Annotated in this window: 109 protein-coding genes, 1 other RNA gene, 2 pseudogenes and 1 other annotated feature; of the genes and pseudogenes, 62 read left to right on the forward strand and 50 right to left on the reverse strand. The window is 58.8% G+C overall.

Translation table 11 applies throughout. The features are described from left to right. Positions 1–242: 242 nt before the first annotated feature. From clpB to rluD, 3 genes are all read right to left on the reverse strand, one after another. Complete coding sequence (gene clpB, locus AC6CWS_RS10450; protein ID WP_004206837.1) at positions 243–2,816, reverse strand: ATP-dependent chaperone ClpB; 2,574 nt, start codon at positions 2,814–2,816, stop codon at positions 243–245. A gap of 128 nt (positions 2,817–2,944) precedes the next feature. Beyond that, positions 2,945–3,676 carry a purine nucleoside phosphorylase YfiH gene (gene yfiH, locus AC6CWS_RS10455; protein ID WP_080901350.1) on the reverse strand — a complete coding sequence of 244 codons (732 nt, stop codon included), beginning with the start codon at positions 3,674–3,676 and terminating at the stop codon, positions 2,945–2,947. Beyond that, the gene (gene rluD, locus AC6CWS_RS10460; RefSeq protein WP_080901351.1) at positions 3,673–4,653 is read right to left on the reverse strand and encodes a 23S rRNA pseudouridine(1911/1915/1917) synthase RluD; all 981 of its coding nucleotides are present in this window, start codon (positions 4,651–4,653) and stop codon (positions 3,673–3,675) included. Before rluD ends, yfiH begins: the two co-directional genes overlap by 4 nt. A 131-nt stretch (positions 4,654–4,784) precedes the next feature. Between rluD and bamD the strand changes: the two genes are divergently transcribed. The 4 genes from bamD (at position 4,785) to pheA (ending at position 7,544) form a co-directional block, all read left to right on the forward strand. After that, positions 4,785–5,522, forward strand: coding sequence for an outer membrane protein assembly factor BamD (bamD, locus tag AC6CWS_RS10465; RefSeq protein WP_004145664.1), 738 nt, complete (start codon positions 4,785–4,787; stop codon positions 5,520–5,522). Positions 5,523–5,793: 271 nt separating this feature from the next. After that, positions 5,794–6,129: a ribosome-associated translation inhibitor RaiA gene (raiA, locus tag AC6CWS_RS10470; RefSeq protein WP_002914111.1), complete on the forward strand. Its 336-nt coding sequence runs from the start codon at positions 5,794–5,796 to the stop codon at positions 6,127–6,129. Positions 6,130–6,234: 105 nt separating this feature from the next. Beyond that, positions 6,235–6,359, forward strand: a sequence feature (Phe leader region). Beyond that, complete coding sequence (gene pheL, locus AC6CWS_RS10475; RefSeq protein ID WP_100250063.1) at positions 6,236–6,283, forward strand: pheA operon leader peptide PheL; 48 nt, start codon at positions 6,236–6,238, stop codon at positions 6,281–6,283. It overlaps the preceding feature by 48 nt. A 24-nt stretch (positions 6,360–6,383) precedes the next feature. Further along, complete coding sequence (gene pheA, locus AC6CWS_RS10480; RefSeq protein ID WP_023290682.1) at positions 6,384–7,544, forward strand: bifunctional chorismate mutase/prephenate dehydratase; 1,161 nt, start codon at positions 6,384–6,386, stop codon at positions 7,542–7,544. On the opposite strand, the gene AC6CWS_RS10485 is transcribed toward pheA, so the two are convergent. From AC6CWS_RS10485 to aroF, 3 genes are all read right to left on the reverse strand, one after another. Further along, entirely contained in the window at positions 7,541–8,413 is an 873-nt protein-coding gene (locus AC6CWS_RS10485; RefSeq protein WP_023290683.1) for an SMP-30/gluconolactonase/LRE family protein, read from the reverse strand. The genes pheA and AC6CWS_RS10485 overlap by 4 nt on opposite strands. Positions 8,414–8,475: 62 nt before the next feature. Then, entirely contained in the window at positions 8,476–9,597 is a 1,122-nt protein-coding gene (gene tyrA / locus AC6CWS_RS10490) for a bifunctional chorismate mutase/prephenate dehydrogenase (RefSeq protein ID WP_004206843.1), read from the reverse strand. A gap of 9 nt (positions 9,598–9,606) precedes the next feature. After that, positions 9,607–10,677, reverse strand: coding sequence for a 3-deoxy-7-phosphoheptulonate synthase AroF (aroF, locus tag AC6CWS_RS10495; protein WP_023290684.1), 1,071 nt, complete (start codon positions 10,675–10,677; stop codon positions 9,607–9,609). 342 nt (positions 10,678–11,019) lie between these two features. Here aroF and yfiR point away from each other — a divergent pair, with 342 nt between their 5' ends. The 3 genes from yfiR to AC6CWS_RS10510 are packed head-to-tail and all read left to right on the forward strand — an operon-like array spanning position 11,020 to position 13,241. After that, complete coding sequence (gene yfiR / locus AC6CWS_RS10500; protein ID WP_023290685.1) at positions 11,020–11,529, forward strand: regulatory sequestration protein YfiR; 510 nt, start codon at positions 11,020–11,022, stop codon at positions 11,527–11,529. Further along, positions 11,522–12,745, forward strand: a complete 1,224-nt coding sequence (dgcN, locus tag AC6CWS_RS10505; protein ID WP_080901352.1) for a diguanylate cyclase DgcN/YfiN — start codon at positions 11,522–11,524, stop codon at positions 12,743–12,745. Before yfiR ends, dgcN begins: the two co-directional genes overlap by 8 nt. 13 nt (positions 12,746–12,758) lie before the next feature. Then, positions 12,759–13,241, forward strand: a complete 483-nt coding sequence (locus AC6CWS_RS10510; protein WP_023290687.1) for an OmpA family protein — start codon at positions 12,759–12,761, stop codon at positions 13,239–13,241. A gap of 8 nt (positions 13,242–13,249) precedes the next feature. Here AC6CWS_RS10510 and AC6CWS_RS10515 read toward each other — a convergent pair whose 3' ends face one another. The 7 genes from AC6CWS_RS10515 to ffh all read right to left on the reverse strand — a co-directional run bounded on the left by AC6CWS_RS10515 (position 13,250) and on the right by ffh (position 18,858). Further along, positions 13,250–14,608, reverse strand: coding sequence for a PepSY-associated TM helix domain-containing protein (locus AC6CWS_RS10515; RefSeq protein WP_080901353.1), 1,359 nt, complete (start codon positions 14,606–14,608; stop codon positions 13,250–13,252). Between the two features lie 57 nt (positions 14,609–14,665). Then, positions 14,666–15,124, reverse strand: coding sequence for a DUF2946 domain-containing protein (locus AC6CWS_RS10520; RefSeq protein WP_032453748.1), 459 nt, complete (start codon positions 15,122–15,124; stop codon positions 14,666–14,668). 119 nt (positions 15,125–15,243) lie between these two features. Further along, positions 15,244–15,591 carry a 50S ribosomal protein L19 gene (gene rplS, locus AC6CWS_RS10525; protein WP_002914145.1) on the reverse strand — a complete coding sequence of 116 codons (348 nt, stop codon included), beginning with the start codon at positions 15,589–15,591 and terminating at the stop codon, positions 15,244–15,246. Positions 15,592–15,630: 39 nt separating this feature from the next. After that, on the reverse strand, positions 15,631–16,398 hold the full coding sequence (gene trmD / locus AC6CWS_RS10530; protein WP_080901354.1) for a tRNA (guanosine(37)-N1)-methyltransferase TrmD: 768 nt from the start codon (positions 16,396–16,398) through the stop codon (positions 15,631–15,633). Positions 16,399–16,429: 31 nt separating this feature from the next. Beyond that, on the reverse strand, positions 16,430–16,978 hold the full coding sequence (gene rimM / locus AC6CWS_RS10535; protein WP_004150977.1) for a ribosome maturation factor RimM: 549 nt from the start codon (positions 16,976–16,978) through the stop codon (positions 16,430–16,432). 18 nt (positions 16,979–16,996) lie between these two features. Beyond that, positions 16,997–17,245, reverse strand: coding sequence for a 30S ribosomal protein S16 (gene rpsP / locus AC6CWS_RS10540; protein WP_002914149.1), 249 nt, complete (start codon positions 17,243–17,245; stop codon positions 16,997–16,999). Positions 17,246–17,493: 248 nt separating this feature from the next. Beyond that, positions 17,494–18,858, reverse strand: a complete 1,365-nt coding sequence (gene ffh, locus AC6CWS_RS10545; RefSeq protein WP_002914152.1) for a signal recognition particle protein — start codon at positions 18,856–18,858, stop codon at positions 17,494–17,496. Between the two features lie 163 nt (positions 18,859–19,021). Here ffh and AC6CWS_RS10550 point away from each other — a divergent pair, with 163 nt between their 5' ends. Next, entirely contained in the window at positions 19,022–19,813 is a 792-nt protein-coding gene (locus AC6CWS_RS10550; RefSeq protein WP_002914153.1) for a cytochrome C assembly family protein, read from the forward strand. Between the two features lie 19 nt (positions 19,814–19,832). Next, the gene (locus AC6CWS_RS10555; protein WP_023290690.1) at positions 19,833–21,119 is read left to right on the forward strand and encodes an HlyC/CorC family transporter; all 1,287 of its coding nucleotides are present in this window, start codon (positions 19,833–19,835) and stop codon (positions 21,117–21,119) included. Positions 21,120–21,237: 118 nt separating this feature from the next. On the opposite strand, the gene grpE is transcribed toward AC6CWS_RS10555, so the two are convergent. Further along, on the reverse strand, positions 21,238–21,828 hold the full coding sequence (gene grpE, locus AC6CWS_RS10560; RefSeq protein ID WP_004174800.1) for a nucleotide exchange factor GrpE: 591 nt from the start codon (positions 21,826–21,828) through the stop codon (positions 21,238–21,240). Positions 21,829–21,952: 124 nt separating this feature from the next. Between grpE and nadK the strand changes: the two genes are divergently transcribed. From nadK to bamE, 3 genes are all read left to right on the forward strand, one after another. Continuing rightward, positions 21,953–22,831: an NAD(+) kinase gene (gene nadK, locus AC6CWS_RS10565; protein WP_002914158.1), complete on the forward strand. Its 879-nt coding sequence runs from the start codon at positions 21,953–21,955 to the stop codon at positions 22,829–22,831. Between the two features lie 86 nt (positions 22,832–22,917). Continuing rightward, the gene (recN, locus tag AC6CWS_RS10570; protein WP_065883344.1) at positions 22,918–24,579 is read left to right on the forward strand and encodes a DNA repair protein RecN; all 1,662 of its coding nucleotides are present in this window, start codon (positions 22,918–22,920) and stop codon (positions 24,577–24,579) included. Positions 24,580–24,725: 146 nt separating this feature from the next. Beyond that, positions 24,726–25,067 carry an outer membrane protein assembly factor BamE gene (gene bamE / locus AC6CWS_RS10575; protein WP_004206850.1) on the forward strand — a complete coding sequence of 114 codons (342 nt, stop codon included), beginning with the start codon at positions 24,726–24,728 and terminating at the stop codon, positions 25,065–25,067. A gap of 69 nt (positions 25,068–25,136) precedes the next feature. On the opposite strand, the gene AC6CWS_RS10580 is transcribed toward bamE, so the two are convergent. Continuing rightward, a complete protein-coding gene (locus tag AC6CWS_RS10580) occupies positions 25,137–25,427 on the reverse strand; it encodes an RnfH family protein (protein WP_049013859.1) in 291 nt (96 codons plus the stop codon). Then, positions 25,417–25,854 (reverse strand): type II toxin-antitoxin system RatA family toxin, encoded by a 438-nt coding sequence (locus AC6CWS_RS10585; RefSeq protein ID WP_008806099.1) that lies wholly within the window; start codon positions 25,852–25,854, stop codon positions 25,417–25,419. Before AC6CWS_RS10585 ends, AC6CWS_RS10580 begins: the two co-directional genes overlap by 11 nt. A gap of 149 nt (positions 25,855–26,003) precedes the next feature. Between AC6CWS_RS10585 and smpB the strand changes: the two genes are divergently transcribed. The 3 genes and pseudogenes from smpB to AC6CWS_RS10600 form a co-directional block, all read left to right on the forward strand. Next, entirely contained in the window at positions 26,004–26,486 is a 483-nt protein-coding gene (gene smpB / locus AC6CWS_RS10590; RefSeq protein ID WP_002914164.1) for an SsrA-binding protein SmpB, read from the forward strand. A 144-nt stretch (positions 26,487–26,630) separates the two neighbouring features. Continuing rightward, positions 26,631–26,993: a transfer-messenger RNA gene (gene ssrA, locus AC6CWS_RS10595) on the forward strand. A 126-nt stretch (positions 26,994–27,119) separates the two neighbouring features. Beyond that, positions 27,120–27,548 (forward strand): annotated as a pseudogene (locus AC6CWS_RS10600) (integrase core domain-containing protein); the annotation flags it as partial. A 106-nt stretch (positions 27,549–27,654) separates the two neighbouring features. Here AC6CWS_RS10600 and AC6CWS_RS10605 read toward each other — a convergent pair. From AC6CWS_RS10605 to AC6CWS_RS10620, 4 genes are all read right to left on the reverse strand, one after another. Next, entirely contained in the window at positions 27,655–28,374 is a 720-nt protein-coding gene (locus AC6CWS_RS10605) for a FadR/GntR family transcriptional regulator (protein ID WP_049013857.1), read from the reverse strand. Between the two features lie 90 nt (positions 28,375–28,464). Continuing rightward, entirely contained in the window at positions 28,465–29,508 is a 1,044-nt protein-coding gene (gene idnD / locus AC6CWS_RS10610; protein ID WP_064839457.1) for an L-idonate 5-dehydrogenase, read from the reverse strand. 16 nt (positions 29,509–29,524) lie between these two features. Beyond that, the gene (locus AC6CWS_RS10615; RefSeq protein WP_064157700.1) at positions 29,525–30,886 is read right to left on the reverse strand and encodes an MFS transporter; all 1,362 of its coding nucleotides are present in this window, start codon (positions 30,884–30,886) and stop codon (positions 29,525–29,527) included. A gap of 83 nt (positions 30,887–30,969) precedes the next feature. After that, positions 30,970–31,737, reverse strand: a complete 768-nt coding sequence (locus AC6CWS_RS10620) for an SDR family oxidoreductase (RefSeq protein ID WP_049013856.1) — start codon at positions 31,735–31,737, stop codon at positions 30,970–30,972. Positions 31,738–32,074: 337 nt separating this feature from the next. On the opposite strand from AC6CWS_RS10620, the gene AC6CWS_RS10625 reads away from it, so the two are divergent. From AC6CWS_RS10625 to AC6CWS_RS10640, 4 genes are all read left to right on the forward strand, one after another. Further along, positions 32,075–33,328 (forward strand): enolase C-terminal domain-like protein, encoded by a 1,254-nt coding sequence (locus AC6CWS_RS10625; RefSeq protein ID WP_065883347.1) that lies wholly within the window; start codon positions 32,075–32,077, stop codon positions 33,326–33,328. Positions 33,329–33,991: 663 nt separating this feature from the next. Beyond that, positions 33,992–34,732, forward strand: coding sequence for an SDR family oxidoreductase (locus AC6CWS_RS10630; RefSeq protein WP_023290695.1), 741 nt, complete (start codon positions 33,992–33,994; stop codon positions 34,730–34,732). A gap of 401 nt (positions 34,733–35,133) precedes the next feature. Then, positions 35,134–35,700, forward strand: a complete 567-nt coding sequence (locus AC6CWS_RS10635; protein ID WP_065883438.1) for a helix-turn-helix domain-containing protein — start codon at positions 35,134–35,136, stop codon at positions 35,698–35,700. Positions 35,701–36,149: 449 nt separating this feature from the next. Beyond that, a complete protein-coding gene (locus AC6CWS_RS10640; RefSeq protein ID WP_065883349.1) occupies positions 36,150–36,512 on the forward strand; it encodes a cupin domain-containing protein in 363 nt (120 codons plus the stop codon). Positions 36,513–36,652: 140 nt separating this feature from the next. On the opposite strand, the gene AC6CWS_RS10645 is transcribed toward AC6CWS_RS10640, so the two are convergent. After that, positions 36,653–37,453, reverse strand: coding sequence for a hypothetical protein (locus AC6CWS_RS10645; protein WP_065883351.1), 801 nt, complete (start codon positions 37,451–37,453; stop codon positions 36,653–36,655). A gap of 120 nt (positions 37,454–37,573) precedes the next feature. Further along, complete coding sequence (locus AC6CWS_RS10650; protein ID WP_023290699.1) at positions 37,574–38,458, reverse strand: LysR family transcriptional regulator; 885 nt, start codon at positions 38,456–38,458, stop codon at positions 37,574–37,576. 211 nt (positions 38,459–38,669) lie between these two features. On the opposite strand from AC6CWS_RS10650, the gene AC6CWS_RS10655 reads away from it, so the two are divergent. Further along, entirely contained in the window at positions 38,670–39,242 is a 573-nt protein-coding gene (locus tag AC6CWS_RS10655) for a flavin reductase family protein (protein ID WP_044524415.1), read from the forward strand. A 19-nt stretch (positions 39,243–39,261) separates the two neighbouring features. Here AC6CWS_RS10655 and rarA read toward each other — a convergent pair whose 3' ends face one another. Next, on the reverse strand, positions 39,262–39,615 hold the full coding sequence (gene rarA, locus AC6CWS_RS10660; RefSeq protein ID WP_032429203.1) for an efflux pump transcriptional regulator RarA: 354 nt from the start codon (positions 39,613–39,615) through the stop codon (positions 39,262–39,264). 333 nt (positions 39,616–39,948) lie between these two features. Between rarA and oqxA the strand changes: the two genes are divergently transcribed. Continuing rightward, on the forward strand, positions 39,949–41,124 hold the full coding sequence (oqxA, locus tag AC6CWS_RS10665) for a multidrug efflux RND transporter periplasmic adaptor subunit OqxA (RefSeq protein WP_044524416.1): 1,176 nt from the start codon (positions 39,949–39,951) through the stop codon (positions 41,122–41,124). Between the two features lie 23 nt (positions 41,125–41,147). After that, positions 41,148–44,300 carry a multidrug efflux RND transporter permease subunit OqxB gene (gene oqxB / locus AC6CWS_RS10670; RefSeq protein WP_065883354.1) on the forward strand — a complete coding sequence of 1,051 codons (3,153 nt, stop codon included), beginning with the start codon at positions 41,148–41,150 and terminating at the stop codon, positions 44,298–44,300. 64 nt (positions 44,301–44,364) lie between these two features. Here oqxB and oqxR read toward each other — a convergent pair whose 3' ends face one another. From oqxR to AC6CWS_RS10690, 4 genes are all read right to left on the reverse strand, one after another. Then, positions 44,365–44,844 carry an efflux pump transcriptional repressor OqxR gene (gene oqxR / locus AC6CWS_RS10675; protein ID WP_023290703.1) on the reverse strand — a complete coding sequence of 160 codons (480 nt, stop codon included), beginning with the start codon at positions 44,842–44,844 and terminating at the stop codon, positions 44,365–44,367. A gap of 272 nt (positions 44,845–45,116) precedes the next feature. After that, entirely contained in the window at positions 45,117–45,509 is a 393-nt protein-coding gene (locus AC6CWS_RS10680; RefSeq protein WP_023290704.1) for a C-glycoside deglycosidase beta subunit domain-containing protein, read from the reverse strand. An 11-nt stretch (positions 45,510–45,520) separates the two neighbouring features. Further along, positions 45,521–46,534, reverse strand: a complete 1,014-nt coding sequence (locus AC6CWS_RS10685; protein ID WP_065883358.1) for a sugar phosphate isomerase/epimerase family protein — start codon at positions 46,532–46,534, stop codon at positions 45,521–45,523. A gap of 20 nt (positions 46,535–46,554) precedes the next feature. Beyond that, positions 46,555–47,328 (reverse strand): TIM barrel protein, encoded by a 774-nt coding sequence (locus tag AC6CWS_RS10690; RefSeq protein WP_065883361.1) that lies wholly within the window; start codon positions 47,326–47,328, stop codon positions 46,555–46,557. A 220-nt stretch (positions 47,329–47,548) separates the two neighbouring features. Between AC6CWS_RS10690 and AC6CWS_RS10695 the strand changes: the two genes are divergently transcribed. The 3 genes from AC6CWS_RS10695 (at position 47,549) to AC6CWS_RS10705 (ending at position 52,149) form a co-directional block, all read left to right on the forward strand. Continuing rightward, entirely contained in the window at positions 47,549–49,006 is a 1,458-nt protein-coding gene (locus AC6CWS_RS10695) for an MFS transporter (RefSeq protein WP_065883364.1), read from the forward strand. Between the two features lie 127 nt (positions 49,007–49,133). Next, positions 49,134–50,633, forward strand: coding sequence for a GMC oxidoreductase (locus tag AC6CWS_RS10700; RefSeq protein WP_065883365.1), 1,500 nt, complete (start codon positions 49,134–49,136; stop codon positions 50,631–50,633). A gap of 268 nt (positions 50,634–50,901) precedes the next feature. Further along, positions 50,902–52,149, forward strand: coding sequence for an MFS transporter (locus tag AC6CWS_RS10705; RefSeq protein ID WP_065883369.1), 1,248 nt, complete (start codon positions 50,902–50,904; stop codon positions 52,147–52,149). Between the two features lie 11 nt (positions 52,150–52,160). Here AC6CWS_RS10705 and AC6CWS_RS10710 read toward each other — a convergent pair whose 3' ends face one another. Next, a complete protein-coding gene (locus tag AC6CWS_RS10710; RefSeq protein ID WP_012967405.1) occupies positions 52,161–52,805 on the reverse strand; it encodes a TetR/AcrR family transcriptional regulator in 645 nt (214 codons plus the stop codon). A 202-nt stretch (positions 52,806–53,007) separates the two neighbouring features. On the opposite strand from AC6CWS_RS10710, the gene AC6CWS_RS10715 reads away from it, so the two are divergent. The 3 genes from AC6CWS_RS10715 to AC6CWS_RS10725 are packed head-to-tail and all read left to right on the forward strand — an operon-like array spanning position 53,008 to position 57,165. Further along, positions 53,008–54,102 (forward strand): LLM class flavin-dependent oxidoreductase, encoded by a 1,095-nt coding sequence (locus tag AC6CWS_RS10715; RefSeq protein WP_014907086.1) that lies wholly within the window; start codon positions 53,008–53,010, stop codon positions 54,100–54,102. Between the two features lie 20 nt (positions 54,103–54,122). Beyond that, a complete protein-coding gene (locus AC6CWS_RS10720) occupies positions 54,123–54,746 on the forward strand; it encodes an NADPH-dependent FMN reductase (RefSeq protein WP_080901368.1) in 624 nt (207 codons plus the stop codon). Continuing rightward, complete coding sequence (locus tag AC6CWS_RS10725) at positions 54,721–57,165, forward strand: beta-glucosidase family protein (RefSeq protein WP_065883370.1); 2,445 nt, start codon at positions 54,721–54,723, stop codon at positions 57,163–57,165. The genes AC6CWS_RS10720 and AC6CWS_RS10725 overlap by 26 nt, the downstream gene beginning before the upstream one ends. Positions 57,166–57,302: 137 nt before the next feature. On the opposite strand, the gene AC6CWS_RS10730 is transcribed toward AC6CWS_RS10725, so the two are convergent. The 8 genes from AC6CWS_RS10730 to AC6CWS_RS10765 form a co-directional block, all read right to left on the reverse strand. Then, positions 57,303–58,613 (reverse strand): carbohydrate porin, encoded by a 1,311-nt coding sequence (locus AC6CWS_RS10730; RefSeq protein WP_043521376.1) that lies wholly within the window; start codon positions 58,611–58,613, stop codon positions 57,303–57,305. A 197-nt stretch (positions 58,614–58,810) separates the two neighbouring features. Further along, entirely contained in the window at positions 58,811–60,013 is a 1,203-nt protein-coding gene (locus AC6CWS_RS10735; RefSeq protein WP_223822570.1) for an MFS transporter, read from the reverse strand. A 229-nt stretch (positions 60,014–60,242) separates the two neighbouring features. Then, the gene (locus AC6CWS_RS10740) at positions 60,243–61,034 is read right to left on the reverse strand and encodes a cyclase family protein (protein WP_023290715.1); all 792 of its coding nucleotides are present in this window, start codon (positions 61,032–61,034) and stop codon (positions 60,243–60,245) included. Positions 61,035–61,037: 3 nt separating this feature from the next. Continuing rightward, the gene (locus AC6CWS_RS10745; RefSeq protein ID WP_032454935.1) at positions 61,038–62,021 is read right to left on the reverse strand and encodes a fumarylacetoacetate hydrolase family protein; all 984 of its coding nucleotides are present in this window, start codon (positions 62,019–62,021) and stop codon (positions 61,038–61,040) included. After that, positions 61,999–62,358 carry a Rieske (2Fe-2S) protein gene (locus tag AC6CWS_RS10750; RefSeq protein ID WP_065883374.1) on the reverse strand — a complete coding sequence of 120 codons (360 nt, stop codon included), beginning with the start codon at positions 62,356–62,358 and terminating at the stop codon, positions 61,999–62,001. Before AC6CWS_RS10750 ends, AC6CWS_RS10745 begins: the two co-directional genes overlap by 23 nt. Then, positions 62,358–63,278 (reverse strand): VOC family protein, encoded by a 921-nt coding sequence (locus tag AC6CWS_RS10755; RefSeq protein WP_044524437.1) that lies wholly within the window; start codon positions 63,276–63,278, stop codon positions 62,358–62,360. The genes AC6CWS_RS10750 and AC6CWS_RS10755 overlap by 1 nt, the downstream gene beginning before the upstream one ends. Before the next feature lie 22 nt (positions 63,279–63,300). Continuing rightward, a complete protein-coding gene (locus AC6CWS_RS10760) occupies positions 63,301–64,458 on the reverse strand; it encodes an alpha/beta hydrolase family protein (protein ID WP_065883377.1) in 1,158 nt (385 codons plus the stop codon). A gap of 120 nt (positions 64,459–64,578) precedes the next feature. Beyond that, complete coding sequence (locus AC6CWS_RS10765) at positions 64,579–65,478, reverse strand: LysR family transcriptional regulator (RefSeq protein ID WP_023290720.1); 900 nt, start codon at positions 65,476–65,478, stop codon at positions 64,579–64,581. 185 nt (positions 65,479–65,663) lie between these two features. Between AC6CWS_RS10765 and AC6CWS_RS10770 the strand changes: the two genes are divergently transcribed. Both AC6CWS_RS10770 and AC6CWS_RS10775 read left to right on the forward strand, forming a co-directional pair. Beyond that, a complete protein-coding gene (locus tag AC6CWS_RS10770; RefSeq protein ID WP_065883379.1) occupies positions 65,664–66,785 on the forward strand; it encodes an FAD-dependent oxidoreductase in 1,122 nt (373 codons plus the stop codon). 203 nt (positions 66,786–66,988) lie between these two features. Next, a complete protein-coding gene (locus tag AC6CWS_RS10775) occupies positions 66,989–67,612 on the forward strand; it encodes a hypothetical protein (RefSeq protein ID WP_065883381.1) in 624 nt (207 codons plus the stop codon). A gap of 193 nt (positions 67,613–67,805) precedes the next feature. Here AC6CWS_RS10775 and AC6CWS_RS10780 read toward each other — a convergent pair whose 3' ends face one another. Further along, positions 67,806–68,717 carry a LysR family transcriptional regulator gene (locus AC6CWS_RS10780; protein WP_002914199.1) on the reverse strand — a complete coding sequence of 304 codons (912 nt, stop codon included), beginning with the start codon at positions 68,715–68,717 and terminating at the stop codon, positions 67,806–67,808. Between the two features lie 115 nt (positions 68,718–68,832). On the opposite strand from AC6CWS_RS10780, the gene speB reads away from it, so the two are divergent. From speB to AC6CWS_RS10825, 9 genes are all read left to right on the forward strand, one after another. Beyond that, positions 68,833–69,783 (forward strand): agmatinase, encoded by a 951-nt coding sequence (gene speB, locus AC6CWS_RS10785; protein WP_065883384.1) that lies wholly within the window; start codon positions 68,833–68,835, stop codon positions 69,781–69,783. A gap of 10 nt (positions 69,784–69,793) precedes the next feature. Beyond that, positions 69,794–70,657 carry a sugar phosphate isomerase/epimerase family protein gene (locus AC6CWS_RS10790; protein ID WP_023290724.1) on the forward strand — a complete coding sequence of 288 codons (864 nt, stop codon included), beginning with the start codon at positions 69,794–69,796 and terminating at the stop codon, positions 70,655–70,657. Further along, entirely contained in the window at positions 70,654–71,721 is a 1,068-nt protein-coding gene (locus AC6CWS_RS10795) for an isopenicillin N synthase family dioxygenase (protein WP_023290725.1), read from the forward strand. Before AC6CWS_RS10790 ends, AC6CWS_RS10795 begins: the two co-directional genes overlap by 4 nt. Positions 71,722–71,740: 19 nt before the next feature. Then, positions 71,741–72,544 (forward strand): ABC transporter substrate-binding protein, encoded by an 804-nt coding sequence (locus AC6CWS_RS10800; RefSeq protein WP_023290726.1) that lies wholly within the window; start codon positions 71,741–71,743, stop codon positions 72,542–72,544. Between the two features lie 30 nt (positions 72,545–72,574). After that, positions 72,575–74,095 carry an amino acid ABC transporter permease/ATP-binding protein gene (locus tag AC6CWS_RS10805; protein ID WP_080901369.1) on the forward strand — a complete coding sequence of 507 codons (1,521 nt, stop codon included), beginning with the start codon at positions 72,575–72,577 and terminating at the stop codon, positions 74,093–74,095. Then, complete coding sequence (locus tag AC6CWS_RS10810) at positions 74,096–74,824, forward strand: class II aldolase/adducin family protein (RefSeq protein WP_065883388.1); 729 nt, start codon at positions 74,096–74,098, stop codon at positions 74,822–74,824. Between the two features lie 5 nt (positions 74,825–74,829). Continuing rightward, positions 74,830–75,762 (forward strand): 2-hydroxyacid dehydrogenase, encoded by a 933-nt coding sequence (locus AC6CWS_RS10815; RefSeq protein ID WP_044524446.1) that lies wholly within the window; start codon positions 74,830–74,832, stop codon positions 75,760–75,762. A 60-nt stretch (positions 75,763–75,822) separates the two neighbouring features. Continuing rightward, positions 75,823–76,617 carry an SDR family NAD(P)-dependent oxidoreductase gene (locus AC6CWS_RS10820; protein ID WP_048335058.1) on the forward strand — a complete coding sequence of 265 codons (795 nt, stop codon included), beginning with the start codon at positions 75,823–75,825 and terminating at the stop codon, positions 76,615–76,617. Positions 76,618–76,773: 156 nt separating this feature from the next. Continuing rightward, positions 76,774–77,394 (forward strand): hypothetical protein, encoded by a 621-nt coding sequence (locus AC6CWS_RS10825; protein ID WP_023290731.1) that lies wholly within the window; start codon positions 76,774–76,776, stop codon positions 77,392–77,394. 54 nt (positions 77,395–77,448) lie between these two features. Here AC6CWS_RS10825 and AC6CWS_RS10830 read toward each other — a convergent pair whose 3' ends face one another. Further along, positions 77,449–78,273 (reverse strand): transporter substrate-binding domain-containing protein, encoded by an 825-nt coding sequence (locus AC6CWS_RS10830; protein ID WP_369821817.1) that lies wholly within the window; start codon positions 78,271–78,273, stop codon positions 77,449–77,451. 492 nt (positions 78,274–78,765) lie between these two features. Here AC6CWS_RS10830 and AC6CWS_RS10835 point away from each other — a divergent pair, with 492 nt between their 5' ends. Together AC6CWS_RS10835 and AC6CWS_RS10840 are read left to right on the forward strand one after the other, a co-directional pair. After that, on the forward strand, positions 78,766–79,317 hold the full coding sequence (locus AC6CWS_RS10835; protein WP_065883392.1) for a fimbrial protein: 552 nt from the start codon (positions 78,766–78,768) through the stop codon (positions 79,315–79,317). A gap of 36 nt (positions 79,318–79,353) precedes the next feature. Further along, positions 79,354–80,043: a fimbrial biogenesis chaperone gene (locus AC6CWS_RS10840; protein WP_065883394.1), complete on the forward strand. Its 690-nt coding sequence runs from the start codon at positions 79,354–79,356 to the stop codon at positions 80,041–80,043. On the opposite strand, the gene AC6CWS_RS10845 is transcribed toward AC6CWS_RS10840, so the two are convergent. From AC6CWS_RS10845 to exaC, 5 genes are all read right to left on the reverse strand, one after another. Further along, the gene (locus tag AC6CWS_RS10845; protein ID WP_065883397.1) at positions 80,040–81,134 is read right to left on the reverse strand and encodes a fimbrial protein; all 1,095 of its coding nucleotides are present in this window, start codon (positions 81,132–81,134) and stop codon (positions 80,040–80,042) included. The two genes, AC6CWS_RS10840 and AC6CWS_RS10845, sit on opposite strands and share 4 nt — an antisense overlap. A gap of 7 nt (positions 81,135–81,141) precedes the next feature. Further along, complete coding sequence (locus AC6CWS_RS10850) at positions 81,142–83,697, reverse strand: fimbria/pilus outer membrane usher protein (protein ID WP_049013863.1); 2,556 nt, start codon at positions 83,695–83,697, stop codon at positions 81,142–81,144. Positions 83,698–83,733: 36 nt separating this feature from the next. Continuing rightward, positions 83,734–84,396, reverse strand: a complete 663-nt coding sequence (locus AC6CWS_RS10855) for a fimbrial biogenesis chaperone (protein ID WP_023290737.1) — start codon at positions 84,394–84,396, stop codon at positions 83,734–83,736. Positions 84,397–84,590: 194 nt separating this feature from the next. Further along, a complete protein-coding gene (locus AC6CWS_RS10860) occupies positions 84,591–85,172 on the reverse strand; it encodes a fimbrial protein (RefSeq protein WP_065883399.1) in 582 nt (193 codons plus the stop codon). A 699-nt stretch (positions 85,173–85,871) separates the two neighbouring features. Further along, positions 85,872–87,392 (reverse strand): acetaldehyde dehydrogenase ExaC, encoded by a 1,521-nt coding sequence (gene exaC / locus AC6CWS_RS10865; RefSeq protein ID WP_032453792.1) that lies wholly within the window; start codon positions 87,390–87,392, stop codon positions 85,872–85,874. A 263-nt stretch (positions 87,393–87,655) separates the two neighbouring features. On the opposite strand from exaC, the gene AC6CWS_RS10870 reads away from it, so the two are divergent. After that, positions 87,656–89,443 carry a sigma-54-dependent Fis family transcriptional regulator gene (locus AC6CWS_RS10870; protein WP_023290740.1) on the forward strand — a complete coding sequence of 596 codons (1,788 nt, stop codon included), beginning with the start codon at positions 87,656–87,658 and terminating at the stop codon, positions 89,441–89,443. 32 nt (positions 89,444–89,475) lie between these two features. On the opposite strand, the gene AC6CWS_RS10875 is transcribed toward AC6CWS_RS10870, so the two are convergent. Continuing rightward, positions 89,476–90,372, reverse strand: a complete 897-nt coding sequence (locus tag AC6CWS_RS10875) for a LysR family transcriptional regulator (RefSeq protein WP_065883400.1) — start codon at positions 90,370–90,372, stop codon at positions 89,476–89,478. Positions 90,373–90,475: 103 nt separating this feature from the next. On the opposite strand from AC6CWS_RS10875, the gene AC6CWS_RS10880 reads away from it, so the two are divergent. The 3 genes and pseudogenes from AC6CWS_RS10880 to AC6CWS_RS10890 all read left to right on the forward strand — a co-directional run bounded on the left by AC6CWS_RS10880 (position 90,476) and on the right by AC6CWS_RS10890 (position 92,011). After that, a complete protein-coding gene (locus tag AC6CWS_RS10880; RefSeq protein ID WP_065883402.1) occupies positions 90,476–91,081 on the forward strand; it encodes an FMN-dependent NADH-azoreductase in 606 nt (201 codons plus the stop codon). Between the two features lie 76 nt (positions 91,082–91,157). Then, on the forward strand, positions 91,158–91,457 hold the full coding sequence (locus tag AC6CWS_RS10885) for an ArsR/SmtB family transcription factor (RefSeq protein WP_002914277.1): 300 nt from the start codon (positions 91,158–91,160) through the stop codon (positions 91,455–91,457). 7 nt (positions 91,458–91,464) lie between these two features. Next, positions 91,465–92,011, forward strand: a pseudogene (locus tag AC6CWS_RS10890) (rhodanese family protein). Here the strand turns inward: AC6CWS_RS10890 and lpxO are convergent. Continuing rightward, complete coding sequence (lpxO, locus tag AC6CWS_RS10895) at positions 91,992–92,894, reverse strand: lipid A hydroxylase LpxO (RefSeq protein WP_065812313.1); 903 nt, start codon at positions 92,892–92,894, stop codon at positions 91,992–91,994. The pseudogene AC6CWS_RS10890 and the gene lpxO overlap by 20 nt on opposite strands. A gap of 204 nt (positions 92,895–93,098) precedes the next feature. On the opposite strand from lpxO, the gene AC6CWS_RS10900 reads away from it, so the two are divergent. Beyond that, a complete protein-coding gene (locus AC6CWS_RS10900) occupies positions 93,099–93,278 on the forward strand; it encodes a GDFGVC terminal motif YodC-like protein (protein WP_065883406.1) in 180 nt (59 codons plus the stop codon). A 74-nt stretch (positions 93,279–93,352) separates the two neighbouring features. Here the strand turns inward: AC6CWS_RS10900 and stpA are convergent, their stop codons facing one another. Continuing rightward, on the reverse strand, positions 93,353–93,754 hold the full coding sequence (gene stpA / locus AC6CWS_RS10905) for a DNA-binding protein StpA (protein WP_065883441.1): 402 nt from the start codon (positions 93,752–93,754) through the stop codon (positions 93,353–93,355). 728 nt (positions 93,755–94,482) lie between these two features. On the opposite strand from stpA, the gene alaE reads away from it, so the two are divergent. Next, positions 94,483–94,932, forward strand: coding sequence for an L-alanine exporter AlaE (gene alaE / locus AC6CWS_RS10910; protein ID WP_004205719.1), 450 nt, complete (start codon positions 94,483–94,485; stop codon positions 94,930–94,932). Positions 94,933–95,010: 78 nt separating this feature from the next. Here alaE and AC6CWS_RS10915 read toward each other — a convergent pair whose 3' ends face one another. Then, complete coding sequence (locus AC6CWS_RS10915) at positions 95,011–95,373, reverse strand: DUF2002 family protein (protein WP_002914291.1); 363 nt, start codon at positions 95,371–95,373, stop codon at positions 95,011–95,013. A gap of 149 nt (positions 95,374–95,522) precedes the next feature. On the opposite strand from AC6CWS_RS10915, the gene AC6CWS_RS10920 reads away from it, so the two are divergent. Beyond that, positions 95,523–95,870, forward strand: a complete 348-nt coding sequence (locus tag AC6CWS_RS10920; protein ID WP_032432206.1) for a DUF883 family protein — start codon at positions 95,523–95,525, stop codon at positions 95,868–95,870. Positions 95,871–95,989: 119 nt separating this feature from the next. Here the strand turns inward: AC6CWS_RS10920 and pdxR are convergent, their stop codons facing one another. Continuing rightward, a complete protein-coding gene (pdxR, locus tag AC6CWS_RS10925; RefSeq protein ID WP_048335065.1) occupies positions 95,990–97,366 on the reverse strand; it encodes a MocR-like pyridoxine biosynthesis transcription factor PdxR in 1,377 nt (458 codons plus the stop codon). 88 nt (positions 97,367–97,454) lie between these two features. Here pdxR and AC6CWS_RS10930 point away from each other — a divergent pair, with 88 nt between their 5' ends. From AC6CWS_RS10930 to leuA, 14 genes are all read left to right on the forward strand, one after another. Beyond that, the gene (locus AC6CWS_RS10930) at positions 97,455–97,886 is read left to right on the forward strand and encodes a carboxymuconolactone decarboxylase family protein (protein ID WP_023290749.1); all 432 of its coding nucleotides are present in this window, start codon (positions 97,455–97,457) and stop codon (positions 97,884–97,886) included. A 183-nt stretch (positions 97,887–98,069) separates the two neighbouring features. Beyond that, positions 98,070–98,315, forward strand: a complete 246-nt coding sequence (gene nrdH / locus AC6CWS_RS10935; RefSeq protein WP_048298086.1) for a glutaredoxin-like protein NrdH — start codon at positions 98,070–98,072, stop codon at positions 98,313–98,315. Beyond that, positions 98,312–98,722 carry a class Ib ribonucleoside-diphosphate reductase assembly flavoprotein NrdI gene (gene nrdI, locus AC6CWS_RS10940; RefSeq protein ID WP_023290751.1) on the forward strand — a complete coding sequence of 137 codons (411 nt, stop codon included), beginning with the start codon at positions 98,312–98,314 and terminating at the stop codon, positions 98,720–98,722. Before nrdH ends, nrdI begins: the two co-directional genes overlap by 4 nt. Next, positions 98,695–100,836 (forward strand): class 1b ribonucleoside-diphosphate reductase subunit alpha, encoded by a 2,142-nt coding sequence (nrdE, locus tag AC6CWS_RS10945; protein ID WP_065883411.1) that lies wholly within the window; start codon positions 98,695–98,697, stop codon positions 100,834–100,836. Before nrdI ends, nrdE begins: the two co-directional genes overlap by 28 nt. Positions 100,837–100,846: 10 nt before the next feature. Beyond that, on the forward strand, positions 100,847–101,809 hold the full coding sequence (gene nrdF / locus AC6CWS_RS10950) for a class 1b ribonucleoside-diphosphate reductase subunit beta (RefSeq protein WP_065883414.1): 963 nt from the start codon (positions 100,847–100,849) through the stop codon (positions 101,807–101,809). Positions 101,810–102,165: 356 nt separating this feature from the next. Beyond that, the gene (gene proV, locus AC6CWS_RS10955) at positions 102,166–103,368 is read left to right on the forward strand and encodes a glycine betaine/L-proline ABC transporter ATP-binding protein ProV (RefSeq protein ID WP_002914328.1); all 1,203 of its coding nucleotides are present in this window, start codon (positions 102,166–102,168) and stop codon (positions 103,366–103,368) included. Continuing rightward, a complete protein-coding gene (gene proW / locus AC6CWS_RS10960; RefSeq protein WP_065883416.1) occupies positions 103,361–104,428 on the forward strand; it encodes a glycine betaine/L-proline ABC transporter permease ProW in 1,068 nt (355 codons plus the stop codon). The genes proV and proW overlap by 8 nt, the downstream gene beginning before the upstream one ends. A 77-nt stretch (positions 104,429–104,505) precedes the next feature. After that, a complete protein-coding gene (gene proX / locus AC6CWS_RS10965) occupies positions 104,506–105,504 on the forward strand; it encodes a glycine betaine/L-proline ABC transporter substrate-binding protein ProX (RefSeq protein ID WP_023290755.1) in 999 nt (332 codons plus the stop codon). Positions 105,505–105,684: 180 nt separating this feature from the next. Then, positions 105,685–106,431, forward strand: a complete 747-nt coding sequence (locus tag AC6CWS_RS10970) for an AzlC family ABC transporter permease (protein ID WP_065883418.1) — start codon at positions 105,685–105,687, stop codon at positions 106,429–106,431. After that, positions 106,421–106,756, forward strand: a complete 336-nt coding sequence (gene ygaH / locus AC6CWS_RS10975; protein WP_004205699.1) for an L-valine transporter subunit YgaH — start codon at positions 106,421–106,423, stop codon at positions 106,754–106,756. Before AC6CWS_RS10970 ends, ygaH begins: the two co-directional genes overlap by 11 nt. 90 nt (positions 106,757–106,846) lie before the next feature. Beyond that, positions 106,847–107,377, forward strand: a complete 531-nt coding sequence (gene mprA / locus AC6CWS_RS10980; protein ID WP_002914337.1) for a transcriptional repressor MprA — start codon at positions 106,847–106,849, stop codon at positions 107,375–107,377. A gap of 125 nt (positions 107,378–107,502) precedes the next feature. Further along, positions 107,503–108,675, forward strand: a complete 1,173-nt coding sequence (emrA, locus tag AC6CWS_RS10985) for a multidrug efflux MFS transporter periplasmic adaptor subunit EmrA (RefSeq protein WP_004205697.1) — start codon at positions 107,503–107,505, stop codon at positions 108,673–108,675. Between the two features lie 15 nt (positions 108,676–108,690). After that, a complete protein-coding gene (gene emrB, locus AC6CWS_RS10990) occupies positions 108,691–110,229 on the forward strand; it encodes a multidrug efflux MFS transporter permease subunit EmrB (protein WP_065883421.1) in 1,539 nt (512 codons plus the stop codon). Between the two features lie 136 nt (positions 110,230–110,365). Continuing rightward, positions 110,366–112,042, forward strand: a complete 1,677-nt coding sequence (gene leuA / locus AC6CWS_RS10995; RefSeq protein ID WP_065883423.1) for a 2-isopropylmalate synthase — start codon at positions 110,366–110,368, stop codon at positions 112,040–112,042. Here the strand turns inward: leuA and AC6CWS_RS11000 are convergent. Then, positions 112,021–112,788, reverse strand: coding sequence for an AraC family transcriptional regulator (locus tag AC6CWS_RS11000; protein WP_032456498.1), 768 nt, complete (start codon positions 112,786–112,788; stop codon positions 112,021–112,023). The two genes, leuA and AC6CWS_RS11000, sit on opposite strands and share 22 nt — an antisense overlap. Positions 112,789–112,840: 52 nt before the next feature. Next, positions 112,841–113,356 (reverse strand): S-ribosylhomocysteine lyase, encoded by a 516-nt coding sequence (gene luxS / locus AC6CWS_RS11005; protein ID WP_023290759.1) that lies wholly within the window; start codon positions 113,354–113,356, stop codon positions 112,841–112,843. Positions 113,357–113,362: the final 6 nt, after the last annotated feature.

Raw genomic sequence — 113,362 nt, forward strand, 5'->3', positions numbered from 1 at the left:
GCATTTATTTTCGCTTTTCTCTGCGAGGTTCTCACCGGAACCCCGCTGACCCGGCGGCTTGCTTGCCGTTGTTCCGTGTCAGTGGAGGCGCATTATAGGGAGTAATTCTGAAGTGACAAGGATAAATTCAAAAAAAGAATTCAACCGCTCACTTTTCAACCAAATCAGGTGTTGAGCTTTAATTCTTGCCTGGTTTTTAAACAAAAACGAGCCCGCTGGGCCCGTTTTTGTCGTTTTGTGACTTACTGCACTGCCACGATACGGTCGTCTTTCACTACCAGCTCGACGGTTTTACCCGGAATCAGCTCACCAGAAAGGATCTGCTGGGCTAACGGGTTCTCAATCTGCTGCTGAATAGCGCGTTTCAGTGGCCGCGCGCCGTATACCGGATCGTACCCGTTGGCGCTTAGCAGCTTCAGCGCCTCATCGGACATCCGCACTTCATATCCGCGCTCTTCCAGACGTTTATACAGACGCTGCAGCTGGATCTGGGCAATAGAAGCAATGTGTTTCTCACCCAGCGGATGGAAGACCACCACTTCATCGATACGGTTGATGAACTCCGGACGGAAGTTCTGGCTGACCACTCCCAGCACCAGGTCTTTCATATGTCCGTAATCCAGCTCGCCGAACCGTTCCTGAATCAGATCGGAACCGAGGTTCGAGGTCATGATGACCACCGTATTACGGAAGTCGACCGTTCTCCCCTGCCCATCAGTGAGGCGCCCGTCGTCGAGTACCTGCAGCAGAATGTTGAACACATCCGGGTGCGCTTTTTCCACTTCATCCAGCAGGATGACGGAATAAGGACGACGGCGCACCGCCTCGGTCAGGTAACCGCCCTCTTCATAACCGACGTATCCCGGAGGCGCACCGACCAGACGCGAGACGGAGTGTTTCTCCATAAACTCGGACATATCGATACGCACCATCGCGTCGTCGCTGTCGAACATAAAGTTAGCCAGCGTTTTACACAGCTCGGTTTTACCGACCCCGGTCGGACCGAGGAACAGGAATGAACCAATCGGTCGGTTCGGATCGGATAGCCCGGCGCGGCTGCGGCGAATCGCGTTAGATACCGCTTCAACCGCCTCATCCTGGCCAATTACCCGGTGATGCAGTTCCTGCTCCATACGCAGCAGTTTGTCACGCTCGCTTTCCATCATGCGGGAGACAGGGATACCGGTCCAGCGGGCCAGCACTTCGGCGATTTCAGCATCCGTCACTTTATTACGCAGCAGACGCATGGTTTTCCCTTCGGACTGAGTGGCTGCCGCCAGCTGTTTCTCCAGTTCCGGAATTTTGCCGTACTGCAGCTCAGACATCCGCGCCAGGTCACCGACGCGACGCGCCTGTTCGATGGCGATTTTCGCCTGCTCCAGCTCGGCTTTGATGGTCTGAGTGCCGGAGAGGGACGCTTTTTCCGCTTTCCACTCTTCTTCCAGCACCGAGTACTGCCGTTCTTTATCCGCCAGCTCCTCGTTGAGCATATCAAGACGCTTCAGACTCGCCTCATCAGACTCTTTCTTCAGCGCCTGCTGCTCCAGTTTCAACTGGATGATACGGCGATCGAGACGGTCCAGCTCTTCCGGCTTCGAGTCGATCTGCATACGGATGCTGGACGCCGCCTCATCAATAAGGTCGATGGCTTTATCCGGCAGCTGACGGTCGGCAATGTAACGATGCGACAAGGTCGCCGCCGCCACGATTGCCGGGTCAGTGATCTGCACGTGGTGGTGCAGTTCATAACGTTCTTTCAGGCCGCGCAGAATAGCGATGGTATCTTCTACCGATGGCTCGGCGACGAACACTTTCTGGAAGCGGCGCTCCAGCGCAGCGTCTTTTTCAATGTACTGACGGTATTCGTCAAGCGTCGTCGCCCCGACGCAGTGCAGTTCACCACGCGCCAGCGCCGGCTTGAGCATGTTGCCTGCATCCATCGCGCCATCGGCTTTACCGGCGCCAACCATGGTATGCAGTTCATCGATAAACAGAATGACGTTGCCTTCCTGTTTCGACAGGTCGGTCAGCACGCCTTTCAGACGCTCTTCAAACTCACCGCGGTATTTCGCCCCGGCCACCAGCGCGCCCATATCCAGCGCCAGCACCCGGCGGCCTTTCAGCCCTTCCGGCACTTCGCCGTTGACGATACGTTGCGCCAGGCCTTCGACGATAGCGGTTTTCCCCACCCCGGGTTCACCAATCAGCACCGGATTGTTTTTGGTACGGCGCTGCAGTACCTGAATGGTACGGCGGATCTCTTCATCACGGCCGATAACCGGGTCCAGCTTGCCCTGCTCGGCACGCTCGGTGAGATCGACGGTAAATTTCTTCAATGCCTGACGTTGGTCTTCGGCACCCTGATCGTTCACGCTTTCACCTCCGCGCATTTGTTCAATCGCCTGAGTCACGTTGGCGGTTGTTGCTCCGGCGGATTTTAAAAGGTCGGTCAGCGTACCGCGTGATTCAAGCGCCGCCAGAACAAACAGTTCTGACGAAATAAAATTGTCCTTTTTCTTTTGCGCCAGCTTGTCGCAAAGGTTCAGGATCCGCACTAAATCCTGAGAAGGTTGCACATCGCCGCCGGTGCCTTCCACCTGCGGTAAACGGCTCAGAGCCTGTTCGATGTCAGTGCGCAGTTTCCCGGCATTCACGCCCGCCGAGGTTAATAAAGGACGTACCGATCCCCCTTCCTGATTCAGCAAGGCGCTCATTAAATGAAGAGGTTCGATGAATTGGTTGTCGTGCCCGAGTGCGAGCGACTGGGCATCGGCAAGAGCAAGCTGGAATTTATTGGTAAGACGATCCAGACGCATAACTCCTCCCATAACAGGTCAAATTTGCTACTGGAGATTAAATGAGGTCATCCCTCAATTATTCAAGGTTAAAGACCTGAACTATGCGAAAAATAAGTTTGCCTTCTGGATCGTCTTGATTCTCTAGGTTATATCAGCCAAATGAAACTTGCCATACGACCGGTGGTCTTGTCGCGCCGGTAAGAGAAAAAATCATCCTTTTCGCTTACCGTGCAGCGATCGCCGCCGAAAATCTGCTCAACGCCGACGTTTGCCAGACGCTGCCGAGCCAGTTGGTAGATATCAGCAAAATATTTTTCGCCTGCCGGACGAAAAGCACGGTGCGCATTCTCATCCTTCGCCATAAAAGCGTCGCGAACTTCTGGCCCCACCTCAAACGCCTGCGGACCGATGGCGGGCCCCAGCCACGCCATAATGTTTTCGGCTTTATCGGCGAAACGGGCGACCGCCTCTTCCAGAACCCCTTCGCATAAGCCGCGCCATCCCGCATGCGCCGCGGCGACTTCGGTACCGGCGCGGTTACAGAACAGGACCGGCAGGCAGTCAGCGGTCATCACGGCGCAGACAGTCCCTGGCGTACGGCTATAAGAGGCATCCGCGCGTTTCGACGGATAGGGTCCGCCGTCCAGCGTGAGCACATCGGTACCATGAACCTGCTCCAGCCAAACCGGGTAAGACGGCAAGCCGCCGGCGGCAAACATCCGCCGCCGGTTTTCTTCGACATGCTGCAGATTGTCGCCGCAATGGGCGCCCAGATTGAGCGAGTCATAGGGCGGCAGACTCACGCCGCCGATGCGGGTAGAACTACAGGCCGCCACGCTGCCGGGCATTGGCCACTGCGGTACAATCAGTTTAGTCATAACCAGTCAATATCGTCCTTATGGGCTTCAAAATCGGCGCGCATCGCATCGATGAGCTCGACCATATCTTGTGGGATGGGCGCATGCCACTCCATTTCAATACCGGTAATCGGATGGTACAGACGCAGCATGGTGGCGTGCAGCGCCTGGCGGTCGAATTTACGCAGCGCGGTGATGAATTCCTCCGACGCGCCCTTCGGCGGACGCGGGCGGCCGCCATACACCTGGTCGCCTACCAGCGGATGGGTAATATGCGACATATGCACGCGGATCTGATGCGTACGCCCGGTTTCCAGACGCAGGCGCAGACGGGTATGAATGCGGAAATGTTCCATAATGCGGTAGTGGGTCACCGCCGGCTTGCCCATAGGGTGCACCGCCATATGGGTACGCTTGGTCGGGTGACGGCTGATCGGCTCTTCCACCGTACCGCCGGCGGTCATATGACCGATCGCCACCGCTTCGTACTCACGGGTGATCTCGCGCAGCTGCAGCGACTCCACCAGCCGGGTTTGCGCTGGAATGGTTTTCGCCACCACCATCAGACCGGTGGTGTCTTTATCCAGACGGTGGACGATACCCGCACGCGGCACATCGGCAATAGGCGGATAGTAGTGCAGCAGCGCATTCAGCACAGTACCGTCGGGGTTGCCCGCGCCAGGATGTACAACCAGATCGCGCGGTTTGTTGATCACGAGGATGTCGTCATCTTCGTAAACGATATTGAGCGGAATATCCTGCGGCTGGAAGCGCGCCTCTTCTTCGATTTCCACATCGATAGCGATGCGTTCTCCCCCCAGCACTTTTTCTTTCGGTTTATCGCCAATGGCGCCATTGACTAATACGCGTTGGTCGAGGATCCATTCTTTTATCCGCGATCGCGAATAATCAGGGAACAATTCGGCCAAAGCCTGATCTAAGCGTTGACCGAGTTGATTTTCGGTCACCGTTGCGGTGAGTTGTACTCGTTGTGCCATATACAGCTTCTTCGTTTAACGTTGGGTTTTACGGCTTTGCCGTTTAATATAGTGTGCTATTGTAGCTGGTCTTAATCGGGAGCAGGAACAGAGATTCTCCCGCATAAACATTTTGAGGAAGTCAAAACGTCATGACGCGCATGAAATACCTGGTGGCAGCCGCCACACTGAGCCTGGCTTTGGTGGGTTGCTCCGGCTCTAAGGAAGAGGTGCCTGATAATCCGCCGAATGAAATCTACGCGACCGCCCAGCAAAAACTGCAGGACGGTAACTGGAAACAGGCGATAACGCAACTGGAAGCGTTGGATAACCGTTATCCATTCGGCCCTTATTCCCAACAGGTACAGCTGGATCTGATTTATGCGTATTACAAAAACGCCGATCTGCCGCTGGCTCAGGCCGCCATCGATCGCTTCATGCGCTTGAACCCCACCCATCCGAACATCGACTACGTCATCTATATGCGCGGCCTGACCAACATGGCTCTGGATGACAGCGCCCTGCAGGGCTTCTTCGGCGTCGATCGTTCCGACCGCGATCCGCAGCACGCGCGCGATGCCTTCAATGACTTCTCCAAACTGGTACGTGGCTACCCGAACAGCCAGTATGCCACTGACGCCTATAAGCGCATGGTGTTCCTGAAAGATCGCCTGGCGAAGTATGAGCTGTCGGTGGTGGATTACTACACCGACCGCGGCGCATGGGTTGCCGTCGTTAACCGCGTGGAAGGTATGATGCGTAACTATCCGGATACCCAGGCCACCCGCGATGCCCTGCCGAAGATGGAAAACGCCTATCGTCAAATGCAGATGAACGCTCAGGCGGACAAAGTCGCGAAGATTATCGCCGCGAACAGCAAGAACACCTGAGCCTGATTCATAGATCGCAAACGGCAGCCACTGGCTGCCGTTTTTTTATCCATTATCCTGGCTAGCTGAAGCGGTTTAGCGCCGGGTTAACTCATCAAATATGGCCTGCTTTGTCGGGTTCGACAAGTAAAATCTCATCTCTTCCTGCCCTGTCTCACAAAATGAATTCGTTGACAAAAAGTGACAATAAAATGTGATTTAGATCACACATTTTGACATTGGGAAAGGTATGCTGGATTCACCAAGACGGGAAAGACAAGAGGTAAAATTTATGACAATGAACATTACCAGTAAACAAATGGAAATTACTCCGGCAATCCGCCAGCATGTCGCAGACCGTCTCGCCAAACTGGATAAGTGGCAAACTCATTTAATTAACCCGCACATCATTCTGTCTAAGGAGCCGCAGGGTTTTATCGCTGACGCAACCATCAACACGCCAAACGGCCATCTGGTTGCCAGTGCGCGTCATGAAGATATGTACGCCGCCATTAACGAATTGATCAACAAGCTGGAACGGCAGCTCAATAAAGTGCAACACAAAGGGGAAGCCCGCCGCGCCGCGACGTCGGTGAAAGAGGCAGGCTTTGTGGAAGAAGAAGAGTAATCCTTAACTTAAGTTGTGTCATGCCACGCGCCTTCGGGCGCGTTTTTTATTGACAGAGTGAAAACAGTACAGGTACTGTAATCCCCACTACTTAAAGGAATTCATCATGAAACTCGTCCCGTTCTTCTTCGCATTCTTTTTTACCTTCCCCTGACCGGGAGGCAATTCGTCGTATAAGAAAGAATGCGAAGACGAACAATAAGGCCTCCCACCCGGGGGGCCTTTTTTATTTGATAACAACAAAGGCAACATCTATGACCGAGGAAAACCCATTACTGGCGCTGCGCGACAAGATAAGCGCGCTGGATGAGAAACTGCTTGCTCTGCTGGCGGAGCGTCGCGGGCTGGCTGTTGAGGTTGGTAAAGCCAAACTGGCCTCCCATCGTCCGGTGCGTGATATTGACCGCGAACGCGATCTGCTGGAGCGTCTGATGACCCTCGGCAAGCGTCATAATCTGGATGCACACTACATCACCCGCCTGTTCCAGCTGATTATCGAAGACTCTGTTCTGACCCAGCAAACCCTGCTGCAGCAGCATTTGAATAAAATTAACCCGCATTCAGCTCGCGTGGCGTTCCTCGGTCCCAAAGGCTCTTATTCGCATCTGGCGGCGCGTCAGTACGCCGCTCGCCACTTTGAGCAGTTTATTGAAAGCGGCTGCGCGAAGTTCGCCGATATTTTTAATCAGGTGGAGACCGGTCAGGCCGATTACGCCGTAGTGCCGATTGAAAACACCAGCTCCGGCGGGATCAACGACGTCTACGATCTGCTGCAGCACACCAGCCTGTCGATCGTTGGCGAACTGACGATCCCTATCGATCATTGCGTACTGGTCAGCACCTCGACGGATGCCGATAAAATTCAGACCGTCTACAGCCATCCGCAGCCGTTCCAGCAGTGTAGCCAGTATCTGAGTCGCTACCCGCACTGGAAGATTGAATATACCGAGAGCACCTCAGCGGCGATGGAAAAAGTCGCGCAGGCGAACTCCCCGGCCGTCGCGGCACTGGGCAGCGAAGCGGGCGGCGCCCTGTACGGTCTGCAGGTACTGGAGCACTGCCAGGCCAACCAGACGCAGAATATTACGCGCTTCCTCGTTCTGGCGCGCAAAGCGGTGAACGTCTCCGATCAGGTTCCGGCGAAGACCACGCTGTTAATGGCGACCGGTCAGCAGGCGGGCGCCCTGGTGGAGGCCTTACTGGTGCTGCGCAATCACAATCTGATCATGACCAAACTGGAGTCTCGCCCAATCCATGGCAATCCATGGGAAGAGATGTTTTATCTCGATATTCAGGCAAACCTGGACTCGCTGCCCATGCGCAAGGCGCTGAAGGAGCTGGCGGAGATCACCCGCTCCATGAAGGTTCTCGGTTGCTACCCCAGCGAAAACGTCGTGCCGGTGGATCCGGTTTAGCGTTCGCGGAATGGTAATTTCTTCATCCCTGCCACCGCCACCGGCAGGGTGAAGATAGCGCCGGACAGCGGATACTGCGCCAGCTCATCGTCCTCCATGTTTTCCCGGGTGGTGGTGATGTAGAGCGTTTTCATATCCGCCCCGCCAAAGCAGACCATCGTCGGGCAACGTACCGGCATCGGGTAGGACTCCAGCTCCTCACCCTGCGGAGAGAAACGGGCGATCCGCCAGCCGTCAAACATTGCGCTCCAGTAACATCCCTCCACGTCAATCGCCGCCCCGTCCGGGATCCCTTCGCCCGGCAGAAAACGGCGAAAGACTTCGCGCCGGCCAGGCTCACCCTGCTCATCCAGCGGCGTACGGTAAATCACGGCGTTCGGCGTATCGGAGGTATACATCCAGCGCCGGTCGGCGCTAAACGCCAGACCGTTGGCGCCATGGATGTCGCACTGGATCACCGTCGGCTTCAGGTCGTTATCGACCCGCATCAGCAGCGCGCCGTTGTAATCCCCCGGGCCCCAGAAGGTGCCGGCATAAAAGCGCCCGTCGCGATCGGTCCCGCCGTCGTTAAAGCGTGCCAGTTCCGGGTTGCTCGGGTTATCGCAGACTTTCCGCCGCAGCAGACCGTGGGCGTCGGTCAGCCAGATACCGCTGCGCAATGCAACGATAAAACCGCCCTTCTCGCGCAGGGAAAAACAGCCGACCTCCTCCGGAAACTGCAGCACCTGGTGTTCGCCGCTGCGGGTATCGTAGCGGTGAATTTCACATTCCATGATATCGGCCCAGTAGAGGGCCTGCTCTGCCTCACTCCAGGTCGGGCATTCCGGCAGGTATCCGGTGTAGTCAAACAGCGGTTGTGGTTCAGCCATCGTTGTCATCCCTATAAAAAAAGCCAGCGGTCGCTGGCTTTATTGTATACATCTTTTTCGCTTTACTGCCGATTATCGTTCGCCTGACGCAGCAGCGTGCGGCTCTCGCTCTGGAAACGCTGGGCGTAATCGCCAAACCAGTGTTCGACTTTACGGAAGCTATCGATAAACGCCTGCTTATCGCCCTGCTCCAGCAGACCGATCGCCTCGCCAAACCGCTGGTAGTAGCGCTTAATCAGCGCCAGGTTGTTTTCCGAGGACATAATAATGTCGGCGTAGAGCTGCGGATCCTGGGCAAACAGACGGCCCACCATCGCCAGCTCCAGCCGGTAAATGGGTGACGAGAGCGCCAGCAACTGCTCAAGGCGCACATTCTCTTCCGCCAGATGCAGACCATAGGCGAAGGTGGCAAAGTGGCGCAGCGCCTGAATAAAGGCCATGTTCTGATCGTGCTCCACCGCGCTGATGCGATGCAGGCGCGCGCCCCAGACCTGAATTTGCTCGAGGAACCACTGATAGGCCTCCGGCTGGCGGCCATCGCAATAGACCACCACCTGCTTGGCAAGGCTGCCGCTGTCCGGACCGAACATCGGGTGCAGGCCGAGTACCGGGCCCTGATGCGCCGCCAGCATCGCCTGCAGCGGCTCTGCTTTAACCGAGGCAAGGTCGACCAGAATGCAATCCGCCGGCAGCGGCGGCAGCCTGGCGATCGTCTCCACGGTGGTGTGAATCGGCACGCTGACAATGACCATACCGGCATCGGCGACGATATCCGTCGCCCGCGCCCAGTCCTCTTTTTCCAGAATGCGCACCTGGTAGCCGGACAGCGTTAACATCTTCTCAAACAGACGCCCCATCTGCCCGCCGCCGCCGACGATCACCACCGGCCGCAGATTCGGGTAAAGGGTTTTGAAGCCTTTGTCGTTTTCGCTGGAATAGGATTCCCGCATCACGCGACGCAGAACGTCCTCGATCAGATCCGGCGGAACGCCGAGCGCAGCCGCCTCTTCACGCCGGGAGGCGAGCATCGCCGCCTCGCGTTCCGGGACGTAAATCGGCAGGCCATACTGGCTCTTCACCTCGCCGACTTCGGCCACCAGTTCCAGGCGCTTAGCCAGCAGGCTAAGCAACGCTTTATCCACTTCATCAATTTGATCGCGTAACGCGGTCAGTTCAGCAACCATACTTTCCTCTTACACCAAACGGGCCGCCAGGTGGCCGCGGAGATCCTTATCCAGTTCACGCAGCAGCGCATCGGTGGTTTCCCAGCTGATGCAGGCATCCGTTACCGAAACGCCGTATTTCATCGCCTCACGCGGCTGTTCAGAGGACTGATTGCCCTCGTGGATATTACTCTCGATCATCAGGCCGATAATGGAGCGATTGCCATCTTTGATCTGCGCGACAACGGATTCAGCCACGGCCGGCTGGCGGCGGAAATCTTTATTGGAGTTCCCATGACTGCAATCTACCATCAGCGACGGCTTCAGTCCCGCCTGCGCCATCTCTTTTTCACATTTCTCCACATCTTCCGGCCCGTAGTTCGGCGCCTTACCGCCGCGGAGGATCACATGGCCGTTCGGGTTACCCTGCGTTTGCAGCAGGCAGACCTGCCCGGCCTGGTTGATACCGACGAAGCGGTGCGGCATCGCCGCGGCGCGCATGGCGTTGATAGCCGTGGCCAGGCTACCGTCGGTGCCATTTTTAAAGCCTACCGGCATGGAAAGACCAGAGGCCATTTCGCGGTGCGTCTGAGATTCCGTGGTTCGCGCGCCGATGGCGGACCAGCTGAACAGATCCCCAAGGTACTGCGGGCTGTTGGGATCCAGCGCTTCCGTCGCCAGCGGCAGTCCCATATTCACAAGCTCGACCAGCAGACGACGCGCAATCTTCAGGCCGCCTTCAACATCAAACGAACCATCCATATGCGGATCGTTAATCAGCCCCTTCCAGCCGACGGTGGTACGGGGTTTTTCAAAATAGACGCGCATCACCAGGTAGAGGCTATCGCTGACCTCTGCGGCAAGGGCTTTAAACCGACGAGCATATTCGATCGCCGCTTCCGGATCGTGAATGGAGCAAGGACCGCAGACCACCAGCAGGCGCGGATCGCGACCGGCGATGATATTGGAGATGGTTTCACGGGCGTGCGCGATCTGCGCCTCCTGTTCAACGCTCAGGGGGAATTCCGCCTTCAGTTGCTCCGGGGTCATTAATACATGTTCGTCGGTAATATGTACGTTGTTCAGCGCGTCTTTTTGCATGATTGCGATCCTGTGTAGCTCGTTTGCGATAAGGGTTGCCTCAGCGGGCATGACGTAACGATACCATACGAAGTAAAGAATTCAATCCATATTCCGTAAATTTTACTTTACAGCGATAAATTAATTGGCCCTTACCACGGCATTAACCGTACAATAATATTTACAGATAGTGAAATCGCGCCAAAATTGCTCGCCAGCGTCATCGGCATTACGAAAAATCCTGGTGAGATTTGTCCCAAAGCAAAGGGCGCATCTAATGACGGGTTTTGCTATCAGTGGTATTCTTCGCCGGGCATCGGCAGCGGCTCTTCCCGCGCTATGGCGAATTTGACGGAAGCGTTAATGACAGTATTACACCGTCTTTTATTGACTGTATTTTTTCTCATCGCGGTATCTCCTGTTTTTGCTGCCGGACCTTCAGAACATGTTCGCGCTATTGTTTCCGGGATCGTGACCTACACCCGTTGGCCGTCATTAACAGGGGCGCCGAAGCTATGCATTTTTGCCTCATCACGCTTCACCCATAGCCTGGCTCATGAAGCGCCGGATGCATTGCCTTATCAACCGGTGATAGTACGTAATAGTGAAGAAGCGTTAAAAACGACCTGCGATGGTTTTTATTTTGGCAGCGAAACGCCGACCCAACAGTCGGAGTTAACTCGCCGCTATGGCTCGAGGCCGCTGTTACTCATCGCAGAACAAAATACGGATTGCTCAATTGGTAGCGCGTTTTGCCTGATCATCAACGACGACAGGGTCCGCTTCTCCGTTAATCTGGACGTTCTGACGCACAGCGGGGTTCGGGTTAACCCGGACGTCCTGATGCTTGCCCGGAAGAAACCACATGAATAAGGACTTTTCACAGACATCGCGCCCGACGTTTAAACGCGCGCTGCGTCGCATTAGCGTGATAAGCGTGGTGATCTCCATGACGCTGGTCTGGCTGCTGCTGAGCACGGCCTCTATTTTCACGCTCAAGCAGTACGCGCAGAAAAATCTTGAGCTCACTGCCGCGACCATGGGCCGCAGCCTCGAAGCCGCCCTGGTGTTTGGCGACAGCGCGGCAGCAGAGGAGACCCTCGCTTCGCTGGGGAAGCAAGGGCAGATTTCCCAGGCGATCGTGCTCAACGGCCAGAAGCAGCACTTCGCCGCCTGGCGCCACGAACCGCTGGCCAACAAAGAACAAGTGAGCGGCCTTATCAGTAAATGGCTGTTTCCAGAGCCCACGGTGCAGCCCATCTGGCACCAGGGGAAACAAATCGGCGAGCTGCGACTGACCGCGCTTGACGAACTGATTAGCCACTTTCTCGGCATCTCGATTCTGGTACTGACCGGCAGCATTCTGCTCGCCTCGTTCATCGGCCTGCTGCTGACCCACTCCCTGCACCGGGGGATCGTCGCCGCCCTGCAGAGCATCACCGAGGTCGTGCATGATATTCGCGAAAACCGCCACTTCTCGCGGCGGGTGCCGGAGGAGCGTATCGAGGAGTTCCATCTGTTTGCCCAGGACTTTAACAGTCTGCTGGGGGAGATGGAGGACTGGCAGCGCCAGTTGCAGGCCAAAAATGCTCAGCTGTTGCGCAGCTCGTTACACGATCCGTTGACCGGTCTGGCTAACCGCGCCGCCTTTCGCAACGCGCTCGCCGAGCTGATGAAAAATGAAGTGGATCACGAGACCTCAGCGTTACTGTTTCTCGATGGCGATAACTTCAAATTGATCAATGACAACTGGGGACATGCGGCGGGCGATAAAGTGCTGATGGAAGTCGCCAGCCGCCTGATGACTTTCGCCGGTAAACGCCATCTGGCGTGGCGTCTTGGCGGCGACGAGTTTGCCGTTCTGCTGCGCGAGGTGCGCTCGGAAGCAGAAGTCCAGGCCCTGTGCCAGGCGCTGTCAGAACAATTTCTTCCGCCATTCAACCTGCACAATGGCCATAGAGCCACGCTCTCGCTGAGCGTCGGTTATGCCCTGGCGTGGGAACACGCCACGGCGGAATCACTGCAAGAACTTGCCGATCAGAATATGTATCGGATGAAAAACCAACGTATCCAGCAGATGCTGAAATAATAAAGGACGCATTATGATCAGGAAATATTTCGCCCCCGCCCTGATGGCGGCGGCGCTTTTGACAGGTTGCCAGGCTCCTCAGGGAAAATTTACCCCTGAGCAGGTGGCGGCGATGAAATCTTATGGCTTCACTGAAAGCAATGGCGATTGGTCCCTGGGCTTATCCGATAGCATCCTGTTTGACAAGAATGACTACCGACTACGTCCCGACAGCCGCCAGCAGATCACCCAAATGGCCTCGCGGCTGGCGACAACCGGGATTACACATAGCCGCCTTGAAGGCCACACCGATAATTATGGTGAGGATAGTTATAACGAAGCCCTGTCGCTTAAGCGGGCCAACAGCGTAGCCGATGCCTGGGCGGAAGGCGCCCATATCCCGCGCAGTAATTTAGTCACCCGCGGCCTTGGCAAAAAATACCCGATCGCCAGCAACGATACCGCGGCCGGGCGCGCTGAAAACCGCCGGGTCACGGTGGTCATCAGTACGCCGTAGACGTCCGCTTAATCGCTAGACTTCGCTATCCTCATTGCCGTTGCCGCGCGCCAGCGCAGGTAGTCAACGGCAATGAACAGCACCAGGCTGATCCCCATCAACGGCATGGCCAGCCCCAGGGCTAACGCTATCCCCAGCACCAGCCCACGGGCAGGCCAGGCGAGCGACAGCCATGCCTGCAGCAGGGAATGCGCCGGATCCCAGACGGCCTGTGGCGGACGGCGTATCCACCACAGCCGGTACCCCACGCCGATGGTTACGCACAGCGCGCAGCCAAACCCCACCAGCAGCAGCTGATTCGCCAGACCAAAGAGGATCCCCATATGGAAATCGACGCCCCAGCGGGTAAGCTTCGCCATCAGCGGAAAGTCGGCAAAATGGGTGCGATCCACCACCTGCATCGTGGCGCCATCGATCGCCACCGCGTCCACCTGCGTCGGCCAGCGGCGGTCAATCTCATTCACCGTCCAGGCGCGTTCGTCTGACACCGGCGGACGGATCTCCAGCCGGCTGGCGTTCAGCCCCGCCTGACGGGCCACCGCCAGCGCCTGGTCAAACTGCGCTGGCTGATGCTGGGTCATGGCCATCGCCTCCCTATGATGCCCGGCATGGGGATCGTGCGCCATCGGCGCCTCACCGTGCAGCAGGGTATTGACCTGCGGCGTCCACCAGCCGAAAGCCGCCCGCATTTTATCCACGTTGCCGCCGGCCCATTGCGACCAGGTCAGGCCGGTGGCGGAGAAGAGCAGCATGCCCAGCAGTAAGCACCAGCCCAACGTCACGTGCAGCCGACGATGATTCTGCAGGGCGTTATTGAGCCGCCGTTTTGGACGCGTCATCGCCCACAGGGCAATGCCCCCCAGCGCGGCCACCCACATCCATGAGGCAGCCAGTTCGCTGTAGAGCCGCCCGCTGTCGCCCAGCAGCAGCGAACGATGCGCATAGTCAATCCACTGCCGCAGCGGCAGGATGCCGCTGGTGCCGTAGACCGTCATATCGCCCTTCACCCGCAGCGCGATCGGATCGACAAAAATGGCCCGGGATTCCGACTCCCCGAGACTCGGATCGGCAAACATAATGCGGGTGGTCTCGCCCACCGCGGGGGCCGGACGTACCGCCAGCAGCCGCAGATTACCCTGGGTCGCTTCTTCTGCCACCGCAATCTGGGCGCTGAGCGGCTGCGGGGTGCCTTCGGGAAGGCCATACAGCGCATCGTGATAGAGCCAGTTTTCCAGCTGCGGCGTCGCCACGTACAGCGTGCCGGTCAGGGCAGCGACAAAGATAAACGGTCCGATAAACAGCCCGATATAGAAATGGAGGCGACGCAGCAGGTTCAGCCATGCCGCGCGCGAGGTGCAGGTTGTCATACTTTTCCTTTTTCAAAGCAAAAAGAGGTCGTTGCGCAGTGCGCAGATTCATTTTTATTAAAGGGAAAAAGCAGACAGCCGCGGCGGGGCGCGGGTTTCGGGGTAAAGCCAGGGAAAGTAACGCCAGTGTTTTAATACCGGCCGAGAAGCCGGCAGGCGAATGCGCCGCAGGAGCATGGCGACGAACAGCGCCAGCGCGAAAAGCAGACCCGGGACATGGGCTAACAGCACGCAATAGCCACATGCTTCAGCATGATCCAGCGGCAGTTCGTGTCCGGTATGCGTAGCGCCGTCTGCGCTATGCGTCATCGCCATCTCGTGGCCAGGCATCTGCGCCATACTCGCTGGCGAGCTGTCCATCATCATGGCGTGGTGCATGCCGGGCATGGCGCTCATGGGGTCTTTTTGCAGGGAGACGGAGATTAGGGGTGCCACGACGATCAGCAGGATCGCCAACAGCGCCAGCCAGGCGGCTCGCCGTTTAGGTGTCGTTTGCTGAAAACTGTTGCTGACCACCGCCCCTCCGAATAGAGGGCGTATTGTAAATGATTTACATCACGATGGTTACAACAAAGATAAAAAAAGGGCCGGCCCTGAGGCCAGCCCTTTTTGTCAGGATGTCGCGAAAGCGAATCTTAGTTAAGACGCTCTTTGATACGAGCAGACTTACCAGTGCGCTCACGCAGGTAGTACAGTTTAGCTTTACGTACAGCACCACGACGTTTAACAGCAATGCTGTCAACTACCGGAGAGTGAGTCTGGAAGACACGCTCAACGCCTTCGCCGTTGGAAATTTTGCGAACAGTGAATGCAGAGTGCAGACCGCGGTTACGAATAGCGATAACCACGCCCTCGAATGCCTGCAGACGTTTTTTGGAACCTTCAACAACCCATACTTTCACTTCCACGGTATCACCCGGACGGAAGGAAGGTACGTCCTGCTTCATCTGTTCTTGTTCAAGTTGCTTAATAATGTTGCTCATAATTTAATCTCTTATCCTGGGTAAACTGATATTGGGGGCTCACGCCTGCCCATCATGTTTATGCTGCTGTTGCGCGTGTTCAGTTTTGAACTCCGCCAGCAGCTTTGCTTGCTCTTCAGTCAGAGCCAGGTTTTCCAGAAGTTCAGGTCTTCTAAGCCAGGTTCGGCCCAGCGACTGCTTCAGACGCCAGCGACGTATCTCAGCATGGTTTCCCGACAGCAATACTGGCGGTACTTCCATCTCTTCTAACACTTCAGGACGGGTATAGTGGGGACAATCCAGCAACCCATCAGCAAAGGAATCTTCCGTTGCTGATGCTTCATGGCCCAGTACCCCCGGAATGAACCGGGAAACGGAGTCAATCAGCGTCATTGCCGGTAACTCACCACCGCTGAGAACGTAATCGCCGATTGACCATTCTTCGTCAATTTCGGTTTGGATTACGCGCTCGTCTATCCCTTCGTAGCGACCGCACACCAGAATCAGTTTCTGATTCGTTGCCAGTTCGCTGACGCCCGCTTGATCAAGCTTGCGTCCCTGAGGTGACAGATAAATCACCTTCGCGCCTTCACCTGCCGCGGCTTTTGCTGCATGAATGGCATCCCGTAAGGGTTGCACCATCATTAGCATCCCCGGTCCGCCGCCGTAAGGACGATCGTCCACGGTACGGTGCCGGTCATGCGTGAACTCGCGAGGACTCCAGCTTTCGATGCTCAGCAGGCCATTTTTTACTGCCCGGCCAGTTACCCCGTAATCGGTAATTGCGCGGAACATTTCAGGAAACAGGCTAATTATGCCAATCCACATAGCGCCGTCTTTTACCGTTTATCCGGAGAATTTAAAAACCAGGATCCCAATCTACTTCGATAGTACGCGTAGTGAGATCGACTTTCTTGATAACCTGCCCATCGAGGAACGGAACCAACCGCTCCTTGATACCAAATGCATCTTTCAGGTTTGCCTTGATGACGAGCACGTCATTAGACCCGGTTTCCATCATATCGATGACTTTACCGAGGCTATAGCCTTCCGTTGTCACTACCTGGCAGCCCATCAGGTCTTTCCAGTAGTAGTCACCCTCTTCCAGCTCCGGCAACTGCGATGAATCCACGATAATTTCGCAATTAGTCAGTAGATTCGCGGCATCACGATCGTCAACGCCTTTCAGCTTGATGATGATGTCCTGATTGTGGTGGCGCCAGCTTTCCAGCTCAACGACCTGCCACTGACCCGCCTTCTGGATTAACCAGGGCTGATAGTCAAAAATGCTTTCGGCGTCTTCGGTGGAGGAAAACACTCTGAGCCAACCACGGATACCGTAGGAAGAACCCATTTTCCCCAATACGATCGGATCAACAGGTGCTTGTGCGGTGTGTTGCTTGCTCATCATGACCACCGTGACAGATTAAGCTGCTTTGTTAGCGGCTTTGATCAGCGCGGCAACGCGATCGGAAACAGTAGCGCCCTGGCCAACCCAGTGAGCGATACGATCCAGATCCAGGCGAGTCTCTTCTTCCGCACCGTTAGCGATCGGGTTGAAGAAACCAACGCGCTCGATGAAGCGACCGTTGCGTGCATTACGGCTGTCGGTGACAACAACCTGGTAGAACGGACGCTTTTTAGCGCCGTGACGTGCTAAACGAATAGTTACCATAACATCCTCTTGTGTGAATAAAACAACCGGGCCCCATCGAGGAACGGAGCCCGGTGTCATATTAAAAGCCCGAAAATTTTACTGATTTCTGGGGAAAATGCAATCAGCAGTTGATAAGTCTGCTGTAAAAGGCCGTCGGCGGTGCAGTCAGTTCGCTGCCGGCGTGCGCGCAGCCACCGGAACGTACACGTAGTACGTGAGGATGGCGAGCACACCCCGGTGGCGAAATGGCAAACAAGCCAGGCCGATTAGCGGCCCGGGAAGCCTGGAGGCATCATCCCTTTCATCCCGCGCATCATCTTCATCATGCCGCCTTTCGACTTCATCTTCTTCATCATGCGCTGCATGTCGTCAAACTGCTTGAGCAGACGGTTCACATCCTGCACCTGCATCCCGCAGCCGGCGGCGATACGGCGCTTACGTGAACCTTTGATGATTTCCGGCTTAGCGCGCTCTTTCAGGGTCATCGAGTTGATGATCGCCTCCATACGTACCAGCACTTTGTCATCCATCTGCGCTTTCACGTTGTCCGGGATCTGGCCCATACCCGGCAGCTTGCCCATCAGGCTGGCCATGCCGCCCATGTTTTTCATCTGGCGCAGCTGCTCAAGGAAGTCGGTGAGATCGAAACCGTCGCCTTTCTTCAGCTTGGAGGCCAGCTTCTCGGCCTGCGCGCGGTCGACTTTGCTCTCGATATCTTCGATCAGCGACAGCACGTCGCCCATGCCGAGGATGCGGGAGGCGACGCGGTCCGGATGGAACGGCTCCAGCGCTTCGGTTTTCTCGCCGACGCCGAGGAATTTAATCGGCTTGCCGGTAATATGGCGAATCGACAGCGCCGCGCCGCCACGGGCGTCGCCGTCCACTTTGGTCAGCACCACGCCGGTCAGCGGCAGCGCTTCGTTAAAGGCTTTGGCGGTATTCGCCGCATCCTGGCCGGTCATCGCATCGACGACGAACAGGGTTTCAACCGGATTAATGGCGGCGTGGACGTGCTTAATTTCGTCCATCATCGCTTCGTCAACGTGCAGACGACCGGCGGTATCCACCAGCAGCACGTCGTAGAATTTGAGCTTCGCTTCTTTCAGCGCCGCGTTGACGATATCAACCGGCTTCTGCCCGACGTCGGACGGGAAGAAGTCGACGCCGACCTGCTCGGCCAGGGTCTCCAGCTGTTTGATCGCCGCCGGGCGGTAAACGTCCGCGGAGACCACCAGCACTTTCTTCTTGTGCTTCTCGCGCAGGAATTTCCCTAGCTTACCGACGCTGGTGGTTTTACCGGCACCCTGCAGGCCCGCCATCAGCACCACCGCCGGCGGCTGCGCCGCCAGGTCGAGGGTCTGGTTCTCTTCGCCCATCGCCGCCACCAGCTCGTTGCGGACGATTTTGACGAACTCCTGACCCGGGGTCAGGCTTTTATTGACTTCATGGCCGACCGCGCTCTCTTTGACGCGGCTGATGAAATCACGTACCACCGGAAGCGCAACGTCCGCTTCCAGCAGCGCCATGCGCACTTCGCGCAGGGTGTCTTTAATATTGTCTTCTGTAAGGCGTCCGCGGCCGCTAATGTTGCGCAGCGTACGCGACAAACGATCGGTTAAATTATCAAACATTGTCTCTCGCCTGAGGTGGAAACGGTCGGTCGCCGCAGCGACACACAAAACGAATGTGGCGGAGTATAACACGACATCAATCTGAATGTGCTGCAACGGTTGGAGCAGAGGCCTGCTGACGTTATACTGCTTCTCTTTCTTATTTATCCAACAGCCGACACCTATGCCTGTTTTTGCTCTACTCGCCCTTGTCGCCTACTCCGTCAGCCTCGCGCTGATTATCCCCGGCTTGCTGCAAAAAAACAGCAGCTGGCGGCGAATGGCGATTTTATCAGCGACTATCGCGTTGATCTGCCATGCTTTTGCGCTGGAAGCACGGATATTCCCCGGCGGCGAGAGCGGGCAAAACCTCAGCTTACTGAACGTCGGGTCGCTGGTGAGCCTGATGATCTGTACGGTAATGACTATCGTGGCCTCGCGCAATCGCGGCTGGCTGCTGCTGCCTATCGTCTATGCCTTCGCGCTGATCAATCTGGCCTTCGCCACCTTCGTGCCTAACGAATATATCACCCACCTGGAAACCACCCCGGGGATGCTGGTGCATATCGGCCTGTCGCTCTTCTCCTACGCCACGCTGATCATTGCCGCGCTGTATGCGCTACAGCTGGCGTGGATCGACTACCAGTTAAAGAACAAAAAGCTGGCCTTCAGTAGCGAAATGCCGCCGCTGATGAGCATTGAGCGCAAAATGTTCCACATCACCCAGGTCGGCGTGGTGCTGCTGACCCTGACGCTATGTAGCGGTCTGTTCTATATGCACAATCTGTTCAGCAGCGAAAACATTGATAAAGCGGTGCTGTCGATTATTGCGTGGTTCGTCTATATCGTCCTGCTGTGGGGCCACTATCATGAAGGGTGGCGCGGACGTCGTGTGGTCTGGTTCAGCGTCGCTGGCGCCGGTCTGCTGACGCTGGCCTATTTTGGTAGCCGCGTGCTGCAACAGTTCGTGAGCTAAGTCTTTTAAGGAATCCTACGTGGAACATATCTCCACCACCACGCTGATCATAACGCTGATCGTCATGGTGATTATCTCTGCCTATTTCTCCGGCTCCGAAACCGGCATGATGACGCTGAACCGCTACCGGCTGCGTCATATGGCGAAACAAGGCAACCGCCCCGCCAAGCGCGTGGAGAAGCTGCTGCGCAAGCCGGACCGCCTGATTAGCCTTGTGCTCATCGGCAATAACCTCGTCAACATTCTCGCCTCGGCGCTGGGCACCATCGTCGGCATGCGCCTCTACGGCGATGCCGGCGTCGCGATCGCCACCGGGGTGCTCACCTTTGTGGTGCTGGTGTTTGCCGAAGTCCTGCCGAAAACCATCGCCGCCCTCTATCCGGAAAAGGTCGCCTACCCCAGCAGCTTCCTGTTGGCTCCCCTGCAGGTGCTGATGATGCCCCTGGTGTGGCTGCTGAATACCATCACCCGCATGCTGATGCGCATGATGGGCATCCGCACCGATACCGTCATCAGCAGCGCCCTGAGTAAAGATGAACTGCGCACGATTGTGAATGAATCTCGTTCACAAATCTCACGACGCAATCAGGATATGCTGCTGTCGGTGCTGGACCTGGAGAAAGTCAGCGTTAACGACATCATGGTGCCGCGCAATGAGATTGTCGGCATCGACATCAATGACGACTGGAAATCTATCGTCCGCCAGCTGACCCACTCCCCACACGGCCGCATTGTGCTCTACCGCGATTCGCTTGACGATGCCATCAGCATGCTGCGCGTCCGCGAAGCCTACCGCCTGATGACGGAGAAGAAAGAGTTCACAAAAGAGATCATGCTGCGTGCGGCAGATGAGATCTACTTTGTTCCGGAAGGGACGCCGCTCAGCACCCAGTTGGTGAAATTTCAGCGCAATAAAAAGAAAGTCGGCCTGGTGGTTAATGAATACGGCGATATTCAGGGGCTGGTTACCGTAGAAGATATTCTTGAAGAGATTGTCGGCGACTTCACCACCTCCATGTCACCCACCCTGGCGGAGGAAGTGACCCCGCTCAACGACGGTACGGTGATAATCGACGGCAGCGCCAACGTTCGCGAGATCAACAAAGCGTTCAACTGGAACCTGCCGGAAGATGAAGCGCGCACCATCAACGGTATCATCCTTGAAGCGCTGGAAGAGATCCCGGTCCCGGGCACCCGCGTGCGCATTGAGCAGTATGATATTGATATCCTCGACGTGCAGGACAACATGATCAAACAGGTGAAAGTGATGCCGGTGAAATCATTACGCGAGAGCGTCGCGGAGTAGCGCGAGCGAAGGAATTAACATCACGGTGGGCTGCGGCCCGCCGTTTTTTTTCTCGCGCCGGGAGCGATGGCATAAAAAACGGCCGCCCGCGGGCAGCCGTTGAGCAAGGCAGCAAACGTTATTTCGCTTTTGCTACCGTCACCATCGCGGCGCGAATGGTGCGGCCGTTCAGGGTGTAACCTTTCTGCATCACGGCCAGCACGTTGCCCGCCGCCACGTCTTCAGACTCGACCATCGCAATGGCCTGGTGGACGTTCGGATCCAGCGGAACGTTGGTGTCGGCGATCACTTCCACGCCAAACTTACGCACTACGTCCAGCATAGATTTGAGGGTCAGTTCGATCCCTTCCACCATCGGCGCCAGCTCCGGGTTAGCCTTGTCGGCCACTTCCAGCGCGCGGTCCAGGCTGTCGATCACCGGCAGCAGTTCATTGACGAATTTTTCCAGCGCGAATTTGTGCGCTTTCTCGATATCCTGCTCGGTACGACGACGCAGGTTATCTTCGTCGGCTTTGGCACGCAGCATCACTTCACGTTCGCGTTTCTGCGCTTCAGCCAGCTGGGCTTCCAGATTCGCAATTTTTTCATCGCGCGGATCCACCTGCTCAGCCGAAACTTCAGGCTCTACCGCCTCAACGTCGTCGTGCTGCTCCGTGATAATTTCTTCCGGGGCTTGCCCCTCAGGCGTTTTCTGTTCTTTACTACTCATGAATTTCTCCGCGTTTTTTTCGCATTCATCTCGCTAACTTCGCTTATTATGGGGATCAGTTTCCGGGTTTCAAGGGAAGCGGACAGATTGTCACTATTTCATTTAACGCAAGGACATCCAGATCATGAAGAACCATTTCAAGTGTATCGGCATTGTGGGACATCCTCGTCACCCCACCGCCCTGACCACACATGAAATGCTCTGGCGCTGGCTGTGCAGCAAAGGGTATGAAGTGCTGGTTGAACAGCAGATCGCCCATGAACTCCAGCTCAGCAACGTGAAAACCGGCACGCTGGCGGAGATTGGCCAACAGGCCGACCTCGCGGTGGTGGTAGGCGGCGACGGCAATATGCTCGGCGCGGCGCGGACTCTGGCCCGTTATGACATTAACGTCATCGGCATTAACCGCGGCAACCTCGGCTTTCTCACCGACCTGGACCCGGACAACGCCCTGCAGCAGCTCGCCGATGTGCTGGAAGGCCACTACATCGCGGAGAAGCGCTTTCTGCTGGAGGCCCAGGTGTGCCAGCAGGATTGCCAGAAACGCATCAGCACCGCCATCAACGAAGTGGTGCTGCACCCCGGCAAAGTGGCGCATATGATTGAGTTCGAAGTCTATATCGATGAAGTCTTTGCCTTCTCCCAGCGCTCGGACGGCCTGATTATCTCCACTCCGACCGGCTCCACGGCCTATTCGCTGTCGGCCGGCGGCCCGATCCTCACCCCGTCGCTGGACGCCATCACCCTGGTGCCGATGTTCCCGCACACCCTCTCGGCGCGACCGCTGGTGATCAACGGCGACAGCACCATCCGCCTGCGCTTCTCTCACCGCTGCAGCGATCTGGAGATCAGCTGCGACAGCCAGATTGCCCTGCCGATCCAGGATGGCGAAGACGTTCTCATTCGCCGCTGTGATTATCACCTCAATCTGATTCACCCTAAAGATTACAGCTATTTCAATACATTAAGCACCAAGCTCGGCTGGTCGAAAAAATTGTTCTGATTTACATCGCTGCCTCTTTACTGGATAAAAAACCAGTCTATACTGTACGAAAACACAGTATTGGTTTTTCATACAGGAAGGCAGCTATGTTGGCGCAACTCACCATCAGTAATTTTGCTATCGTTCGTGAACTGGAAATTGATTTCCACAGCGGCATGACCGCCATCACCGGGGAAACCGGCGCCGGGAAATCCATTGCCATCGACGCGCTGGGGCTGTGCCTCGGCGGCAGAGCGGAAGCCGACATGGTGCGTCGCGGCGCCACCCGTGCCGACCTGTGCGCGCGCTTCGCGCTGAAAGATACCCCGGCCGCCCAGCGCTGGCTGGAAGAGAACCAGCTGGAGAGCGGGCGTGAGTGTTTACTTCGCCGGGTGATCAGCGCCGACGGCCGCTCGCGCGGCTTCATCAACGGCACCGCCGTCCCGCTCTCGCAGCTGCGCGAGCTGGGCCAGCTGCTGATCCAGATCCACGGCCAGCATGCGCACCAGCTGTTGACCAAACCCGAACACCAGAAAACGCTGCTCGACGGCTATACCGGTGAGTATGCGCTCACTCAGCGCATGGCAGAGCACTATCGCCAGTGGCACCAGAGCTGCCGCGAGCTGGCCCAGCATCAGCAGCAGAGCCAGGAGCGCGCCGCCCGCGCCGATCTGCTGCAGTACCAGCTTAAAGAGCTGAACGAATTTAACCCGCTGGCGGGAGAGTTTGAGCAGATTGACGAAGAGTACAAACGCCTGGCCAACAGCGGTCAGCTGCTCAGTACCTGTCAGCACGCCCTGACGGTACTGGCGGACGGCGAAGAGGCCAACCTGCAGAGCCAGCTTTATACCGCGAAGCAGCTGGTCAGCGAGCTGGTGGGTATGGACAGCAAGCTTTCCGGCGTGCTGGATATGCTGGAAGAGGCGGCCATTCAGCTCAGCGAGGCCAGCGATGAGCTGCGCCACTATCACGACCGTTTGGACCTCGATCCTAATCGTCTGTTCGAACTTGAGCAGCGGATTTCCCGGCAAATCGCGCTGGCGCGTAAACACCAGGTGATGCCGGAAGAGCTGCCGGCGGTTTATCAGGCGATGCTCGAAGAGCAGCGCCTGCTGGACGACAGCGCCGGCTCGCTGGAATCCCTCAGCCAGCAGGTGGTCGAACATCATCAGCTGGCGCTGGAGACCGCGCGCCAGCTGCACGGCCTGCGCCAGGCCAGCGCCGACGAGCTAACCCAGCTTATCACCGAGAGTATGCACTCACTTTCGATGCCGCACGGGGTCTTCGCGATTGAGGTCGCTTTTGATGAACGCCATCTCACCGCCGACGGCGCCGATCATATTGAGTTCCGCGTCACCACTAACCCGGGTCAGCCGCTGCAGCCGATCGCGAAAGTGGCCTCTGGCGGTGAATTGTCTCGTATTGCGCTGGCGATTCAGGTGATCACCGCGCGTAAAATGGAAACCCCGGCGCTGATCTTCGACGAAGTGGACGTCGGCATCAGCGGCCCTACCGCGGCGGTGGTCGGCAAGCTGCTGCGCCAACTGGGCGAGTCCACGCAGGTGATGTGCGTTACCCACCTGCCGCAGGTCGCAGGCTGCGGCCACCATCATTTCTTTGTCTGCAAAGAGACCGATGGCGAGATGACCGAAACCCATATGCAGCCGCTGGATAAGCGTGCTCGTCTGCAGGAGCTGGCTCGCCTGCTGGGCGGCAGCGAGGTCACGCGCAACACCCTGGCGAACGCGAAAGAGTTGCTTGCGGCGTAAACTTTTTGATTTTCACAGGGTCATAGTGAACAGCAAATTGCCTGCTGACCGCAGCCGGAGGTTTCCATCGGCGCGAAGGTCTATTATTATCGGCATATTACAGATGAGCCACGTACTGCTCGGGCCCAAAAAGGAATCAAATCACTATGCGCTGTAAAACGCTGACTGCTGCCGCAGCGGTTCTTCTTATGTTGACCGCAGGCTGTTCCACTCTGGAACGAGTGGTTTACCGTCCTGACATCAACCAGGGTAACTATCTGGCACCTAACGATGTAGCAAAAATTCGTGTCGGTATGACGCAACAGCAGGTTGCTTATGCTCTCGGAACGCCAATGATGTCGGATCCGTTCGGCACCAACACCTGGTTCTATGTATTCCGTCAGGAGCCGGGCCACGAGAAAGTGACTCAGCAGACCCTGACCCTGACCTTCAACAATGGCGGCGTGTTAACCAACATTGATAACAAGCCCGCGCTGACCAGTCAGTAAGGCCCGGAAAAGCAAAAAGCGCTCAATGAGCGCTTTTTTTATGGCCGATAGCAGGTCTGCTGCTGCGGTTTACTTCGCGGCGTTTTTCTCCGCCCGCTGGCGACGCAGCTCTTTCGGATCTGCGATCAGCGGGCGATAGATTTCCACCCGGTCGCCGTCATGGACTTCGTCGTGCAGCTTAACCGGACGACTGTAAATACCCAGCTTGTTTTTCGCCAGATCGATGTCATCACGCAGCGCCAGCAGGCCGCTGGCGACAATCGCCTGCTCGACCGTCGCCCCCTCGTCCAGGGTGACCCGCTGCAGGTACTGCTTTTCAGGCAGCGCGTAAGCGACCTCAACACGAATATTAGCTGGCACTGTAGACCTCTTTGGCGCGCGAGGTGAACGCCTGCACCATGTTGGCGGCCAGTTCCTTAAAGACCCGGCCAAAGGCCATCTCAATCAGCTTATTGGTAAACTCAAAATCGAGATGGAACTCGATTTTGCACGCCTCGGGGCTCAGCGGAATAAACTTCCAGCCGCCAATCAGCTTCTTGAACGGGCCATCCACCAGGCTCATCAAAATGCTCTGGTTGCTGGTCAGTGTATTCCGGGTCGTGAAGGTCTTACTGATGCCGGCTTTGGACACATCAACCGCCGCCGTCATTTGCGTCGGCCCGAATTCCAGCACGCGGCTACCGGTGCAGCCTGGCAGAAAATCAGGATAGGACTTCACATCGTTTACCAGTTGATACATCTGTTCCGCGCTGAAAGGCACCAGCGCAGTACGGCTAATCTGAGGCATAGCAGGTTCCACATTTAAACACAGTGCAAATAATATCATTTATCTGCTGCTAAAAAAAACGCTGTGCCGCAACTCGTGCTAAGATGCGCAGTACACCTCGCAGGATGCGATCGAGGTAACTGTGTATAAGACGATGACTTCAGGACATTATGACTAAGAAAAAAGCCCACAAACCTGGATCAGCCACCATTGCGCTGAATAAACGCGCCCGTCACGAATACTTTATCGAAGATGAATACGAGGCTGGTCTCGCCCTGCAGGGCTGGGAAGTCAAATCCCTGCGTGCAGGCAAAGCCAACATCGGCGATAGCTATGTCATCCTGAAGGATGGCGAAGCCTTCCTGTTCGGCGCCAACTTTACGCCCATGGCCGTGGCTTCCACCCACTATGTCTGCGACCCGACGCGTACCCGTAAGCTGCTGCTCAACCAGCGCGAACTCGACACGCTGTACGGCCGCATTAACCGCGAAGGTTACACCGTTGTCGCCCTGTCGCTGTACTGGAAGAATGCCTGGTGCAAAGTGAAAATCGGCGTCGCCAAAGGTAAGAAACAGCATGACAAGCGTACCGATCTGAAAGATCGTGAATGGGCGCTGGATAAGGCGCGTATTATGAAGCACGCCGGACGCTAACCCCCTCCCCTGAGGGCCAGCTCTCGCTGGCCCTTGCGTTATATCCTTGTTGATGCTGCTTTTTCGTCCACCCCTGCTGAAAGAATCCTGCGTTATGGGGCTGGTAACGACATTCACAAATCTGTTATACTTGACCTACACATTGGGGCTGATTCTGGATTCGACGGGATTTGCGAAACCCAAGGTGCATGCCGAGGGGCGGTTGGCCTCGTAAAAAGCCGCAAAAAATAGTCGCAAACGACGAAAACTACGCTTTAGCAGCTTAATAACCTGCTCTGAGCCCTCTCTCCCTAGCTTCCGCTCTTAAGACGGGGATCAAAGAGAGGTCAAACCCAAAAGAGATCGCGTGGATGCCCTGCCTGGGGTTGAAGCGTTAAATCTAATCAGGCTAGTTTGTTAGTGGCGTGTCTGTCCGCAGCTGGCAAGCGAATGTAAAGACTGACTAAGCATGTAGTGCCGAGGATGTAGGAATTTCGGACGCGGGTTCAACTCCCGCCAGCTCCACCAAAATTCTCCATCGGTGATTACCAGAGTCATCCGATGAAGTCCTAAGAGCCCGCACGGTGCAAGCCCTGCGGGCTTTTTTGTGCCTGTTGTTGTTCGAGAACATCCGGCTAAATCCTGTGATTATTGGTATACGATTTCACAAAGGAGTGTCTGTCGATCACGGCTGCTTTCGGTATTTCAGGTGTTCAGGTCACGCATATTCTGGACAGCATCGCACTATTTCGGGGCTACCCGGCGACAATAAGAACCGATCAGGGCCCGGAATTTACCTGCAGCGAACTGGAACAATGGGACTTTGAACATAGTGTTGAGTTACGCTTAATCCAGCCGGGCAAGCCAACTCAGAACGGATTTATTAAGAGTTTCAACGGTCGCTTTCGGGATGAATACCTGAATGAGAACTGGTTCAGCGAAGTTCTTCATGCCCGGAAAATTATTCATGGCTGGCGGCATGACTATAACGAGTCCAGTCCTCATTCATCGCTGAATTACCAGACGCCAGCTGAATTTGCAGCAGGCTGGCGAAACAGGAAACATGAAGAAAAATCAACCTGAAGGTTATATCTAATACTGGAGGCAGTTCAATAAAACGAAACACCAGCAGGCAGATGATTTCCCAGATAAAAGCAACAGCCATTCAGGTTACAGCCTGGAATTGCGATTATTTATCCCCAGAGATATCTATAGATTTAATTTTTTCAATAGCAACAACATTTCCAGACATCGCTTCATTGAGAACTTGTACAGCAGAACTAGCATCGCGGTTCTTAATGGACATGTAGACCTTAATATGAGCCTCCACGCTCTCAAGAGTAATACCCAGTGCACGGTTGAGCTCTTCAAGATAATAGTAATAGATATCTTTAATTGAACTCATAACATTGTAAAAGACACTATTATGAGAGGCCTTGACAATTGCCAGATGGAACTCGTAATCCGCTTCTGAATACTTTTTATAGTCACCCTTGTTTATCAGCATATTGTTCAATGCTTCTTCGAGCTGACGAATATCGTCTTCGGTAGCGTGCAAGACCGCGAGTTCCACACATTTAAATTCCACGGTTTGGCGGAAAATCATCATATCGTGAAATTCTTCGCGACTCAGGTGCATGATTGGGCGGGGCTCGTTACTCAACATGTGTGGAGTGAAGTTTTCGCTCACGTAGCTGCCGCTACCCTGCCGTGTCACCACTATCCCAAGATCACGAAAACGCTGTACCGCACTACGTACACTGACACGGCTAACGTTAAATGAGGCAGTTAGCTCCGCTTCCGAAGGTAAACGACTACCTGGCGCCCAGCTGCCGTCCAGCAGCTTGCTGCAGATCTGATCATAAATTTCATTTACAACATTTTGTTTTTGAATGGATTTTATGCTCAAGATGGGTATCCGTTAAGATGTCGCTGAAGTAATTTATTGTATAACACTTCACTTTTAAGAACAAAGCGCCCGGCTGGGCGCTTTTCACCGTTAATCGAAACGAATGAGCACCTTAGCAGAGACATTTTTGTCTGTGGCGGTAATCAATGCGTCTTCAATTTGCTGGGGCGGGAACTCGGCGCTGATAAGCGGGCGAGGATCGACGCGACCATCCTCCAGCCAGCGTACCGCGGTGATGAACTCACCGATAAAACGGAATGACCCGACCCAATTGAGTTCTTTAACCAGCATCGGAGACACTGGCCAGCTTACCGGGCTGGCGCCCATCCCCACCTGAACGATGGTGCCTGCAGGGCGGGTGAAATCGACGGTGGATGTCACGGCAATCGGCGCGCCAGAGGCCTCAAACACGACATCAAAATAGCCTTTATGCTGCTGATAATAGACAACCTGTTCTTCAACCCGCGGATCCATCACCGCAGTGGCCCCCATCTGGCGAGCCAGTTCCAGGCAGCGTGGGCTGAGATCGGAAGCCACCACTTCAGATGCTCCTGCACTGCGCGCCGCCGCGACGATCAGACAACCAATGGGGCCTGCGCCAATCACCAGTACGCGTTTGCCGGTCAACTGGCCCGCCTTTTTTACTGCATGAATAGCGACCGCCAGCGGTTCCGAAAAGGCCATCACGTTTGCAGGCACGCGCCTATCGTAAGGAATACATTGCTCCGGTTTTACCACCACGTATTCAGAAAAACCGCCATTCACATGTGGATTGAACTGCGCGCTGCCCATAAAGCACATGGAGCCGCACAGATTTTGATGGCCGGAAAGGCACATCTCGCACTGATTGCAGGGGCTGGACGGGTTCACAGCAACCGTCTGGCCAACTTTCAGCTCGCTGCCTGCTGGCACTTTGCTGATCACGCCAACAAACTCATGGCCAATCACCATCGGATGCTTGAGGACAGACATCCCCGCGCGGCCATGCTGATAGTAGTGGATATCAGAGCCACAGATGCCGCCGCAAGCGACCTTCACGACGACATCATGTTCATCATGCTCGATTTCACGTGATTCAAAGCGTACGTCTTTTTCCGCATGGGCCAGACAAGCGTTACAGGTTATTTTTCCCATTTTGATGATGACCTCATTATTTGTTGGCAGTTGCCGGATTAATGGTATTCTTATCCACGGTGTCGGCATTCTTTTTTTCAGGCAGGATCACTTCAATCTTTCCCACCAAAAATATGTAGGCTAATAAGCCCAGTCCGGCGACGCCTGCGATATACCACATAGCGTACTGGAAGTTTTGCGTGCGCTGGAGAATAACCCCAATAACAATTGGACTAACGATCCCAGAAAGGTTCCCGCAAATATTTAAAAAGCCGCCCATCGTGCCGAGGAAATTACGAGGAATCACATCACTCCAGACCACCCAACCCAGGTTTGAAAAGGCGTTAGCAAAGAACGCAACAGACAGAATGATAATCGCAATAACCGGCTGGTTTTCAAAGAAATTGACCAGACCGATAATCATGGTGACGCATAGGCCAGCCATAACGGGTAATTTTCGTGCCAACGTTCGGGATTTTCCTTTTTTCAGCAGCATGTCGCTTAGCGTACCGCCACAAAGCACCCCCAGCATCGCCATAATATAGGGCAGCATAGCACCCACCCCGGCTTTTGAAATAGAGAGATGCAGCCCTTTTTCCAGGTAAACAATAAACCAGGTCAGGAAAAAATAGAGTGTAGACGAGCAGGCAAACTGGGTGATGAACAGGCCCCAAATCGTTTTTTTGCTGAGGAAGAACTTAATATCTTGCCAGCTAATTTTTGCACTCACGGAGGACTGGTTCGCCGAACCATAGCCGCCGCCTGCTTTAATATAATCCAGTTCTGCCTGGTTCACAGCGGTGCTGTGCTGTGGATCGCGGTAATACATAAGCCAGTAGATGCCAAACAGAATCCCGGCGCCCCCGGACAGATAAAACGACATTTCCCAACCGTAATTAGCCACAATAAAGGCGAGGGCAGGTGTCAGCAGCGCGAGACCAAGGTATTGTGCACTGGAATAAATCGCGGTCGCACGGGCTCGCTCATGGTCTGGGAACCAGGTTGCGATTATTTTCGTGTTAGACGGGAAGGACGGTGCTTCGGCAACACCAATTAATGCGCGGCAGGCCAGAAGCATGGCAAATGAAGCGGTTGCCGTCGCGAATAAATGGTGTGAGGCGAACCCCATCATAAAGGTAAAAATACTCCACAGAATAATTGCACCACCGTAAAGAATACGTGAGCCAATGCGATCAAGGACATAGCCGACAGGAATTTGACTGGCGGCGTAGGCCCAGGTAAACATGGAGAAAAGCAAACCCAGTTGTGTTGGCGTCAGACTGAAATCATTCTGGATATTCGAACCAGCAACGGCAAGATTGGCGCGATCCATATAATTAATTGCAGTCACAATAAACAGCAATGTGAGAATAAAGAGTCGTTGTCTTGAAGCCTTCATAATGATACCTGTGTTATATCGGCATGCATTGGGGTGAACACATGCCATCAGTTTTAAAGGCGAGTAGGTAGAGTACGGGCTGCTTATAACACGGCGAGCCAGCCACCATCGACGTAAATAATCTGCCCGTTGATATAATCGGATGCTCTGGATGATAAGAAGACGGCCGTGCCGATAAGCTCATCCGGACGACCCCAGCGCTGAGAGGGGTTGCTGCTTTTCACCCAGGCGTCGAACTGTTTGTCTTCGATAAGTGCAGTGTTCATATCCGTCAGAATGTAGCCCGGCCCAATGGCGTTGGTCTGGATATTAAACTGCGCCCATTCTGCGGCCATCGAGCAGGTAAGCATTTTGATACCGCCTTTTGCCGCCGTGTACGGGGCAACGGTCGGTCGTGCAGCCTGGCTGGTAAGCGAGCCAATATTTATGATTTTGCCGCCACTGTTGCGGGCCATCATCCGTTTTGCCGCCGCGCGGGACACCAGAAATGCGCTGGTCAGGTTAGTGTCGATCACCTTCTGCCACTTTTCCAGCTCCAGTTCGACCATCGGTTTACGGTACTGAATACCTGCGTTATTGATCAGGATATCCACACTGATCCCTTCTGCATCGAGTTTGCTAAAAGCCGCCTCAATCGCCTGTTCATCGGTGACGTCAAAAGCCACGCCTTGTGCGTCGTAACCCTTGCTTGTCAGTGTATCCACGGATTCGGCCAGCAGTGTGTCGCGAATATCATTCAGGATGACCCGTGCGCCTGCAGCGGCAAGGCCCTCAGCGTAGGCAAAGCCCAGTCCGCGTGCAGAACCCGTCACCAGCGCCGTTTTCCCGGTTAAATCAAATAAAGCGTTCATGTTGTTTCCTCATTCGTTTAATTTGTATGACGACTGTCTTTTTTAAGGTTGAATTTTCGTCCTGATAAAATCAACAGTTCACCTATAAATTTGCAACAAGGATCACAAACAGCTCCACTTCGCGATCATATTATTACGATTAACAAATTGAATTATAAGTCTTTATTTAATTTTTATTGAACGCGATTTGATCGCTATCACAGAATGGCACTCTAAGCGATCCTTTGTAAAAGAAGCGTGATATAACAGCACCAAGTTGTAGGACAACTTACAAATATGCACCATGTCATCCACAATGGTATGACATGCGGTAAATTCGCTGAGTTGAGGAGAGAAAGTGAGTAACCTGAAAATCACCAATGTGAAAACGATTCTGACGGCGCCGGGCGGCATTGATTTGGCGGTCGTTAAGATAGAAACCAATGAGCCGGGGCTGTATGGGCTGGGATGCGCGACCTTTACGCAGCGTATCTTCGCGGTAAAAAACGCGATCGATGAGTACATGGCGCCTTTTCTGATTGGCAAAGATCCGACCCGTATTGAGGACATCTGGCAGTCAGGCGCGGTAAGCGGTTACTGGCGCAATGGCCCGATCATGAACAATGCATTGTCCGGCGTGGACATGGCGCTGTGGGATATCAAAGGTAAGCTGGCGGGGATGCCGGTTTATGATCTGCTGGGCGGCAAATGCCGTGATGGGATCCCATTGTACTGTCACACTGACGGTGGCGATGAAGTTGAAGTGGAAGATAACATCCGCGCCAGAATGGAAGAAGGCTACCAGTACGTTCGCTGCCAGATGGGAATGTATGGTGGTGCGGGGACCGATGACCTCAAACTGATCGCCACGCAGCTGGCACGTGCGAAGAACATTCAGCCGAAACGTTCACCGCGCAGCAAAACGCCTGGCATCTACTTTGACCCGGATGCCTACGCCAAAAGCGTTCCGCGTCTGTTCGACCACCTGCGTAACAAGCTCGGTTTTGGCATCGAATTTATTCATGATGTCCATGAGCGCGTCACCCCGGTGGCCGCCATTAACCTTGCAAAGACAGTGGAACAATATCAATTGTTTTATCTCGAAGACCCAGTCGCACCGGAAAATATCGACTGGTTGAAAATGCTGCGCCAGCAGTCTTCCACGCCAATATCCATGGGCGAACTGTTTGTCAATGTTAATGAGTGGAAGCCGCTCATCGACAACAAACTGATCGACTACATTCGTTGTCATGTGAGCACCATCGGCGGTATCACGCCGGCGAAGAAACTCGCTGTCTATAGCGAACTGAACGGCGTGCGTACCGCGTGGCACGGTCCTGGTGATATTTCACCAGTCGGGGTCTGCGCCAATATGCATCTGGATCTGAGTTCACCGAACTTCGGCATTCAGGAATACACGCCCATGAACGACGCGCTGCGTGATGTCTTCCCGGGTTGCCCGGAGATTGACCTCGGCTATGCCTACCTGAACGATAAGCCTGGCTTGGGTATCGACATTGATGAAGCCGAGGCGGCGAAATACCCGTGCGAGGGGGGGATCCCTTCCTGGACAATGGCGCGCACACCTGACGGCACGGCTTCAAGACCGTAAATAATAAAGACCCGGCTTAAATCTGCCGGGTCTTTATTAGAGCTAGCCACTCACAATAATGAGTCCGACGAATCACCATAAAAATCCAACGCATAAATACGCCTTTCCCTATCAATACCGTCACCACTCTTTTTGCGCCTTCCCTTCTAAGCAACCTATAAACATCCCCAACAGAATTGATCTACTCCTGCACTAATTACGCCGCTGCCAGCCCATCGGTGATTACCAGAGTCATCCGATGAAGTCCTAAGAGCCCGCACGGCGCAAGCCCTGCGGGCTTTTTTGTTACCTGTGCGGTCATATTCTCTGTATAAATCTCGAGCATCATCTATGCTTGTTTTGCACCACGATGCCATAACGTAAAAAATCATGGTGCAAAAACATATCTAACCCATTGAAATCACAAGCTAATGCCGAGTATCGACTACGCGATGGCGACGGGCTGGCGTTGTTGATTAAGCCATTCGGCAGATAGATCTGGTATTTCAGATACACTCCTCCGACGCTGAAAAAAGGGCCACCATCAGCATTGGCCCCTACCCCGCTTCGTGTCAAATGCCAACGCTGCAGCCATAATGTCACCATTGGGTGATGAAACAGATGACGACTGATGGTTATCTTCGTCAGGTACGTGATGGTTCTAAAGACAAAGAAAGGCGAATCATGGGCAGATTTCAAGGTAAACGCATCCTTATCACTGGCGGTACCAGCGGTATGGGATTTGCAGGCGCACTGCGCATTGTTAGTGAGGGCGGCAATGTTGCCATTACGGGCCTCAATGATGAAAGGCTGAAGCGCGCCCGTAGTCTACTGCCTGAATCATCTCTCATTCTGAAAAACGATGCAGCCAGCGAAGCAGATATAAGCGTTCTTCAGGCAGCGATAAGCGACTGGGGTTCACTCGACGGACTATGGCTTAATGCTGGCTTCGCAGAAGTAGGTGCTCCGGAATCGGTGACAGCGGATGCTTTTAACCGCATGATGAATGCTAACGTCCGCGGCCCGATGCTGCAGCTTGCCGCTCTTTCTGGATCCCTCAATTCAGGCGCATCTGTTCTTGTCACCTCATCTTCATCTGTATATGAAGGTGCGGCAATGACCAGCCTCTATGCAGCAACGAAAGGCGCAGTTGTCGCAATGGTTAAAAGCTGGGCCTCTGCGCTGGCTGTGCGGGGTATTCGCGCCAATACGCTGGTACCGGGTCCGATCGAAACGAACTTTAGACATTTCATGCCGGAAGAGTCGCGTCAGCAGTTTGAAGATTTTGTTGTCAGCCAGGTCCCCCTCGGCCGGGCAGGAACCGCGGAAGAAGCCTCTGCTGTCGCACTTTTCCTGCTTTCTGATGATGCATCCTATGTCACCGGCAGTCAGTACGCGGTAGATGGCGGGCTGGTGCATTACTAGATATGGCAACACCGGCATCATTTCCTGATACAGATCCTCAAAGCCCCACTGTAGAAGTGGGGAAAATAACGGCCCCTGCTTACATCAATAAACAATCCGTTACTCCAGAATCATCCATTTTTCGCTTAAAACAGCCCGGCAACATCCGAACGCAACGAACAGATTCAATGTGCAATATCTCCCGTTACCCAGACTGCCCATCAAACCGGTGAACACCAAAATGGTTCATTTGAAAGGATAAACGTGGTATTCAGGCATGGCGGGCGCGTGAAGAATCACTGACTGTTGATGCAGCGATGACATATCAGGCCAGCGACAGCAGTGTTATGTCCCTACCGCAATCTCAACTGGGCGGGGCGTTTATTCGGATGAGAAGGACTCACTCGGGGAGGGGGGCAATAATGGCAGATTCAGAACGCGATAAACCAGCTGCGTTGTCATTAAATATCGGCAGTAAAATAAGACGACTACGGCAGTCCCGGGGGATTTCGTTAAACGATCTGTCTAAATTGTCAGGGGTTTCAAAGGGAGCGTTATCCAAGCTGGAATCAGGATCTTTCAGTCCCCGAGTTGATACGCTGGACGCTATCGCCACCGCGTTACGTTTACCGGTCGGCGATTTGCTAAGCGGCAGCAGGATGTATCCCCGCTTTGAAAAATATCGCCCTGTGCCGGGCGAGTATTCGCAAATGATGAAATTCCGCATCGGCCCCGGCAATACCTCCGAGATATGGTTGCTGCAAATGGAACCGCGGGTCACCATCCACAGCCCCGGACATTCAGAGGGGGCGCATGAACATATTCTGGTCCACAGCGGAACTCTGCGCCTGCGCTTGAGCCAGTATGAAGTCATCACCCTGGAGCCCGGGGATTTTTATGCCTTCTCTGCGGAGATTGCGCACACGTACAGCGCAACGGAAACGGCGGTTAGCGCGACGGTGGTGATGACTCACCTCGAGCCCGGTTAACTCCGCCGCGCCATTATCGGACCTGGAGACCTGAGATATGGCGCCGGCGTTTCGGGCATATGTTCACTTAAAGAAACAAAAACGGTCCGCTGAATGCCTGAGGGAAAATTATTTTAAAAATAAAATTAATTAAATTCAGTCGATTGATTGCGAACTGATCAATATCTTCACCCGTCATCGGGAAACCCGTTGTTCAGTTTGCGGGTTAACTGTATTGTTATTTCGAACAGCAGAGCTGGCCTGCTTGCGCGGTAATTCCCCACAAAGCAAAGCAGGCGTAATAGTCGGAAAGCTGGCCATAATACGGTCATTTTCCCGATAGCCCTGGCGTCTGATTATTAGCGCTCAATATCGCCTAACCCAGCTGTGCGCCGTGCGGCCCATTGTCTGCTCTTTTTTTATGACGAAATCAACCCACCCGCATTAAATATGTGTGACGGAGAAGATGAATGCGTAAAGTTAATTTAAAAGAAAGTTTTGCTCTGTTCAGCGATTACTGGAGCCCGAAAATTGTCGGCGAAATGAATAACGAATATGTCAAACTGGCTAAATTATCTGGAAAATTTGACTGGCATCATCATGAACAGGAGGACGAGCTTTTTCTTGTGGTCAGCGGCCGCTTGCAAATGGGCTTAAGAACAGGCGATATCATTCTCGATGCCGGTGAGTTTATTATTGTGCCGAAAGGAACTGAGCATTGTCCTGAAGCGTTAACCGAAGAGTGCTGCGTCGTTTTACTGGAGCCAAAATCGACCCTGAATACGGGTAATATCGTCAATGAACGTACGGTGCATGAACTGGATAAACTCTAATCGTCTGGCTGTGCGGAACAAACCGGGCCAGGGGGCGTTTTAGCGTTACCGGTTACCCCCCCCCTTTCAGGATAAGACCTCCACGACATCTTCCGCCCCCCTTACATACTCCGGCCGCGTCAGCGGCCGGAGATATAGATTTATCCCTTGTCAGCATACGTATCGAGCATGGCAAGGACCGCCCACCGCGCCGCATCGTCTGCAATATTCTCAGGCAGCGCATCAGCCCGCAGATTGACATAAGCGTCGGCAGCCCTTCGGATGGCAATCCCGACAGAGTGACGATCGTGCGTTGCCAGAGTGGAAGTCAGCAGGCCATCGGGATCAATGCCGAGGGCTTCTATTCGGCGAACCCCGCGTTGCGGTAGATTGGCGCGACGGAACAGCATCGGTCCCAGCACTTGTTCGCGGAAGAAGGACAGCATCCCCAGCGCTTCGAAGAGTTCGCCCCTGCCCAGTTTAACCCCGGCATAATGCAGCCAGATCCAGGCTCGGGACTCAAACCACTCCGGCGTCATGTTCGGCCAGTAAGCGCTAAATTTTGCCAGCTGGCGCTTGAGAGCATCGCTATCACGGGTAAATAGCACGGCAGGCTCCTCAACGCGCTGAGTGAGCATGTCCAGGGTGATAAATTTGAGATCGACATGCAGAAGTTGCGGGCCAAACAGACAGATCAGCAGCCGAGGCTCGCCGACGTGTTCCCCGGTGAAAGCATGTAGCAGATGGCCGAGGGTTCCGGCGAACGCCATACGCTGAGCCATGATTTCGTCATAATAGAGAGGGTCGACCACCACCACGAAATCCAGATCGGAGTATTGATCAAACCCGCCATGGATAAACGAGCCGCCGGCGAGAAGGGCGAGGATCCGCGGGTCAGACTGTAATTTAAGCTTCAGTTGCTCTGCAAAACTTCTGTGTAAATCGGGGAGCGTATTAAACATACTTTTTCCTGTTCACAAAAAAGACAAAGCATTACAGGATATCGAGTGATTGATCGGCAGACCAGATATTTCTGCAGGAGCCCTGCGCTCCCATGAGGGGCTCCCGAAACGATAATCCCCTCAAACCACCTCGCTCATCCACTCAGCAAACGCCCGCACGGCGGGAGAGAGAAAGCGCTGGTGCGGATAGAGCAAAGTGACGGGTACCGGGGGCGGCTGCCAGTCCGCCAGCACTTCCACCAGCCTCCCCTCCCGCAGGTGGTCAGCCACGATATTCTCCGCCAGCTGCGCCAGCCCAAATCCTGCCAGGCACATTTTTATATAAAGCCCCGTTTCATTCACCGCGGCGGTGCCGCTGACGGGTACAGAAAAAGTCTCGCCGTGGCGAAGGAAGCGGAACTCATCGGCCCGCCTCGCCTGGCCGGAGAAATAATGCACGGCCCGATGCTGAGAGAGCGCCTCCGGTGATGGCGGCACGCCATATTCCCTGAGATAGTCCGGTGACCCGCAGGTGACCCAGCGAAAGCGGCCCAGAGGCCGGGCCACCAGGCTGGAGTTGTTCAGCTCTCCCGTGCGTATCACGCAGTCGACGCCTTCCTGAATGAGATCGACCTGCCGATCGCTGACCCCGATCATCAGGTAGATATCAGGGTAACGTCGGTAAAAGTCTTGCAGATGGGGCATGACGATGAAATGCGCGATGCCCGCGGGCATATCAACCCGCAGGCGCCCCTGGGGCCGCGCGACAGACTCGCTCAGGCTGGATTCGCTATGTTCGATGAGGGCGAGAATTTCCCGGCACTGCGCCAGATACTGCATCCCTTCCGGAGTCAGGCTCACCCGCCTTGTGGTCCGGTTCAGCAGTCGCACCTTCAGGTATTTCTCAAGGTTTTTAATGGTACTGGTGACAGTGGAGGCCGGCAGGGAAAGGGTTTCCGCGGCACGCACGAAGCTCCCTGCCTCCGCGACGCGCATAAACATCTGCATAGCCTGGATACGATCCACCTTCTTTCTCCCCTGTAGCGAGCAGCCTACCGACAGGCGGCATGATTATTCGTTGATTATGAATAATGAAAACAATTTACGCATCTTTTTGCGCTTAATCGCCTGGCGTATCGTTGCGCTGTGGATATCGCGTGAGGGGCCAAAAATGACCATGCCCTCAATAAATATCCAGAGAATCAACACGTTAAATAACACGCATAAAGGAAAAATAATGTCCGTTCAGCCTGTCGAATTACGTAAGGCGTATCGTTTATTGCAGGTCGGGTCCACCACCATGATTTCCGCAAAATATGATGGCGTCGAAAATGTCATGTCAGCCGCCTGGGTTGGGCTGGCAGGCGAGCGAAAAGTGGTGGCCTATATCGGCCCCCAGGCCTTCACTCGTCAGCTGGTGGAAAAGAGCGGCTATTTCGTCGTGCAGATCCCCGTAGTCAGCCAGATGGCAACCGTCCTCTACGCTGGCGGGCGCAGCTATGCCGACGCGCCGGATAAAAATGACACTATCCCCTTCTTTTATCAGCCGGGGTTCGATCTCCCCCTTGTCGCCGGCTGCGCGGGCTGGCTGGTGTGCAAAGTGATGCCTTACCCGGACATCCAGCAACAGCACAATCTGTTTATGGGCGACATCGTCGCCGCCTGGAGCGATGACCGGGTATTCCGCAACGGACACTGGATCTTTGATGATGCGCCGGACGAGCTGCGGACCGTTCACTATGTCGCAGGCGGGCAGTTCTATGCCATCGGCAAAGGCAGCAAATTCGATCATGGACCGGGTAAGGACTGACCCTCCCCGGTCATGAGCATCACTGACGAGATGTCTGCGCGGCAGAGCGGCTGATACTCCGGCGCCAGACGCCGGGCGCCTGGCCAAACTGGCGCTTGAAGCTGCGGTTGAAGGACTGCTGGGAGTCAAAGCCGAGGGCGATCGCCACGTTGAGGATCGGCTCGTTGCTGTGGGCTAAGCGTTCGACCGATTTTTGCAGCTTTTGCGCCCGGATATACTCCCCGAGGGGGTGCCCGGTATGTTCTTTGAAGATCCGCTGCAGGTGCCACTTCGAATAGCCGGCTCGCCGGGCAACGGTATCAATATCCAGACGGCTATCAAGATGGTTGTCGATCCAGTCGATCAGATCCTGAATGATGGCGCCAGTGTTCATCATATTTCCCCCTCGCGGCCGGTTAAAAGCATCTTTAGCAGTTGCATTAAAAGGTGGCCTGGTTTTACACAAAATGCAAGTTTTATTGTTGCATTTAAAACCCTGCCAGGATCGCGCCTTTTTTCTCCGGTGAGGATCGCACATAAAGTGCAACAATTATTCTTGCACTTAGTTAAGCGCCTTCCTACAATCGCCGCGATAGTGTATTCGAAATTGTTACAATTTTGTGGCGATGATCGACACAAATGGCCTAAAGCCAGCCCGGACAAAGGAAGTGGCGCAGCCTCTCAGGCTGCGTCTTGCCCGGCGGCTACAATGACTGGAATAAAAATAATGAGCCTGCAAAAAACCTGGGGAAACATTCACCTGACCGCGCTCGGCGCGATGATGCTCTCCTTTCTGCTCGTCGGCTGCGACGACAGCGTCGCGCAAAACGCCGCGCCGCCCGCGCCGGCCGTCAGCGCCGCTAAGGTGTTGGTGAAGTCGATCAGTCAGTGGGATAGTTTCAACGGTCGCATTGAAGCGGTGGAGAGCGTTCAGCTCCGCCCCCGCGTCTCGGGATATATTGATAAAGTGAATTATACCGACGGCCAGGAGGTGAAAAAGGGCCAGGTGCTGTTCACGATAGACGACAGAACCTATCGCGCCGCGCTGGAGCAGGCGCAGGCGACGCTGGCGAGAGCCAAAACGCAGGCCAGCCTGGCGCAAAGCGAGGCGAACCGCACCGATAAATTAGTTCATACCAACCTCGTCTCCCGTGAAGAGTGGGAGCAGCGCCGGTCAGCCGCGGTACAGGCGCAGGCCGATATTCGCGCCGCGCAGGCGGCGGTGGATGCCGCGCAGCTTAACCTCGACTTCACCAAAGTGACTGCCCCTATCGACGGCCGCGCCAGCCGCGCGCTGATCACCAGCGGCAACCTGGTCACGGCGGGCGACACCGCCAGTGTGCTCACCACCCTGGTCTCGCAGAAGACGGTGTACGTCTACTTTGACGTCGACGAGTCAACCTACCTCCACTATCAAAATCTCGCCCGCCGCGGGCAAGGCGCGTCCAGCGATAATCAGGCGCTCCCGGTGGAGATTGGCCTTGTTGGCGAGGAGGGCTACCCCCATCAGGGCAAAGTGGATTTTCTCGATAATCAGTTAACGCCGAGCACCGGCACCATCCGCATGCGCGCCCTGCTGGATAACTCGCAGCGGCTGTTCACGCCGGGTCTGTTTGCCCGCGTGCGTCTGCCGGGCAGCGCGGCGTTCCAGGCTACGCTTATCGACGACAAAGCGGTGCTCACCGATCAGGATCGTAAATATGTCTATATCGTTGATAAAGATGGCAAAGCGCAGCGACGTGATATCACGCCGGGGCGGCTGGCCGACGGTTTACGCGTCGTGAAGCAGGGTCTGAAGCCTGGGGATAGCGTCATCGTCGACGGCTTACAAAAAGTGTTTATGCCGGGTATGCCGGTTAACGCCAAAACCGTTGCCATGACCCCCAGCGCCGCCCTCAACTGATCCCTAATCAGAGAATCCAAGACATGGACTTTTCCCGCTTTTTTATCGACAGGCCAATTTTCGCCGCGGTGCTGTCGATTTTAATTTTTATCACCGGGTTAATCGCCATCCCGCTGCTGCCGGTGAGCGAATATCCTGACGTCGTGCCCCCCAGCGTGCAGGTGCGCGCGGAGTATCCCGGCGCCAACCCGAAAGTGATTGCCGAGACCGTGGCGACGCCGCTGGAGGAAGCGATCAACGGCGTTGAAAACATGATGTACATGAAATCGGTCGCCGGCTCCGACGGCGTGCTGGTGACCACCGTGACCTTCCGCCCGGGTACCGACCCGGATCAGGCGCAGGTTCAGGTGCAGAACCGGGTCGCGCAGGCGGAGGCGCGTCTGCCGGAGGATGTGCGCCGTCTGGGGATCACCACCCAGAAACAGTCCCCGACGCTGACCCTGGTGGTGCATCTGTTTTCGCCAAACGGTAAGTACGACTCGCTGTATATGCGCAACTACGCCACGCTGAAGGTGAAGGATGAGCTGGCGCGCCTGCCCGGCGTCGGCCAGATCCAGATATTTGGTTCCGGCGAATATGCGATGCGCGTCTGGTTGGATCCCAATAAGGTGGCGGCGCGCGGGCTGACCGCCTCGGACGTGGTCACGGCGATGCAGGAGCAAAACGTCCAGGTCTCCGCCGGGCAGCTTGGCGCCGAGCCGCTGCCGCAGGAGAGCGACTTCCTGATCTCGATTAACGCCCAGGGCCGTCTGCATACCGAAGAAGAGTTTGGCAATATCATTCTGAAAACAGCGCAGGACGGCTCGCTGGTCCGCCTGCGCGACGTGGCGCGCATCGAGATGGGTTCCGGTAGCTATGCGCTGCGCTCCCAGCTCAACAACAAGGACGCGGTCGGGATCGGTATCTTCCAGTCCCCGGGGGCTAACGCCATCGATTTGTCGAACGCCGTGCGCGCCAAAATGGCCGAGCTGGCCACCCGCTTCCCGGAAGATATGAAATGGGCGGCGCCGTACGACCCAACGGTGTTCGTGCGCGACTCCATCCGCGCGGTGGTGCAGACGCTGCTGGAGGCGGTGGTGCTGGTGGTGCTGGTGGTGATCCTGTTCCTGCAGACCTGGCGCGCGTCGATTATCCCGCTGATCGCGGTGCCGGTATCGGTGGTCGGTACCTTCAGCATTCTCTATCTGCTGGGCTTCTCGCTGAATACCCTGAGCCTGTTCGGGCTGGTACTGGCGATTGGTATCGTGGTGGATGACGCCATCGTGGTGGTGGAAAACGTCGAGCGCAATATCGAAGAGGGGCTTGCGCCGCTTGCCGCGGCGCATCAGGCGATGCGTGAGGTCTCCGGGCCGATTATCGCCATTGCGCTGGTGCTGTGTGCGGTGTTCGTGCCGATGGCGTTTCTCTCCGGGGTCACCGGCCAGTTCTACAAACAGTTTGCGGTGACCATCGCCATCTCCACGGTGATCTCGGCCATCAACTCGCTGACGCTCTCCCCGGCGCTGGCGGCCCTGCTGTTAAAGCCGCACGGCGCGAAAAAAGACCTCCCTACCCGGCTGATCGATCGTCTGTTCGGCTGGATTTTCCGTCCGTTTAACCGCTTTTTCCTGCGCAGTTCGAACGGCTATCAGGGGCTGGTGAGCAAAACCCTCGGCCGCCGTGGCGCGGTGTTTGTGGTGTACCTGCTGCTGCTCTGCGCCGCAGGGGTGATGTTTAAAGTCGTCCCCGGCGGGTTTATTCCCACCCAGGACAAACTGTACCTGATTGGCGGCGTGAAGATGCCGGAAGGTTCGTCGCTGGCGCGCACCGATGCGGTGATCCGCAAAATGAGCGAGATTGGGATGAATACCGAAGGGGTCGATTATGCGGTCGCCTTCCCCGGTCTTAACGCGCTGCAGTTCACCAACACGCCGAATACCGGGACGGTCTTTTTTGGCCTGAAACCGTTCGACCAGCGCAAACACTCGGCGGCGGAAATCAACGCGGAGATCAACGCTAAAATCGCGCAAATCCAGCAGGGATTTGGCTTCTCCATCCTGCCGCCGCCGATTTTAGGACTGGGTCAGGGCTCCGGCTACTCCCTTTACATCCAGGATCGCGGTGGGCTGGGCTATGGCGCGCTGCAAAGCGCGGTGAATGCCATGTCCGGGACGATTATGCAGACGCCGGGGATGCACTTCCCGATCTCGACCTACCAGGCTAACGTGCCGCAGCTGGATGTCCAGGTCGATCGCGATAAGGCGAAAGCGCAGGGGGTATCGCTGACCGATCTGTTCGGCACGCTGCAGACCTATCTCGGCTCGTCCTATGTCAATGACTTTAACCAGTTCGGGCGTACCTGGCGCGTGATGGCCCAGGCTGACGGGCCGTACCGCGAGAGCGTGGAAGATATCGCCAATCTGCGCACCCGCAATAATCAGGGCGAAATGGTGCCGATCGGCAGTATGGTGAATATCAGTACCACCTACGGGCCGGATCCGGTGATCCGCTACAACGGTTTTCCGGCGGCGGACCTGATTGGCGATGCCGATCCGCGCGTCCTCTCCTCCTCGCAGGCGATGACGCTGCTGGATGCCATGTCTAAACAGGTGTTGCCGAATGGGATGAACATTGAGTGGACGGATCTGAGCTTCCAGCAGGCCACCCAGGGCAATACGGCGCTGATCGTCTTCCCGGTGGCGGTGCTGCTGGCGTTCCTCGTGCTGGCGGCGCTGTATGAAAGCTGGACCCTGCCGCTGGCGGTGATCCTTATCGTGCCGATGACGATGCTCTCCGCGCTGTTTGGCGTCTGGCTGACCGGGGGCGATAACAACGTCTTCGTGCAGGTGGGGCTGGTGGTCCTGATGGGCCTGGCCTGTAAAAACGCCATTCTGATCGTCGAGTTTGCCCGCGAGCTGGAGATTCAGGGCAAAGGCATCATGGAAGCCGCGCTGGAGGCGTGCCGCCTGCGACTGCGCCCGATTGTCATGACCTCCATCGCCTTTATCGCCGGGACCATTCCGCTGATCCTCGGCCACGGCGCAGGGGCGGAAGTCCGCGGCGTCACCGGGATCACGGTGTTCTCCGGGATGCTGGGGGTGACGCTGTTCGGTTTGTTCCTGACGCCGGTGTTTTACGTGACGCTACGGAAACTGGTGACCCGCAGTAAGCCGGTCGAGGAGGATCTGCCCGCCTAGCCTGCGGCAAATAACAAAAAACCGTCTTCAAGCTGAAGGCGGTTTTTTTTCGTCAGGACCAGGATTAATGCGCTTTTTTAAAGCGGGCGATCATTTCCGGTACCGGGTCGCAGCCGCTGGTATCGGCGTTTTTAAGCGCCTCCAGCGCGCTGGCCACGGTATGGCGAGCGAGAACGTTTAGCGAAGCCTGCTCCGCTTCGTCAGCGACCGATTTGAAGTACCAGCAGGCGTTGGCGCTGACCACGCAGCGGGCCGGGACGTCAGGGCGCGACGCCCACAGTTTTTTATCTTCGATAACGGAAAGATAGATATCACGCAGAGTGATTTTGTCCGCCGGGCGGCCAAGATGAATAGAGCCGTTGCGGCCAAGCGTGGAGACAATGATGCCGTCACGGGTGAGCGGAACCATTAATTTGCGGATAAAGCTCGGGTTGGCTTCCAGGCCGTAGGCCAGAATCGCACTCGTCGAACGTTCACCCATCTGCTCCGCCATTGCTACGCTGAGAACCATCTGCAAAGCTGTCGGGAAGCGGTAATCTAACATGGTATTGTCCTGGGTTGCGGTGAATCTTGTTCTTTTTGGCACCGCAGAGGTGAGTAATCAATGAACAACAATATAACAAATACGGGAATTTTTTTGAAGCAATCTGCGGTTAGCCTGCGAAGTAAATTTTCCTATTTCGTCTGCACAGGCGGGCTGAGAAACCGCGCTCTTCCGAAGCGGTTTGACTGGACGGCAATCTCCTCAGCGCTCCCCGGTGGCTGCCCGGTGGTATAGAAATCCGCTGCCATAACGGCAGCGGATCCTGCGGGAGGTTACGCCGTTAACTCCAGCTCGGTTTCAAAGGTGGTCACCGGCACAAACGGCAGATAGGAGATCCGCAGCCTCTCGGCCACCTTCAGGCGATGCCAGCCGGCCGGCAGGCCGCCGGGTTTGAGCACCGTGATGGTCGCCTTTTCACCGAAGTTCCACCGGTCGTCGTAGACGCTCTCCAGCTCGTCGAGCGTCCACTCCCGGCCGCGCAGCGCCAGGCGGATCGCCTGCCGCGGGATGGCTTCGCCGTTGAGGGTCACGGCGATATCTTCCACCATCGACAAACCCAGACCGCGGTAGTAAGGCAGACGGGCCAAAAAGCGCACGCCGATAACTTCCCCGTCGCGGGTGACGTTGCCGAAACCTTCGCGGCAGATAATATGCTGATCAAACATGATAATGCTCCTTACTGACCCAGCAGCGCCGGGGGTGGGGTTTCATCTAACAGGCGACAGAACATCAGCTGCTGGCGGCGGACCTGCTCCAGGCTGTCCACCTCCTGCGCATCTTCCACCCAGCGGTTGCCTTCATACTCGGAGCACACATACCCCTCATAGCAGCCCTTCTGCAGCACGCGGAAGATCTCATCGTAGGGAATTGACCACTCGCTTATCTCGTCGGTCATCTCATAGAATTTGGCATGAATGTTGTGGATCCGCGGCATAAAATCGAGCATCCGCTTCGGCTCGAACGCCGCGTTGTGGCGCAGCGTTTCCGCCATCGCCAGCTGCGGGCCCGGCCCCCATTTTTGCATCACATCCAGGATCACGTATTCGCTGAGCGTCCGCTCCTCATAGGCTTTCTCGATAAAATCCGCCGCCGCCTGCGGGCAACCGTTACGAATAAAGCGCTCTTTCCACACCCGCGGGAAGCGGGCTAAAAACATCCCCATATCCGGCAGGAAGCCCAGCGTCCGGGTGTTGGCTTTTTCATAGGCTTCGGCATGGCGAATAATCCACGGATGGTCGAAATGCAGCGGGGCGTGCACCTCCAGCAGAATGGTGATCCCTTTGTCTTCCGCATAAGGCGCCGCCGCCACCAGCACCTCCGGCGCCACGGAAACCAGAGAGCGGATAAAGCGCATGCCCAGCCGGGCGGCAAAATCGATGTCGTTTTGCACGCTGCGCACCTGCTCGTCAAACGGCATCGGCCGGTCTTTATAGCGTTTATAGTCGAGCATAAAGTCATGGCACACCGGCACCGTGTCATGGCGCTGCATCAGACGGTGCCAGTCGGCGATCGCCGCCTCCGGCATGCCGCATTCCGGCCAGCCGGCGAAGGTCTGTTCGCCGACGACTTCAATGCCGCGGGCGCCGAACGCCGCGCAGTGACCGATCGCCTGATCGAGGGACATCTTGCCGAGATAGGTCTCATTCTGAAAGCTGTACAGACTGACGCCGCGTTTTATTTTCTGAGTCATAAAAGTACCAGGTAAGTTGGTTAACAGGATAAGCCGGTCGCTTCGCGGGCGCGGGCCACCGAGGCCGCTGCGGGCAGCGACGGTTTATACTCCAGGCCAATGGCCCCGTTGTAGCCCAGGCGTTGCAGCCGGGCGATCACTTCTGGCCACTCGCCGCTGCGCGGATCCGGTTCGTTACGTTCCGGAGCCTGCGCTATCTGCACGTGTCCCACCCGGTGCATTCTGCCGCCGAGCACCTCCTCCATCTCCTCTTCCATCACCAGCGAGTGATAGACGTCAAACAGCAGCTGCAGCCGCGGGCTGTCGACCGCCTCGATAATGTCCAGCGCCAGCCGGGTGTCGTTTAAGAACATCCCCGGATGATCGATGCGGGTGTTGAGCGGCTCCAGCAGCAGAGTGACCCCGGCGGCTTCCGCCAGCGTCGCCGCCTGGCGCAGGATGTGGATCGCCTGCGCCTGCTGTTCGGCGATCGCCACCCCTTCGCGGCTGAAGCCGGAGGCCACCACCAGCGGCGGCGACCCCAGCTGGCGCGAGGCCGCCAGGCTGTCGCTCACTGCCGCCAGAAACTGCTCATGCTCCGCCGGATCCACCAGGCTGCGCCGGGGCTCCACCACGAAGCTCGATAGCCTCACGCCGGTCTCATCCAGCGCCTGCGCCAGCGCCGTCAGCGGTTTATCACGCCAGAGATGAAACTCAACGTGGCTGAATCCCTGCGCTTTCGCCGCCCGGACCCGATCGCTGAAATCGGGATACTCTTCACGAAACAGCCATTCAATACATGCGGACAAATACATCCGACCCCCTTCTCTACTTGCCAGATCAAAACAAACAAAATTAGAATAAGAATTCTTATTCTGTTTCGGAGCGGCAGTGTGACGCCTTCCCTTCTGGCTTCGCGGTCAACAGCAGGATCTGACGCGGCATAACCAGAATGAGTGCTCTAATTCTAATCTCTGGTTGCTATAAATTGTCAACATTATTTAACAAGTTTTTAACCAAATCTGAAGGTACATCATGCTCAATAACGCTTCGGCGGCCGCGGTTCAGGCGCCTCCCTATACCAGCGAGCGGCAGCGCACGCTGGCCACGCTGGTGGTTTCGATAGCGCTGGTGCTGGAGATCATCGACGTCTCGATCATTAATGTCGCCATCCCGGTGGTACAGCGGGATCTGCTCGCCAGCCCGCGGCAAATTGAATGGGTGGTCACCGGCTACCTGTTCTTTTTCTCCATTCTGCTGCTCACCGGCGGTCGGCTCGGCGATCTGTATGGCTACCGGCGGCTGTTTATCAGCGGACTGCTGGCGTTTGGCGCTGCGTCGGCCGGCTGCGGGCTGGCCGCCAGCCCGGAGATGCTGGTGGCGATGCGTATTGCGCAGGGGGCCAGCGGGGCGATGATGGGCCCGCAAATCCTCTCCCTGATGCAGGTTCTGTATCGCCCGCACGAACGTTTCCGGGTGATGAGTATTTTCGGCCTGCTCGGCGGCGCCGCCGGGATCCTCGGCCCGGTGCTCGGCGGGATCATCATCGAAAGCAATCTGTTCGGCCTCAGCTGGCGGCCGATCTTTTTGATCAACGTGCCGGTGATCGTCGTCGCCGTGATACTGGCCTGGCGGGCGCTGCCGGCGGTGCGCAGCCCGGAGGCCAAAGGTATCGATCCGCTGGGTACCCTGCTGGCGGTGGTGGGCGGCGGCGCGCTGCTGCTCACCCTGATCGAAGGCCCCGCCCTGCGCTGGCCGCTATGGATGGCGCTGCCGCCGCTGCTGTCGCTCATCACGGTGGCCCTCCTCTGGCGTCATCTGCTGGGCCGTGAACGCCGGGGCGGCACGCTGTTGTTACCCCCCGCGGTGCTGCGCGACCGCTTCTTTCGCGCCGGGATCATCATCACCCTGCTCTATCAACTGACCACCGCCTCGCTGCTGCTGGCCACCGCGCTGGTGCTGCAGAGCGGGCTGGGCTTCAGCCCGTTCCATACCGCCCTGCTGCACATCCCCTTCGCCCTCGGGGCGATGTTTTCCATCGCCGTCGCCGGCCGCCGGCTATCGCCTCGTCTTGGGCGTAACGTAACGCTGGTCGGGGTGGCCGTGCAGATGAGCGGCCTGCTGCTGATGGGCTACGGGATCGCCGCGGCGCCGGGGACGCTGCCGCTGACCGCGCTGGGTCTCGGGTTCGGCCTGTGCGGCTGTGGGATGGGGCTTATCTCCGCCCCGCTGCCGGCCTTTGCCATGGCGGCGATCCCGGTGGCCCACGCCGGCGCGGCGTCGGGATTATTTCGCACCGGCCAGCAGTTCGGCGCCGCCCTCGGCATGGCGACCCTTGGCGGTTTCTATCTGGCGCAAAGCGCCTCCGCGCCGGACGCCTGGCGCGGGGCATTTATCACCCTGCTGACCCTTGGCGCCCTGATCCTGCTGGCGATTGCCGCCCTCAGCCGCCTGCTGCCCGTCTCGGTGCTTCCCCCGCCAGGGAAGCCATGACCTATCGCGTCCGGCAATGGCTGCTATCATGAGGAACCATTTATCAGGACGCACAAAGCTGTAGTACCTATTTTCTGTACACCTGCAACGGGCATGCGCCCGGAGAACAACAAAGGCAAGGACTGATATGGATGAGAACATCGATGTACTGATTATTGGCAGCGGCCCGGTAGGCGCCGCCTTCGCGCGGCGGATTGCCGACCGCCGCGCCGCGCGGATCCTGGTGGTGGAAGCCGGCGAAGCGCTGACGCCCGCCACCGGGGTTAATATCCGCAACCTGGCGCCAGCGCAGCGGGAAACGGCCTACGACCGCGCCCGGGCGTTTCCGCTGGCCGCCCTGCCGGAAAACCTGCCGGCAGACGCCCTGCAGGCGCGGCCCGGCACCCATCTTCTCGACCCGACGGCGCCCCACAGCGGCATGCCAGCCGCCGCGCTCTCCACTAACCTCGGCGGCATGGGCGTCCACTGGACCTGCGCCTGTCCGCGACCGGGCGGCAGCGAAGTCATTCCCTTTCTCGATCCCCGGGAGATGGCCGACGCCTGGGAGTCGGCAGAGCATTATCTTCAGGTGACCCGCGAAGGATTTCCGGCCACCGCCATCGGCCGGCAAATCGTCGATGCCCTTAATCAGCACTTCGCCAGCGACCGTCCGCCGGCGCGGTTGGCGCAGCCTATGCCGCTGGCCTGCGCCGCGACGCCGGAGGGCAAGCCGCGCTGGTCCGGCGTCGACGCGGTGCTCGGCGAGCTGGCGGAGGAAGAGACCCGCCGCCAGCGCGGGGTGGAGATCCGCACCGCCACCCTTTGCACGCGGATCCTCAGCGAGGACGGCGTCGCCCGCGGGGCGGAGCTGCGCGATCTGCGTACCGGCGAGCAGTATGTGGTGATGGCCAAAGCGGTAGTGGTCGCCGCCGATGCGCTGCGTACGCCGCAGCTGCTGTACGCCTCGGGCATCCGTCCGCGGGCGCTGGGGCGCTGGCTCAACGATCAGCCGCAGGTGATCGCCCTGATTGAAGTGGACGCCCCGCCGGCCGCCGTCGCGCCGACCTCCCCGGTGCGCGACGGACGGGACAATGTCTCCGGCGTCACCTGGCTGCCATTCCATGAGCCCGATTTTCCGTTCCACGGTCAGCTGATGCAGATGGATACTTCGCCGATCGCCTTTGCCCAGCCGTCGGGTACCCCGGCGAAGCCGGTGGTGGGCCTGGGGCTGTTCCTCGCCAAGGAGCTGCGCGAAGAGGATCGGATCGTCTTCAGTGATGACACCGACGCCGTAGGGCTGCCGAAAATGCAGCTGAACTATCAGTTAACCGACGGCGATCGCCGCCGTTTACAGCAGGCGGTGGCAGTGACTGAACGCGTCGGCGCCGCGCTGGGCCGCGTGGCGCCCGGCGGGGAGGCCATGATCCTGCCGGCGGGCACCTCGCTGCATTACCAGGGAACCTGTCGCCTGGGAGAAGCGAACGACGGCAACAGCGTGGCCGACCGCCGCTCGCGGGTCTGGGGTTTTCACAATCTGTACGTCGGCGGCAACGGCGCGATCCCCACCTCAACCGCCTGCAACCCGACGCTGACCAGCGTCGCGCTGGCGATCCTCGCCGCTGACGATATCGTGACGCGGCTGCTGTAGCGCCTCTGGCTCACCGGGCCACAAGCGGCCCCGCTCCCCGCGAAAGGCGACACCGGTCGCCTTTTTATTGCCGCAAAAACCACATAAAATCAATGGTATTTTTGTTTGTGATGGATCACATACGTAATCACAATTTTTCCCCGCGCCGTTCCTGCTCCTACTCTTAAATCCGCGGCTATTCCCGCCGCCACCTGTATCCCTGACCTGCATACTAAAAAACCGCGCCGCCGCCAACGACAGGCGACCCGCGCGATAAAAGGAGAACGTCGTGAGCCATAGTCTGAATCCGCCCCACGCGCCGCAAGCCGGCGCGATCCAGGGCATCATCATCGCCCTGACCGCCTTTCTGCCCATCCTGGCGATCGTTTCCCTGGCGCCGGCGGTCCCGACGCTGATCCAGCACTTCGCCGGCGTGCCTTATGTCGAAACCCTGGTGCCGCTGATGCTCACCGCGCCCGGTCTGGTGATCGCCATCGCCGGGCCCTGCACCGGCTGGCTGGCGGATAAATTTGGCCGCCGCAAACTGCTGCTCAGCGCCACGCTGCTGTATGGCATCTGCGGCACAATGCCGCTGTACATCACCTCCCTGACCGGCATCTTTTGCAGCCGCCTCGGCGTCGGGCTGGCGGAGGCGGTGGTATTGACCATCGCCAACACCATGCTGATCGATTACTTTGACGACAAACAGCGCCGCTTCTGGCTGACGGTGCAGGGGGTGATTGGCCCGGCGCTGGCGGTGCTGGTGCTGGCCAGCTCCGGCTATCTGACCGCCCTGCGCTGGAACGGCGCCTTTATGATCTACTTTGTCGCCATCCTGCTGTTTCTGGCGATGTACTTCTGGATGTTCGAACCCGCTCAGGCGGCCCGTCCGCAGCACGCCGCCCAGGCGGCGCAGCATAATCCGTTTCCGTGGCCGCGAGTGATCGCCCTCAGCGTGCTCACCTTTGTCTGCGCCATCATTTATTACGTGTACACCATCAACGGCGCCAACGCCTTTCATACCCTGCAAACCGCCAGCCCGCAGCGTATCGGCCTGATTATGTCGCTGGTCAGCCTCGCCGTGCCGGTCGGTTCGCTGCTGTTCGGTCTGGTCTCCCGCCGCTATACGCCGGAGCGCGTGCTCGCCATCATGCTCTGCCTGATGGGGATCGGAATGCTGGTGGTGGGCGAATCGCGGACGCTGATCGCCATGGGGATCGGCTCCGCCATCCAGCAGCTGGGTGCCGGCATGGCGATTAATGCGATGATTTACTGGGTAGGATCGTTGATTCCGCCCGCCTACTGCGGCCGGGCGATGGGCGCCTGGTCCGGGGCCTTCTTCGCGGGCATGTTCGTCAGCCCGATTATCGTCGGCGCGATCCGCCTGCGGGCCGGGAACGATGTGCTGAGCGCCTTCCTGACGCTCGGCATCGCAGCGCTGGTGCTGGCCGCCGCGATATTTCTTTATACCTTCTCCCGCCATAGCCAGCGCCTGCGTCAGCACAAGCAGGCCAGCGCCTGGCAGTTAGCGAAGTAAAATCCCGCGGCTTAGCCGGCCTCGACGGGGGTAACCAGATAGCTCAGACACATCATGCCCAGATGGCGTTTGAGCTGTTCCCAGTCGCCCTCGCCGGCGGCTTCTGCCGCTGACCCCAGGCCGAGGAAGCGCGCCAGCGCGGCATACGAAACCGTAAAGCAGAAGCGGGCGGCCTGCTCTGGCTCCGGGTGGCGGATCTCCGCCGCGGCGTCGAGCAGCTGGTCGATAAAGGTCTGCTCATTTTTCTGGTAAGCGGCTTTACCAATCCCCGCCACGCGCTCATCATCCGCCCGCGCCATAAACGGCCGCAGGATCCCGGCATGGCGACGCAGATACTCCGCCTGGACATCCATCAGCGCCGGAAGCCGCTGGCGCAGCGGCAGATTGCGCGCGTGCAGCTGCTGGATCAGCTGCTGCCATTCGGCGTCCAGCTCCTGCATCACCTCCATCATGACGGCGATAAACAGATCTTCTTTGCCGCCGAAGCGGGCATAGATCGAGCCGACAGAAACGCCCGAGCGTTTACTGATTTCAGCAATGGTCAGCAGCTCAAAGGTGCCTTCATGCAGGATTTCACGGCTGGCGGCCATCAGCCGCTCCAGCGCCACCCGGCTCCGGTCCTGTTTCGGCTGGCGCATCGCGGGAAGATCGGTCATCGCAGTTCTCACCTCTTTATCCATAGAAAACCCCCGCAGTGTATTGCAGTTAGCGACCACGCTGCAAATTGCCCACCCGACTCCCCCGTCGGCGATGTGGCAAAAGTGTGATGGCGGTCATTTTCATTCTTTGATAAACAACTAGAATCATAATTCTAGTTCTATTTAATAATAACAACCACCACACAACCCAGGAGTTGCTATGCGTTTCTCTGTTTTCCTCGTCGGCCGTTCCACCGCCCCCGAGCAGGATCGTTTTGTCATGCAGTCGCTGATCGATCATGCGCGCCAGGCCGAAGATCGCGGCTTCGATGCGGTCTTTATGCCAGACCATCACTTCACCGGCTATGCGCCGATGTCCAGCGATCCGTTTGTCTTCGCCGCTTACCTGGCCGGCCAGCTGAAAAAGATCCACTTCGGCATGTCGGTGACCACCGTCCCGCTGCACCACCCGGTGCGCTTCGCCGAGCGCGTTAACCTGCTGGATCAACTCACCGAAGGCCGCCTGCTGGTGGGCATCGGCAGCGGCACCACGCCGGAAGAGATGATCGGCTTTGGCGTGAACTACAAGGACGCCTCCAGCCTGCTGCAGGAGAACCTCGATCTGGTCCAGCGGCTGTGGGAGAAAAATATTGAAGACGACCCGATCATTTTCGAAACCGGTCACTATAAGGGCGCGGTAGTCCAGCGCATCGTTCCTGCCCCCTGGCAAAAACCGTTCAACCGCATTATGCCGGTGGCGCTGCGTGAAACCAGCATGCAGCGCGCCGCCGATAACGGCTGGCCGGCCTTTATTCCCGCGTTTACTCCGCCGATCCCGGCCAGCAACGATCCGTTTGGCCAGCTGACCCACTATTTCACCCGCTACCGCGATGCCCTGCTCAACGCCGGCCATAGCGACGAGGTGGTGAACCACTGCCTCTCGTGGACCACCCACACCTGGCAGTGCGTCCATATCGCCCCCACCGACGAGCAGGCCCGCGAAGAGATGCTGCAGATCATGGGCTGGTACCAGCAGGCCATCGACCGGGAATATGAGTACAACAAGCGGGCGGAAGAGTTCAGCGGCGTTACGCTGCACCGCCATCCGGACTGTTTCAGCGAAGAGTGGATCAAAACCTGGTGCCTGTACGGCAGCCCGGAGACCGTCGCCGAGGAGCTGGAACGCCATCAGCAGCTGGGCATCGGCAACGTGCTGCTCGGCTTCACCAACGGCCCGCTGACCGAGGAACGCCTGCGCCTGAGCCAGCAGTCGATCTCGTTGTTTGCGGACCAGATCCTGCCGCGCTTTCGCTAATCCGACCGGGAGATCCTGCTATGAATAAACCTGCTTTCTCACGCCCGCCGCTGCTGATCGGCATCGGCGGCACCACCCGCCCGGGCTCCAGCACCGAGCGCGCCCTCGCCGCCGCGCTGGCCCACGCCCGCACGCTCGGCGCGCAGACCCAGCTGTTCGGCGGCGCTGAACTGGCGGCCCTGCCGCCGTTTAACCCGGAAGTCACCACCCGCACGCCGCAGGAAACGGCGTTTGTCGACGCCGTGCGCCAGGCCGACGGCATTCTGCTGGCCTCGCCGGGCTACCACGGCGGGGTGTCTGGTCTGGTGAAGAACGCCATCGACCTGCTGGAAGATTTGCGCGGCGACAGCCGGGTCTATCTTGATGGCCGGGCGGTGGGCTGCATCGTCACCGCCGCCGGCTGGCAGGGTTGCAACACCACCCTCGGCGCCATGCGCGGGATCGTTCACGCCCTGCGCGGCTGGCCGACTCCGCTGGGGGTGACCCTCAACTCCGCCGGCGTGTCGCTGTTCGACAGCGAGGGCCGCTGCACCGACGACGCGGTCCAGCGCGCGCTGGCCACCGTAGCCGAACAAGCGCTGGCCTTCGCCCCCGCTGCCCCCTTACGGAGACATGCCGATGCCTGCGCTCAGTCTGTCGCTTAGCGTTGCCGAAAAAGCGCGGCTCACCGCCGGGATGGGGATGTGGTCCACCCACCCTATCCCCCACTCCACGCTGGGTTCAGTCACCCTTTCCGACGGCCCGATGGGGATCACCGGCGGCCGGGTTGACGAGCGGGATATTGCCCTGCTCAGCCCCTGCGGGCTGGCGCTTGGCGCCAGCTGGGACCGCCAGCTGGTCAGCCGGGTTGGCGGCGTCACCGGCGAGGAGGCGCTGCGCACCGGAACGCAGGCGCTGCTGGCGCCTAACCTGAACCTGTTGCGCAGCCCCCTTGCCGGCCGCGCGTTTGAGCTTTTCGGCGAAGACCCGCGGCATATCGCCGAGCTCGGCGCGGCGTGGATCGACGGCGTCCAGCGCCAGGGGGTGGGCTGCATCGTCAAGCATATGGTCTGCAACGATTCGGAAACCGATCGGCGGACCATGAACGTGGTCGTCGATGAAGCCACCCTGCGCGAAGTCTATTTCTGGCCGTTCGAAGTGGCGGCCAGCCGCGGCGTCTGGGGCATGCTGACCGCCTATAACCGGGTGAATGGGATCTATTGCGCCGAGCAGCATCAGGCCATCAGCCAGTGGCTGAAGCGCGATCTCGGCTGGGACGGGCTGGTGATGTCCGACTGGTTCGGCACCCAGAACGGCCCGGCCAGCTTCCGCGCCGGGCTGGATCTGGAGATGCCGGGCCCGGCCCGCCATATGGGCGAGCGCCTGCTGCCCGCGCTGATGGACACCGACAGCGACGCCCGGCGGCTGGACGATGCCGCCGTCCGGCTGGCGCGGCTGGCCGAACGGGTCAGCCATCCCCTGCCCTGGGATGGCTCTGCCGCCGCCGAGGCGCAGCGGCGTCACACCCTCGAAGAGGCGGCGGCGGCGGGGTTTGTCCTGCTGCACAATCGCCAGCGGCTGCTGCCCCTCGCCGCGCAGGCGGGACAGCGGCTGGCGGTGATTGGCCCCAACGCCACGACGCCCTGCTTCCAGGGCGGGACCTTTGCCAGAGTGGCGCTGATGCCGGGGCTGATCTCTCCTCTGGAGGCCATTCGCCAGCGCTTTTCCGCCGCCGGGGTCGAAATAAGCTATGCCCAGGGGGTGGAGAGCGATTACCGCATCCCGCCTCTGCATCATCTGCCGCTGCGCACCGCCGCCGGCGAGCGCGGCCTGGACGTTGCCTACGCCACCGCCGACGGGGGCGTGGTTCATCAGGAGGTGCGCGACGCCTCCTCCCTGATCTGGTTCCGCGATATGCCGGGCGTCGGCGACATGCTGCGCCTGACCGAACGCGCCACCGTGACGGTAAGCTGCCAGTTCACCGCGCCGGTGAGCGGCCGCTACGGCTTCTGGATCGGCGGCACCGGGGAGATCGCCCTGCAGCTGAACGGCGAGCGCATGGCGACCTTTAACGGCGAGGCGCTGGAGGGGGATATCATGGGCAAGCTGATGCAAGCCCCGCATACCCGTCTCGACTTCCCGCTGCAGGCGGGGGAAACCCTGACCTTCCGGGCCGAGATGGCGCTGGGCAGCAGTATCGCCCACGGCATCTGGTTCGGCTGCCAGCCCCCGCAAACCATCGACCTGCTGCAGCAGGCGGTCGACCATGCCCGGGCGGCCGACAGCGTGGTGCTGGTGATAGGCGAAACGGCCGATGCCGGTCTGGAGAGTATCGACCGGGACGCTACCGCGCTGCCGGCGCATCAGGTCGCCCTGATCCGCGCCGTCTGCGCGGCGAATCCGCGGACGGTGGTGGTGCTGAACGTCGCCCATCCGGTGGATACCGGGTGTCTCGCCGACGCGGCGGCGGTCATGGTCGTCTGGTATCCGGGCCAGGAGTTTGGCCCGGCGCTGGCCTCGGTGCTGGCCGGGGATCGTGAGCCTGGCGGTCGCCTGCCGGTGACCTTCGCCCAGCGTCTGGACGACTATCCGGTGCGCAGCCTGACGCCGGACGCCGCAGGGGACCTCTGGTACCACGAGCGCCAGCAGGTGGGCTATCGCTGGTTTAACGCCCGCGAACGCCCCGCCGCCTGGGCCTTTGGTCACGGTCTGGGGTATGCCGATATCACCCTGAGCGCCGCCGCGCTGACAGGCGACGAGGTGGACGCTATGCAGCTGCGCTGCCGGCTGGAAAACCGCGCCGCCCGCGCCGGAAAAGCAGTGGTCCAGCTCTACCTGCGGGGGCCGGAGACGGCCTGGTCGGCGCTGGCGGAGTTTGCGGCGGTCAGCGTCCCGGCGCACGAGGAAGCCGCCCTGACCCTTGCCCTGCCGCGTCACGCGCTGCAGCGCTGGCAGGTGCCAGCCCAGGAATGGCGCCTGGCCTGCGGCCCCTGGCAGCTGGCGGTGGGTTTCGCCAGCGACGATATCCGGGCAACCTTCGATTTCGTGCTGACTCCCGACGGGAAAATCAGCCACCGGGGCTAAGCCCGGATCGATGTCAAAGAGGGTCGGCAACATGCCGGCCCTCTTTTTTTATTCCTGCGCCAGCCGATTCGCGTAAAAAAAAACCGCCCGGCGGCAGCGTACCAGCGGGCGGGGTTAAAAGCCTGAGGCGATCGGTGTCAGAAGTTCCAGTACATCGAGGACTGCCAGAGGACCGCCGACTCATGCTTCGGCACCAGCGTCGGGTTATCCTGCCAGGTGATACCGTTGATCCAGTAAATACCTTTCGTCACGCGCAGGGCGTGCGACAGGGAGATGGCGTTGATGCTCTGCGGCGCTTCCATCCCCGCCTCGCCGACATAATCGCGGAACTTTTTACTGATAAAGGAGCGGGTGTAGCCCAGCGAGGTCATATCCTGCTCGCGGCCGGGAAACAGGCCGATGTCAAAGAAGGTCACCTGAAAGTCGCTGGTGTAAGCATTGCGATCGTCCGGCGCGTAGTCCGCTTTCACATCGAGATACAGCCCCAGCGGAAGCCCTTTTTTCGGCTGGGTCAGCTGCATGGTGTTGGCGACGTAGAACGCATAGTTACTACTGCTGTCGCCGGGCTGGTCAAAATACTGGTAGTGCGAGGTGTTATAGATAGCCCCGGCGCGGAACCACAGCGATCGCTGCGACTCGCCCGCCGCCTGCTTAAAGCCAAACTCATTCACCAGGATCGGGTTGGCGCCATCGACGTGCCATTTCAGCCCCGAGGGGTTCTGCTCCACGTCGTCGAGATGTCCGGCAGGCGACATACTGCGGCTGACGGCAAAGTTGTTATAGAACTTCTTATCGCTGTCGCGGACGATGGCGGTGAAGGTCGGCGTCGGCGCGTTGAGGCTGATCCCCACCTGCACCGGGATCACGCTGGTCGGCCCCAGCGCGGCGGAGGAGGAGTTCCCCCCCAGCACCATGCCGTAAAACTGACGAATTAACGGATAAAAACCATACTGCAGTTCCAGCTGGCCGTTTAATAAGGGCTGGTTCACCGCCAGCACCGCAATATTATGCAGTTCCGGATAGCTATCATGATAATTCGAGGTCGCCCACTGGGGAGAAAAGGTAAATTGCGCGTCTTTGCTAAAACCAATTCGGCTTAAATCGTAGGTGACGTTCAGCGACATATTTTGCGACCAGGTAAAATTCTGCCCGGCATATTGTTGCGGGTCAGCGGACTGGCCTTTCAGATCGTACATCACCATCGGGTTCCAGCTTAACTGGACGCCCCACCCGCGGTCGGCCAGCGCGCTGCGAAAGCCGCCAATATCGCCGATGAGCGATTCGCAGGTCGACGGAGGGCTGACGACCTGCGCGGAGCGGGTATTCAGTTTATCCAGTTGCTCACAGGTCCAGGTATCGGCCAGCGCGGTGCTGGAGAATATCGCCAGCGTCAGCGCCGAAAGTGGAAACACTATTTTCTTACTTACGTCGGTACAGCAGAGACTCATAATAAACCCTCATTTTTATTTTTTGCAGGTAAGATGCGCCATATCGTGAAAAATAAATTAGTCACAATACGTTTATTTACAGGGATTAATTAGGCTGAAAGTTAACGCTAAATAAGGTGTACGCTTTTTCTAAATAATGGCCTCCCCTTCCCGCCGGGAGACCGGCGGGCGTGTGGTAATCATGTCGTCAGGTGAAATTAACGAGCCAGCGCGCGGCGGCCCCCCATCCGGGCGCTGGCGATACCCGTCGCGCCGGCGATAGCCAGCGTCAGCAGCGCAAACAGCAGCAGGCTGTCCTGCATGCTGCCGGTCATGCCGTTCAGCAAGGTCATCAGAACCGGGCTGATGAACATGCCGAGGAAAAAGAAGGTGTGCCAGATGCCGATCCCCGTCGCCCGGTGCGGCGCCGGCAGGGCTTCCAACATCCAGGCCAGCATCAGAGGGATCAGCATTCCGTTACCAACCTGCGCGACGAACGCTGCCGCCACGCCGGCCAGCGGATTGCGGGCCACGGCGATAAACAGCAGACCGAGGCCAAAAATGGCGTAAAAAAGGAAAATCTGCCTGTCGACACGCTGCCTGGCGCTGCGGCCATACAGCCAGGCGCCCAGCGGCACGCCAATGCCCGCAACGGCGGTGGCGATGCCGATCTGGCTGCTGGAGGTCAGCCCGAGCTGACTGAACACCTGGCTTATCTGCAGCGGCTCGAGAAAGTAGAGGATCGCGCTGGCGAGGGTAATCAGGCCGATCGTCGCCATTTTGCGCCGTGGAAAAGCGACAGGCTCCTCGTCAGCGACGCTGTCCGCGCGACGGCGGATCGCCGGCTCAGCGGTGAACAGGCACAGGCCGATAAAGACCGGGATCGCCAGCGCATACAGGTAGATCGGGCCATACCAGCCCAGGGTGCCCAGCAGGCCAGCGCCCAGCACGATCAGCGTCGACAGTATCGAACCGATGCCGCTCTGCACCGCCAGCCATTTGCTGCGCGCCTCGCCGGCAAAGTAGTCGCCAATCAGCGCATTGGCGGTGGTAAGAATAAAGGCGTCGGCGATGCCCATCATCAGTCGCGCCAGCAGAATGGCATACAGATCGTCGAGCATCACCGGCAGCAGGCCAAACCCCGCGTACAGAGCGGTGGCGGCAATCAGCAGGCGACGACGGCTCAGGCGATCGCCCACCCGCCCCGCCAGCGGAGCCAGCAGCGCCATGCTCACCGCCGGTATGGTGATGATCATCGGCACCAGCAGCTGGGCGTGCGGCTGCGCGGCAAAATGGCCGAACAGGAGCGGCATCACCGGCAGCATGGTCAAGGTCCCCATGATCGGCAACAGGGCCGCCAACATCAGTAAAATCGCCTGTACGGCCCCCGCCTCGCGCGGGGTTGCTGAAACCTTGTGCATCACCATCTTCCGCTCTCCGTCACTGCTTTTTATTTAGAATATGAATTACAGTTCTATTTTTTATCGATAAAGAAAGGCGCTCTGTCGCCCCGGTATCCTGGCTGAACACGCCGCAGCGAACTCAGCACACATACCGTTCTACCCTACCGGATGCAGGTGGCATGGACTGCGATTGCTATCACAATTAATACAATGCATTCACATTAAATTAACATAACCATCGACTCCCTCAGGCGTCGACAATCGCCACCGCGCGGATAAAACCGGCCGAGCCGCGGCGGATCTTGTAGGGAAAACAGCTCACCCAGAAGCCGTGGTCGGGAAGCTGCTCCAGATTGCTCAACTTCTCCATTTGCCCATAGGCGATCTCCCTGCCGGCTTTATGTCCTTCCCAGATCAGCCCGGCGTCGCCGCTGGCCTGAAAGCGTTCGCGGGTAAAGTGGAAGGGCGCATCCCAGCTCCAGGCGTCGGTGCCGACCACCCGTACCCCCTGCTCCAGCAGCCACAGCGTTGCCGCCCGGCCAATGCCGCAGCCGCGCTGCAGATAATCCGGCTGGCCGTAGCGGGCGCCGGCGGCGGTATTGATTAACACGATATCCAGCGGCGACAGGCGATAATCGATCCGCGCCAGCTCGCGCTGCAGATCCTCCGGCTGCAGGATCGCCCCGTCGGCGACATGGCGAAAATCCAGCCGGACGCCGGGGCGCAGGCACCACTCCAGCGGCAGCTCATCGATGCCAAACGCCGGTTCGCCGCCGTTGGTGGTTGAGCTGTAGTGCCAGGGAGCATCCATATGGGTGCCATTGTGCGGCGTCACGGTCAGGCGCTCCGAGGCCCAGGCCTCCTCTCCCGGCATCTGCGTTTTTTCCAGTCCCGGAAACATCGCCGCCATTTCCGGCCATCCCTGCTGATGATCCTGATACTCAATGTTCGGCAGCAGCGGCGGCGGGTCGGTCCAGGGATTGTTATCCAGGGTGACGGAGAGGTCGATCAGCCGACGCCCCTGTAAAAGATTGATCATGGTTTACTCCGTTAACATCACAACATGTTGATCCAGCACGCCAAACAGCGGCCGGCCATCGGGGGCGTGGGCTTCCATCGTCACCCGCTCCCCCGGGGACAAAAACGGCGTGCGCGGCTCGCCGAAGGCCAGCATCTCTATGGCCCGCACCTCGGCGATACAGCTGGCGCCGCGGCTGGCGTCCGGCCCGGACACCGTACCGGAACCCACCACCGTCCCGGCGCGCAGGCGGCGGGTCTGCGCCGCATGGGCAATCAGTTCGCCAAAATGGAAATGCATCTCGCTGCCCGACTGGCAGCCAAACGGCTCGCCATTGCGGGTCACCTGCAGCGTCAGCGCCGCCCGCCCGTGCTGCCAGGCCTCGCCCAGTTCATCCGGGGTAAGGGCCACCGGCGCAAAGGCCGAGGCGGGTTTGGCGTGAATAAAACCAAACCCGGTCTGCATCTCGCGCGGCGCCAGCGCCCGCAGACTGATATCGTTGAGCAAGACGATCAGGCGGATACAGCTCAGCGCCTGCTGCGGCGAGCACCCCTGGGGTACCTCGTCCACCACCACCGCGAACTCGCCCTCAAAGTCGAGACCGTCCTCGACCCGGCGGCAGACTATCCCGGCGTGGGGGGCAAGAAAGTCGTCCCCGCTGCCCTGATACATCAGCGGCGTCTGGTCGGCGCCGGCAATCGGCGGCAGATGAAAGGCCCGCTGCATGCGCTCGCCATGGCTGAGGAAGGCCGAACCGTCCAGCCACTGCCAGGCGCGGGGCAGCGGCGCCAGCAGGCGCCGGGGATCATAGGGCTGCGCCGCCGGGTAGCGGCGCGCATTGAGCGCCTGATAGCGCGCCTGCAGCGCAGGCCAGACCCGCGCGGCCTGCTCCAGCGCCTGCTGAAGTGTCGGAGCGATATCCGCCGCATCGGCCATCAGCGTCAAATCGCCCGAGACCACCACCAGGCAGCCGTCGCGTTCACCGTTATCTCGTGTTGCCAGTTTCATGACCTGCCTCCTCCAGCAGACAGAGCCAGCCGTCGGCGTCCACCTCACCAGCCAGCGGACTCAGACGTTGGCCTACGCAGGCGCCCTGCACGCAGAGGCCGCTGTCCGGCATAAAAATCGCCCCGTGGGCGAAGCAGACCAGCCGGTCGCCCCGGGCGTTGAAAAAAGCGTCCTGCCGCCAGTTCATCGGGGTATCCAGATGCGGACAGCGGTTACGCCACAGATAGAGCATTCCCTGATAGCGGCAGGCAATCACCGTCGCCTGCCCGCTGCCCGTAGGGTCAAATCCCCGCGCCTGGCCCTCGGCCAGGCTGTCGGCACGGCACAGGCGAACCATCAGCGGGCGTTATCCGGACCGGGGGCCCACTTCTCGCGATACCCCAGCAGGAAATATTGCGAGTTATCGGCTCCCGGCAGCGCTTCGCGCGGCTGCCAGTGGTCATCGTGCTGATCCATATCGGCGTCGTATTCGATGTGACACCCGAGCGGGCTGTTGAAGTACCAGAACCAGTTCGATCCCAGCTGATGGCGCCCCGGCCCCCAGAAGGTCTGATACCCCTTCTGCTGAAAGCGGCTGCCGGCCATCATCAGTTCGGTGGGGCCGCCGAGATGAAAGGTAAAGTGTTCAATACCGGTCATAAACGGCGGGGCCTGGATCAGAAACAGGGTATGGTGATCCTGGGTGCCGGCGGGCCGCAGGAAGGGGCCGACGTGGGTGAAGCGATCGGTACAGACAAAGCCCAGCCGTTGATAGAAGGCTTCCGCGCGCGCGGCGTCCGGCACAAAATAGACCACATGGGAGAGCGAGCGCGGCTCTGCCGCCATGTCAGCGCTGGCCCCGGTCTGGTTGACCGGCCGCCCGGCGCGATCCCCCGGGGCGTTGATTTTCTCCCCTTCCCGCTGCAGCGGCTGGCGCTGGCTGACGCGAAACCCGAGGGCAAAGCCGGCATCATCGACGCAGCGCAGCACGCCGTCGGCGCCGAGCTTCACCTCGCGATCGCGGCGCAGCGTCTCGGCGATCGCCTCAAGGGTGGCGCTATCCGCCACGCCATAGACGGTTTCCCGCAGCTGGCTGCCGCTGGGCAGCGCCGCGGGTAGCGACGGATCGTCACGCTCCCGCAGCAGCACCCCGGTGCCATCCAGCGCGCTAAAGAAACCGTTCTCCTGCTCGCGTAAACCGTAGTCGAGAAGAAACTGTCGGCAGCCCGCCAGGTCATCGACGCCAAATACCAGATAATCCGGACCAAGAATATTCATCGCGGTTGTTCCTTATGCGTGTTCAGGCCACCCGGCCGCCGAGGGCTTCCGCCACCCAGTCAGCGATGTAGTGCCCGGCGTTAATCGAGTTGTCGAAGCTGGAGTGCTGCACACCGCCCTCGCGGTCAGTAAAAATTTTCAGCTCGCGGCGCGGGCTGTTCACCAGCTGGTCGTAGGTGCGCTGCGCCCATTTCACCGGGATCTGCGAGTCCTTTTCACCATGGGTGACGAGGAAAGGCACCCGTATGCGGTCGAGAATGCCGTCGAGATGGACGTTCTCCGCGATGCGCATAAAAGCGTCGATATCCTCGCCCCCCCACACCCAGCGCACATGCTGCCAGTAGTGCGGTACCGGAAAATCGCCTTCGCGTTCGCGGCGGCGCTGCTGTACCTCCCGCCAGTCGTGATTGGCGCCCCACACCACGCCGCAGGCGAAGCGCGGCTCAAACGCCACCGCCCGCGGGCAGTAATAGCCGCCCAGCGAGACCCCTTCCATGCCGATACGCCCGGCATCCACCTCCGGGTGCTGTTCCAGCCAGTCAACGATCCGGCTGGCCCAGTGCTCGCTGTCATAGCGGGCCTGCATGCCGTGAAGACGCAGCGCTTCGCCGGTTCCCGGCTGGTCGACCACCAGCGAGGAGACCCCGCGCCGCGCCAGCCACTGCGGCAGCCCCACCAGATATTTCATCTCTTTAGTGGAGTCGAGACCGTTGACCTGCACCAGCAGCGGCGCGCGGCCGGTCGCCCCTTCGGCGCGGACGTAAAGCGCCGACAGGGTTTTGCCCTCGTAGGGGATAGTCACCCGCTGACAGTTGGCATGGGTATGGTGCAGCCCGGCGGCAAAGACATCGAGAAAGCGGCAGTACAGCGCATCGCGGTCCGGCGCGCCATGCGCCTGCAGGCGCTCGCAGGTCAGGTAATAGTTGGCCGCCCGAAGATATTTCTCTCCTGCCGACAGCCGCCGTCCACGCGCCTCATCTTCGCCGGCCAGCGCGCATAATTTATCGGCCATGCGGGACCAGGTTTCCCGGAACACGCGGGTGCCTTCGGCGTCGGGATGCTCGGACGCGGCCAATAGCGGCGCGCACATCTCTTCGATCTCACCGATGCGGGCGCCCATCTCGATGGAGAGATCCACCGACAGGTTCCAGACATAGTTTTTAGGGAAATAGCGAAACATAGGGTCATCCTTCAACATTCAGTCGCAATCGCTGTAGCGCAGGCACTGTCACATAAAGCACCTGCGGGCGACCAATCATGTCTCAGGATGTCAGGTATCGACGGGAGCAATACCAGTGGGTTAGCGTGCGCTGGCGACGATTTTCGCTTTCAGCCAGCCGAAGATAGGATCGTTATCCAGCGAGCGGTGCCAGCCAATAAATTCGCGCATGACCGGCAGCGTCACCGGGACCGGGAAAAGACGCAGCGGCAGCATCGCCGCGTACTGCTCCGCCAGCCGCCGGTGCAGCGTGGCGATCCGCGAGGTGCCGATCAGCAGCTGCGGAACACAGTGGTAGCTGTGGGTCACCACCTCGATACGGCGGCTCAGCCCCGACTCGGCAAACAGATTGCCCTCCAGCCCCGGCTGCCGCTCGCGGCCAAAGACCACCGACACGTGCCCCAGCTGTTGCCAGGCTTCAAGGGTCAGCGCCTCGCCGGTGTGGGGATTGTCCGCCCAGGCCAGGCAGACAAACTCTTCGTCAAACAGCGCTTCGGCGGGATGGTCGGCGGCCATAAAACGCTCCGGCGCCACGATGATATCCAGCTCGCCGCGGTTGAGCATGCCGGTGGACTGGGCGTCCGGCGAGAAAAACTCAAAGGTCATATTCGGCGCCTGCAGGTGTACCGCCTGCAGCGCATCCTTCAGCATCACGTTGATAACGTAATCCGAGGCCATAATGCGGAAATGGCGCTTGCTGGTTGCCGGCTCATCCACCGGCCGGCGGGCAATGGAGGTCTGAATTTTCATCAGCACGTCGCGGACCGGCTCCCGCAGCTCTTCCGCCAGCGGCGTGGGCCGCATCTTTCTGCCCACCTGGGTGAGCAGATCGTCCTCAAAGTAGGTGCGTAGCCGGTTGAGCACCCCGCTGGTGGCAGACTGGGTCATATGCAACCGGCCCGCGGCGCGGGTGATGTTCTGTTCATCGAGTAACACATCCAGTGCCACCAGTAAGTTCAGATCAAGATGTTGGTAACGCATGGGTCCCCCGGCGAGAAATGGCGTGCTTATCCTGTGGCTTAATTTAACTTTTCTGCAACTTTTTGTTTTCAATTTCCACGGCGATATCGTTTTTTGCGATAGCGATCATTCTTTATCGCGATTAGTCAGCGCGCCGCTGGCCTGGTTAACGTCCTCTACTCTGTACCCTGGAGAAAACAGCTACGATGAACATCAATAACGTATTAATCGTTGGCGGCGGCATCGGCGGTCTGTGCACCGCCATCGCCCTCCGCCAGGCCGGCGTCGCCGTCGACGTGGTGGAGATCCAGCCGCAGTGGCGGGTCTACGGCGTCGGTATCATTCAGCAGAACAATGTCGTGCGGGAAATGCAGCGGCTTGGGGTGCTGGAACGCTATCTGGACGCCGCCTGGCCGTTTGACAGCGTCTCAGTGCACACCCTGAGCGGCCACCAGCTGGCCAGCTTTCCCGGCCAGCGGCTGGCGGGTGAACAGTTCCCGGCCAACGTCGGCATCTCCCGCCTGGCTCTGCACAACGTCCTCTGTTCCACCGCCCGGGAGTTGGGGGTCCGACTGACCACTGGCGAGAGTATTGACGCCTTTCGTCAGGTTGACGATGCCGTGGAGGTGAGCTTCAGCCGCGGCGGCCAGGGGCGCTACGATCTGCTGGTAGGCGCCGACGGGATCTACTCCCGGGTGCGCGGCATGCTGTATGGCGAGCGCTATCGTCCCCGCTTTACCGGTCAGGGCGTTTGGCGCTACAACTTTCCGCGTCCGCCGGAGGTGGACCATCTGATGTGCTTTATGGGCGAGAGCTGCAACTGCGGGCTGGTGCCGCTGGGGGAAGATCTGATGTATCTGTTTATCACCTCCCACGAAGCGGATAACCCCCGCTACGCCCGCGACCAGCTGGCGGCGGAGATGCGCCGCCGTCTGCCGCCCGGCGCGGGGTTACTGGGGAGCCTGCGCGAGCATATCGTTAACAACGACGAGGTCGTCTATAAGCCGCTGGAGGAGCTGTTCGTCGACGATCCCTGGTATCAGGGACGTGTCGTACTGGTGGGCGACGCGGTTCACGCTACCACCCCGCATCTCGGTCAGGGGGCGGGCATGGCGATTGAGGATGCCATCGTGCTGCGCGAAGCGCTGCAGCAGACCGACAGCGTCGCAGCCGCGCTGGCGCACTTTGACGCCCGCCGCCGACCGCGCTGTCAGCAGATCTGGGCCGCCTCGCTGCAGGTGGGCGAGAGCGAGATCCACCGCGATCGCCATTTTGACCGCCAGCGGGCGATCGGCGATATGATGACCCTGACGGCGAGACCGATATAAACGCCGCCCCCTCCGCCGGCCAGGCCGGCGGAGTATTCTCTGGTTCATTCGTCGACACGACCGCCCTCTCCCCTCTTTCACCAGACGCTCACCTTTCGCCATGGAAAATATACCGGCGTGCCTCGTGATATTTGACACCCCTCCATCATGATGGCTAAGGTATATTTCAGCCCGCCTTTATCATGGATAAGGAAAATACGGAGATGAATATTATTCCGACTGAGATCTTAAAATATGCTATCGCTATTATCCCGCTGATTATTCAAATTTTTGCCGTGCGTTCTGGCTGGGTATTCCCTAAAGATAAAATATTCACCTCGCGCAAAAACATCAGTGAGTTCGCCGCTGCGCTGCATAAAAACAGCGACGACCCCGATCTGCAACGGATCGCGTACGAATATGGTATCGCCGCGCTGACCAAAGATAAAAACCTGACCATGGAACAACGAAAAATACTGTTGAAATGCAAAAATCCGGTCAGCGATATTGATAATTACAGCAAGTGCCAGCATTTAATTTCCGTCAATAATGAAAAGCGGATATTCAAATGGAAAAAGCGGGGCTATCGCTTCTGGCTCTATCGCAAATGCGTCGAAGTCATCAGTCTGGCGCTCTATTTTATTGGCGGCTTGTTAACGGCTCTGCCTTTCCTGTATGAAGGCCTCGCCAGCCCGGCGGTGATTGAGCGGATTAATCATTTATCCCGTCTGCAAAAATTCTGTATGGCAAGTTATCTGTTCGCCTGCGGGGTTTGTCTGGCGCTGATCTGCCTGCATAAACTCTCCACCCTCTCGATCGCGGAAAAAACCATCAAAGCGAATCGCTAACCCGCCCACCGCCCGGCGACCTGTCCACATCAGTGGCCCCTAACCCTGTGGATAACCTGGAGGCAGTTGCCCGGCAGCCCCAGCACAAGCGGGCTACCGGCCGCCGTTCGTTTTTTGAACAGGAAAACACCCGCGCCGGACCGCGCGCTGAGCGCGAACCCGCCACCACGGCGGAGGGATGCGCCCGCCCCGCTTAATAATTCCACTTCGGCCGCGCCACCGTGTTTTTCTTCAGCAGATCGCGGAACGCTTTCAGATAGGGTTCATTACTGCGCCCGCGCTTACAGATGGCCGAGAACGGCGACTGAAAGCCAAACTCGTTGGGCAACAGCACCCGCAGGCGGTTCTCTTTGATCCACGGCCAGGCGTAATGCTCCGGCAGATAGCCAATATATTTCCCCGAAAGAATCAGCAGCAGCTGGGCGTCGACGGTCTCAACGGTGGCGCTGCCTTTGCTGAAGCCCCGACGGCGGAGATCGCTGGTGTTCCAGTAGCTGCGGGTCACCAGCGGACACTGGCTGATCTGCTCTTTATCGAGCTGGCGGCTGAAGAACATCGGGTGCAGATCGCTGCAATAGAGCCAGTGCTGCTCGCGATACAGCGGCTCGCTGATGATGTTATGCACCTGCGAGTTGTAGCTGCCGATGGCCAGGTCGATATGGTTGTTCAGCACCCCGTTCAGTTGCTCCGCCGGGGTGCGAATAATCAGTTTGATATGCACATGGGGAAATTTGTCGCTGAAGCTGCGCAAGACCACCGGCAGCGAGAGCGCCGTTTCGGTCTCGATGGAGTCGAGCGTCGAAATGCACAGGGTGCCGCTGTGCTCCCCTTTGAGCAGGGCCGACTGCCGCTCCAGCTCATTGAGTTCGCTCAGCACGCGGATCGCCTGCTGTAAAAACTGCTGTCCTTTTTCCGTTAAGGAAAAGCCGCCGCGCCCGCGCTGACAGAGGGTGAAGCCGAGCTGCCCCTCCAGTTGCGACATCGCATTGCTGATGGCGGAGACCGAAATGCCCAGCTCCTGCTGGGCCCGGCTGTAGCTCTCCAGGCGGGCCACCGCCTCGAAAACCTGCAGCTGACGAATATTGAGGCTGGCGTCGTGATGCATCGTATTTAGTTCACCAATAAATGAACTGAGTATTTACGCCAGACGATGTAAAGTCCAGCGCGGGTTGCGCACTATCTCTCCTGTTACGTTTCATCCGTCAGATTCAGGAGCAGACATGGATAACCTCTTTCACCAACCGCAGGGTGGCAATGAGATGCCACGCTTCGCCGGCCGCGCCACGATGATGCGCCTGCCGTTTATCGAAGATTTACAGGGACTTGATGCGGCATTTGTCGGCATTCCGCTGGATATCGGCACCTCGCAGCGCTCAGGCACGCGCTACGGACCGCGCTATATTCGCGCCGAATCGGTGATGATCCGTCCGTACAATATGGCGACCGGCGCCGCGCCGTTCGACTCGCTGTCGGTAGCCGACATCGGCGATGTGCCGATCAATACCTACAGTTTGCTCAAATCGGTGCAAATTATTGAAGATTACTACACCGGTTTGAATAGTTATCCGCTGATCCCCCTCACCCTCGGCGGGGACCACACCATTACCCTGCCCATCCTGCGGGCGCTGACCAAAAAACATGGGCCGGTGGGGCTCATCCACGTCGACGCCCATACCGACACCAATGATGAGATGTTCGGTGAGAAAATCGCCCACGGCACCACCTTCCGCCGCGCCGTTGAGGAGGGATTGCTCGACCTCAAGCGGGTGGTGCAGATTGGCCAGCGCGCCCAGGGCTATGCCGCCGGGGACTTCCAGTGGGGCGTCGACCAGGGCTTTCGCCTGGTGCAGGCGGAGCAGTGCTGGCATACCTCGCTGGCACCGCTGATGGCCAAAGTCCGCCAGCAGATGGGCGACGGGCCGGTGTATCTCAGCTTTGATATCGACAGCCTCGATCCTATCTGGGCCCCGGGAACCGGGACGCCGGAAGTCGGCGGCCTGACCTCCATTCAGGCGCTGGAGATCGTCCGCGGCTGCCGCGGCCTGAACCTGATTGGCGCCGATCTGGTTGAAGTCTCGCCCCCCTATGACGTGAGCGGTAATACCTCCCAGCTGGCGGCCAACCTGCTGTACGAGATGCTCTGCGTCCTGCCCGGCGTGAAGTACGCCTGAGGAAGCCGCCATGGAGCTGAAATGCTTTCGCACCCTCTGGGGAGTGACGACCCCCTGGCCGCAAACGCTGGATGAACTGCAGCGCGTCGGCTGCTGCGGTATCGAAGCCCGCGTCCCGTTAACGGCGGAGGAGCGGCGGCAGCTCGCCGACCGCCTGCAGGCGTCGGGGCTGGAGTATATCGCCATTCTCTTCAGCGGCGGCGGGGTGCTCCCCGCTCAGCATGAAACGCCGGAGCAGCATCTGGCGCGCCTGCGGATCCGCTTCGCCGAGGCCAGCGGCCTCAACCCGCGCTTTGTCAATCTGCTGGCGGGCAACGATCGCTGGCCGCTGGCGCAGCAGGTCGATTTTCTCGGCAAGGCGCACGAGCTGGCCGCCGGGTTTGGGTTGACCTGCAGCTTTGAAACCCATCGCGCCACCTCGCTGTACAGCCCGTGGCTCACCCTGGAGATCATTCAGCAGCTCCCCCAGCTGCGCTTTACCGCCGACATCAGCCACTGGGTGGTGGTCAGCGAGCGCCTGCTGGATGACCCCTGCGATGACTTCAGCGCCTTTATCGACCGCGTGCATCACGTGCAGGCCCGGGTGGGCTACGACCAGGGGCCGCAGGTGCCGCACCCGGCGGCGCCGGAGTATCAGCCGGCGCTGGCCTTTGCCGAGCGCTTGTGGGAGCAAATCTGGCATTCGCAGCGCCGGCGCGGCTACCCGCAGACCACCCTGACGCCGGAGTTTGGCGCCGACGGCTATCTGCACCATCTGCCGTTCACCAACGTTCCGGTGGCCGACCTATGGTCGCTCAACGCCTGGATGGCCGCGCGCCAGCAGGCCCACTTTCAGCAGTTTTTAACGCTCACTGAACAGGAACCGCAGCCATGACCGCCGTGAAGCACGCTTTTACTGAACTCCCGACCATCGATATCCGCGATCTGGCCGGCGACGATCTCGCCAGGCGCCAGGCGGTGGCCGACGCCATCGGCCGCGCGGCGCGCGAGGTGGGCTTTTTCTACATCACCGGCCACGGCATCGACCCGGCGCTGATCGCCGGCGTCCGCGAGGCGGCGAAGCAGATCTTCGCTCTGCCGATGGCGGAGAAAATGAACTATTACATCGGCCGCTCCAAAAGCCATAAGGGCTACGTCCCGGAAGGAGAAGAGATCTACGGCGCCGGCAAGCCGGACCATAAAGAGGCCTTCGATATTGGCTTCCAGGCGGCGGACGACCATCCGCTGGTGCTCGCCGGTACGCCGCTGATCGGCGCCAACGAGTGGCCCGACCTGCCGGATTTCCGCGCGCGGGTGCTGGCCTACTACGACGCGGTCTTCGCCCTCGGCCACCGCCTGTTCGACGCTTTCGCCCTCGCGCTCGGTCTGCCGGAAGGGTATTTCAAACCGATGGTGACCTGCCCGCCGGCCAAGCTACGGCTCATCCATTACCCGTTCGACGCCAGCGTCGAAGATGTTCCCGGAATTGGTGCACACACCGACTATGAGTGCTTCACCCTGCTGCTCGCCGACCAGCCCGGGCTTGAAGTCCTCAATGAAGAAAGCGTGTGGATCGACGCGCCTCCCGTCACGAACGCCGCCGGAGAAGAGGCGTTCGTGATCAATATCGGCGACATGCTGGAAGTGCTCAGCGCTGGCACATTTGTTGCTACAGCCCACCGGGTGCGCAAAGTGCCGCAGGAGCGGTACTCCTTCCCGCTGTTTTTCGCCTGCGATTACCACACGCTGATCCGCCCGCTGCCGACCTTTCTCGCCGCCGGCGAAGCCAGCGAATATCAGGAGCTGAGCATCGGCGAGCATATGTGGAGCCAGGCGCTGCAAACCTATCGCTATCTGCGCGAGAAGGTCAATCGCGGCGAGCTCCAGCTGCCGGCGCGCGCGCGCGGCACCCATACCTTTGGCCATCTGAAAAAACAGGCACAGCAAAAAAAACCCTAACCACCCGTGAGGATCCATGATGACTAGCACCCTGAAAAAAATCTCGCGCCGCGTCGCGCTTACCCTCGCCGTCAGCGCCTGTTTCTCCTCTGTCACCCAGGCGGCGGAACTGCTGACCGAGGGCGTCTTTAAGGTGGGGATGGAGGTCACCTACCCGCCGTTTGAGTCCTATGACAGCAATAACAATATCGTCGGTCTCGACCCGGAGTTCGCGACGCTGATTGCCGAGCATCTGCAGGCCAAACCGCAGCTGATCGACACCAAGTTCACCAGTCTGATCCTCGGCATCGGCAAGAAATATGATGCGGTGATCTCCGGGATGTACGTGACGCCGGAGCGCCAGAAGCAGGCCGACGCCATCCCTTACGCCCTCTCCGGCGCGTCGATCATTGCCCTGAAGGGCGGCGCGGCGCAGCCGAAAACCGAAGATGAGCTGTGCGGCGTGAAGGTCGGCCTGCAGGCAGGCACCACCTGGGTGACCAGCCTGAAAAAACACTCCGATGAGTGGTGCCTGAAAAACGGCAAACCGGCCATCACTATTCAGGAGTTCCCGACGGCGCCGGAAGCCTCCCAGGCGCTGCTGTCGAAGAACATCGACGCCCAGCTTGAGATAGCCCCGGCGGCGCAGATTATCGTCGATAAGAGCCGCGGTCGCCTGGGGATAAGCTCGACGCGCCTCGTCTACCCGCTGCCGCTGGGGATCTATGTCGCCAAAGGCAACACCGAGCTGGCGGAGGCGATCAAGGCCACCCTCGCCACGCTCAAAGCCAACGGCAAATATGCCGCGCTGATCAAAAAATACAACTTAGAAAGCATCGATTAAGACAATAAGCACTGCGCAACAGGAGTCAGTATGGCGTTCGATTGGGGATACTTTTTTTCATTATTTAGCATTGGGGCATTCTGGCAGGCGTGCGTGACGGTTATCGTAATCAGCACCTTGTCCTGGGGGATCGGCCTGGTGGTCGGTTTTCTGCTAGCCTGCGCGAAGCTCTCGGCGCCGCGCTGGATCAAGATCCCCGTCGAACTCTATATCTGGTTTTTCCGCAGCGTGCCGCTGATGGTGCTGCTGGTGTTTGTCTACAACCTGCCGCAGCTGTTTCCGGTGACCCAGCCGCTGCTCGGGGTGCCGTTTATCGCCGGGCTGGTGTCGATGACCGTCACCGAAGCGGCCTATATGGCGGAGATCCACCGCGGCGGACTGTTGTCGGTGGCCAAAGGGCAAAGCGAGGCGGGCCATGCGCTGAGCTTCAGCTTTATCGGCATCCAGCGGCTGATTGTTATTCCTCAGGCGTTTCGCATCTCGTTGCCGACGCTGATCAATGAATACATCACCATCATTAAGCTGAGCTCGATTTTATCGGTGGTCTCCTTACCCGAGCTGCTGCTCACCGGCCAGCGCTTGTATGCGCAAAATTTCCTCGTGATGGAGACGCTGCTGGCGGTGGCGGTGTACTACGTCATGGTGGTTACCGTCTTCACCTGGCTGTTCCGGGCGCTGGAGAATAGCCTCGATATTCAGCGCAAGCGTCCGCAAACGCTCAGCGAGGCGGAATGCCAGGCGCTGCGCCAGAGCCTGCCGGCGATGGCGGAAGCGATCACCACCCCGGCCGTCAACGGCGCGCCGCCGGCGCTGGATCTGCGGGGCATCCGCAAATCCTGGGGCCAGCATGAAGTGCTGAAAGGCATCGACCTGCAGGTAGATAACGGGGAGGTGATCAGCATCATCGGCCCGTCCGGCTCCGGCAAAACAACCCTGATCCGCACCATCAACGCCCTCGAAAGCATTGATGGCGGGGAGATCATTCTCTACGGCGAGGACTATCTGAAAGGCGGAGCCATCGTCGATAAGCGCCAGATGCGCGCCGGGGTGCGGCGCATCGGCATGGTCTTCCAGAGCTTCAACCTGTTCCCCCACCGCACGGTGCTCGACAACGTGATGCTGGCCCCGCGCTACCATCAGCTGCTGGATCAGCCGGTCGCCCGCGAGCAGGCCCTGGCGCTGCTCGACCGCGTCGGTCTGCTGGCCCATGCCCACAAGTACCCCGGACAGCTCTCCGGCGGCCAGCAGCAGCGCGTGGCGATCGCCCGGGCGCTGGCGCTGAAGCCGGACATCATGCTGTTTGACGAACCGACCTCGGCGCTGGATCCCGAGCTGGTGGGCGAGGTGCTGAAGGTTATTCAGTCGCTGGCCCGCGAAGGTATGACCATGCTGATTGTCACCCACGAGATGGACTTCGCCCTGTCGATTTCCGACCGCGTGGTGCTGATGGAGAACGGCGTGGTGCAGGCCGACATCGCCCCGCAGGTGATCCGCAGCCCGCTGGAGGCCCCTTCTCTGCAACGAATCCGTGAATTTATGGGAGTGCACTAAATGGCAACTGAGCAACACCTGCGCCAGCAGCTGGCCGCCGCCTACCGTCTGGCGGCGCTGTTCGGCTGGGAGGATACCCTCTACACCCACTTCTCCTTGCGCCTGCCCGGCGACGGCGAGCCGCGCTTTTTAATTAATCCCTTCGGCATGATGTTTGATGAGGTCACCGCCAGCAATCTGATCGTGGTGGATATGCAGGGCAAGGTCGTAGAGGGCGAGGCGCCGGCTAACTCGGCGGGCTTCACCATCCACAGCGCGGTGCATATGGCCCGGGAAGACGCCCACTGCGTGATCCACACCCACACCCTGCCGGGGATGGCGGTGGCCGCCTGCGAGGACGGCCTGCTGCAGCTCAACCAGATCAGCACTGAGTTTTACCAGCGCGTCGGCTACCACCCCTATGAAGGGGTGGCCTTTGACCTCGACGAACGGGCGCGCATTCAGCGCTCGCTGGGGAATAATATCGCCATGATCCTGCAGAGCCACGGCCTGCTGTCGGTGGGCCGTACCGTGGCTGACGCCTTTTACATCATGTTCTACCTCAATCGTGCCTGCGAGATCCAGATGGCCGCCGCCCAGCTGGCGGCCCTCAGCCCGATCCACACCATCGCCCCGCACCTCAGCCAGCACGCCTGCGAGCAGCTGATGGGCGTGGAGCATGAACGTCAACAGGTCTGGCAGGCGTGGTTGCGCCGTCTTGACCGTCTCGATACTTCTTACAAAGACTAACGCCTATGTCCGATATCACTATCGTGGTGGATTGTAACGACGCGGATTTCGCCCGCGATATCTGCGCCGCCCTGCAGCAGTTTCCCGACGTCACCGCGCTCCTGCCCCATCACCAGGCGGCGCGCGACGCGCAGTACGCCAGCTGCTGGTTCCCTAGCCCGCAGCTGTTGACCCGCTCGCCGGGGCTGAAGCTGATCCAGGCCGCGTCCGCCGGGGTCGATCATCTGCCGCCCGCGCTGTTCGCCAGCGATATCCCGCTGTGCCGGGTGATCGATGAGGACTTTCGTCACGGCATGTTCGAATATGCCCTGTGGGGCGTGCTGTGGTTCCAGCGTTATTTTGACCGGGCGCTGGCCCACCAGCGGACCCAAACCTGGAAGCTCTATCCCCAGCGCGCCGCCGCCGACTTCCATATCGGCATTATGGGACTCGGCGAAATTGGCGGCTATATCGCCGACCAGCTGGCCCGCCTTGGCTATCGGGTCTCCGGCTGGTCGCGCAGTGAGAAGCAGCTGGCTGGCGTCACCTGCTACCGCGGCGAGGAGGCGCTCGACAGCTTCCTCGGGTCGCTTGACGGGCTGATTAACCTCCTGCCGCTCACCGCGCAGACCCGGGGTATTCTCGCCGCGCCGCTCTTCAGCCGGCTTCCCGCCGGGGCGGTGTTAATCAACTGCGGGCGTGGAGAGCATATGGTCAATGAGGATGTGCTGGCGGCGCTGGAGAGCGGCCAGCTCGCCGGAGCGGTGCTCGACGTCTTCCCGCAGGAGCCATTGCCGGCGGACGATCCGCTGTGGCGCCATCCGCAGGTGGTGATCACCCCGCATATGGCCTCTGCGGCCCCCGCCGAGGTGATCGCCCGCCAGCTGCTGGAGAACATTCAGCGCCAGCGTCGCGGGCTGCCGCTCAAAAACCTGGTCAATAAGCACGCCGGTTACTGATCCCCACCGATACCGCCGCTGCTACGCTTAATGGGAGATCCACAACCAGAAGGCAGGAACATGAAGATTGATTTATCGGGGAAAGTCGCGCTGGTCACCGCCTCCACGGCGGGTATTGGCTTTGCTATCGCCAAAGGCCTGGCGGAGAGCGGCGCAGAGATCATCCTTAACGGGCGCAGCGAGCAGAGTGTGAACGCCGCGATCGCCCGCTTGCAAAATGAGGTGCCGGGGGCGAAAGCGCGCCCCGCCGTCGCCGACCTCAGCGGCGCTGACGGCGCGGCACAGCTGCTGCAGGCCGTGACCGGCGTCGATATTCTGGTCAATAACGCCGGGATCTACGGCCCGCAGGATTTTTACGCCACCGATGACGCGACCTGGGAAAACTACTGGCAGACCAACGTCATGTCCGGCGTGCGCCTGTCGCGAGGGCTGCTGCCGGCGATGGTCAGTAAAGGCTGGGGGCGGGTGGTGTTTATCTCCTCGGAATCGGCGCGCAATATCCCGGCGGACATGATCCACTATGGCGTCACCAAGACCGCCCAGCTGTCGCTGGCCCGCGGCCTGGCGAAATATGTCGCCGGCAGCGGAGTGACCGTTAACAGCGTGCTGCCGGGGCCGACGATTTCCGACGGCTTTGCCGAAATGCTGAAAGACGAAGTGGCGAAAACCGGCCAGTCGCTGGAGGAACTGGCGAAAGCGTTTGTCATGACCCATCGTCCGAGTTCGGTGATCCAGCGGGCGGCCTCGGTGGAAGAGGTCGCCAATATGGTGGTTTACGTCTGCTCGCCGCAGGCGTCGGCCACCTCCGGCGCCGCGCTGCGCGTTGACGGCGGCGTGGTGGATGATATTCTCTGACGTCCTCTCATTCAGGGGAGTCCCCCTCCCCTGTCGTCTTTCCCGGCGCTAAAAAGCGCAAAACGTTAAAAAACAGCCGCAAAGTCGCACAAAGTGAACAGGAACATGTATTCCCAAAACTTATGATATTTGTTTTAAAAATAAGTTGTGGTGTTAATGTCTCTGTTACGAAGCTTGCTTTTCTTTCTCGGCGCGGCGGTCGCGGCCGCCATCGCGGTACTCTGCCTGTGGGTGGATATTCGGGTATTTGGCAACGACATCCCGGAGGTGTCGCTCACCGAAGTGGTTCAGGAGAGCGTGCTGGCCGTCATCGTGCTGGTTCATCTTCTGCTGGCGCGCAAATATGCCCACCTGCGCTATAGCAATATCCTCATCGGCGGCTTCTTCCTCGCCATGCTGATCCGCGAACTGGATGGCCTGTTTGATTTACTCTCCCATGGCAGCTGGGTGTGGTTTGCCCTGCTGGCTACCGCAGGGTCCCTGCTGATGCCGCTGCGCCATTTGCGCCAGACCCTGTCGCAGCTGGCGGATTATACCCGCACCCCGTATTACGGGATGATGATCAGCGGCCTGCTGGCGATTCTGGTCTTCTCGCGGCTGTTCGGTATGCACGGCCTGTGGTACGCCGTGCTGGATGAGAACTACGCACGGGTGGTGAAAAATACGGTGGAGGAAGGCAGCGAGTCGTTTGGCTATATGCTGTGCCTGACCGCCACCCTCGGCTACGCCTGCTACTTCCGCGACCTGGCGCGACAGACGCTGTCGCCGCAGCGCTGACCGCGGCCGACAACCACCGCCGGACGCGCCCGTCGGCGGTGGGTGCATCAGCGCTTAACCGCGAATTTTCCACTTCCGTTTGAGAACCTCTTTATCCTGGCTATCCAGCCACTGGTTCACTTTCTCCAGCAGCGCCGGATTATCTTTACTCATCATATACACCTTGTCGCTGGCGGTGCCGGCGAACGGCGTCTCGTTGGCGACGCAGAACACGCCGGGCTCTTTGCTCTGGTAATAGTCGCCTTCGATCAGATCGGTCACCATCATATCGGCCGTTTTCTGCCGCAGCGCCTCCAGGTTATCGACGTTGTTCTTCACGCGAATGATCTGCGCCTGCTTAATATGCTCATCGACAAAGCTCTGGTTGGTGCCGCCAGGGTTGACGACCACCTTCACCTCCGGACGGTCTATCTTCGCCAGCGATCCAAGCCGGGGGGCGGCCTGACAGTTGGCTAAGGCGATTTTACCGTTCGCCACCACCGGGTGGCTGAGGGCGAAGTCCTTCGCCCGCGCCGGGGTCTGCGTCACGCCGCCCATCGCAATATCAAACTTGTCCGCCTGCAGATCGGCGGCGAGCGCCGGCCAGCTGGTGTAGACGAAGCTCACCTTCAGCCCCAGCGTGCGCCCGAGATCGCGGGCCATGTCCACGTCATAGCCCTGCAGCTCGCCGGCGGTATTGCGAAACGCCAGCGGGGCGTAGTCGCCCGGCACGCCGACCTTCAGTTCACCGCTGCGCTCAATGGTTTGCATATCGCGCGCCTGGGCGCCGCAGGTCATTATCGCCAGCGTCAGCGCCAGCCCCACCGTCAGTTTCATCTCGCCATCCTTATTGTTATCGGGTTTTCGCGCCGGGGTGGCCGGCCGCTTCTCAGTCAACATCATCCGCAGCGCGTAACAGGGAATTCATCCTATTTTTAAACATCGGGACATACAACCCGACGATCGGGTTGCCGATCGCAAATCTGACAACGAAACAGGGCTATCGCCCGGTGAATGATTTCTCATCCGCCGGGCGTAGCTTTACGCCAGCGATCGTATTTTCCAGACTGACATCGTGCCGAATTAAGCACAAAAAACAGCAGCAAGAGAGAAGTAACCAATTGAATTAATGGATAATTTATTTAAATGCACGATATTTCGCGTTCAGACACCGATAACTACCGTCTTATTTACTCCAGCATTCCTCCACAGTACTATCCCGGAAAACGCAGGTAATAAATAACAAGCATATATTAATTCCAGGCGACAATATATTTGCCAAATAAATGAATTAATAAAAAACATGCCCGATTAAAATCATTTTGTGCCGTATCTGACCCGTAAAATAATGACCCTGGCGCCAGGTTTACCGGCACGACAGGAGGAATGAAAATGAAAATAACCATGCTGGGTCTGGCGATGCTCTTCGTCGGACTGGCCGTCGGCCCGGTTTACGCGGCAGACGGTACGCTAAATTTCATCGGCAGGGTCGTGAACGGCGCCTGCAAACTCGAAGGGGCGGGCAATAACGGAGCCATCGACATCAGCATGGGCAATATTCCGCTGTCGAGACTGAAAAATAGCCAGTCGGGTACCGGGCCAGCGGTCGGCGTCGATATTCGCGTCAAAGATTGCGAGAAAGGCACCTACTACATTGTGGTGGATGGCCCCTCTCCCACCGCCACGCCTGAAAATCATGTGCTGGCCCTCAACGATAGCGGTAAGCCGGCCGGTAGCGTGGGTATTCTGCTCACCGACCGTACGGGGACGCCGCTCGGCCTTGATGCACACCTCGACCCGCAGCACGATCCCCGCATCGAGATCCCGGTGGACGGCGGCTCCGGCACCTTCAGGCTGAAAGCCTTCTATTATACCTGGGATAAAGCCCACGTACTCCCCGGCGATGGCAACGCAACGGCCCGGTTCACCATTATGCAAGAATAGCTTCCCGGTCAGGGATGAGACGCAAAGGGAGCGAAGATGAAAATACAGCTGGCTGTTCTGTTTAGCGCCATGACCTTTCAGGCCTGCGCCGGGATCTCCATCGATGCCACGCGGGTGGTCTACTCAGGAAAAGACAAAGCCGCCACCCTGAACATTCATAACCGCAGCCGCACACCTTATAAAGTGCAGATCTGGCTGGACGCCGGGCTCAACAGGTCGCGCGTCGACCTGCCGATGGTGGCGACCCCGCCGCTGGTCTATTTATCCCCCCAGCAAAGCGCCCAGCTGCGCTTTATCTATCACGGCGGCGGGCTCCCCGCCGATCGGGAAAGCCTGTACTGGGTCAATATTCAGGAGAATCCGCCGCCGTCAGACGGTAACCATACGCTGCAGTTTATCGTCCGCACCCGCCTGAAGCTGTTTTATCGTCCTCCTGCCATCGCCACCACCCTCGCCAGAGAGGTGCAAAAGCTGCAGTGGCAGCAGAGCGGCAATAACCTGCGCTTGACTAACTCAGGCCCACTGCATATCACCCTGGTCAACGGGGCGCTGATCGATAATAAAGGCCACATTTCGCCAATGAGAAACGTGATGCTCCGGCCGTACAGCAGCTATACCGTGTCAACGACCGACAGCGCTCGCCTGTACAAGCTGAACTATATCGACGATGACGGCGCGGTGGTGGCGATCCCCCTTCAGGCGGCCTATGCTCCGGCCCCACGCTAGTTATACTCGAGGGCGAAGGTCACCATGCTGTCGGCTGTGCCCGCCGTCACCGTGGCGTCAGTTTGCACATACTGGGCGTTAAAATTAATGGCCTCAGCCGTGCCGGCGTTACTGCCGGTTACCCTTTTCAGGATCGGCAAGTTGCTGGCCTCATTGATTTTAACGCTGGTGCCATCGGACACTGCCGCGCCGGGGTTATTGCCGTAGGTCAGCTTCACGCCGACGCCGCTGGCGCTGTTGCTGGCCTTGCTTAGCGCCAGGGTATCACTCTCCACGCTGACGCCGAAAAAGCCGATGCGCACATCGGTCGGCGTCGGACAGAACACCGGGATCGAAAAGCGCTTCGCCTGGCCGCCGGTGCTCCCTTTACCGTGAAACTCCGCCCGGTTTACCGTGCCCAGACTGACCTGGATCGTTGAGGTCGCCACCTGGCAGCTGCCGCTGCTGCCAATGTCCACGTTCAGGGCGGCGATATCAATGCTGACCGGCGCGCTGGCGACAAAGCCGGCGTTCCCGTTGGCCTGCTGTTCAATGGTCACCTCCCCCACCTGCGGCAGCGGCGGCGAGTTGGTATGCGTCCCGTCAGCCAGCTGTACCGTACCGGTCTTATAGAAGGTTACCGCGATCCTGACCGTCGTCTGCTGCTGCGTCATGAGCGCCGGGAGCATCGTGCTGTCGCAGACCACCACCGACTCGCCGCCAGCGGAGTGGCTGCCGTCGATAGCGCGCATCGGGCCGCCGGCGCACTGGAAGCTAAGCGAGTAGCCGATGCCGTCGATGGCGCTGGGGTAGACGTGCTGTCCGTTAATCACCACAGGCGAGCCGCCGGTTTTCAGTTGTTTGTAGACAATGCGTTTGGCGCTCGCCGTCGGCAGCTGCAGGTCGCAGGAAAAGGGGATCCCGCTGCCGTTATCCGCCATCGCGCTGGTCATCTGGGTATTGACCGGCAGCGTGGGCAAATACTTGATATTGGGAATATTGACGGTGGTCTGGCCGATATTCGCGCGGCAGTTTTCAGCCCGCGCGCCGGGAAGATAGCCGCTCAGCGCCAGCAAAAAGAGAAAAGGAAGTAGACGAAAAACAGATTTCATAGCCGCCTCAGCGTGACTGGCACAGCCCGGAGACGGTTTTCACCGTATTCAGACTCTGCTGTGGGTTATCCGCAAGATGAAAATGCATCGTGCAACTCTGCGACTGGTTATTGACGACCCAGCTCACCGCCAGGGTTCCCTCCTGCGGCACGCCGCTGAGGTACACCTGACCGCCGTCGGCTACCATGCCGCCCGGCGCATTGCCGCTCTCCTCCGTCCCGACCAACCGTGCGCTGGCGCCAAAGGGTAACGGCCCCTGCGCGTTGCGCAGGGTAAATAGCACCCGGTTGCCTATGCGGGTCCGGTAGTTGGCCATCACCACCGCGCCGCCGCCGGGGATCACCGTCTGACCCTGCTGGTCGACGTCGGTATCATCCGCCATCGACTCCGTGTCGAGGGTAATGACATTTTTCCGGTAGGTGGTCAGAGACGGCACCACGGCATAACCGCGCCAGTCGGTGTGCACATTGTTGCCGTTTTGCACCGCCACGCCGGCAGCCCCCGGCGCGCGGACGATGGCGAAGCTCTCGCCCACCGTCTGACCGAAGGTCACGCCGTGCGGATGCGCGACCACCGAGCCGGCGCCTCCCCAGGTCAGCTGATTACTGGCGGCGTCATGGCGATAGCCGAGCTGCGCGTTGCCGAAGCCGCCGTGGTAGTCCAGGGCGACGCTGCTGTTGGTCCCCCGCCCCTGGTTGCCGTAGCCCTGCTGAACCGAGTAGAACAGATTCGGCCGCGTCGGCACCGCGCCATACAGCGACACCTGCTGCGAGGTATAGCCATTGCTGTCCGAGGTAGTGTTGTAGCTCACCGCGCTGTCGGACAGCGGACCGCCCAGCGGAATATTGATATTGAAAGACCAGGAGCGGTCATTTTTTTGCTGGCCGCTGGCGCGAGTGTAGTAATAGCCCACGCCCCAGGAGATCCCTTTCCAGGCGCTGTAGAACCCGAGATGCACCGTCTCATCCCGACTCTGCCGGTGCCAGTATTCCTGCGACCAGGCGGAAACCGCCAGACTGCCCAGACCGCCGAGGCGTTGTGACACTGACACTTCCTCCCGGCGGCGCCGGTTGTCCACCTGCCCCTGCGCGCTTTCGAGGGCGCTGGCTTCGGCAAAATCGTAATAGCCGCTGGAGGAGTAGCGATAGCTGGCGAGGCTGAACGTGGTGCCCGAGCTGACGAAATCTTTCTGATACTGAGCGCGCAGCGAATGGCCCGCATAGCGCTTGCCCGACGGGGTACGGGTGACGGCCTGGGTGACGTCGCCTCCCAGCGAACCGAACTCGCCAAAGCCGCGGCCCAGACCCAGCGCCCACGACTGATAGTCCTGGGCCAGCTGCGTGCCGCCGTAGAGGGTAAATCCCGCCGACAGACCATAGAACAGGGTGCCCTGCAGGAATTCCGGCGAGCGCACCGAATCCGCCCCGGAGTGGTAGCGACCGGCGCTGAGGCTGAATTTGCCGCGCCCTTCGCGCAGCATGTACGGCACGGCGGAATAGGGCTGGGTAAAGGTACGCACCGAACCATTGCTTTCGGTCACCTTCACCTCCAGATCGCCGCTCTGCGAGGTGGGATAAAGATCGCTGATGGCGAACGCCCCCGGCGACACGAAGGTTTCGTAGATCACATACCCGTGCTGGGAGACGGTCACTTTGGCATTGCTGTGCGCCACGCCGCGGATGGTAGGGGCAAAGCCGCGCTGGCTGTCCGGGAGCATCTCATCGTCAGACATCAGCTGGACGCCGCGAAACGGGATGCTGTCAAACACATCGCCGGTGGTGTAAGTATCGCCGATCCGCAGCAGGCTCTTCAGCGAGCGGACGTCGCGCTGCAGCCAGGTGCTTTGTGAATCCCAGTGCCGGCGCTGCTGGTCGTACTGCATTGAGGAGATATTGCGCAGCCGCCAGGCGCCCAGGTTCACGCCGCTGCGTAAATTGAGATAGTTTGAGCGGCTGCTCTCCCCTTCATCGGCATTCTTTATCTGCGCGCCGGAAAAATAGTAATCGACAAACGCGGCCGGCACGCCATCGTCCCAGCGCGAGGGATCGACATAGCCGCGGCTTTGCACGTTCATCGCCGCCTGGGGAATGCTCAGCGTCAGGCGCTGGTTAGCGAAGGTGAAGCGGCTGCTGGCGTCGGGAATAAATTTCTCGATCCGGGTGAAGGTCTCACCTTCATGCAGCGTTTGAAAAGCCGGAAACGCGCTGACGTTGACCCCATAATCCGCCAGCTGCCCGGGCGTCAGCACCGGCTGCAGCTGCCCGCCATCGTCAACAAAGGTGATATTGGCCTGGCCCAGCTCCTGGTCGTTAACCACCACGGTGACAGGATAAGTCCCCGGCTGCTGCCCGCCGGGTTTGGCGAAGTAGTGCAGATCGGAGGTTTGCTGCTGCGGGTCGGCAAACTCCAGCGCCGCCGGATCAAAATAGTCGTCGGCCAGCGCCCGGCTCAGCGGGCTGAGACAGCACATCATCGTCGGCAGCGTCGCCAGCGCCAGCGCCCGTCCGGCGGTGACGGGCAACGCGGCATACTCCCGCACCCTGGCTGTTGTTATTCTTTTCATGCTGGCGCCGTCCGGTAAGCTCATCACAAAGGGGAATTACTGCTGGGCGTAATCGCTGACGCCGCCGTAGTCGTTAATCGCCCGCCATTTGACGGTGCCGTGCCCGCTCACCGGCCACGTTTTCTCGCCAAAGGGGGCCACCATGCCAGGCTCGTCGATTGCCTGCCCGCCCACCTCGACGGCGTAAAAAGAGACAAAATAGGGAGTGGGGTTTGCCACCGTCAGATGGCCGCCGGACTGGCTAAACTTCAGCTGCTGCCAGGCTTTAGCCGGGTCGCCCGCCAGGCCGTTGGGGCGATAAAAGATTTTGAATTTCGACTTAATATTGACCTGCAGCTTGTTCACCTCGCCCTTGGGCGTCGGGGCGATACTTTTGACGTTCAGCCAGTAGACCGATTCACGGTCGCTGGGCAGCGAGGCGCCAATAAAGTTAATGCGCAGGACGTTATTTTGCTCCGGATCGAGACGGAATAAGGGCGGCGTAACAATAAAGGGCACCTTGGCCTTATCGTTTTCCGCGTAATTTTCCACCCACGACTGCACCAGATAGGGCGTATGGGTATCGGCATTAGTGACTGAAATAGCGGCTTCACGCTTCCCTTCCTGATAAATCACACGGGTTCCACCCATGACAATACCGGCCTGCGCTGCCGTGGAGCACAGCAGAAAGGCCGCAACGGCAATTATTTTCTTCATCATGACTTACCATCAGGTAAAGGTTGAACAAACAGTAAAATAAAGCAGGGATTATCAGAGCCAGTACCCGTCGGGATAATTAGCAAAAACAACTATACCGTCACGAATATATTTCGTGACTTTATGACAGTTATCACTTTAGCTATCTGCAATTAATCAGGACGCAGTGGACTGACTCTGAATAGCGCGCAATATGATTAGTTATAAATCATATTGAAATTAGCCGTACCGTTGGCATTGCCAGCCTTCACCGCACCGGTGGAGATATAGTTGGCGAAAAACTCGAGGTCGGCAGTGCCGGTGCCGGCAGTCGCGCCCGCAACGACATTTTTGGCTTTCGACACGCTGCCGAGGCTGACCGCCGTAGACTTGTCATCTTCATACAGCTTGATCGCCACGCCAGCGGCGCCGCCGGTGGTCGCCAACAGCGTGTTATCAGACTGATCGCGCGCGCCGTCAAACAGCACCGCGACATTTGTCACGCTGGCAGGGCAATCTTTTACTTTGATATGGAAAGGCGTTTTGGTGGTTTCAAAACCTGTGCTGGTAAAATAGGTGCTGGCCCATTTGCCCAGATCCACCGTCTGGCTGGTGGATGCGCTGTCGATATTGCAGGAGCTGTCGGTGATTGATCCATTGAAGATAACCTGTCCGCCGGTACCCTGGGTACCCGCGCTGGAGCCAGGGTTAACGTTAATGGTTGGCGTAGTAACAGAAATTGCAGCGCCAGAAACCAGCGCTCCCATGAGAATTGCCATAATACGAAGTTGCGTTTTCATTATTTATCTCATCGTTAACGAATATATTTTCCCGTCATCGACAATAGCCCCATGGCTATCGCGAAACGGCTCGTCCGTTCCTCCCTGTAAATGTTCATTGCGTTCCTTCCGCAGGATAATCGGCACACGTCCTTTGACTCCGCTTTATTTCGCCGAAAGGTGGCCATGAATAACAAGCAGAAGAAAAAGAGTTATTTTGATGTGCGAAATAAATATATTACCCGATGTAAAAAAAGGCAACCTGATGAAATGTTACATACAGGTTAACGATTATACTCGGCATAAAGTTATTTTTTGAAATGGCATTTCAATGTTAATTTACATATCTATACAAAAGAAAATTAAATACCTCTCAACAACAACACGTCCATTTTATTAACAAATTTAAAGGTAATTGCTCAAAAAAGCGTCTTGTTTTATTGTGCTCAAACCCGTTGCCACTAAAAAATTAGGAATTTTCCTGGTATTAATCTTCATCATTTCTACACAAATTAAGGCAAAGCGCTCCTGACCCGCGCTGTAATTTCTTGTTCTGGAAGTGTTTTTGTTTTCAAATGAAAGCCATTACTTCATTAACCCAAATGTATTGCCGTTATCCGCCACCGTAACCGCTCCCTTTCACCGGGTTATTTTGACGCAAAAAAAATCCGCAACCCGAACGGATTGCGGACTGAGGATCAATCAGTAATGAGATGGGCTTCAGAACAGGCCCAGCGGCGCGGTGCCGTAGCTCACCAGCAGGTTTTTGGTTTGCTGATAGGCATCCAGCGCCATCTTATGCGTTTCCCGCCCGACGCCGGACTGTTTATAGCCGCCGAACGCCGCATGTGCCGGGTAGACATGATAACAGTTGGTCCATACGCGACCGGCCTGAATACCGCGCCCCATGCGATAGGCGAGGTTGGTATCGCGCGTCCACACCCCAGCGCCGAGGCCAAACTGGGTCTCATTGGCGATAGCCAGCGCTTCCGCTTCGTCCTTAAAGGTGGTCACCCCGATCACCGGCCCAAAGATCTCCTCCTGGAAGGAGCGCATATCGTTGCGACCTTTAATCAGCGTGGGCTGAATATAAAAACCATTATCCAGCGCCGGCGCGATCGCCGCCCGCTCGCCGCCGGTGAGGATTTGTCCGCCCTCTTCCCGGGCAATCTGAATATAGGAGAGGATCTTGTCGAACTGCTGGCGGGAAGCCTGGGCGCCGATCATGGTGTCGGTATCTAACGGATCGCCGCGACGGATCTGCGCCACCTTCTCCATGACCCGCGCCATAAAGGGCTCATAAATGGATTCATGGATCAGCGCCCGCGACGGGCAAGTACAGACCTCACCCTGGTTGAAGAAACCGAGCACCAGCCCCTCCACCGCCTTCTCAATAAACTCCTCTTCCCCCTCCATCACGTCGGCGAAGTAAATATTGGGCGATTTGCCCCCCAGCTCGACGGTGCAGGGGATAATATTCTCCGCCGCGCAGGCGAGAATATGTCGCCCGACCGGCGTGGAGCCGGTAAACGCCAGCTTGGCGATACGCTTGCTGGTGGCCAGCGCCTCGCCCGCCTCTTTGCCGAAGCCCTGCACCACGTTCAGCACCCCCGCCGGGAACAGATCGCCTATCAGCTCCAGCAGCAGGGTAATACTCAGCGGCGTCTGTTCTGCCGGCTTGAGCACCACGCAGTTCCCCGCCGCCAGGGCCGGGGCCAGCTTCCACGCGGCCATCAGCAGCGGGAAGTTCCACGGGATAATCTGACCGACCACCCCCAGCGGTTCATGGAAATGGTAAGCCACCGTGGTTTCGTCAATTTCGGCAGTGCTTCCCTCCTGGGCGCGCAGGCAGCCGGCGAAGTAGCGAAAGTGATCCACCGCCAGCGGCAGGTCGGCATTCAGCGTTTCGCGGATCGGTTTGCCGTTGTCCCAGCTCTCCGCCACCGCCAGATATTCCAGATGCTGTTCAATACGGTCGGCGACCTGCAGCAGCAGCCTGGAGCGCTGTTGCACTGAGGTTTTGCCCCACGCCGGCGCCGCACGGTGGGCGGCGTCGAGGGCGAAGTCAATGTCTCTGGCGTCCGACCGGGGAAACTGCGCAATGTTGCTGCCGTCTACCGGGGAGGTATTCATAAAGAATTCACCGCTCAGCGGCTCGACAAATTTACCGTCAATAAAGTTGCCGTAAGCGGATTTCAATGAAACCAGGGCGCCGGGCTGGCCAGGGTGTGCATAACGCATCGCAAATCTCCTTCTGTAGGGTTGAGACGCAGCGGCATATTGATTTTTTAAACTTGCCGCCGAACGCTTCTCACTTTGCAGGGGTTATGCCAGTTTTTCATTTTCTCTAAATATCTTCATTTATTAACAGGTTGCATTCACTGACTGGGCAGATGGTCAGCCACTGTCGCACGGGTTTCCACTTATGTGTTGCAAATCGCAACACCAAATAAACCAAATAGCTACAATATTGCAACACAGCAACATCGACCCAGAGGTGCCCTGTGCCAGGCAATCCCTTTCTTCTCGCCCCAGAGGTTAACGCCAATCCCCTGCTGAGCGATTCATGGTCTCGCTGCCAGCGCTACGGCCTGGATCCCGCCACCGAGGATTTTCCCCGCCTCGACGCCGGCGAGCTGGCGGACCGGCTCGCCAGCCACCGCAGCCTGCAGCAGCTGGCGCAGCCGGTGGTGGAAGCCCTGTCGCGCCAGGTGGCGGACCTGCAGTCGGTGGTGATCCTCTCCGACCCCGGCGGTCTGGTGCTCCATACCGTCGGCGATACCCAGGCGATGCAGAAGGCTCAGCGCGTCGCGCTGGCGCCGGGCAATCTGTGGAGCGAAAGCGGACGCGGGACCAACGCCATCGGCACCGCGCTGGCGATTGACGACGGCTGCGAAATCGATGGCCGTCAGCACTTTCTCACCCGCAACCAGAATTTGTACTGCGCGGCGATGCCGCTCCAGCGGCCGGACGGAAGCATCGCCGGCGTGCTGGATATCTCCGGCCCGGCGGATTTTCCCCACCAGCACACCTTTGGCTGGGTGAAAGCAGCGGCAAAGCAGATTGAGTATCTGTGGGTGAAGCAGAGCCTGCATCCTGAGCAGTGGCTGATGAGCCTCCACCGGCAGGTGGACAAACTCGACAGCGTGGAGGAACTGCTGTTGGTCTTTTCCGACAACGTCCTTACCGCCGGCAACCGGCTGGCGATGCGCGAGTTCGGCCTGAGCGCGGCGCAGTTTGGCCAGCTCACCTTTGCGTCGCTTTTTCCGACGCTGACGCAAACGGCGGTCAGCGTTCCCCTGCCCCTGACCACCCCGCAGGGCCGCTATCACTATCGCCTGCGCGAGCCCACCCGCCGCCGGGTGGCGGTGAGTGCCCCGCCGGCCATGCAGCTCCCCTTCACCAGCCCGCGGGAAGGCGAAAAGCTGCTCCGGCTGCTTAACGCCGGCATCGCGCTCTGTATTGAGGGGGAAACCGGCAGCGGCAAAGAGTATGTCAGCCGCACGCTGCACCAGCACAGCCGCTGGCGCAGCGGTAAATTCGTCGCCATTAACTGCGCCGCCATTCCGGAATCGCTGATCGAGTCCGAGCTTTTCGGCTACCAGCCAGGGGCGTTTACCGGCGCCAGCAAAAACGGCTATATCGGCAAAATCCGCGAGGCCGAGGGCGGGGTGCTGTTTCTTGATGAGATCGGCGATATGCCGCTGGCGCTGCAGACCCGCCTTCTGCGAGTACTGCAGGAGAAAGAGGTCGCCCCGCTCGGCGCCAGCCGCAGCGTGCCGGTGAACTTCGCCCTGATCTGCGCCACGCACCGCAACCTGACCCAGCGGGTCAGCGCCGGCGAATTCCGCGAAGATCTGCTGTGGCGCCTGCGGGAGTACGCCCTGGCGCTGCCTCCGCTACGCGAGTGGCCGGCGCTGGAAACCTTTATCGCCACCCTGTGGCGCGACCTGGGCGGCGCTTCGCGCCGGGTGACGCTGTCCACCGCGCTGCTGACCCACCTCAGCCAGCTGCCGTGGCCGGGAAACGTGCGCCAGCTGCAGAGCGTCCTGAAGGTGATGCTGGCTCTGGCCGATGAGGGCGACACGCTGACGCCCGATGCGCTGCCGGACGCATACCGCGCTGCGCCTGCGCCGCTGCCGCGTGGGGGATTACAGGCCCATGACGAGCAGTTGATTGTCGATACCCTCGCCAGGGTCAACGGCAACGTCAGCCGGGCGGCGCAGATGCTGGGCATCGCCCGCAGCACGCTATACCGCCGCGCCGCCCGTGCCGGACGGCCACGCCGCTGAGGCGATGACCTAAAGCGCGCCGGCCGAGGACGCTACGCCAGACCCAGCCCCGCCCGCAGGGCATCGATCGTCACCCGCGTTTTTTGCGGCAGCCACGGCCCTTCCGGCCACACCGCGTGGATGGCGAAACGCACACGGTCGCTGGGCGCCAGAACCTGCTGCAGCGTCCCGTCGGCGAGCGCCTGCGCCACCAGCCAGTCCGGCAGCCAGGCGATGCCCATTCCCTGCTGCGCCGCCGCGGCGATGGCGGCAAAGTCATCCTGCACCAGCCACGCCTCCGGGGTGAAGCGCACTTCGCCCTGCTGCGGGTCGTAAAGTTGCCATTTTTGCAGCTGACCGTTATGCAGATAGCCGAGGGTGCGGTGCTCGCTCAGCCCGGCGATGGTCCCCGGCGCCGGCTGGCGACGCAGGTACTCCGCCGCCGCGCACAGCACCATGCCATGCTCCCCCAGCGCCCGCGCCCGTAGCAACCCGGTGTCGGCCAGGCTCCCGATACGCACCGCGAGATCAAACCCCTCTTCCAGCAGATTGACCTGCCGGTCGCTGTAGTGGAGCTCGAGCTTCAGCAATGGATAGCGCTGGCTCAGGCGGAACAGCAGCGGCGCCACGCAGCGCTGGCCAAACAGCACCGGCAGCGAAATCCGCAGCCGTCCCTGCACCTCGCCTTTGCCGCGCTGCAGCGCTTCTTCGGCCTCGCGAATGCGTCCCAGCGCCTCCCGACACTGGTGATAAAATTGCTCTCCCTCTTCCGTCAGCAGTTGCCTGCGGGTGGTGCGCTGGAATAACGCCACGCCGAGACGCGCTTCCAGCCGGGCAATGGTTTTTCCCACCGCCGATCGCGTCACGTGGAGGATCGTCGCCGCGCTGGCAAAGTTACCGCTCTCGACCACAGTGACAAACACCGGGATCGCATTCAGATCGTCGCGCACAGATTGGTTCCTTACGGGATACAATAGAGGAAAATAATGTCACTCCAGAGAGAAAAAAGACAGTGTTAGTCTCTGCTTCTATCCTTCACTTGAGGCACTCATCATGGCTAACGTTCTGGTATTAAAGTCCAGCATTAATGGCGAAACTTCCCTGACCAATCAGCTGATTAACGAATTTCTCGCGGCGCGCCAGGCGGCGGGCCGCCACGATCGGATCCGCGAACACGATCTCAGCGCTATGGCGCTGCCGACGCTGGATGGCGCGCTGTTTGCCGCCCTGCGCGGGGCGGCGGATCCGCGGCCGGCCATCCGCGCGGCGGTAGCGCTCTCCGACCAGTTTATCGCCGAGTTAAAAGCCAGCGACCTGCTGGTGATCGGCGCCCCGATGTATAACCTCAACGTCCCGACCGATCTGAAGAAATGGTTCGACCTCGTGGCGCGGGCGCGGGAAACCTTTCGCTACACCGACAACTGGCCGCAGGGGCTGGTCGAGGGCGTCCGGGCGGTGGTCGTCAGCAGCCGCGGCGGTGTTCACCAGGGAGAAACCACCGACGCCGTCACCCCCTATCTGCGCGCGGTGCTGGGGCTGATGGGGATCCATGAGGTGGAATTTATCTATGCCGAAGGGCTGGATAACCGCCCGCACGGTCGCGACGCCGGGATCGCCAGCGCCCGGGCGCAGATAGCCGATCTCGCCGTTCCGGCCTGAGTCGCGGGGAAAAAGGGGCTGGCGCTGGCGGCTTTTTTATTTTAGAGTTATCTAAATTTAGAAAAAGCTAAAATACATGACCACACCCGAAGACCTGCAGGCCCGCGCCGGCGAAGCCGCCGCGCTGATGAAAGCGATGAGCAATCCTCACCGTTTGCTGATCCTGTGCATGCTATGCGACGCGCCGCGGGCCAGCGCCGGTGAACTGGCCCGCGCTACCGGCCTGAGCCCTTCCGCCACCTCGCAGCACCTCGCGCGGATGCGTGACGAGGGGCTGATCGACAGCGAACGCGACGCTCAGCGCATCCACTATTTCATCACCCATCCTGCGGTACAGCAGGTGATCAACACGCTGAAAACGCTCTATTGCCCGTGAGGATCCTATGACCATCGCCACCTTAACCCCTGCCGAAGCCCGGGTGCAGATTGCCCAGGGTGCCAGACTGATAGATATCCGCGATGCGGATGAATACGCGCGCGAACATATTCCCGATGCCGAGCTGGTGCCGCTCGCCACCCTGAACGGCGGCGCGACCCTAAACGCCCGGGCCGGCGAGCGCGTGATCTTCCACTGCCAGGCCGGCTCCCGGACGCAGAATAACGCCATTCGTCTGGCCGCCGCCGCCGCGCCGGCGCAGGTTAGCCTGCTGGCGGGGGGGATTCAGGCATGGAAAGCCGCGGGGCTCCCGATTGAGGAAGATAAATCGCAACCGCTGCCGCTGATGCGCCAGGTGCAAATCGCCGCTGGCGTTCTGATTTTACTGGGGGTGCTGCTGGGCTATACCGTGAACGGCGGCTTTTTCCTGCTCAGCGGCGCGGTCGGCGCCGGGCTCACTTTCGCCGGGATGACCGGCTTTTGCGGCATGGCGCGCCTGCTGGCGATCATGCCGTGGAACCGGCGCCAGGGGAGTTAAAACGCACTCCAGATAAGCCAGGCAATGCCGCCGAAAAGCAGCCATTTGACGACGTAATAGACCGTCTTATTCCATTTTTTCAGCCGCTTGCCGACAATGCGGATCTGGTAGATATAGCGAAACGCCCGGTTAATTCCGCCGGTGCGATCGCTGGCGTCGTTGGGCGCCGAGGCGGCGCTCATCAGATAGCGCCCCAGCCAGTGGTTGACCTTCTGCGCCCAGCGGTAGCGCATCGGCCGTTCAATATCACAGAACAGAATCAGCCGATTCTCACCGCTGGTATTTTCCGCATAGTGGATATAGGTCTCGTCAAACAGCACCCCTTCCCCGTCGCGCCAGCTGTAGCGCTGACCATCCACCTCGATAAAGCAGCGGTCATCGTTCGGCGTCGCCAGGCCAAGATGAAAGCGCAGGGAACCGGCGTAGGGGTCGCGATGGCGCGGCAGACGGCTGCCGTCCGGCAGGGTGGCGAACATGGCCGCTTTCACCGACGGAATATCCCGCAGCAGCGCGGTAGTTTGTGGGCAAAGCTGGCTGGCGGAGGGATGGGCATCCTCATACCATTTCAGATAAAAGCGTTTCCAGCCGGTTTTAAAAAATGAGTTAAATCCGGCATCGTTATATTTATCGGCCGCTTTAATCTGCTCCAGCTGCTGGAGGCGGATGCCTTCTTCGCGAATAACCAGCCAGTTTTGTTGCAATATCGCCAGCTCGGGAAACATCTCCGGGCGCAGATAAGGCGTATTCGGCACGCGGGAAAATAAATACATAAATCCATTCAACGGCGCGGTAAATGTGGAATGGTCGGAGAGCTGTCGCCAGAAACGATAGCGCACCCGTCCGCGGTAATGGACATACAGCACAGCAATAACAATGATCAACAGAATGATATACTTCATGGTGTCTTTCCTGACCTGATTGATGGTAACCCTACCCTCGCCGTCCCCCTTGTCAGCAGCGGTATGGCGCCAGCAAAACATTAACAACATTAATACATATACCTCCAAATTGTTTTAACAAAAAAGAGCACACCCGGTGTTCAGTGCGCGGGCGTTGAGCTATGGTTTAGGTTCATCCGTGGTATTAACAGTGAGGAGTGAATGATGTTTTCTGTCGGCGATCTGGTACAACCGCGTGCGGGCGGGCCAAAACTGAAAGTGGTCGAAGTGCAGGGCGAGGCTCTGGTGGTGGTTCAGGCCGCGCAGGAGCAGGGAGAACGCTATACGCTGAAGTCAGACGAGGTGACGTCCTATCAGGAAGAGGGGGACTTCGGCGTCTGCTGAAGCCCCTCGCTGCAGGTCATAAGGCCAGGCCGGGCGGTGGGTCTCCCGCCGTCGTGGCGCTGGCCGCATCGGTTTTAAATCAAAAAGCTGTCCAGCGATTTCCCCTCGGCGACCGCCTGGGCAATCGGCTTCGGCATTCTTCCCTGGCCGGTCCAGGTTTTCTCGGCGCCGGTATGATCGGTATAACGATATTTCGCCGGGCGCGGTTTCCGCTTTTTACCGCCCGCCATCGGCGGCTGAATATCGGCCACCAGCTCGTCAGGAGAAATACCGTCGGCGCGCATCAGCTCAAGCCAGGTATTCACTTTTTCCTGATATTTCGCCTGCTGCTGCGCCGCCAGCTGCTGTTGCGTACGTATTTCTTCAGTGACGATCCTGAGCTTTTCCAGCATCTCTTCAAGCACGTCAATGGAGAATTCACGGGACAGCGCGCGCAGTGAACGGATATTATTCAGTTTGTGTAACATTGAAGACATAAAATTAAAAATTTCCAAATAGCAAATTAAAAGACACAACGCGGCAAGTGTAATAGAAACGTTTATTTATTTCCAGCCTTCGGTTATCCAGATAAATATATTATGCAGAGAGTAAACCTTTTCCAACTACCTTATATCGGGAAATCCCCGGTTCTTTTTCGCCAGCGCAGGCCAATAAGCCCCTGAATAAATAAAAACGGCGGATGGTGAGATAGGGAAATATATCAAGAAGGCGATATTACCTTTATGGTCAGCGGGTTATCCTCTTATCGTCGGTGAAGGCGCAGGCCCTCTCCGCGCGGCCAAATGAATAGTTACTCGGTCATTCAGAATAAAACGCCACATATCGTTTTAGAATTTTTCACCACAAAAACCGGCATAATGGCATAAAAACATCTAAACATGACCCTCATCACAGGCTAACGCGATTTTGCGCCACAGCGGGCGGTCAGATGCCGACCCCCTGGTCAGATACCATGGCGAAAAACAACACAACCATTTGAAATTAAAAGAATTTAATAAAACCAGCACTAAAAGTAGCGTAACGGGCAAAAAACAGACCTTCGCAGAGTATTTTATCGACAAAAAGGCAATAAATAAAAATTTATAGCTAGTTGCCACTTTTAATGCAGAGATATACTCTACGCACATCAAAACAGGCAACCCAAAAACGCTATACCAACGCGCATTTTTCGGCGTTATTGACTTCATTTTCGAGGAGCACTCCGATGTTCTCTGCGCACTCCCGCTTGCGGCATGCGGTTGCAGACACCTTTGCGATGGTGGTTTACTGCACCGTCGTCAACATGATGATCGAAATTTTTCTCTCTGGTATGACGTTTGAGCAGTCGTTATCGTCGCGCTTGGTGGCGATCCCGGTCAACATTATTATCGCTGTCCCTTACGGGATTTATCGCGACTTCGCGATGCGTCAGGCCCGGCGCATCACTCCGGCCGGCTGGATGAAAAATATGGCCGACGTGCTGGCCTACGTGACCTTTCAGTCGCCGGTTTATGTCGCCATTCTGTGGAGCGTGGGTGCGGACTGGCACCAGATTGTCGCTGCGGTGAGCTCGAACCTGGCGGTTTCAATGATGATGGGCGCCGCTTACGGCTACTTCCTCGACTATTGCCGCCGCCTGTTCCGCGTGGCGCCCTACCAGCAGGCAAAAGCCTGACCGACACGTTAACAGCGACTGGCTCTGCCAGTCGCTTCCTCCCGCCAGCCAGCTTCGCCCGGGTCTTTATCCAGCGAATTAATTCGTCGACATGGCCGGCTGGGCTTCGCCAAACAGTCCATTAAGAAAACGCTCAAGCGCCATGCGTGAGCTAAAGCCGTGCGGAATACCATAATGCTGCTGCGCATCCCCGGCTAAATACAGCGGAAACTGTTCATAATGGTCGCAGGTTTTGATATCTGAAGCCGGTTCAGCCAGCATATTGCTGCGCTCTTTTAACGCTGGATGAATAACTAACGCTGTTCGCCCCATGCGCGCTTCGCGGTTCACATAAACATAATTATCGCCGCGGCGATAGCCGTACGCTTTTTGCGTCACAACATCCATGGTGAAGCCGGCTTTTTCAAGAACACGCGCCACCTCATCGGGTCTTAAATACATACTGATTCCTCGTTATCTTTTACCGCACATTGACCTTACCTTATTCATTAAGGGCAGTGCTTTCGGAATATTCCAGAAACCACAGCAGTAAGCATAATTCAAAATCTTGTCCTACACTTACTCACTCGATGGAATTAAGGGAGATAACGATGGCTAACCATGTGAACCGCAACAATTTTGACGAGAACGCCGAAGATATTCATAACGATGTCAGCCAATTAGCGGACACGCTGGAAGAGGTGCTGAAATCGTGGGGCAGTGACGCGAAAGAGGAAGCGGAAGCGGCGCGTGCCAAAGCGCAGTCGCTGTTAAAAGAGACCCGCGCCCGCCTTAATGGCCACAACCGGGTGCAGCAGGCGGCGCTGGATGCGCGCCAGGCAGCGTGCGATGCGCTGGGCTGCGCCGACACCTACGTGCGCAATAAACCGTGGCACAGCGTGGGCGCCGCCGCCGCCGTCGGGGTATTTATTGGCGTATTGCTCAATTTACGTCGATAATAGCTATAGCGTTTGCTGCCGCCGCGCGATAAGCGCGCGGAAGCCCGCCAGCTTCACGGAAAGCAATGAAGATAACAAATACGCGTCAGCCCCTGCGCGCCTCTGGCCGCAGGGGTTTTTTATGCGCCAGCGGGCGTGACGCCGCCGACGCCGATCGCCTCCCTTAGCCGCCGGGCCAGTGCGCCAGCCATTGCCGGCGAGCGAATATTGGTAAAACTCATCAGTAATCCCCCCTCCCCGGTATGGCGCATCCGCCAGTCGCTCAACGCCTGTACCGCCAGCCCGGCCGCCACCGCCCGTTGGGCCAGCAGGCGATCGTCGCCGTTGACCGGCATGACCAGCTGAATCCCCCCCTGCTGCGGCGTGACCTGAAAGCCCTGCGCCTGCAGAGCCGACTCCAGCCACTCCCTGCGCTGGCTGTAGCTGGCGCGCATTTTTTTCAGATGACGCCAGAAATGGCCCTGCTGGATAAAATCCGCCAGCGTCTGCTGCCACAGGGTGGGAACGGTGCAGGGCTGGCGCTCCACGGTCTGGTGAAAGCGCGCCGCCAGCGCGGTCGGCACCACCAGCCAGGCGGTGCGCAGCGCAGGAAACATCGACTTACTGAAGGTGCCCGCGTAGATGACCCGCTGTGGCGCATCAAGGCTTTTCAGCGGCGGCAGCGGTTTGCCGCGATAGCGAAACTCGCTATCGTAATCATCCTCAATGATCCAGGCGTCACGCTCCGCGGCCCATGCCAACAGCTGGCGACGCCGGGGCAGCGAGAGCGCCACTCCCAGCGGACTCTGATGCGCCGGGGTGAGCAGGGCAAACCGCGCCTGCGGGTGATGGCGCTGGCCCCAGGCGATATCCATCCCTTCGTCGTCCACCGGGATCGCATCCACCACCAGCTGCCCGGCCTCGACCACCGGGCGGATAAAGGGATATCCCGGATCCTCCATCCACATATGCTGCCCCGGCTGCGCCAGGGTACGCAGGATCAGGTTCATGGCGGTGGCATAGTTGCCGGCGATCAGGACCTGCTCCGGCTGGCAGTCGATACTGCGCGACAGGCGCAGATAGTCGACGATCGCCTGACGCAGAAGCGGGTCGCCGCCGGGATCGCCGGGCGCCAGATCGAACCGCGACTGCGTCCGCAGCCGGCGCCCCATCACCCGCGCCCACAGCCCGCGCGGAAAGAGATCCAGCGCCGGGAGCCCCATCTGAAACGGCAACGGCTCCGCCGGCGCGGCAGGTTGCGCGGGCGGCACTGGCGCCAGCTGGCGCGGACTGAGCCGCTCGCTGACAAAGGTTCCCGCCTGCCCGCGTCGCTCGAGCCAGCCCTGGGCGACCAGTTCGCCCCAGGCGTTTTCGATGGTCGCCCGGGAGACGCCCTGCTCCTGGGCAAACACCCGACTGGCGGGCAGACGGCTGCCCGGAGCCAGTTCGCCACGTTCAATGGCGGATTTCAGCTGGCGGGCGATGCGTTGATAAAGAGGGAGGTGGCTGGCTTCCATTATGGTCTGCTTTTTTCATCACAATATGGCTATCTTTTGCAGTCCATTATAGTGCTATTTTGGCTGCCGTCTTAGAGAGGAGAACACCATGAGCCAATTACGTCAGCCATTCAGTGAACTGAGCCCGGAAGTCTATAAAGGGCTGGTGCAAGCCAGCCTCGCGCTGGAGAAAAGCGAGCTGGGCAGCGCCCTGGTGGAGCTGGTCTATTTACGCGTGTCGCAGATCAACGGCTGCGCCTTCTGCCTTGAGAAGCACAGCCAGGCGCTGCGCAAAGGCGGCATGGCGCAGAGCAAGCTGGATGCCCTGGCCGGCTGGCGGGTGAGCGACCATTTTACCCCTGGCGAACGCGCGGCGCTTGCCTGGGCCGAGTCGGTCACCGACATCGCCGCCAGCCATGCGGAAGATGAGGTTTACCTGCCGCTGCGCGAACATTTTACCCCACGTCAGATAAGCGATCTCACCTTCGCCATCAGCCTGATGAACGCCTTTAACCGCCTCGCCGTCGCCATGCGTCTGTAGTTTCGCGCAGCCTTCCCCCTCCTCCGCCTGGCCACCCCGGCGGGGGAATTGTTTGCTAAAAACGCTATATATTGAGTGGTTGAAGTTTTAAATAACTACATCTAGTATTTCCTTATCGAATGGCCCACAACGTTCGACGCTACGTTTAGCGCCGTGCTGTTATCTTAAATGGAAATACGAATCATGCGCATTACTATTTACACTCGAAATGACTGCGTGCAGTGCCATGCCACCCGACGAGCCATGGAGAGCCGGGGACTGGCCTTTGAAATGGTCAACGTCGACCAGCAGCCGGATGCCGCCGACACCCTGCGCGAGCAGGGGTTTCGCCAGCTGCCGGTGGTGATCGCCGGCGACCTGCGCTGGAGCGGCTTCCGCCCGGATATGATCAATCGCCTGCGCCCTTCCGTCGCGGCGGCCAGCGCATGAGCCTCATCGTCTACTTCTCCAGCCGTTCGGAGAACACCCATCGCTTTGTGCAGCGCCTGGGGCTGCCGGCGGTGCGCATCCCGCTGAACGAGCGTGAACCTCTGCAGGTAGACGAGCCCTATATTCTCATCGTTCCCAGCTATGGCGGCGGCGGTACCGCCGGCGCCGTGCCGCGTCAGGCGATCCGCTTTTTAAACGACGTACATAACCGTCGGCTGATCCGCGGGGTGATTGCCGCCGGCAATCGCAACTTTGGCGACGCCTGGGGGCGCGCCGGGGATGTCATCGCGCAGAAATGCGCCGTGCCCTATCTCTACCGCTTCGAGCTGATGGGAACCCCCGACGATATCGATAACGTGCGTAAAGGAGTCAGCGAATTTTGGCAACGACAACCGCAGAACGTATAACCGCCGCCGTGGATTTTCACGCCCTCAATGCGATGCTGAATTTGTACGACAGCGAGGGCCGCATCCCGTTTGAGAAAGATCGCCAGGCGGTTGAGGCTTTTATGGCGACCCAGGTTCAGCCCAACACCCTAGCCTTTGCCAGCCAGGAGGATAAACTCAGCTGGCTCGTCCGCGAGGGCTATTACGATCCCCAGCTGCTGGCCGGCTATGATCGCGGGTTTGTGCTGGCGCTGTTCGCCCATGCCCGGCGCGCCGCGTTTCGCTTCCAGACCTTCCTCGGCGCCTGGAAGTTCTATACCAGCTACGCGCTGAAGAGCTTTGACGGCAAGCACTACCTCGAGGATTTCGCGGAACGCAGCGTAATGGTGGCCCTGACGCTGGCCCGGGGCGATGAACAGCAGGCGCGGCAGCTGACGGAGGAGATACTCAGCGGCCGCTTCCAGCCGGCCACGCCCACCTTCCTTAACGCCGGCAAACAGCAGCGCGGGGAGCTGATCTCCTGCTTCCTGCTGCGCATTGAAGATAATATGGAGTCCATCGGCCGGGCGGTGAACTCGGCGCTGCAGTTGTCGAAGCGCGGCGGCGGCGTGGCCTTTTTACTCTCCAATCTGCGCGAGGCCGGGGCGCCGATCAAGCGCATCGAAAATCAGTCCTCCGGCGTGGTGCCGGTGATGAAGATGCTGGAGGACGCCTTCTCCTATGCCAACCAGCTCGGCGCCCGCCAGGGGGCGGGGGCGGTCTGGCTGCACGCTCACCATCCCGATATTTTGCGCTTCCTTGATACCCGGCGTGAAAATGCCGATGAGAAAATCCGCATCAAAACCCTGTCGCTGGGGGTGGTGATCCCTGACATCACCTTCCAGCTGGCGAAAGAAGACGCGCAGATGGCGCTCTTCTCGCCGTATGATGTCGAACGGCTGTACGGCAAACCCTTCGCCGATTGCGCCATCGGCGACCTCTATCCACAGCTGGTAGCCGACGATCGGGTTCGCAAACGCTGGATCCGCGCCCGCGACCTGTTCCAGAGCCTGGCGGAGATCCAGTTTGAATCCGGCTACCCGTACATCATGTTTGAAGACACGGTGAACCGCGCCAGTCCGGTGGCCGGGCGGGTCACCATGAGCAATCTGTGTTCCGAGATCCTGCAGGTCAGTACGCCGTCCGCCTATAATGAAGACCTTAGCTATGCCCATATCGGGGAAGATATCTCCTGCAACCTCGGCTCGCTGAACATCGCCCACACCATGGACTCGCCGGATTTCGGCCTCACTATCGCCACCGCGGTGCGCGCCCTGACCGCCGTGTCCGACATGAGCCACATTCAGTCGGTCCCCTCCGTGGCGGCCGGCAACGCCGCCTCCCACGCCATCGGCTTGGGGCAGATGAATCTTCACGGCTATCTGGCGCGGGAAGGCATTGCCTACGGCAGCCCGGAGGGGCTGGACTTCACCAATATCTACTTCTACACCGTGACCTGGCACGCGCTGCATACCTCGATGCTGTTGGCCCGCGAGCGCGGCCAGCGCTTCGCCGGCTTCGGGCAGTCGCGCTACGCCAGCGGGGAATACTTCGACAAATATCTGCAGGAGTCGTGGCAGCCGAAAACCGAACGGGTCCGCGCGCTGTTCGCCCGCGCCGGCATCTCCCTGCCCGACCGGGAAAGCTGGCGCCAGCTGCGCGACGACGTCATGCGCTATGGCATTTACAACCGCTATCTGCAGGCGGTGCCGCCCACCGGCTCGATCTCGTACATCAACCATGCCACCTCCAGCATTCACCCGATCGTCTCGAAGATTGAGATCCGCAAAGAGGGGAAAACCGGACGGGTGTACTACCCCGCGCCGTTTATGAATAACGACAATCTGGCCCTCTATCAGGATGCGTACGAGATAGGCCCCCGGAAGATCATCGACACCTACGCCGAGGCGACGCGCCACGTCGATCAGGGGCTGTCGCTGACCCTGTTCTTCCCGGATACCGCCACCACCCGCGATATCAACAAGGCGCAAATCTACGCCTGGAAGAAAGGCATTAAGACGCTGTACTACATCCGACTGCGCCAGCTGGCGCTGGAAGGCACTGAAATTGAAGGCTGCGTGTCCTGCGCGCTGTAAGGAGAACAGGATGACCCATTTAACGCGCGTCAGCGCGATCAACTGGAACCGCATCGATGACGATAAAGATCTGGAGGTGTGGAATCGTCTCACCAGCAACTTCTGGCTGCCGGAGAAAGTGCCGCTGTCGAACGACATTCCCGCCTGGCAAACCCTCAGCGCGGCGGAGCAGCAGTTGACCATTCGCGTTTTTACCGGGCTGACCCTGCTCGACACCATTCAGAACACCATCGGCGCGCCGGCGCTGATGGCGGACGCTCTGACCCCGCATGAGGAGGCGGTGCTGTCGAACATCAGCTTTATGGAAGCGGTTCATGCCCGCTCTTACAGCTCCATCTTTTCCACGCTGTGCCACAGCAAAGAGGTGGATGCCGCCTTCGCATGGAGCGAAAGCTGCGAACCCCTGCAGCGCAAAGCGCAGCTGATGCTGGGCTACTATCAGGCCGACGAGCCGCTGAAGAAAAAAATCGCCAGCGTGTTCCTCGAATCCTTTCTCTTCTATTCCGGCTTCTGGCTGCCGATGCACTTCTCCAGTCGGGGAAAACTGACCAACACCGCGGATCTGATCCGCCTGATCATTCGCGATGAAGCGGTGCATGGCTATTACATCGGCTACAAGTATCAGAAAGGACTGGAGATCGTCAGCCCCGGTAAGCGCGAAGAATTGAAAAACTTCGCCCTCGATCTGCTGATGGATCTGTACGACAACGAGCTGGTCTACAGCCGGGAACTGTACGGCGAGAGCGGCTGGTTCGACGACGTCAGCGCCTTCCTGTGCTACAACGCCAACAAAGCGCTGATGAACCTCGGCTACGAGGCGCTGTTCCCGGCGGAGATGGCGGCGGTTAACCCGGCAATCCTCGCGGCGCTGTCACCCAACGCCGATGAAAACCACGACTTTTTCTCCGGCTCCGGCTCCTCCTACGTGATAGGAAAAATGGAAGAGACCGCCGACGACGACTGGGACTTTTAACCGTACTTTCATCAGGAATATCGCCCGCATATTCCTGGTGATCAATTTCACAGAATCGCGATTAATCCACCAAATATTCTCTCCATGGTCTAACCGTCATCACTTCGTCATATTTAGCAGAAAACCGGTCCATTTCAGTCGAATTATCCAAAGATAATCAAAAAATATTACCCACAACAAATTACCGCTCAGCCCTTATATCACGGGGGCTGTGCCGCCATGTCCCTCACTCCATTTTGCCGAGAGTTCGCCATTGAGGGTTGTCACAGAATCTGAGTATGTTAGGGTGTAAAAAGATCATTATCACCATTGGGTACCATATCGCAATAAACAAATAACAGGAACTTCTCTATTGCATGGCAATTAAATTAGAAATCAAAAATCTTTATAAGATATTTGGCGAGCACCCTCATCGTGCTTTCAAATATATTGAGAAAGGACTCAACAAAGCGCAAATACTGGAAAAAACGGGGCTGTCGCTTGGCGTCAAAGACGCCAGTCTGGCCATTGAAGAAGGCGAGATATTCGTCATCATGGGGCTCTCCGGCTCGGGGAAATCCACCATGGTTCGCCTTCTCAATCGCCTGATTGAACCCACCCGCGGCCAGGTGCTGATTGACGGGGTCGATATCGCCAAAATGTCGGACGCCGAGCTGCGCGAGGTGCGTCGTAAAAAAATTGCGATGGTTTTTCAGTCCTTTGCGCTAATGCCGCACATGAGCGTGCTCGACAATACGGCGTTTGGCATGGCGCTTGCCGGCGTCCCGGCCGCTGAGCGAGAGCAAAAAGCGCGGGAAGCGCTGCGTCAGGTGGGGCTGGAGAATTATGCCCACGCCTGGCCGGATGAACTCTCCGGCGGGATGCGTCAGCGCGTCGGTTTAGCCCGCGCCCTGGCGATTAATCCCGATATTCTGTTAATGGATGAAGCCTTCTCCGCGCTCGATCCGCTCATTCGCACCGAAATGCAGGATGAGCTGATCAAATTACAGGCTAAGCATCAGCGTACCATTGTCTTTATTTCCCATGACCTTGATGAAGCCATGCGAATTGGCGATCGTATCGCCATTATGCAAAATGGCGAAGTGGTTCAGGTCGGCACTCCGGATGAAATATTGAATAATCCGGCCAATGATTATGTCCGCACCTTCTTCCGCGGCGTCGATATTAGCCAGGTCTTCAGCGCGAAAGATATTGCCCGTCGTAGCCCGGTCGGCCTGATTCGTAAAACGCCAGGTTTTGGCCCCCGCTCTGCGCTGAAATTATTACAGGATGAAGACCGGGAATATGGTTATGTCATTGAGCGCGGTAATCGCTTTGTCGGGATTGTCTCGATCGATTCTCTGAAAACCGCGCTCAGCGCCGGCCAGGGGATCGAGGCGGCGCTGATTGACGCCCCGCTGGCGGTGGAGGCGCAAACGCCGCTCAGCGATCTGCTCTCCCACGTCGGCCACGCCCCGTGCGCCGTCCCGGTGGTGGATGAAGAACAACAATATATTGGCATCATTTCCAAACGAATGTTGCTCCAGGCTTTAGATCGCGAGGGGGTGAATCATGGCTGATCAAACCAATCCGTGGGACAGCGCCCCGGCAACCGACAGCGCCGCTCAGGCTGCAGACGCCTGGGGTGGCGCCTCAACTGCCGCGCCGACTAATGGCGGCGGCGCCGACTGGCTGCACAGCGCCCCGGCGCCGCAGCCGGAACAGTTCAATATCATGGATCCGTTCCATAAGACCCTGATCCCGCTCGACAGCTGGGTGGCCCACGCCATCGACTGGATCGTGCTGCACTTCCGCCCGCTGTTCCAGGGGATCCGCGTGCCGATCGACTACATCCTCAGCGCCTTCCAGCAGCTGCTGTTGGGGATGCCGGCGCCGGTGGCGATTATCGTCTTCGCGCTGATCGCCTGGCAGATCTCCAGCCTCGGCATGGGGGTCGCCACCCTGGTCTCGCTGATTGCCATCGGCGCCATCGGCGCGTGGTCGCAGGCGATGGTCACCCTGGCGCTGGTCCTCACCGCCCTGCTGTTCTGTATGATCATCGGCCTGCCGCTGGGGATCTGGCTGGCGCGCAGTCCGCGAGCGGCGAAAATTATCCGCCCGCTGCTGGATGCCATGCAGACCACGCCGGCCTTCGTCTACCTGGTGCCGATCGTGATGCTGTTCGGCATCGGCAACGTGCCCGGCGTGGTGGTGACGATTATCTTCGCCCTGCCGCCGATCGTCCGTCTGACCATCCTCGGGATAAACCAGGTGCCTGCGGATCTGATCGAAGCGTCGCGCTCGTTTGGCGCCAGCCCGCGCCAGCTGCTGTTTAAAGTTCAGCTGCCGCTGGCGATGCCCACCATTATGGCCGGGGTTAACCAGACGCTAATGCTGGCCCTGTCGATGGTGGTGATCGCCTCGATGATCGCCGTCGGCGGTCTTGGCCAGATGGTGCTGCGCGGCATTGGCCGCCTGGATATGGGCCTGGCCACCGTCGGCGGCGTGGGGATCGTGATCCTGGCGATTATTCTTGACCGCCTCACCCAGGCCGTCGGCCGCGACGCCCGCAGTCGCGGCAACCGCCGCTGGTACACCACCGGCCCGCTGGGGCTTCTTACTCGCCCTTTCTGTCGATAAGTCGATAACAGCGCCGCACCCCGGCACCAGCCGATGCCGGGGTGCCGCCTTCCCGTTAAACAATAAGAGGAACCACCATGCGACATAGCACGATGATGGCCACCGCCGCCTTTGCCACCCTGATCGCCACCAGCGCCTTCGCCGCCGACCTGCCGGGCAAAGGAATTACCGTCAAGCCGGCGCAGAGCACTATCTCCGAAGAGAGCTTCCAGACCCTGCTGGTCAGCCGCGCGCTGGAGAAGCTTGGCTACACCGTCGAAAAACCGAGCGAAGTGGACTATAACGTCGCCTATACCTCGATTGCCGCCGGGGATACGACCTTTATCGCCACCAACTGGCAGCCGCTGCACGATGACATGTACGCCGCGGCGGGCGGTGATAACAAATTTTACCGCAAGGGGGTGTACGTCTCAGGCGCCGCCCAGGGCTATCTGATCGATAAAAAAACCGCCGAGCAGTACCACATCACCTCTATCGATCAGCTCAAAGATCCGCAGATCGCCAAACTGTTTGATACTAACAACGACGGTAAAGCGGACCTCACCGGCTGCACCCCGGGCTGGGGCTGCGAAGCGGTGATTAACCACCAGATTGACGCCTATGGCCTGAGCAAAACCGTCACCCATAACCAGGGCAACTACGCGGCGATGATGGCCGACACCATCGCCCGCTATAAAGAGGGTAAACCGGTGCTCTACTACACCTGGACGCCGTACTGGGTTAGCGACGTGCTGAAGCCTGGCAAAGACGTCGTCTGGCTGCAGGTGCCGTTCTCCTCCCTGCCGGGCGAGCAGAAAAACATCGATACCAAACTGGCCAACGGCGCCAACTATGGCTTCCCGGTCAACACCATGCACATTGTCGCCAACAAAGCCTGGGCGGAGAAAAATCCGGCCGCCGCCACTCTGTTTAGCGTCATGAAGCTGCCGATCGCCGACATCAACGCCGAGAATGCGATGATGCACGAAGGCCATGCTTCCGAAGCCGACATTAACGGTCATGTTGATGGTTGGATCAAAGCCCACCAGCCGCTGTTCGACAGCTGGGTGAAAGCCGCACTCGCCGCGCAGCAGTAACCCGCCCCCGGATAAGGCCCGGCGCCTTATCCGGGCCCCTTCCCCGCCTTTCATCCCGTCAGGGTCATGGAAAAGCGGATTGCGGGCATTTTCATAGTGTTAAGGCGCGTCGCGCTCTGTTAAGGTGGGGACATCGGTCAATTTGCCACCTTCACATGGATCCAGCGATAAGTTATTCATATGGAAAACCCCGCGCCCTTAACCTGTGCCTTATCTGAACGTGTCGCTACCGTCGGCGAAGGCATTAAAGACAGTCTCCCCATCGTCATCAGCTACCTTCCGGTGGCATTCGCCTTCGGACTGAACGCCACCCGGCTGGGTTTCACCCCGCTGGAAAGCCTGTTTTTCTCCTGCATTATTTACGCCGGCGCCAGCCAGTTTGTGATCACCGCCATGCTGGCCGCCGGCAGTTCGCTGTGGGTCGCCGCCCTGACGGTGATGGCGATGGACGTCCGCCACGTGCTGTATGGCCCCTCACTGCGCAGCCGCATTCATACCGCGCTGGACAAAAAGAAGACCGCCCTCTGGGCCTTCGGCCTGACCGATGAGGTTTTCGCCGCCGCCACCGCCAGGCTGGTACGCGACAACCGACGCTGGAGCGAAAACTGGATGCTCGGTCTCGCGTTTACCTCGTGGGCATCGTGGGTGTGCGGCACGCTGGCCGGCGCCTGGTCCGGCAACGGCCTGCTGGCGGATTATCCGGCGGTGGAAGCCGCGCTCGGCTTTATGCTGCCGGCGCTGTTTATGAGCTTCCTGCTGGCCTCTTTCCAGCGCCAGCAATCGCTGTGCGTCACGGCGGCGCTGGCGGGCGCGCTGGGCGGCATTCTGTTATTTTCCATTCCGGCGGCGATCCTCGCCGGGATTGTCTGCGGGTGTCTGACGGCGCTGGTCCAGGCCATGCTGAAGGGGATGCCGGATGAACAGTGAGGTCCTTCTGCTCGGAGTGATTGTCGGCGGCGTGAACTATCTGTTTCGTTATCTTCCCCTGCGTCTGCGCGCGGGTCATGCCCGGCCTGCCCGTCGTGGCCCGGTCAGCGTGCTGCTGGATACCATCGGCATCGCCTCGATTTGCGCGCTGCTGGTGGTCTCCAGCGTGCCGGAGATCCTCGCCGATGCCCATCGCCTGGCGCCGACGCTGATCGGCTTCCTGGTGCTGGGGGGCGCCTTCTGGAAAACCCGCAGCATTATTATCCCGACCCTGCTGTCGGCGTTGGCCTACGGTCTGGCCTGGAAAATCGCCAGCGGGCTCTAAGCTTTGCGTATCAATTTTGGTCAATAATTCATTTGATTTATTTGTCACAATAGTTATTATATCGGCTGTAATTAATGAGGTCATACCCAAATGGATAGTTCGTTTACTCCCATTGAGCAAATGCTCAAGTTCCGCGCCAGCCGCCATGAAGATTTCCCGTTCCAGGAGATTCTGTTAACTCGTCTTTGCATGCATATGCAAGGTAAGCTGCTGGAAAATCGCAATAAAATGCTTAAAGCGCAGGGAATTAACGAGACATTATTTATGGCGCTGATTACGCTGGAGTCGCAGGAAAACCACAGCATTCAGCCGTCCGAGCTGAGCTGTGCGCTGGGCTCGTCGCGTACCAACGCCACCCGTATCGCTGATGAACTGGAAAAACGCGGCTGGATTGAACGCCGCGAGAGCGATAACGATCGTCGCTGTCTGCATCTGCAGCTGACCGAAAAGGGCCATCAGTTTTTGCGTGAAGTCCTGCCGCCGCAGCATAACTGCCTGCACCAGCTGTGGTCTTCACTCAGCACCAGCGAAAAAGATCAGCTCGAACACATTACCCGCAAACTCCTGAGCCGCCTTGACCAGATGGAAGAAGAAGGCGTGCTGGCGGACTCTCTACGCTAAGGGCGGCGTCGCTCAGCCCATTTTTACGTTGCAAGGAAAACAGCCAGGCCAGCAGAACTCTGCTGGCCTTTCTGATAAACAGGTCGGCTCAGCCGATGTGAAATAATAAGATCGTGGAGAATAACATGAGCGCAAATGCGGAGAGCCAAACCCCGCAGCAACCAGGCAGCAAAAAAGGGAAGCGTAAAGGCGCCCTTCTGTTGCTGACATTGCTCTTCATTATTATTGCCGTGGCATATGGGATTTACTGGTTTCTGGTACTGCGTCACTACGAAGAGACCGACGATGCCTACGTGGCAGGGAACCAGGTACAAATTATGGCCCAGGTCTCGGGCAGCGTGACCAAAGTCTGGGCAGACAACACGGACTATGTGCAGAAAGGCGATCCGCTGGTCACTCTCGATCAGACCGATGCCCAACAGGCGTTTGAGAAAGCCAAAACGCAGCTGGCCGCCAGCGTGCGTCAAACCCGTCAGCAGATGATCAACAGCAAGCAGCTGCAGGCGAATATTGACGTCAAAAAGACCGCCCTCGCCCAGGCGCAGGCTGACCTGAACCGCCGCATCCCGCTGGGCGCTGCGAACCTCATCGGCCGCGAAGAGCTGCAGCACGCCCGCGACACCGTCGCCAGCGCGCAGGCCGAGCTTGACGTGGCGATCCAGCAGTACAACGCTAACCAGGCGATCGTGCTGGGTACCAAACTGGAACAGCAGCCGGCGGTGCTGCAGGCGGCGACCGAAGTGCGTAACGCCTGGCTGGCCCTGCAGCGTACGCAGATCGTCAGCCCGATTAGCGGCTACGTTTCCCGCCGCTCGGTACAGCCTGGGGCGCAGATCGGCACCACCACGCCGCTGATGGCGGTGGTTCCGGCGACCAACCTGTGGATCGACGCTAACTTTAAAGAGACCCAGCTGGCGCATATGCGCATCGGCCAGCCGGCCACCGTAATCAGCGACATCTATGGCGATGACGTGAAATACACCGGCAAGGTGGTTGGTCTGGATATGGGTACCGGGAGCGCCTTCTCCCTGTTGCCGGCGCAGAACGCCACCGGCAACTGGATCAAAGTGGTACAACGCTTGCCGGTCCGCATCGAGCTGGATGAAAAACAGCTGGCGGAACACCCGCTGCGCATCGGCCTCTCGACGCTGGTGGAAGTTAACACCACCGATCGCGATGGCGAAATGCTGGCAAGCCAGGTGCGGAGCTCCCCGGTCTACGAGAGCAATGCCCGTGAAATCGCTCTCGATCCGGTCAATAAACTGATAGACGAGATCATTCAGGCCAACGCCGGATAATTCGGGGTGAGTGTAATGCAACAGCAAAAACCGCTGGAAGGCGCGCAGCTGGTCATCATGACCATTGCGCTGTCGCTCGCGACGTTCATGCAGGTGCTGGATTCCACTATCGCCAACGTGGCGATCCCGACCATCGCCGGTAACCTTGGCTCATCGCTGAGCCAGGGGACCTGGGTCATCACCTCGTTCGGGGTCGCTAACGCCATCTCCATTCCGATCACCGGGTGGCTGGCCAAGCGCGTGGGCGAGGTGAAGCTGTTCCTGTGGTCCACCACCGCTTTCGCCATCGCCTCCTGGGCCTGCGGCGTCTCCAACAGCCTGACGATGCTGATCTTCTTCCGCGTCATTCAGGGGATTGTTGCCGGGCCGCTGATCCCGTTGTCGCAAAGTCTGTTGCTCAGCAACTATCCGCCGGCGAAACGCTCTATCGCCCTGGCGCTGTGGTCGATGACGGTGATCGTCGCCCCCATCTGCGGCCCGATCCTCGGCGGCTATATCAGCGATAACTACCACTGGGGATGGATCTTCTTTATCAACGTGCCCATTGGCGTGGCGGTGGTGCTGATGACCCTGCAGACCCTGCGCAACCGGGAAACCAAAACCGAACAGCGGCGTATCGACGGCGTCGGCCTGGCGCTGCTGATCATCGGTATCGGTAGCCTGCAGGTGATGCTGGACCGGGGTAAAGAGCTGGACTGGTTCTCCTCCAATGAAATTATCATTCTGACCATCGTGGCGGTGGTGGCGATAAGCTTCCTGATCGTCTGGGAGCTGACCGACGATAACCCGATTGTCGATCTGTCGCTGTTTAAGTCGCGCAACTTCACCATCGGCTGCCTCTGTATCAGCCTGGCCTACATGCTCTACTTCGGGGCCATCGTGCTGCTGCCGCAGCTGTTGCAGGAGGTCTACGGCTACACCGCGACCTGGGCCGGCCTGGCGTCAGCGCCGGTGGGGGTGATCCCGGTCATTCTGTCGCCGATTATCGGCCGCTTTGCGCATAAGCTCGATATGCGACGGCTGGTCACCTTCAGCTTTATCATGTACGCCGTCTGCTTCTACTGGCGCGCCTGGACCTTCGAACCGGGGATGGACTTTGGCGCCTCGGCGTGGCCGCAGTTTATCCAGGGCTTCGCGGTAGCCTGCTTCTTCATGCCGTTGACCACCATCACCCTCTCCGGCCTGCCGCCGGAACGGCTGGCGGCGGCGTCGAGCTTGTCGAACTTCACCCGTACCCTTGCCGGCTCCATCGGGACCTCGATCACCACCACCCTGTGGACCAACCGCGAGGCGCTGCACCATGCGCAGCTCACCGAATCGGTGACGCCGTTCAACCCCAACGCGCAGCAGATGTACGATCAGCTGCAGGGGATGGGAATGACGCAGCAGCAGGCGTCCGGCTGGATAGCGCAGCAGATAACCAACCAGGGGCTGATTATCTCCGCCAACGAAATCTTCTGGATCTCAGCGGCCATTTTCATCCTGCTGTTGGGACTGGTGTGGTTCGCCAGACCCCCGTTCAGCGCCGGCGGCGGCGGCGGCGGCGCGCACTAAGCCTCACATCAAGGGACCTGCGGGTCCCTTTTTTACGGCGTCAGGTTGTCCAGTTCTCGCTAGTTTCTGTCTCGTTTGCGAAAGCCCGCCAGCCGGCGCTCGGGCAGGATAGAGGCTGACTATTAAGGAGAACACTATGCTGAGCCATCCTGCTGAAAAGTACCGTCCCTATCCGCCGATTACCCTGCCCGACCGCCGCTGGCCGGACCGGCAAATCAGCCACGCCCCGCGCTGGCTGTCGACCGACCTGCGCGACGGCAACCAGGCGCTGGCGGAGCCCATGGACAGCGCCCGCAAACTGCAGTTCTGGGATCTGCTGCTGGAGTGCGGCTTTAAAGAGATTGAGGTCGCCTTCCCTTCCGCCTCGCAAACCGATTTCAACTTTGTCCGCCAGCTGATTGACGAACAGCGCATCCCGGAGGAGGTCACCATCCAGGTGCTGACCCAGGCGCGGGACCCGCTGATCCTGCGCACCTTTGAAGCGCTGCGCGGCGCCCGCCGGGCCACCGTCCACCTCTACAACGCCACCGCGCCGCTGTTCCGCGAACTGGTTTTCGGCATGGACAAGGCCGAGGTGATCGCCCTCGCGACCCGCGCCACCCGGCTTATCCGCCAGCAGTGCGAACAACAGCCGGAGACCCGCTGGCAATATGAATATTCGCCTGAAACCTTCTGCTTCACCGAGCCGGCGTTTGCGCTTGAGATTTGCGAAGCGGTGGCGGACGTCTGGCAGCCCTGCGCCGAGCGACCGATGATCGTCAATCTGCCGGCGACGGTGGAGGTCAACACCCCCAACGTCTATGCCGATCAGATCGAGTACTTTTGCCGCCACTTCTCCCGCCGCGGCGAGGTCTGCATCAGCGTGCATCCTCACAATGACCGCGGTACCGGCGTCGCCAGCGCCGAGCTGGCGGTGATGGCCGGCGCCGACCGGGTGGAAGGCTGCCTGTTCGGCAACGGCGAACGCACCGGCAACGTCTGCCTGGTGACGCTGGCGATGAACCTCTACAGCCAGGGCGTCGACCCTGAGCTTCGCTTCGAGCAGATGAACCGGGTGGTGGAAGTGGTGGAAAACTGCAATCAGATCCCCGTGCACCCGCGCCACCCGTGGGCGGGAAGTCTGGCCTACACTGCCTTCTCCGGTTCCCATCAGGATGCGATCAAAAAAGGGTTTGATGCCCGTCAGCCTGGCGACCCATGGCGAATGCCCTACCTGCCCATTGACCCGCAGGATATTGGCTGCAGCTATGAGGCGGTGATCCGCGTCAACAGCCAGTCGGGGAAAAGCGGCAGCGCCTGGCTTATCGAACAAAATCATGGTCTGAAGCTGCCCCGCGGGCTGCAGCAGGACTTCAGCCAGCACGTTCAGCAGGCCACCGATAGCGACGGCAAAGAGATGACCCACCATGCGCTGTGGCAGCTGTTCCGCACGCGCTACGGGCTGCAGGCGCAGCCTGCGCTGACGCTGGTCGATTATCAGAGCGCCAGCCAGCAGGATGGCCAGCTGTCCCTGCAGGCGACGCTGCGTCACCACGGCGAAACCCGACGCCTGCAGGGCCAGGGCAACGGCCTGCTCTCCGCCGCCGCCAGCGGCCTCAGCGCGCTGTTTCGGCAGCCGTTTATGATCAAGGACTATCATGAGCATACCCTCGGCGCGCGCAGCGACAGCCGGTCGGTGGCCTATATCCGCTGCGTTTTTCCGCAAGGAGAAAGCTACTGGGGCGTGGGTATCGATAATGACGTGGCGCGCGCCTCGCTGCAGGCGCTGTGCAATGCGCTCAGCGCCGCCGATCAGGCCGGCGGACGAAAATAGTCGCTGGGGGCGACGCCCATCACCCGACGAAACATGGCGCTGAAGGCGCTGTGGCTGCCGTAGCCCAGCTCCAGCGCCACCCGCAGGACGGAGTGGCCCTGCGCCAGGCGAATCAGCGCTTCCATTAGCTTCGCCCGGCGCACCCACTCGCGCCACGTCAGGCTAGTCTGCTGCTGAAAATGGCGGTTCAGGGTTCGCTCGCTCATGCTGCACGCCTTCGCCGCCTGGCTGCTGCTCCAGACGTCGCCCGGCGCCTCGCGCACCTGCTGACACAGCCGGCGCAGCGTTTCGCTTTGCGGCTCCGGCAGGCCAAACGGCAGGATCGCCATCCCGCGGATCTCATCGAGGATCAGCTCATAAATCCGTTCGTCGCGGCTGGCGGGGGCATAGCGCTCGGCCAGCGCCAGGGAAGAGACGATCAGTTCCCGCAGCAGCGGCGTGATCTGTACGATCTGGCAGCCCGCCGGAAGATCGGCGCGCGCCAGCGGATCGATAAACAACGTGCGCGCCGCGACGTTGCCGGTCATGCGCAGCGCGTGGGGCGTTCCCGCCGGCAGCCAGACGCCGCGCCCGGGCGGCACCACCCAGTAGCCTGCCGGCGTCGCCACCCGCACCACGCCGCTTAAAATATGCAGCAGCTGGGCGCAGTCATGCTGATGCCAGTCTTCCTGGTCACCGTGAGCATAATCATGGGCAAAGGGCACCAGCGGGCGGTGCTGAAAGGAGAAGGTGGTGGTGGTCGTCATGGCGGCGTCGGGAGAGCGGCCCGGCGACAGGCGTCGGGCCGCGGCGGAAGCACTAGATGTGCAGTTCCTGCAGTTTTTCTTTCGGCAACGCCAGTTCGTCGTTGCTGTTGATGCGCACATCGCGCTCAATGATATGACGAGCGATCTCCTGCGCCTCTTCCAGCGAGTGCATGGTATAGGTCCCGCACTGGTAGACGTTCAGCTCCGGGATCTGGTTCTGATCTTGCACCTTCAGCACGTCGGCCATCGCCGCTTTCCAGGCGTCGGCGACGCGCTGCTCGTCCGGCGTACCAATCAGGCTCATATAGAACCCGGTGCGGCAGCCCATCGGCGAAATGTCGATAATTTCCACGCCATTCCCGTTCAGGTGATCGCGCATAAAGCCGGCGAACAGGTGCTCCAGGGTGTGGATACCGCGCTCCGGCATCACTTCCTGGTTCGGCACGCAGAAGCGCAGATCGAATACGGTGATTTCATCGCCATGCGGCGTGTTCATTTTCTTCGCGACACGCACCGCTGGGGCTTCCATTCGGGTATGGTCGACTGTGAAACTATCTAACAACGGCATTCGTCA

The sequence above is a fragment of the Klebsiella sp. M041 genome (assembly GCF_059759695.1).

Excerpts from the sequence above, each read along its gene's own strand:
- clpB (WP_004206837.1), bottom strand. The coding sequence starts at position 2,816 with ATGCGTCTGGATCGTCTTACCAATAAATTCCAGCTTGCTCTTGCCGAT.
- yfiH (WP_080901350.1), bottom strand. The coding sequence starts at position 3,676 with ATGACTAAACTGATTGTACCGCAGTGGCCAATGCCCGGCAGCGTGGCG.
- rluD (WP_080901351.1), bottom strand. The coding sequence starts at position 4,653 with ATGGCACAACGAGTACAACTCACCGCAACGGTGACCGAAAATCAACTC.
- bamD (WP_004145664.1), top strand. The coding sequence starts at position 4,785 with ATGACGCGCATGAAATACCTGGTGGCAGCCGCCACACTGAGCCTGGCT.
- raiA (WP_002914111.1), top strand. The coding sequence starts at position 5,794 with ATGACAATGAACATTACCAGTAAACAAATGGAAATTACTCCGGCAATC.
- pheA (WP_023290682.1), top strand. The coding sequence starts at position 6,384 with ATGACCGAGGAAAACCCATTACTGGCGCTGCGCGACAAGATAAGCGCG.
- AC6CWS_RS10485 (WP_023290683.1), bottom strand. The coding sequence starts at position 8,413 with ATGGCTGAACCACAACCGCTGTTTGACTACACCGGATACCTGCCGGAA.
- tyrA (WP_004206843.1), bottom strand. The coding sequence starts at position 9,597 with ATGGTTGCTGAACTGACCGCGTTACGCGATCAAATTGATGAAGTGGAT.
- aroF (WP_023290684.1), bottom strand. The coding sequence starts at position 10,677 with ATGCAAAAAGACGCGCTGAACAACGTACATATTACCGACGAACATGTA.
- yfiR (WP_023290685.1), top strand. The coding sequence starts at position 11,020 with ATGACAGTATTACACCGTCTTTTATTGACTGTATTTTTTCTCATCGCG.
- dgcN (WP_080901352.1), top strand. The coding sequence starts at position 11,522 with ATGAATAAGGACTTTTCACAGACATCGCGCCCGACGTTTAAACGCGCG.
- AC6CWS_RS10510 (WP_023290687.1), top strand. The coding sequence starts at position 12,759 with ATGATCAGGAAATATTTCGCCCCCGCCCTGATGGCGGCGGCGCTTTTG.
- AC6CWS_RS10515 (WP_080901353.1), bottom strand. The coding sequence starts at position 14,608 with ATGACAACCTGCACCTCGCGCGCGGCATGGCTGAACCTGCTGCGTCGC.
- rplS (WP_002914145.1), bottom strand. The coding sequence starts at position 15,591 with ATGAGCAACATTATTAAGCAACTTGAACAAGAACAGATGAAGCAGGAC.
- trmD (WP_080901354.1), bottom strand. The coding sequence starts at position 16,398 with ATGTGGATTGGCATAATTAGCCTGTTTCCTGAAATGTTCCGCGCAATT.
- rimM (WP_004150977.1), bottom strand. The coding sequence starts at position 16,978 with ATGAGCAAGCAACACACCGCACAAGCACCTGTTGATCCGATCGTATTG.
- rpsP (WP_002914149.1), bottom strand. The coding sequence starts at position 17,245 with ATGGTAACTATTCGTTTAGCACGTCACGGCGCTAAAAAGCGTCCGTTC.
- ffh (WP_002914152.1), bottom strand. The coding sequence starts at position 18,858 with ATGTTTGATAATTTAACCGATCGTTTGTCGCGTACGCTGCGCAACATT.
- AC6CWS_RS10550 (WP_002914153.1), top strand. The coding sequence starts at position 19,022 with ATGCCTGTTTTTGCTCTACTCGCCCTTGTCGCCTACTCCGTCAGCCTC.
- grpE (WP_004174800.1), bottom strand. The coding sequence starts at position 21,828 with ATGAGTAGTAAAGAACAGAAAACGCCTGAGGGGCAAGCCCCGGAAGAA.
- nadK (WP_002914158.1), top strand. The coding sequence starts at position 21,953 with ATGAAGAACCATTTCAAGTGTATCGGCATTGTGGGACATCCTCGTCAC.
- recN (WP_065883344.1), top strand. The coding sequence starts at position 22,918 with ATGTTGGCGCAACTCACCATCAGTAATTTTGCTATCGTTCGTGAACTG.
- bamE (WP_004206850.1), top strand. The coding sequence starts at position 24,726 with ATGCGCTGTAAAACGCTGACTGCTGCCGCAGCGGTTCTTCTTATGTTG.
- AC6CWS_RS10585 (WP_008806099.1), bottom strand. The coding sequence starts at position 25,854 with ATGCCTCAGATTAGCCGTACTGCGCTGGTGCCTTTCAGCGCGGAACAG.
- smpB (WP_002914164.1), top strand. The coding sequence starts at position 26,004 with ATGACTAAGAAAAAAGCCCACAAACCTGGATCAGCCACCATTGCGCTG.
- idnD (WP_064839457.1), bottom strand. The coding sequence starts at position 29,508 with ATGGGAAAAATAACCTGTAACGCTTGTCTGGCCCATGCGGAAAAAGAC.
- AC6CWS_RS10615 (WP_064157700.1), bottom strand. The coding sequence starts at position 30,886 with ATGAAGGCTTCAAGACAACGACTCTTTATTCTCACATTGCTGTTTATT.
- AC6CWS_RS10620 (WP_049013856.1), bottom strand. The coding sequence starts at position 31,737 with ATGAACGCTTTATTTGATTTAACCGGGAAAACGGCGCTGGTGACGGGT.
- AC6CWS_RS10630 (WP_023290695.1), top strand. The coding sequence starts at position 33,992 with ATGGGCAGATTTCAAGGTAAACGCATCCTTATCACTGGCGGTACCAGC.
- AC6CWS_RS10635 (WP_065883438.1), top strand. The coding sequence starts at position 35,134 with ATGGCAGATTCAGAACGCGATAAACCAGCTGCGTTGTCATTAAATATC.
- AC6CWS_RS10640 (WP_065883349.1), top strand. The coding sequence starts at position 36,150 with ATGCGTAAAGTTAATTTAAAAGAAAGTTTTGCTCTGTTCAGCGATTAC.
- AC6CWS_RS10645 (WP_065883351.1), bottom strand. The coding sequence starts at position 37,453 with ATGTTTAATACGCTCCCCGATTTACACAGAAGTTTTGCAGAGCAACTG.
- AC6CWS_RS10655 (WP_044524415.1), top strand. The coding sequence starts at position 38,670 with ATGTCCGTTCAGCCTGTCGAATTACGTAAGGCGTATCGTTTATTGCAG.
- rarA (WP_032429203.1), bottom strand. The coding sequence starts at position 39,615 with ATGAACACTGGCGCCATCATTCAGGATCTGATCGACTGGATCGACAAC.
- oqxA (WP_044524416.1), top strand. The coding sequence starts at position 39,949 with ATGAGCCTGCAAAAAACCTGGGGAAACATTCACCTGACCGCGCTCGGC.
- oqxB (WP_065883354.1), top strand. The coding sequence starts at position 41,148 with ATGGACTTTTCCCGCTTTTTTATCGACAGGCCAATTTTCGCCGCGGTG.
- oqxR (WP_023290703.1), bottom strand. The coding sequence starts at position 44,844 with ATGTTAGATTACCGCTTCCCGACAGCTTTGCAGATGGTTCTCAGCGTA.
- AC6CWS_RS10680 (WP_023290704.1), bottom strand. The coding sequence starts at position 45,509 with ATGTTTGATCAGCATATTATCTGCCGCGAAGGTTTCGGCAACGTCACC.
- AC6CWS_RS10685 (WP_065883358.1), bottom strand. The coding sequence starts at position 46,534 with ATGACTCAGAAAATAAAACGCGGCGTCAGTCTGTACAGCTTTCAGAAT.
- AC6CWS_RS10690 (WP_065883361.1), bottom strand. The coding sequence starts at position 47,328 with ATGTATTTGTCCGCATGTATTGAATGGCTGTTTCGTGAAGAGTATCCC.
- AC6CWS_RS10695 (WP_065883364.1), top strand. The coding sequence starts at position 47,549 with ATGCTCAATAACGCTTCGGCGGCCGCGGTTCAGGCGCCTCCCTATACC.
- AC6CWS_RS10700 (WP_065883365.1), top strand. The coding sequence starts at position 49,134 with ATGGATGAGAACATCGATGTACTGATTATTGGCAGCGGCCCGGTAGGC.
- AC6CWS_RS10710 (WP_012967405.1), bottom strand. The coding sequence starts at position 52,805 with ATGACCGATCTTCCCGCGATGCGCCAGCCGAAACAGGACCGGAGCCGG.
- AC6CWS_RS10715 (WP_014907086.1), top strand. The coding sequence starts at position 53,008 with ATGCGTTTCTCTGTTTTCCTCGTCGGCCGTTCCACCGCCCCCGAGCAG.
- AC6CWS_RS10720 (WP_080901368.1), top strand. The coding sequence starts at position 54,123 with ATGAATAAACCTGCTTTCTCACGCCCGCCGCTGCTGATCGGCATCGGC.
- AC6CWS_RS10725 (WP_065883370.1), top strand. The coding sequence starts at position 54,721 with ATGCCTGCGCTCAGTCTGTCGCTTAGCGTTGCCGAAAAAGCGCGGCTC.
- AC6CWS_RS10730 (WP_043521376.1), bottom strand. The coding sequence starts at position 58,613 with ATGAGTCTCTGCTGTACCGACGTAAGTAAGAAAATAGTGTTTCCACTT.
- AC6CWS_RS10735 (WP_223822570.1), bottom strand. The coding sequence starts at position 60,013 with ATGCACAAGGTTTCAGCAACCCCGCGCGAGGCGGGGGCCGTACAGGCG.
- AC6CWS_RS10740 (WP_023290715.1), bottom strand. The coding sequence starts at position 61,034 with ATGATCAATCTTTTACAGGGGCGTCGGCTGATCGACCTCTCCGTCACC.
- AC6CWS_RS10745 (WP_032454935.1), bottom strand. The coding sequence starts at position 62,021 with ATGAAACTGGCAACACGAGATAACGGTGAACGCGACGGCTGCCTGGTG.
- AC6CWS_RS10750 (WP_065883374.1), bottom strand. The coding sequence starts at position 62,358 with ATGGTTCGCCTGTGCCGTGCCGACAGCCTGGCCGAGGGCCAGGCGCGG.
- AC6CWS_RS10755 (WP_044524437.1), bottom strand. The coding sequence starts at position 63,278 with ATGAATATTCTTGGTCCGGATTATCTGGTATTTGGCGTCGATGACCTG.
- AC6CWS_RS10760 (WP_065883377.1), bottom strand. The coding sequence starts at position 64,458 with ATGTTTCGCTATTTCCCTAAAAACTATGTCTGGAACCTGTCGGTGGAT.
- AC6CWS_RS10765 (WP_023290720.1), bottom strand. The coding sequence starts at position 65,478 with ATGCGTTACCAACATCTTGATCTGAACTTACTGGTGGCACTGGATGTG.
- AC6CWS_RS10770 (WP_065883379.1), top strand. The coding sequence starts at position 65,664 with ATGAACATCAATAACGTATTAATCGTTGGCGGCGGCATCGGCGGTCTG.
- AC6CWS_RS10775 (WP_065883381.1), top strand. The coding sequence starts at position 66,989 with ATGAATATTATTCCGACTGAGATCTTAAAATATGCTATCGCTATTATC.
- AC6CWS_RS10780 (WP_002914199.1), bottom strand. The coding sequence starts at position 68,717 with ATGCATCACGACGCCAGCCTCAATATTCGTCAGCTGCAGGTTTTCGAG.
- speB (WP_065883384.1), top strand. The coding sequence starts at position 68,833 with ATGGATAACCTCTTTCACCAACCGCAGGGTGGCAATGAGATGCCACGC.
- AC6CWS_RS10790 (WP_023290724.1), top strand. The coding sequence starts at position 69,794 with ATGGAGCTGAAATGCTTTCGCACCCTCTGGGGAGTGACGACCCCCTGG.
- AC6CWS_RS10795 (WP_023290725.1), top strand. The coding sequence starts at position 70,654 with ATGACCGCCGTGAAGCACGCTTTTACTGAACTCCCGACCATCGATATC.
- AC6CWS_RS10800 (WP_023290726.1), top strand. The coding sequence starts at position 71,741 with ATGACTAGCACCCTGAAAAAAATCTCGCGCCGCGTCGCGCTTACCCTC.
- AC6CWS_RS10805 (WP_080901369.1), top strand. The coding sequence starts at position 72,575 with ATGGCGTTCGATTGGGGATACTTTTTTTCATTATTTAGCATTGGGGCA.
- AC6CWS_RS10810 (WP_065883388.1), top strand. The coding sequence starts at position 74,096 with ATGGCAACTGAGCAACACCTGCGCCAGCAGCTGGCCGCCGCCTACCGT.
- AC6CWS_RS10815 (WP_044524446.1), top strand. The coding sequence starts at position 74,830 with ATGTCCGATATCACTATCGTGGTGGATTGTAACGACGCGGATTTCGCC.
- AC6CWS_RS10820 (WP_048335058.1), top strand. The coding sequence starts at position 75,823 with ATGAAGATTGATTTATCGGGGAAAGTCGCGCTGGTCACCGCCTCCACG.
- AC6CWS_RS10825 (WP_023290731.1), top strand. The coding sequence starts at position 76,774 with ATGTCTCTGTTACGAAGCTTGCTTTTCTTTCTCGGCGCGGCGGTCGCG.
- AC6CWS_RS10830 (WP_369821817.1), bottom strand. The coding sequence starts at position 78,273 with ATGTTGACTGAGAAGCGGCCGGCCACCCCGGCGCGAAAACCCGATAAC.
- AC6CWS_RS10835 (WP_065883392.1), top strand. The coding sequence starts at position 78,766 with ATGAAAATAACCATGCTGGGTCTGGCGATGCTCTTCGTCGGACTGGCC.
- AC6CWS_RS10840 (WP_065883394.1), top strand. The coding sequence starts at position 79,354 with ATGAAAATACAGCTGGCTGTTCTGTTTAGCGCCATGACCTTTCAGGCC.
- AC6CWS_RS10845 (WP_065883397.1), bottom strand. The coding sequence starts at position 81,134 with ATGAAATCTGTTTTTCGTCTACTTCCTTTTCTCTTTTTGCTGGCGCTG.
- AC6CWS_RS10850 (WP_049013863.1), bottom strand. The coding sequence starts at position 83,697 with ATGAAAAGAATAACAACAGCCAGGGTGCGGGAGTATGCCGCGTTGCCC.
- AC6CWS_RS10855 (WP_023290737.1), bottom strand. The coding sequence starts at position 84,396 with ATGATGAAGAAAATAATTGCCGTTGCGGCCTTTCTGCTGTGCTCCACG.
- AC6CWS_RS10860 (WP_065883399.1), bottom strand. The coding sequence starts at position 85,172 with ATGAAAACGCAACTTCGTATTATGGCAATTCTCATGGGAGCGCTGGTT.
- exaC (WP_032453792.1), bottom strand. The coding sequence starts at position 87,392 with ATGCGTTATGCACACCCTGGCCAGCCCGGCGCCCTGGTTTCATTGAAA.
- AC6CWS_RS10880 (WP_065883402.1), top strand. The coding sequence starts at position 90,476 with ATGGCTAACGTTCTGGTATTAAAGTCCAGCATTAATGGCGAAACTTCC.
- AC6CWS_RS10885 (WP_002914277.1), top strand. The coding sequence starts at position 91,158 with ATGACCACACCCGAAGACCTGCAGGCCCGCGCCGGCGAAGCCGCCGCG.
- lpxO (WP_065812313.1), bottom strand. The coding sequence starts at position 92,894 with ATGAAGTATATCATTCTGTTGATCATTGTTATTGCTGTGCTGTATGTC.
- AC6CWS_RS10900 (WP_065883406.1), top strand. The coding sequence starts at position 93,099 with ATGTTTTCTGTCGGCGATCTGGTACAACCGCGTGCGGGCGGGCCAAAA.
- stpA (WP_065883441.1), bottom strand. The coding sequence starts at position 93,754 with ATGTCTTCAATGTTACACAAACTGAATAATATCCGTTCACTGCGCGCG.
- alaE (WP_004205719.1), top strand. The coding sequence starts at position 94,483 with ATGTTCTCTGCGCACTCCCGCTTGCGGCATGCGGTTGCAGACACCTTT.
- AC6CWS_RS10915 (WP_002914291.1), bottom strand. The coding sequence starts at position 95,373 with ATGTATTTAAGACCCGATGAGGTGGCGCGTGTTCTTGAAAAAGCCGGC.
- AC6CWS_RS10920 (WP_032432206.1), top strand. The coding sequence starts at position 95,523 with ATGGCTAACCATGTGAACCGCAACAATTTTGACGAGAACGCCGAAGAT.
- pdxR (WP_048335065.1), bottom strand. The coding sequence starts at position 97,366 with ATGGAAGCCAGCCACCTCCCTCTTTATCAACGCATCGCCCGCCAGCTG.
- AC6CWS_RS10930 (WP_023290749.1), top strand. The coding sequence starts at position 97,455 with ATGAGCCAATTACGTCAGCCATTCAGTGAACTGAGCCCGGAAGTCTAT.
- nrdH (WP_048298086.1), top strand. The coding sequence starts at position 98,070 with ATGCGCATTACTATTTACACTCGAAATGACTGCGTGCAGTGCCATGCC.
- nrdI (WP_023290751.1), top strand. The coding sequence starts at position 98,312 with ATGAGCCTCATCGTCTACTTCTCCAGCCGTTCGGAGAACACCCATCGC.
- nrdF (WP_065883414.1), top strand. The coding sequence starts at position 100,847 with ATGACCCATTTAACGCGCGTCAGCGCGATCAACTGGAACCGCATCGAT.
- proV (WP_002914328.1), top strand. The coding sequence starts at position 102,166 with ATGGCAATTAAATTAGAAATCAAAAATCTTTATAAGATATTTGGCGAG.
- proW (WP_065883416.1), top strand. The coding sequence starts at position 103,361 with ATGGCTGATCAAACCAATCCGTGGGACAGCGCCCCGGCAACCGACAGC.
- proX (WP_023290755.1), top strand. The coding sequence starts at position 104,506 with ATGCGACATAGCACGATGATGGCCACCGCCGCCTTTGCCACCCTGATC.
- AC6CWS_RS10970 (WP_065883418.1), top strand. The coding sequence starts at position 105,685 with ATGGAAAACCCCGCGCCCTTAACCTGTGCCTTATCTGAACGTGTCGCT.
- ygaH (WP_004205699.1), top strand. The coding sequence starts at position 106,421 with ATGAACAGTGAGGTCCTTCTGCTCGGAGTGATTGTCGGCGGCGTGAAC.
- mprA (WP_002914337.1), top strand. The coding sequence starts at position 106,847 with ATGGATAGTTCGTTTACTCCCATTGAGCAAATGCTCAAGTTCCGCGCC.
- emrA (WP_004205697.1), top strand. The coding sequence starts at position 107,503 with ATGAGCGCAAATGCGGAGAGCCAAACCCCGCAGCAACCAGGCAGCAAA.
- emrB (WP_065883421.1), top strand. The coding sequence starts at position 108,691 with ATGCAACAGCAAAAACCGCTGGAAGGCGCGCAGCTGGTCATCATGACC.
- leuA (WP_065883423.1), top strand. The coding sequence starts at position 110,366 with ATGCTGAGCCATCCTGCTGAAAAGTACCGTCCCTATCCGCCGATTACC.
- AC6CWS_RS11000 (WP_032456498.1), bottom strand. The coding sequence starts at position 112,788 with ATGACGACCACCACCACCTTCTCCTTTCAGCACCGCCCGCTGGTGCCC.
- luxS (WP_023290759.1), bottom strand. The coding sequence starts at position 113,356 with ATGCCGTTGTTAGATAGTTTCACAGTCGACCATACCCGAATGGAAGCC.